Genomic DNA, 113,153 nt, shown 5'->3' with positions numbered 1-113,153 from the left:
GCCCGCCCGTGGTGGCGGTGCGCGCAGGACGCGCACGCGTCATCGTGCGGGGCGAGACGATCGACGATCTGCTGGCGCGCGACGTCGCGGCGGATGCGGGCGACGAGCCCGTGGGGGAAGGGGAGAGCATGCCTGTGCTGAGCGAGCGGAGCGAGACGAAGTGACCGACTATCGCCGATTGAGGGTGGCACTGCTCGGGGCGGGGGCCGTGGGATCGCAGGTGGCGTCGCTGCTGCGCAAGCACGGCGACGAGCTCGCCGACCGCGCGGGGGCCCACCTCGAGCTCATCGGCATCGCCGTGCGCGATCCGGATGCGCCGCGCGACGCCGACCTGCCGCGCGAGCTTCTCACCACCGCCCCCGAGCCGCTCATCGTGGGCGCCGACATCGTGATCGAGCTCATGGGCGGCATCGAGCCGGCGCGCACGTACCTGCTGCAGGCGATCAACTCCGGCGCCGACGTCGTGACCGCCAACAAGGCGCTCCTCGCGACGCACGGCCCCGAGATCTTCGAGGCCGCCGACCAGGTCGGGGCGCAGGTGTACTACGAGGCGGCGGCCGCGGGCGCCATCCCGATCATCCGCCCGCTGCGCGACTCCCTCGCGGGCGACCGCGTGCAGCGGATCATGGGCATCGTCAACGGCACGACGAACTACATCCTCGACCGCATGGACTCGGAGGGCGCCGAGTTCGCCGACGTGCTCGCCGACGCTCAGCGGCTCGGCTACGCCGAAGCCGACCCGACCGCCGACGTGGAGGGCTACGACGCGGCGCAGAAGGCCGCGATCCTGGCGAGCCTCGCCTTCCACACGTCGGTTCCGCTCGAAGCCGTGCACCGCGAGGGCATCACGGGCATCGACAAGGCGATGATGGACGCCGCGCGCCACGCGGGATACGTCATCAAGCTGCTCGCGGTGTGCGAGCGCCTGCCCGGCAGGGGCGACCGGCCCGAGTCGATCTCGGTGCGCGTGTATCCCGCGCTCGTCCGCCGCGACCACCCGCTCGCGAGCGTCCACGGCGCCAACAACGCGGTGTTCGTGCAGGCCGAGGCCGCGGGCAACCTGATGTTCTACGGCGCGGGCGCCGGGGGCGTGCAGACCGCGTCCGCCGTGCTCGGCGATGTCGTCTCGGCCGCTCGCCGCCACCTCGCGGGCGGCGTCGGCGTGGGGGAGTCCAACCGCGCGAACCTCCCGATCCTCCCGATCGCGAACGTCACGACCCGATACCAGATCACCCTCGAGGTCGACGACCAGCCCGGCGTGCTCGCGACGGTCGCGGGCATCCTGAGCGAGGGCGATGTCTCGATCGCGACCGTCGAGCAGACGGTCCGCAGCGAGCCCGTGCCCGGCAACGGCAGCCCGGCGAGCGAGCCCGCGAGCGACAGCGTCGCGCGCCTGGTGATCGGCACCCACAAGGCCCTGGAGCAGAACCTGAGCGAGACGGTCGGACGTCTCGCCGCGAGCGGCGTCGTGGAGCGCGTCGTCTCGGTCCTGCGCGTGGAAGGAGACTGACATGGCACACCTCTGGCGCGGAGTCCTCCGCGAGTACGCCGACCGGCTCGGAGTGACGGATGCCTCGACCGTCGTCACCCTCGGCGAGGGCGGCACGCCCCTGCTGCCCGCCGCCGCCCTGTCGCGCCGCACCGGCGCCGACGTGTGGGTCAAGTTCGAGGGCATGAACCCGACGGGCTCCTTCAAGGACCGCGGCATGACGGTCGCGGTCTCGCGCGCGATCGACCACGGCGCGAAGGCCGTCATCTGCGCCTCGACGGGCAACACCTCGGCCTCGGCCGCGGCTTACGCGGCGCGCGCCGGCATCACCGCCGCCGTGCTCGTGCCCGAGGGCAAGATCGCGATGGGCAAGCTCAGCCAGGCGGTCGCACACAACGGCCGTCTCATCCAGGTCCGCGGCAACTTCGATGACTGCCTCGAGATCGCGCGCGAGCTCGCCGACAACTACCCGGTGCACCTCGTCAACTCGGTCAACCCCGACCGCATCGAGGGACAGAAGACCGCGGCGTACGAGATCGTCGAGGTACTCGGCGACGCGCCCGACTTCCACTTCATCCCGGTCGGCAACGCGGGCAACTACACCGCGTACTCGCGCGGCTACCGCGAAGAGGCCGAGCGCGGCGTCTCGACGCGCGTGCCGCGCATGTTCGGGTTCCAGGCCGAGGGTTCGGCACCGCTCGTGCGAGGCGAGGTCGTGAAGAACCCGGAGACGATCGCGACCGCGATCCGCATCGGAAACCCGGCGTCGTGGGAGCTCGCCCTCGAGGCGCGCGACGCGACCGACGGCTACTTCGGCGCGATCGACGACGACCGCATCCTCGCGGCGCAGAAGATCCTCGCCGCCGAGGTCGGCGTCTTCGTCGAGCCGGCATCCGCGATCAGCGTCGCGGGCCTGCTGGACCGCGCCGAGGCGGGAGTCATCCCCGCTGGATCGCGCGTCGTGCTGACGGTCACCGGCCACGGCCTCAAGGACCCGCAGTGGGCGCTGCGCAACGCGGACGGCTCCGATGTCCAGCCGACCGTCGTCGACGCCGCGACGTCGGAGGTGGCATCCGTTCTCGGCCTCACCGCCGACCCCGCCCACGGAGCTCCCGCCGAGGCGAAGGCGTGAGCACGCCGGCCGCCGCGAGTCGCCCCGCCGAGGAGCGGAGCGTGATCGTGCGCGTGCCGGCGACGAGCGCGAACCTCGGACCGGGGTTCGACACGCTCGGGCTCGCACTCAGCGTGTACGACGAGCTCGTGGCGACGCGACTGCCCGAAGGCGAACTCGAGATCACGGTGAGCGGCGAGGGCGCCGACGGCGTGCCGCGCGACGCGTCGAATCTCGTCGTGCGCGCGATCGCGTACGCGTACGAGGCGGTGGGCCGACGGATGCCCGGCCTCCGGCTCGAGGCGAAGAACGTCATCCCGCACGGGCGCGGTATGGGCTCGTCGGGTGCCGCCGTCGTGTCGGGCCTCCTCGCCGCGAAGGGACTCCTCGAGGGAGACGTGGCGCTCGGCCCCGAGACGCTGCTGCGGCTCGCGACCGAGCTCGAGGGGCATCCGGACAACGTCGCTCCCGCCCTGTTCGGCGGCCTCACGATCGCATGGGTCGACGAGGACGGGCCGCAGCACAAGAAGCTGCTCGTGCACCGCGGTGTGTCGCCGCTGGTGTTCGTGCCGGAGTTCACGATGTCGACGAGCGTCGCGCGCAGCCTGCAGCCGCTGCACGTGCCGCGCGAGGACGCCGTGTTCAACGTCTCACGCTCGGCACTGCTCATCGCTGCGCTGACGCAGAGTCCCGAGCTGCTGCTCGCCGCGACGGAGGACAAGCTCCACCAGAGCTATCGCGCTCAGGCGATGCCCGAGACCGACCGGCTCGTGCGGGCGCTCCGCGACGCGGGCTTCGCGGCGGTGGTCTCGGGCGCCGGCCCGAGCGTGCTCGTCCTCGCCGACGGACCCGGTCGGCGCCTCGAGGCGGCCGAGGTCGCCAAGTCCGTCGCCGACACCCCGTGGGAGGCCCTGATGCTCGCCGTCGACTTCAAGGGTGGTACAGTGAGGGAGTACACGGAGGGTTCCACGTAGCCCGTGAATCTGGCCTCCGTCGCAAATCTGCGAAACCCCCCGCACGGCCGTCGCCGCCGTCGACGGACTCTGACCGCTCGACCACGCGCCGGGATGCGACTCGTCGCGCCACGTGTCCGTGCGGTCGCGTACATCATCCGTTTTCACAAGGGAGAACTCGTGGAGTCCATCTCCGAGATCCACGCCGCCGACGCTTCGACCGAGGAGCGCACAGACGCGCCTGAGGTCGCCGCGGAGGCGGCTGACACCGCGGCCGCAGAGGCCGCCGCCGAGACCACAGAGGCGGAATCGCCCGCAGCCGAGCCGGCTGCCGAGGCTGTGGCGGATGCCTCGGCCGAGGCGGCCGCCGACGCCGCGCCCGCCGAGGCAGAGGCTGCTCCGGCCGCCGAGGAGGCCGCGCCCGCCGAGGCCCCGGCCGACGCTGCCTCCGTTGAGGCCGAGCCCGCCGAGGCCGAGGCGCCCGCCGCGCCCGCGAAGGCGCCCCGCAAGCGCGCTCCGCGCCGCGCGAAGAGCACCGACGCGAAGACGGAGGCGCCCGCTGGCGATGCGAAGGCCGAGCCCGCCGAGGTCGGCCAGCAGGCGCCCGCCGAGACCCCGGTCGAGGCTCCCGCCGAAGCGCAGGCGACCGACGCCGAGACCCCTGCCGAGGCGGAGGCCGAGACACCCGCCGAGAGTGCCGAGGCGCCCGCCGAAGAGCAGGCGGCAGAGGCATCCGGTGAGCAGCAGGCCGAAAGCCAGGGCGACGAGACCCCGTCGCGCAGCCGCAGCCGTAGCCGCAGCCGCAGCCGCAGCCGCGGCGGCCAGAACGGCCAGGCAGGCGGACAGCAGGGCGGGCAGCCGGAAGAGAAGAAGACCCCGGCCGAGTCCGACGACGACGACAAGACCCAGGGCGGCCGTAACCGTCAGCGCAACAAGCGCCGCGGTCAGAGCGGTGCCGACGAGTTCGAGACCGAGATCGGCGAGGACGATGTCCTGATCCCGATCGCGGGCATCCTCGACGTGCTCGACAACTACGCCTTCGTCCGCACGACCGGCTATCTCCCCGGCCAGAGCGACGTCTACGTGTCGCTCGGCCAGGTCAAGAAGTACAACCTCCGCAAGGGCGATGCCGTGGTCGGCGCCATCAAGCAGCCTCGCGAGGGCGAGCAGTCGAGCCGCCAGAAGTACAACGCGCTCGTCAAGGTCGACGCGGTCAACGGCCTGTCGGTCGACGACGCCGCCGACCGCGTCGAGTTCTCGAAGCTGACGCCGCTGTACCCGCAGGAGCGCCTGCGCCTCGAGACCGCGCCCGAGAAGCTGACGCAGCGCATCATCGACCTCGTCGCGCCGATCGGCAAGGGCCAGCGCGGCCTCATCGTCGCGCCCCCGAAGGCCGGCAAGACGATCGTGCTGCAGCAGATCGCGAACGCGATCGCGATCAACAACCCTGAGGTGCACCTCATGGTCGTGCTCGTCGACGAGCGCCCCGAAGAGGTCACCGACATGCAGCGCACGGTGAAGGGCGAGGTCATCGCCTCGACGTTCGACCGTCCCGCCGAGGACCACACGACGGTCGCCGAGCTCGCGATCGAGCGCGCCAAGCGCCTCGTCGAACTGGGCCGCGACGTCGTCGTGCTGCTCGACTCGATCACGCGCCTCAGCCGTGCCTACAACATCACGGCTCCGACGTCGGGCCGCGTCCTGACCGGCGGTGTCGACGCGTCGGCGCTCTACCCGCCGAAGCGCTTCTTCGGCGCCGCGCGCAACATCGAGAACGGCGGATCGCTCACGATCCTCGCGACGGCTCTCGTGGAGACCGGCTCCAAGATGGACGAGGTCATCTTCGAGGAGTTCAAGGGCACCGGCAACAGCGAGCTGCGCCTGTCGCGCCAGCTCGCCGACAAGCGGATCTTCCCCGCGGTCGACATCAACGCGTCCTCGACGCGTCGCGAGGAGATGCTCCTGTCGCCCGACGAGGTCAAGATCACGTGGAAGCTTCGCCGCGCGCTGGCCGGGCTCGACCCGCAGCAGGCGCTCGAGGTCGTGCTCGGCAAGCTCAAGGAGACTCAGTCGAACGTCGAGTTCCTCGTGCAGATGCAGAAGTCGATTCCGACGCCGGCCCGTGACGGCCACGGCGGCGGGCACAGCCACGCGCACGACAACAGCATCCGCTGAGCCCGGGGGAGTCCGTGTTCGATTCGGTGAAGAGCCTGATCGAAGAGCACAAGGCCGTCCAGGCCGAGCTGTCCGATCCGGCGGTACACGCCGATGCCGCGCGCGCGAAGCGTGTCAATCGGCGGTACGCCGAGCTGTCGAGGATCGTCGCCGCGTACGAGACCTGGGTCGCGGCATCCGGTGACCTCGAAGCCGCGCGGGAACTCGCGAAAGAGGACACCGCGTTCGCGGCCGAGATCCCGCACCTCGAAGAGCAGCTCGCCGACGCGCAGGAGCGCCTGCGGCGACTGCTCATCCCGCGCGACCCCGACGACGCGCGCGACGTGATCATGGAGATCAAGCAGGGCGAGGGCGGGGCCGAGTCGGCCCTGTTCGCCGCCGACCTGCTGCGCATGTACCTGCAGTACGCCGCGTCCAGGGGCTGGAAGACCGAGCTGCTCGAGCGGAACGAGTCCGATCTGGGCGGCTACAAGGACGTGCAGATCGCCATCAAGGCAAGCTCGTCCGACCCGGCGCAGGGCGTGTGGGCGCACCTGAAGTACGAGGGCGGCGTGCACCGCGTGCAGCGCGTGCCGGCGACCGAGTCGCAGGGGCGCATCCATACGTCGACGACGGGCGTGCTGGTGTTCCCCGAGGTGGACGAGCCCGAAGAGATCCACATCGACCCGAACGACCTGAAGATCGACGTCTTCCGCTCGTCGGGGCCCGGCGGTCAGTCCGTCAACACGACCGACTCCGCCGTGCGCATCACGCACCTGCCGACGGGGATCGTCGTGTCGATGCAGAACGAGAAGTCGCAGCTGCAGAACCGCGAGGCGGCCCTGCGCGTGCTGCGCGCCCGGCTGCTCGCGAAGCAGCAGGAGGAGCGTGAGGCCGCGGCATCCGATGCCCGTCGCTCTCAGGTGCGGAGCATGGACCGCTCCGAGCGCATCCGCACATACAACTTCCCCGAGAACCGCATCGCCGACCACCGCACCGGCTACAAGGCGTACAACCTCGATCAGGTGATGAACGGGGCGCTCGACCCGATCATCGAATCGGCGATCCGCGCCGACGAGGAGGCGCGTCTGGCGGCCCTCAGCTCGGAGGCCTGAGCGCCGCTCGCTCCGCCCGCGTCGCCCGCTCCGCCCGCTCCGCTCGCGTCGCCCGCGTCGCCCGCTCCGCTCGCGCCGCCCGCGTCGCCCGCTCCGACCTCGCCGAGATCGCACGAAAGGCGGCCGCGCCGGGTCGTACCCGGTGATTCGGGCAATCTCGGCGGGTGTCGGCGGGGCGACTGAGAGAGCGCGGGCGCTAGCCTGGGCGCGTGCTCGCCTTTCTCATCCGCGCAGTGATCTTCGTCGTCTCGGCTGCCCTCGGTCTCATCGTGGCCGACCTGATCCTGCCCGGCTTCACGCTGCACTGGAACGACTGGTGGGGCATCGTGCTCGCCGTCGTGATCTTCGCGGTGCTCCAGAGCGTGCTCGCACCGTGGCTGCTCACGGTCGCGCGCCGCCACGCGAACGCGTTCATCGGCGGTATCGGACTGCTGTCGACCTTCGTGGCGCTCCTCATCGCGGTGCTGATCCCGGCCGCCGGAATAGGCATCGACGGTCCGGTGGCGTGGATCGTCGGAACGCTCGTCGTATGGCTCGTGACGGCGCTGGCGTCGTGGCTGCTGCCGCCCCTGTTCCTCAAGAAGCAGGTGCAGCAGCGCCGGGAGTGACGCGGGTCAGATCACGTACTCGGGCGCCGTCAGGATCGCTCGAGTGTCTTCGCCCGCGCGCCGCCGGCGCGGCTTGGCGGGTACTCCGACGAGGACGCTGTCGGGCGGTGCGTCACGGGTCACCACCGCGTTGGCGCCGATGACCGATCCGGCGCCGATCGTGATCGGACCGAGCACCTTTGCGCCGGCGCCGACGGCGACGCCGTCTTCGAGGGTCGGATGCCGCTTGCCGCCGTCCCGCGTACGACCGCCGAGTGTCACGCCGTGATAGAGCATGACGTCGTCGCCGATCTCGGCGGTCTCGCCGATCACGACGCCCATGCCGTGATCGATGAAGAACCGACGGCCGATCTGCGCGCCCGGGTGGATCTCGATGCCCGTCAGCCAGCGCGTGATCTGCGAGCCGGCCCGCGCGATGAACCGGATGCGCCGCCGCCACAGCGCGTGCCACACGCGGTGCGCCCAGAGGGCGTGGAGGCCGGGGTAGAGCAGCGCTATCTCGATCGATGTGCGCGCGGCGGGGTCGCGAAGCTTCGCCGCCGCGAGATCCTCGCGCACCCGCTGCCACGCACCCATGTCAGTCCTCGCGCAGGTCTTCGAACAGCGCCGTGGTGAGGTAGCGCTCCCCGGTGTCGGGGACGATCACGACGATCTTCTTACCGGCGTTCTCCGGCCGCTTCGCGATCTCGAGGGCGGCCCACACGGCCGCGCCGCTGGACATGCCGACGAGGAGGCCCTCCTTGACCGCGAGGTCGCGCGCCACCGCGAGGGACGGCTCGAACTCGACGTCGACGACCTCATCGATGACGCTGCGGTCGAGGATCGGCGGCACGAAGTTGGGTCCGATGCCCTGGATCTTGTGGGGGCCGGGGTGGCCCTCGGTGAGCATGGGGGAGTCCTTCGGCTCGACCGCGACGATCCTGACGTCGGGCTTGCGCTCCTTGAGCACCTGGCCGACGCCCGTGATCGTGCCGCCCGTGCCGATGCCGGCCACGAAGATGTCGACGTCGCCGTCGGTGTCGCGCCAGATCTCCTCGGCGGTGGTCTTGCGGTGGATCGCGGGGTTGGCCTCGTTCTCGAACTGCTTCGCGAGGATCGCGCCGGGCGTCTCATCGACGATCTCGTTCGCGACGCGGATGGACTCGGACATGCCCTTCGTCGGGTCGGTGAGCACGAGCTCCGCTCCGAGCGCCTTGAGCAGGAGACGACGCTCCTTCGACATCGAGGCGGGCATCGTGAGGATGACCTTGTAGCCGCGCGCGGCCCCGACCATCGCGAGCGCGATGCCGGTGTTGCCGCTGGTCGCCTCGACGATCGTGCCGCCCTTGCTGAGGGCGCCCGCCTCCTCGGCTGCGTTCACGAGCGCGATCCCGAGGCGGTCCTTGACGCTGGAGGCGGGGTTGAAGTACTCGAGCTTCGCGTACACCTCGGCGCCGACGCCCTCGGTGACGTGGTTGAGGCGGACGAGGGGGGTGTTGCCGAACGCCGTGGTGATGTCGGAGTGGATGCCGGGCATGTGGCGCCTTTCGGGACGGAAATCGACTGCCGAACAACTCTAGGGGAGCACTGCCTCACCCGGTGATTTGTGACGAACGGCACCGCATAGGCTGGAGGGCGCTCATGCCCCAGGAACCAGTTGCCGACCTCCCGCTCGCGGCCGTGCTGCGCGACGCCGTCGAGGTTCTTTCGCGCGCCGGCGTTCCCGACCCCGACGTCGACGCGGTGCTGCTCGCCGCGCACGTCCTCGGCGTCGGGCGGGGCGAGACCGACGCGGCCCGCGTCCGCGGCGACTCGGTGAGACGGGAGCAGGCGGATGCCGTGGCCGAGCTCGTCCGTCGCCGGGCGACGCGGGAGCCGCTCCAGCACCTCACGGGCGTCGCGCCGTTCCGTCACCTCGAGCTGCGGGTCGGTCCCGGAGTCTTCGTCCCCCGGCCCGAGACGGAGGTCGTCGCGCAGCTCGCGATCGACGCGCTGCGGGCCGTGGCATCCGCCGAGCCCGTCGCGGTCGATCTCGGAACCGGAAGCGGCGCCATCGCCCTCGCGCTCGCGACCGAGGTTCCGCACGCGCGCGTGTACGCGGCCGAGAACTCGGTCGACGCGTTCGTGTGGGCGAAGGAGAACTTCGCCCTCATCGGCGCCAAGAACGCGCGGCTCGCGTTCATCGACCTCGAGCATGCGTTCCCCGAGCTGGACGCCACGGTGTCGGTGCTCGTGTCCAACCCGCCGTACGTGCCCGACGACGCGATCCCGCGCGACCCCGAGGTGCGCTTCTTCGACCCGCCGGCGGCCCTGTACGGGGGAGCGGACGGGCTCGACGTCGTGCGCGTGCTGAGCGGGGTGGGCATGCGGCTGCTGCATCCGGGCGGTTCCCTCGTGATCGAGCACGGCGAGTGGCAGGGCGAGCAGATCCGCGAGCTCCTCGCGGCGGCGGGCTGGCGCGCGACCGCGACGCACCAGGACCTCACGATGCGCGACCGTGCGACGACCGCGGTCCGCCCGTGAGCGCCGCCGCGGGGAATCTAGACTGGGCTGGACATGTCCTCCCCCCTCTACGACTGCCGCGATGACGCGCAGCTGCTCGCCGGGATGCGCCACGCGCGTCAGGCGATCAGCCACGGCGAGCTCATCGTGATGCCCACCGACACGGTGTACGGCGTCGCCGCCGACGCCTTCAACGCGACCGCCGTGCAGCGCCTGCTCGAGGCGAAGGGCCGCGGCCGCCAGTCGCCGCCGCCCGTGCTCGTGCCCGGCATCCGCACGCTGCGGGCGCTCGCGGCCGAGGTCCCCGAGCCGGTCGAGCGTCTCGTCGACGCGTTCTGGCCGGGCGGGCTGACGATCGTGCTGCGCTCGCAGCCGTCCCTCTCGTGGGACCTGGGCGACACGCACGGAACGGTCGCGGTGCGCATGCCGGCGAACCGCATCGCGCTCGAGCTCCTCGAAGAGACCGGTCCGCTCGCGGTGTCGAGCGCCAACCGCACGGGCATGGCCGCTGCGATCTCGGCGGACGATGCGGAGCGGATGCTGGGCGACAGCGTCGCCGCGTACCTCGACGACGGCGCGTCGACGACCGGCATCGCGTCGACCATCATCGACGCGACGACCCTCGTCGGCGAGGGCGAGCCTCTCGTGCGCGTCCTGCGCGAGGGCGCGATCACCCGCGACGACCTCCGCGCGGTGCTCGGCGACCTGCTCGAGGACGATTCGACCGATTCGGGGGCCGACGTCCCGCCCACCGGACAGCCCATCGGCGGCACCGAGTGAAGCAGTACGTCTTCATCGTCATCTTCACCGCCGCCGTCACGCTGGCGATGGCGTGGACCGTGTGGCGGCTCAGCCTCAAGTACAAGCTCTACCCGGGCATCCGCGAGCGCGACGTGCACAAGACGCCGACGCCGCGGCTCGGGGGAGTCGCGATGTTCATCGGCGTCGTCGCGGCGTTCGCGGTGTCGTCGCAGCATCCGTACTTCGCGATCTTCTGGGAGCGCCCCGAGCCCGTCTACGCGATCCTCGTCGCGACGTTCCTCATCGTCGTGATCGGCGTCGCCGACGACCTGTGGGACCTCGACTGGATGATCAAGCTCGGCGTCCAGTTCCTCGCCGCGGGCATCATCGCGTGGTTCGGCAAGCTGCAGATCCTGTCGATCCCGATCGGCGGGCTCGTGATCGTGTCGCCGTGGCAGAGCTTCATCCTCACGGTGCTGTCGATCGTCGTGGTCATGAACGCGGTGAACTTCATCGACGGGCTCGATGGGCTCGTCGCCGGCGTGTGCCTCATCGCGAACGGCGTCTTCTTCGCGTACTCGTACATGCTCGTGCGCGACACCGGCGCGAGCACGTACTTCAACCTCGCGTCGTTCATCGCCGCCGTGCTCATCGGCGCGTGCATCGGGTTCCTGCCGCTGAACTGGAGCCCGGCGAGGCTGTTCATGGGAGATTCCGGCGCGCTCATGCTCGGCCTGCTCATGGCGTGCTCCGCGATCGCGATCACGGGGCAGCTCGAGCCGTCGCTGCTCAACCCCGACGAGTTCGGCCGCTCGCAGCTGCTCGGTGCGTTCATCCCGATCCTGCTGCCGGTCGTCGTCGTGCTGCTCCCGCTGCTCGACTTCGGGCTCGCCGTCGTGCGCCGCATGAGCAAGGGCAAGTCGCCGTTCTCACCGGACCGCAAGCACCTGCACCACCGCATGCTCGACATGGGCCACTCCGACCGCGATGCGACGCTCATCTTCTACGCGTGGACCGCGATCGTCGGACTCGCGGTGCTGCTCATGTACATCGGCACGCAGGACGACTGGGCGGGCGGCTACCTGTTCGGCGTCGCGTTCGGCGTCGTCGGCGTCGCGGCGTGCCTCGTGATCACCTTCCTTCCCTCGCGCCGCCGCGTGCCGGCGCCCCGACCCGTCCTGGAGGACGCCCGATGAGTCCCAGCCCCGTCTCGAGCACACCAGTCCTGCGGACGGTCCTCAGCTGGTCGGCCGTCGTCACCGGCGCGCTGCTGGTCGTCGCCGGCATCGTCGGCTTCCTCGTCGCGGGGACCACGGGCATGTGGAGCGCCCTTGCCGGAGTCTTCCTCGCGGCGCTCTTCCTCGGCATCACCGCCGCCAGCATCCTCATCGCCAACCGCTGGTACGGCGATCCGCTCTACGTGCCGATCTTCTTCGGGATCGTCCTGGGCGGCTGGATCCTCAAGCTCGTCTTGTTCATCGTCGCGCTCATCGTGCTGCGCGGTCAGCCGTGGATCGAGCCGATGGTGTTCTTCGTCGCGGTCGTCGTCAGCGTGCTCGCCTCGCTCGTGGTGGACGTGGTCGTGCTCACGCGCATGCGCATCCCGCACGTGAGCGACGCGACGCTGCCGACGAGCGTCGAAGAACCGGATGCGGCGCCCGGTGCATCCGGCTCATCCCGTTCATCGGAATCCGACGCCGACGCGGAGGGGCGGGGCGCGTAATCAGCGTGCCTGTGAGTTTGATAGGCTGATCTGGCGCCCGCTTGCTCGCCTTCTGAGCGCCTGCGGAGTGACGCTCACCAACCCAATCGTCGCATCGGATCTTCTCCGGTGCCCCGAAGCTGGAGCCAGTGCTGTCTACTCACATTGCGACTCTCATCGCCCACACCGCCGCTGAGGACGGGGGCGGGTTCCACGGTCCCTCGATCGACGAGTTCTTCCCCGACGCGCTGATCACGTTCCCCGGCATCATCCTCTTCGGGGCGCCGCTGACGATCAACCGCATCCACCTCATCCAGTTCATCGCGACGATCGCGCTGGTGCTGGTGTTCTGGCTCGGAACCCGCCGCATGAAGGTCGTTCCGGGGCGCTTCCAGAGCGTCGTCGAGATGGGTCTGGACTTCGTGCGGATCAACATCGCGCACGACCTCCTCGGCCGCAAGGACGGGGACCGGTTCCTGCCTCTGCTGACGACGATCTTCTTCATGATCCTGTTCATGAACATCACGGGCATCATCCCGTTCCTGAACATCGCCGGAACGGCGATCATCGCGGTGCCGCTCACGCTCGCGGTCATCAGCTACGTGACGTTCATCTACGCCGGCATCAAGAAGAGCCCCAAGAACTTCTTCAAGAACTCGCTGTTCCCGTCGGGCGTGCCGTGGCCGATCTACTTCATCGTCACGCCGATCGAGCTCATCTCGACGTTCATCGTCCGGCCCGTGACGCTGACACTGCGACTCCTCATGAACATGATGGTCGGCCACCTGCTGCTCGTCCTGTTCTTCGCCGCGACGCAGTTCTTCCTGTTCGACCTCGGCGGCTGGTGGTCGGCGCTCGCCGCCGGCAGCCTCGCGTTCGGCCTCGTCTTCACACTGTTCGAAATCCTGGTGGCCGTCCTCCAGGCGTACGTCTTCGCTCTCCTCACCGCGGTCTACATCCAGCTCGCGGTCGCGGAAGAGCACTGAGCGGGTCGGCCCAAAAGCCGCCCATAACCGAAAGGAAACACCCCCGTGGACGCAACTACGGTTCTCGCCGAGGTTCAGGGTTCCATCGCGACCGTCGGCTACGGTCTCGCGGCGATCGGCCCGGCCATCGGCGTGGGCATCGTCGTCGGCAAGACGATCGAGGGCGTGGCACGCCAGCCCGAGCTCGCCGGCCGCCTGCAGGTGCTCATGTGGATCGGTATCGCCTTCACCGAGGCGCTGGCCTTCATCGGCATCGCGACCGGCTTCATCTTCGGATTCTGATCGCGACTCGACCTAAGGAGACAGGATGCTGAACGCTCTTGTCGCGTACGCCGCGGAAGAGGGTGCCACCGAGCACAACCCTCTGATCCCCGCGTGGTACGACATCATCTGGTCGCTGGTGTGCTTCGTCGTCATCCTCTTCCTCTTCTGGAAGGTCGCCCTTCCGCGGATGAAGAAGCTGCTCGACGAGCGCAGCGCCGCGATCGAGGGCAACATCGCGAAGGCCGACGAGGCCCAGCGCCGTGCCGAGGCCGCGCTCGAGGAGTACACCGCGCAGCTGGCCGAGGCCCGCAAGGAAGCCGGCGAGATCCGCGACGCCGCCCGTGAGGACGGCCGCAAGATCGTCGCCGAGGCGAAGGAGAACGCGTCCGCAGAGGCGGCGCGTCTGACGGCGTCGGCTCACGCGCAGATCGAGGCGGAGCGCCAGACCGCGCTCGTGTCACTGCGCAGCGACGTCGGTTCGCTCGCGCTCGACCTCGCCGGCGGCGTGATCGGCGAGACGCTGTCCGACGACGCGAAGGCCAAGGCGGTCGTCGACCGCTTCCTCGCCGAGCTCGAGGCGTCCGAGTCCGCCGCGGCGGCGCAGGGACAGAGGGCGTAATGGGCAGCGCGACCACTCAGGCCCTCGCGGCGACGACCGCGGCGCTCGACGCCGTGTCGGGTGTCGACCTCGACGTGGCCCGCGAGCTCTTCGCCGCGGCGCGCGCCGTGGGCGACACGCCGCAGCTGAGCGGCGCGCTCGCCGACTCCGCCGCCGAACCCGCCGCGCGCACGAAGGTCGTCCAGGACGTCTTCGGCTCGCGCCTCTCGCCCGCGACGGTCTCGGTGCTGAAGGCCGCGGTCGAGCAGCGCTGGTCGTCGGCGAGCGACCTCGTCGACGGCATCGATGAGCTCGCGATCCGCTCGGCGGCGAAGTCCGACCCCGGCGCCGACGTCGAGGGCGAGTTGTTCCGCTTCTCGCGCACGGTCGCCGAGAACGCGGAGCTCGAGCTGGCGCTCGGCAGCCGTCTCGGCGACGCCGAGGCCAAGGGCGCGCTCGTGGAGCGGCTGCTCGGAGGGCGCGCGAGCGCGGCTGCGACGCTCATCGCGTCATCCGTCATCCAGCGCCCGCGCGAGCGCCGCGTGCGCCAGGTGCTCACCCGCGCGATGAAGATCGTGGCCGACGAGCGCGACCGCACCGTCGCGACCGTCTACGCGGCAGCACCCCTCGGCGCCGCCCAGGCCGACCGGCTCGCCGCCGCGCTGTCGAGGCGCTACGGAAAGAAGGTGTCGGTCAACACCGTCGTCGACCCGTCGGTCGTCGGCGGGCTGCGCGTGGAGATCGCGGACGACGTGATCGACGCGAGCGTGTCGTCCCGCCTCGCCGACCTGCGCCAGAGGCTGGCCGGTTAGCAGACTTCCCGCCCTTCCCGGGTGGAGATTTCGGGGCCGCGGCCCCATGAACGAAGGAAAACAATGGCAGATCTCTCTATCAGCCCCGACGTCATCCGTGACGCGCTGAAGGACTTCGTCGCCGCTTACGAGCCCACCGGGGCCGTCGCGACCGAGGTCGGCACCGTCATCGACGCCGCCGACGGCATCGCCCACGTCGAGGGCCTGCCCGGGGTCATGGCGAACGAGCTCGTCCGCTTCGAGGACGGCACCGAAGGCCTCGCGCTCAACCTCGACGAGCACGAGATCGGCGTCGTCGTGCTCGGTGAGTTCTCCGGCATCGAGGCGGGGCAGAGCGTCACCCGGACTGGCGAAGTCCTCTCGGTGGCGGTCGGCGACGGCTACCTGGGTCGCGTGGTCGACCCGCTCGGCAACCCGATCGACGGCCTCGGCGAGATCAAGAGCGAGGGCCGGCGCGCCCTCGAGCTCCAGGCTCCCGGCGTCATGCAGCGCAAGAGCGTGCACGAGCCCCTCCAGACCGGCATCAAGGCCATCGACGCCATGATCCCGATCGGCCGCGGCCAGCGTCAGCTCATCATCGGCGACCGCCAGACCGGCAAGACCGCGATCGCGATCGACACGATCATCAACCAGAAGGCCAACTGGGAGTCGGGCGACGTCGAGAAGCAGGTCCGCTGCGTCTACGTCGCGATCGGCCAGAAGGGGTCGACGATCGCGGCCGTGAAGGGCGCGCTCGAGGACGCGGGCGCCATGGAGTACACGACGATCGTCGCGGCCCCGGCATCGGACCCCGCCGGCTTCAAGTACCTCGCCCCCTACACCGGCTCGGCCATCGGCCAGCACTGGATGTACGGCGGCAAGCACGTCCTGATCATCTTCGACGACCTGTCGAAGCAGGCCGAGGCCTACCGTGCCGTGTCGCTGCTTCTCCGCCGTCCGCCGGGGCGCGAGGCCTACCCAGGTGACGTCTTCTACCTGCACTCGCGTCTGCTCGAGCGCTGCGCGAAGCTGTCGGACGAGATGGGCGCGGGCTCGATGACGGGCCTGCCGATCATCGAGACGAAGGCGAACGACGTCTCGGCCTACATCCCGACGAACGTCATCTCGATCACGGACGGCCAGATCTTCCTGCAGTCCGACCTCTTCAACGCGAACCAGCGTCCCGCGGTCGACGTCGGCATCTCGGTGTCGCGCGTCGGCGGTGACGCCCAGGTGAAGTCGATCAAGAAGGTCTCCGGCACGCTGAAGCTCGAGCTCGCACAGTACCGCTCGCTCGAGGCGTTCGCGATGTTCGCGAGCGACCTGGACGCGGCGTCCCGTCGTCAGCTCGCCCGCGGTGCACGCCTGACCGAGCTGCTCAAGCAGCCGCAGTACTCGCCGTACCCGGTCGAGGAGCAGGTCGTCTCGATCTGGGCCGGCACCAACGGCAAGCTCGACACGATCGAGGTCGAGGACGTGCTGTCGTTCGAGCGCGAGCTGCTGGACTACCTGCGTCGCAACACCGAGATCCTCGACCGCCTGCGACAGACGAACGTCCTCGACGACGACACCGTCGCAGAGCTCGAGAAGCGCACGGACGATTTCATCCTCGAGTTCCGCGCGGGCAAGGGTCAGGCGATCAGTCGTCCCGGTCACGAGGAGGTCGCCGCGGCGGCCGCCGAAGACGTGAACCAGGAGAAGATCGTCAAGGGCCGCCACTGAGCCGGCAGCGGTAAAGGACCATGGGCGCACAACTGCGGGTCTACAAGCAGAAGATCAACTCTGCTCAGACGACCAAGAAGATCACGAAGGCGATGGAGCTCATCGCGGCCTCGCGCATCCAGAAGGCGATGGCGCGCGTGCGCGCGTCCACTCCGTTCGCGCGTGCCGTGACGCGGGCCGTCTCCGCCGTCGCGACCCACTCGAACGTCGAGCACCCGCTGACGACCGAGCGCGAGGTCATCCGCCGTTCGGCCGTGGTGATCTTCGCCTCGGACCGCGGCCTGGCGGGAGCGTTCAACTCGCAGATCCTCCGCGAGGGTCTCGAGCTGGCTGAGCTGCTGCGCCAGGAGGGCCGCGAGCCGGTGTTCTACCTCGTCGGTCGCAAGGCGGTCGGATACTTCCAGTTCCGTCGCATGGAGGCTGCGGCCGAATGGACGGGCGACACCGACACGCCGCACTTCCATACGGCCGAGGAGATCGCGGCGACGCTGCTCGACGCGTACGATCGCGGCGGGCAGGACGGCGGCGTCGACGAGATCCACCTCGTCTACAACCGGTTCGTCAGCATGATGACCCAGTCGCCCGAGACGGTCCGCCTGCTGCCCCTCGAGGTCGTCGAGGCCGAGGAGTCGGCGACCGCCGCGGTGTACCCGCTCTACGAGTTCGAGCCGGATGCCGCGGTCGTCCTCGACGCGCTCCTGCCGGTGTACATCCAGAGCCGCGTCTTCAACGCCCTCCTGCAGTCGTCGGCGGCCAAGCACGCCGCGACGCAGAAGGCGATGAAGTCGGCCAGCGACAACGCCGACAAGCTCATCACCGACTACACCCGCCTGCGCAACAACGCACGCCAGGCCGAGATCACGCAGCAGATCGCCGAGATCGTCGGCGGCGCCGACGCCCTGGCGTCGGGCAAGTAAGACCATACGAAAGAGAAGAAGCCATGAGCCTCACCGCTGAGAAGACGGAAGCGCGCACCGAGTCCTTCGGTGTCGGCCGCGTCGCGCGCATCACCGGTCCCGTCGTCGACATCGAGTTCCCGCACGACGCGATCCCCGACATCTACAACGCGCTCAAGACCACGATCTCGATCGGCGAGGAGTCGACCGAGATCACGCTCGAGGTCGCGCAGCACCTCGGCGACGACCTCGTGCGCGCCATCTCGCTCAAGCCCACCGACGGCATGGTCCGCGGCCAGGAGGTGCGCGACACGGGCGGCCCGATCACGGTTCCCGTGGGCGACGTCACCAAGGGTCGGGTGTTCAACGTGACCGGCGACGTGCTGAACGCCGAGCCGGGTGAGACCGTCGAGGTCACCGAGCGCTGGGGGATCCACCGCCAGCCCCCGTCGTTCGACCAGCTCGAGTCGAAGACCCAGATGTTCGAGACGGGCATCAAGGTCATCGACCTGCTCACCCCGTACGTGCAGGGTGGCAAGATCGGCCTCTTCGGCGGAGCGGGCGTCGGCAAGACCGTCCTCATCCAGGAGATGATCCAGCGTGTCGCGCAGGACCACGGCGGTGTGTCGGTGTTCGCCGGCGTCGGCGAGCGCACGCGTGAGGGCAACGACCTCATCCACGAGATGGAGGAGGCGGGCGTCTTCGACAAGACCGCGCTCGTGTTCGGCCAGATGGACGAGCCGCCGGGGACGCGTCTTCGCGTCGCGCTGTCGGCCCTGACGATGGCGGAGTACTTCCGCGATGTGCAGAAGCAGGACGTGCTCCTGTTCATCGACAACATCTTCCGCTTCACGCAGGCGGGCTCCGAGGTGTCGACGCTGCTCGGCCGCATGCCGTCCGCGGTGGGCTACCAGCCGAACCTCGCCGACGAGATGGGCATCCTCCAGGAGCGCATCACGTCGACGCGCGGCCACTCGATCACGTCGCTCCAGGCCATCTACGTGCCCGCCGACGACTACACCGACCCGGCGCCGGCCACGACGTTCGCGCACCTCGACGCGACGACCGAGCTCTCGCGTGAGATCGCGTCGAAGGGTCTGTACCCGGCGGTCGACCCGCTCGCCTCGACGAGCCGCATCCTCGACCCGCGCTACATCGGCGAGGACCACTACCGCGTGGCCACCGCCGTGAAGCAGATCCTCCAGAAGAACAAGGAGCTCCAGGAGATCATCGCGATCCTCGGTGTCGACGAGCTGTCCGAAGAGGACAAGGTCGTCGTCGCCCGTGCGCGCCGCATCCAGCAGTTCCTCTCGCAGAACACCTACATGGCGAAGAAGTTCACGGGTGTCGAGGGCTCGACCGTTCCGATCAAGGAGACCATCGAGTCGTTCGACGCGATCGTCAAGGGCGAGTTCGACCACGTCGCCGAGCAGGCGTTCTTCAACGTCGGCGGCATCTCCGACGTCGAAGAGGCGTGGGCGCGCATCCAGAAGGAGAACGGCTGACATGGCTCTCAATGTGAGCCTGGTGTCGGCGGACGCCGAGGTCTGGTCGGGGGAGGCGTCGCTGGTCGTCGCCAAGACCGTGCTGGGCGAGATCGGCTTCATGACAGGTCACGAGCCGGTGCTCGCGATCCTCGCCGAAGGCCAGGTGCGCATCACGCAGACCGACGGCACGAAGGTCATCGCGAACGCGCAGGACGGGTTCCTGTCGATCGAGAGCGACGTCGTGACGATCGTCGCGGGGAACGCAGCCCTCGTCGCCTGACAAGCCTCATCGGGACGCCCCAGCCTCTTCGGAGTGCTGGGGCGTTCCTCACTCCGCATCGGAGCCACGCGCACCTCATGCTGATCCTGCTTCCGCCCTCCGAGACCAAGCGTCCCGGAGGCGCCGGCGTCCCGTTCGACGCGACGTCGCTCGCGCTGCCGACGCTCGCGCCCGTGCGCGAGGCGGTCGTCGACGCACTCGTCGCGCTGTCGGCGGACGCGCAGGAGGCGGCGCGCGTGCTCAAGCTCGGTCGCACGCAGCTCGGCGAGGTCGCGGTCAACGCGGCGCTGCGCGAAGCGCCGACGATGGCCGCCGTCGACCGATACACCGGCGTCCTGTACGACGCGCTGGGCGCGGCATCCGTCGATTCCGCCGGTCGTCGCTGGCTGGGTCGGCACGTCATGATCCACTCGGCGCCGTTCGGTCCGGTCGGCGCGCTCGACCCGATCCCGGCGTACCGGCTCGGTGCGTCCGTCTCGCTGCCGGGGCTGGCCGCGCTGCGCAGGGTGTGGGCGGATGCCGTGACCGCGGCGATCGCCGATGCCGCGCCGTCGTTCGTGCTCGACCTGCGATCCGAGGCGTACGTCGCGCTCGGGCCCGTCGCGACCGAGGTTCCGTCGGCGTACGTCCGGGTCGTGACCGAGTCCGACGACGGCGCAGTGCGCGCCCTCAACCACTTCAACAAGCACGCCAAGGGCGCGCTCGTGCGGCGTCTGGCCGACGAGCGTCCCCGCATCGGGTCGCGGGCGGGGCTCCTGCGGTGGGCGGCGGGAGCCGGCATCCGGGTCGTCGATCGAGGCGAGGGCGAGCTCGACCTGTTCGCGTGACTCCGGCCGGATGCCTCAGCGTCGCGTGTGCTCGGCGGTGCGCTCGGTGTTCTCGGCGATCGCGATCAGCGCGACGACGGCCTCGATCACGAGACGCAGCGCGACGATCGCGAGGAACGCGATGAGCGGGACGAGGATGACCGTCGCGATGATGAGGGTGACGCCGGCCCCGGGGTTGAACCACAGCGCGGCGACGCCGTTGAGGATGCCGCTCACGAGGTAGAGCACCGCGCCGATGACGATCACGATGAGGCCCGCGAGATAGAAGACGCTCGCGAGGCGCCGCGTGATGAACGTGCGGAACGAGAAGTCGAACAGCGCGCGGAAGAAGCCTCGGCCGACATCGGCGACGTCTCCGCTGAGCGCCGATTGCGAGACACCGGTGTCGTCGGGGTCGGTCGCCGGGTCGTACGCCGGTCGATTCGGCGCCGCCGCCGCGGCGGCCGCCTCACCCGCGGGCTGGGGAGGGAGGGGAGGGGGAGTCGGGGGCGTGGCGTCGCTCATCGGCGATCCCTTTCGTCTGGGGTAGTGGCTGGGACTGGGGCTGGGGCGGGATACCCGTTGCGCTCACCCTACCGACGGGGTCACCCGTGACGGCAAGAGGCGCACGCGTGGCGTGCCGAGACACGCCGCGAAGCGGTGGCCACCGCGACACGCCGCCACTAGCATGTGGCCAGCGGAGCAACGGCTCCGTCGGGCGCGCTCGCGCCCCGCATCGACGTCTGGGAGCTCCTTCTCGATGGACTACAACGACAACGGCTGGGGGATGATCGCGTTCTGGCTCGCGGTCGCTCCGATTCTCTTCCTCCTCGCGATCGCGGCGTACGTCGTTGGATCGTTCTTCTTGATGAAGGTCTTCGACAAAGCGGGCGTGCAGGGGCGATGGCGCGCCTGGGTTCCCGTCTACAACTCCATGGTGGCCGCGAAGCTCGGCGATCTGTCGCCGTGGGTGATGCTCGGCGCCATCCTGGTGTCCGCACTGCTCGGCTCCATCCCGGCCATCGGGTGGATCTTCTCGCTCGTCGGCATCGCGGCGTGGATCCTGTCCGGCTGGCGGATCGGCCTCAAGCTCAACAAGGACTGGCCGTATCTCCTGCTCTGGCTCATCCCGGGTGTGGGCACGCTGATCTGGCTGGGCATCCTCGCGTTCGACAAGACGCCGTGGAACCCGAACATCGCACCGGCCCCGTGGCGCAACTCGTTCCTCAAGGACACGACGGTGTGGCAGGGCGTCCCCGTGCAGCCGGGCGCACCCGTCGCCGGTCCCGCAGCGGGGTACGCGGCTCCTGGGGCGGCAGGCGCCTACCCGCCTCCGGGTTACCAGCAGCCTCCGGCTCCGCCTGCCGGCTACCAGCCGCCCGCGCCCGGTGCGGGCACCCCTGTGCCTCCCCCCGCCGCGCCTCCGGCCCCGCCGGCGTCTGCACCCACGGCTCAGCCGCCGGCCACCGAGCCGCCGGCCGCCGCGCCTCCGGCCGCGACCGAGCCGCCCTCGACGGAGCCGCCCTCCACGGAGCCGCCGTCGGGCGAGCCGCCCCGCGTCTGATCGCTCGATCAGAAGGCCCCCGTTCGCGGGGGCCTTCCGCGTTCGCGGAGAGCACTAGCGTTGAGGGATGACTTCCCACGTTCCTCTTCGTCGTGTCGGCGCATCCGGTCTTCTCGTGTCTGCCGTCGGTCTCGGATGCAACAACTTCGGGCGTCCTGGAACCCGCACCGAGACGCTCGAGGGCACGCGCGAGGTCATCGACGCGGCGATCGACGCGGGCGTGACGTTCCTCGACACCGCCGACATGTACGGCGGGAAGCCCGGTATGAGCGAGTCGCTGATGGGCGAGGCTCTGAAGGGTCGTCGCGACGACGTCGTCCTCGCGACGAAGTTCGGCCACAGCGCGCTGCCCAATCCGGAGGGCTTCACGGGATCGAAGGGGTCCCGGTCCTACATCCGTCGCGCAGTCGAGGCGTCGCTGAGGCGCCTGCAGACCGACTGGATCGATCTCTACCAGGTGCACACCCCCGACGAGGCGACCCCGATCGAGGAGACGCTCGACGCTCTGGGCGACCTCGTGCGCGAGGGCAAGGTCCGCTACATCGGCCACTCGAACTTCGCGGGATGGCAGGTCGCAGAGGCGCATTTCACTGCACAGCTGCGCAACGCGGTGCCGTTCGTGTCGGCGCAGAACCAGCTGAGCCTGCTCGCGCGCGACGCCGAGAAGGAGGTCCTGCCTGCGGTGCGCCGGTACGGGCTCGGTTTCTTCCCCTACTTCCCGCTGCACAACGGGCTGCTCACGGGCAAGTTCACGCGCGAGTCGGCGCCCTCCGACACGCGCATCATGCGCCAGCGGCCGTACATCTACGAGAACGCGCCGTGGGAGGCGCTCGAGGCGTACCAGCAGTTCTGCGACGACCGGGGCATCACGATGCTGGAGGCGACGTTCGGGTGGCTCCTCGCGCAGCCGTCGCTGTCCAGTGTGATCGCCGGAGCGACCACGCCCGAGCAGGTGCGGGCGAACGCCGCGGCCGCGACGGCGTGGTCCCCGACGGCGGAGGACCTGGAGGCGATCGACGGGTTCTTCCCCGGGCCGGGGCGCGCGGCATAGTCTCAGGGCGTCGCGCAAGGGGTCGCGAAGGGCCGTTCCACTAGGATGTGACCACGCCGCCCGCAAGGCGCGGCGAACCTGTTACGGCGACGGGAGGACGGGGGAGTGCCGAAGGTCACCGCCGACTCCACGACGATCACCCTGCCCGACGGTGAGCTCGAGCTCACGTGGGCAGCGGTGACCCATCGCGGTCGCCGGCGCGACGTCAACCAGGACGCGGTCCTCGCCCAGTTCCCGCTCTTCGTCGTCGCCGACGGCATGGGCGGGCACGTCGGCGGTGAGATCGCCAGCACGAGCACGGTCGCGCGCATGCGCGAGCTCGCCGAGTCGGGCACGATCACGGCGAAGGCTCTCGAGAAGTCGCTGGCCCGTGCGGTGAAAGACATCGCGTCGCATCCGGATGCCACGGACGAGGCCACCGGAACCACCGTGACGGGCGTGTTCCTCGACACGAGCCGCGACGAGCCGCACTGGGTCACGCTCAACATCGGAGACTCGCGCGTCTATCTCGTGCGCGAGGGCATGATCGCGCAGCTCACGACGGACCACTCGGTCGTGCAGGAGCTCGTCGCCGCCGGCCGCCTGAGCCCCGAAGAGGCCGAGAATCACCCGTACGGCAACGTCATCACGCGCGCGGTCGGACCGAGCGAGAGCGTCACGCCGGACTACGTGCGCGTCGAGATCGTCCCGGGCGACCGGTTCGTCATCTGCTCGGATGGGCTCACGAAAGAGCTGACGGACTACGGCATCCGGCACTTCCTCGACGAGAACCCCGACCCCGCCGACGCCGTGCGGGCGATGCTCGAGGCGGCACTGGAGAACGGCGGTCGCGACAACATCACGATCGTGGTGCTCAACGTCGGCAGCGCGCCGGAGATCGACGACGAGACGGACGAGGACGCGACCGACACCGCGGAGTGGGAGACCGTCGACGACGAGGACGAAGAGTCGGATGCGGCGGCCGAGCCTGCGGCGCAGCAGCAGTCCGACGGCGACGACTCCTCCACAGCTCCCCGGTAGGGCTTCGCTCTCACACATCGTCCCGGCGGGCGCCGCCCGTGCGTGCACGCGAGGTGGACTGGGTGCATGCGCTTCGCTCCCGCACCCGCCGCGCCGCGTCCGCGAACCGAACCCGAAGTCGGCCCGCACGATCTCGTCGACACCGCGCTGACCCTGCCGGCGCCGTGGGCGCCGCCTCCGCGCACCGGCCTTCCCGTCCTGGCGTCCGTCGTGCCGATCGTCGGCGCCGTGGGGATCTGGCTCGTCACGGGATCGATGCTCTCGCTGTGGCTCGCCTGCCTGGTCCCGGTCGTCGCCGCGGCGACGGTCGTTGACCGCATGCGCACCACGCGACGGGATCGCCGGCGGGCGGACGCGGAGGCGGAGGCGGCGCGCGAGCGCGTCGCGTCCGCCGTCGGTGTGCGCCACCGCGAGGAGCGCGCGCGGCGCTGGGCGGCCCATCCGGACGTCGCGCGGTTCCTCGCGTACGACACCGCCGTGTGGCGGCCCGTCGCGGAACGTGCTGACACCCTCGTCGTGGGCGCGGGCGAAGCGCCGTCGGCGGTGCGTGTGTCCGGGGGCGAGGGCGACCCGGCATCCGACCGCCTCCGTGCGAGGGCGACGGTGCTCGAAGACGCCCCGATCACCGTGCGCGCGGGCGAAGGGGTCGCCGTGATCGGTCCGCCGGTGATCGCGGATGCTGCCCTGCGCGCGCTCGTCGCACAGCTGTGCCTGTCGCTCCCGCCCGGGAAGCTGCGCCTCATCGCTGCCCCGGGATGGGCCGACGGCCTGCCGCACCGACGAGCGGCGACGGGGATCGCGGCTGCCGTCGTCGAACCCGGACAGCAGGTTCCCCCGGCCGCGGAGATCGTGATCGCGCGCGTGGAGCCGGGGCATCCGATCCCGCCACGATGCGGCGCGACGCTCGTCATCGACGCTCCCGGCGTCGCTCACCTCGACCGCGCGGGCTCGGTCCAGGAGATCGCGGCAGAGGCGCTGTCCCGCGACCAGCTCCACACCATCGCGCACGCTCTCACGGACCGCGCGTCGCACGCGGCGGTCCCCGGGCTCTCCGACGGGCCCGCCGCGGTCGTGCCGCTGCGTGAGGTGCTCGACGACGCACCCCCGGCGCGGCGCGGCGCGCTCGCGGCGCCGATCGGCTCGAACGCGGGTCGGACGGTGGTCGTCGACCTCGTCGGGGACGGACCGCACGCCGTTGTGGCGGGCGTTACCGGATCCGGCAAGAGCGAGCTGCTCATCACGTGGATCCTCGCCCTGTGCGCGACGCACTCGACCGAGGAGGTGAGCTTCCTGCTCGCCGATTTCAAGGGCGGAACCGCGTTCGACGCGCTCGAGACAATGCCCCACGTCACGGGGGTCATCACAGACCTCGACGGGACGGGAGCGCGGCGCGCGATCGAGAGCCTGCGGGCCGAGATCAGGTGGCGCGAGGGCGAGCTGGGAGGGCACTCGGCCCGCGACATCGACGATCCGCGCGTACGTCTTCCGCGCCTCGTCGTGGTCGTCGACGAGTTCGCGGCGCTGCTCGCCGACCACCCCGAGCTGCACGCGGTGTTCGCCGACGTCGCGGCTCGGGGCAGAGCGCTCGGCATCCACCTGATCCTCGGGACGCAGCGCGTGGCCGGGGTCGTGCGCGACGCGCTGCTCGCGAACTGTCCGCTGCGCATCAGCCTGCGAGTGACGGATGCCGCCGACAGCCGAGCCGTCGTCGGCACCGACGACGCCGCGCTCCTGCCCGGCGGCGTCGACGGGCGTGGCGCGGCCGTCGTGCGTCGGGCGGCGGACCCGGCGCCGCAGCCGGCGCGGATCGCACTGTCGTCGTCCGATGACATCCGCCGTATCGCGTCGACGGCGCGAGGCCCCATCCCGAGGCGCCCGTGGCTTCCGGACCTCCCCGGCCGCATCGAACTCGACGACCTCGTGCGCCACGAGGACGCCCCCAAGGGCGGGGGAGTCCTCCTCGTGGGCCTCGCCGACGAGCCCGAGCGGCAGAGGCAGCGCCCGATCGGCGTGCGCACCGGCGATCGCGGGCTGCTCGTCGTCGGCGGCCCCGGCTCGGGCAAGTCGACGGTCCTCGCGACGATCGCCGCGCAGGCGCGTGGGCCCGTCGTGCGAGTTCCCTCAGATCCCGAGGGCACGTGGGACGCGGTGCAGCGCTTCGCCTGCGCGCCGCCCGAGGCGGGGTCGATCGTGCTGATCGACGACCTCGACACCGTCGCCGCGCATTTCCCGGCCGACTACGGGCGCGAGGTGGTCGAACGGCTCGACCTCGCCATGCGCCGCGCGGGCGACGACGGCGTGCTCTTCGTCGTCGCGGCGCAACGGCTCACCGGTGCCGCCGCTCGTGTGGGTGACCTGCTTTCGAGGCGGCTGCTGCTTCCGATGCTGTCGCGTCAGGAGTACCTCGCGGCGGGAGGCGAGTCCGCACATCACACGACAGGGGCCCCGCCCGGGCGTGGACGACTCGACGGGCGGGCGGTGCAGGTGGCGGTCGCGACGGCTGCGGCGGCCGGCGACGGGCGTGGGCTCGCGGCATCCGGTGCTCGCGTATTCGCTCCGCAAGCCCCGCTCACCGGCTTCGTCGCACGCCCGACGGCGGATGCGCGCGCAGCGGTCGCCGCGTGGGCGAGGCGGGGTGTTCGAGTCGTGCGCCTCGACGACTTCGCCGCGGGCGACGGCTCGGGCGGCGCATCCGGTGAGCCCGTCGTCGTGACCGGCGACCCCGACCAATGGCAGCGCCACTGGCGAACCCTCTCCGACGTCCGTTCTGATCACGACCTCGTCGTCGACATGGCGTGCTCCGCCGAGTACCGCCTGCTCACGGGCGACCGGTCCCTTCCGCCGTACTGCGCACCAGGCAGGCCGCGTGCGTGGCTGTTCCGGACGGGCGCCGTCACGCGCGTCGCGCTGCCCGCCGACGACACGGCGGATTCGTTGTTGACCGCCGATCGTCGCGACCCCTAACGTCGCTCTATGGCAACGTCGCCCGTACACCTTGACCGACCCGACGGCAAGGGACTCGCAGCCGGCACGCTCGGGCTCTGGGGCTCGACCGTCATCGGTCTCGCCTCGACGGCACCGGTGTACTCTCTCGTCGCGACGCTCGGGTTCGTCGTGCTGGCGGTCGGCGCTCAGGCTCCGATCGCCTTCATCGTGGCGTTCGTCCCGATGCTCTTCATCGCGTACGCGTACCGCGAGCTCAACAACGACGTGCCCGACTGCGGCACGACGTTCACCTGGGGGACGAAGGCGTTCGGTCCGTGGGTCGGCTGGATGGGCGGCTGGGGCGTCGCCGTCGCGGGCATGGTCGTGCTCGCGAACCTCGCCCAGATCGGCGGCATCTACTTCTGGGCGCTCATCGACGGCATCGTCGGCAGCACGGAGGACGCCCTCCTCTCCGACAACGTGTTCCTGGTGACCGCGACCGGCGTCGTCTTCATCGCGCTCATGACCTGGGTCAGCTGGCGCGGCATCGAGATCGGCGAGCGCCTGCAGAACGTGCTGCTGGGCATCCAGTACCTCGCGCTCGTGATCTTCGTCGTCGCGGCCCTCTGGCAGTTCTTCGCAGGCACCGCGCCCAACCCGACGCCGTTCGACTGGGCGTGGTTCAACCCGCTCGGCTTCACCGAGTGGCAGGGCTTCACCGAAGCGGTCCTGCTGGCGCTGTTCATCTACTGGGGCTGGGACACGTGCCTCGCCCTCAACGAGGAGACGAAGGACCCCAAGCGCATCCCCGGGCTCGCGGCGCTGCTGACGTGCGTCCTGCTGCTCGTGACCTACGTCTCGGTCACCCTCGCCGCGATGATGTACGCGGGGCTGGGCGAGACCGGCACGGGCCTGGGCAACGAAGCCAACGCCGATGACGTCTTCCTCGCCATCAAGGACGGGCTGCTCGGTCCCGTCGGGTGGGTGCTCGTGGTCGCTGTGCTCATCTCGGCCGTCTCGTCGACGCAGACGACGATCCTGCCGACCGCGCGCGGAACCCTCTCGATGGCCGTGTACCGCGCGCTGCCGGCGAAGTTCAAGGAGGTCCACCCGAAGTACCGCACGCCGTCGTTCTCGACGATCGTGATGGGCGTCGTCGCGTCGCTGTACTACATCGGCATGACGCTCATCAGCGACAACATCCTGCAGGACTCGATCCTCTCGCTCGGCCTCGCGATCGCGTTCTACTACGCGATCACCGGGTACGCCTGCGTGTGGTACTTCCGGCGGGAGTTGTTCAACTCGACGCGCAACTTCTTCTTCCGGTTCCTGCTTCCTCTCGCCGGGGCGCTCATGCTCACGTACGCGTTCATCCAGTCGGCGATCGACATGTACGACGTCGACTACGGATACACCGTCCTGCTGGGCATCGGCGGCACCTTCGTCGTGGGCGTGGGTGCGCTCGCCCTCGGCGTCGTGCTCATGTTCATCTGGTTCGCCTTCCCGCGGTCCAAGCCGTTCTTCCGGGGCGAGAGCCTGAACCGCGACACACCGGTGCTCGTGCCGGAGGAGCCGGCGGACTACCTGCGCTCGGTCGACGGGGGCCTGGTCTAGATCGCACGGCAGAAGGGAGTGGTGATGCGGATCCTCATCGTCGGTGCGGGAGGCGTCGGCTCGGCGGCGACGCGCATCGCCGTCCGTCGCGACTTCTTCGAGTCGCTCGTGATCGCCGACTACGACCCCGCCCGTCCCGAGGCCCTGGTTGCCGAGCTCGGCGACCCGCGGCTCTCGGCCGCGCAGGTCGACGCCTCGAGCGCGGACGCGGTCGCGACGCTCGTGCGCGAGACCGGCGCGACGCATGTGCTCAACGCCGTCGACCCTCGTTTCGTCATGCCGATCTTCGACGGATGCTTCGCCGCGGGCGCGACCTACCTCGACATGGCGATGAGCCTGTCGCATCCGCACCCCGACAAGCCGCACGAGCTTCCGGGCGTCAAACTCGGCGACGAGCAATTCGCCAAGGATCAGGAGTGGAAGGACGCCGGACGTCTCGCCCTCGTCGGCATCGGCGTCGAGCCGGGCCTGTCCGACGTCTTCGCGCGCTACGCCGAGGACGAGCTGTTCAGCGAGATCGACGAACTGGCGGTGCGCGACGGCGCGAACCTCGTCGTCGCCGGGTACGACTTCGCGCCGTCGTTCTCGATCTGGACGACGATCGAGGAGTGCCTCAACCCGCCGGTCATCTACGAAGAGGACCGCGGCTGGTACACGACACCCCCTTTCTCCGGGCCCGAGGTGTTCGAGTTCCCCGAGGGCATCGGGCCCGTCGAGTGCGTCAACGTCGAGCACGAGGAGGTCCTCCTCATGCCGCGGTGGACGAAGGCGAAGCGTGTGACGTTCAAGTACGGCCTGGGCGACGAGTTCATCGAGGTGCTCCGCGTGCTGCACAAGACCGGCCTCGACCGTACCGACCCGGTCGATGTGAAGGGCGTCCAGGTGGCTCCGCGCGATGTCGTCGCGGCGGCGCTGCCCGACCCGGCGACCCTCGGCGACAGCATGACCGGCAAGACGTGCGCGGGCGTGTGGGTGACGGGAAAGGGGAAGGACGGCGCGCCGCGCTCCACGTACCTGTACCACGTCGCCGACAACGAGCAGTCGATGCGCGAATACAAGTCGCAGGCGGTCGTGTGGCAGACGGCCATCAACCCCGTCATCGCGCTGGAGCTGCTCGCCCGCCGAACGTGGGAGGGCACGGGCGTGCTCGGCCCAGAGGCTTTCGACGCCCGCCCCTTCCTCGACCTGCTCGCCGCACCGGCGCCCGAGGGCTACGGCTCTCCGTGGGGCATGGAGGAGAAGCCGCTGCCCTGAGCGCCGGCGTGACTGCCGCCCGGGCGGGCGAATTCCTAGGCGAGCGCCCCCTCGAGAGACGCGAGCTCGAGCTCATGCGCCGACGCGACGCCCGGGTTCACGACCGTGCCCGCCGTCGTGTTGAGCCCCGCCGCCAGGGCCGGATCGTTGCGAAGCGCCTGGGTCCAGCCGAGTCGCGCGATCTGGCGGATGTAGGGGAGCGTCGCATTCGTCAGCGCCGACGTCGCCGTGTTCGGCACCGCGCCGGGCATGTTCGCGACGCAGTAGAACACCGACCCGTGCACGAGGAACGTCGGATCGTCGTGCGTCGTCGGATGGGTGTCCTCGAAGCATCCTCCTTGATCGACGGCGATGTCGACGAGGACGCTGCCCGGCCGCATCCGGCTCACCATGTCGTTCGTCACGAGCTTGGGCGCCCGCGCGCCCGGGATCAGCACCGAGCCGATGACGAGGTCGGATGCCGTGACGGCACGGTCGAGGTCGAGGGGGTTCGACGCGGCGGTCTTGATGCGGCCCTGGAAGTGGTCGTCGAGGTACCTGAGGCGCTGCACGTTCGTGTCGAAGATCGTGACGTCGGCGCCCATGCCGACCGCGATGACCGCCGCGTTGGCGCCCGCGACGCCGCCGCCGATGATCGTGACCCTCGCGGGGCGCGTACCGGGCACGCCCGACATCAGCAGGCCCAGGCCGCCGTACGACCGCATGAGCGTGGTCGCTCCCATGGTCGGCGCGAGGCGGCCCGCGACCTCGCTCATCGGCGCGAGCAGCGGCAGGCCGCCGCCCGGCAGCTGCACGGTCTCGTACGCGATCGCCGTCACGCGGTCCGCGACGAGGCGCTCCGTGAGCGCGCGATCGGCGGCGAGGTGCAGGTACGTGAAGAGCACGAGATCCTCGCGGAAGTAGTCGTACTCGCTCGCGATCGGCTCCTTGACCTTGAGCAGCAGCTCGGCACGCGCCCACACCTCGGCCGCGTCGTCGAGCAGGGTCGCCCCGGCATCCGAGTACTCGCCGTCCGTCATCGACGAGGCGGCGCCCGCCCCCTTCTGCACGTAGACCTCGTGCCCGGCCAACACCAGGTCGTGGACTCCGGACGGGGTGAGCGCAACGCGATACTCGTTGTTCTTCACCTCGGTGGGGACGCAGATTCTCATCGTCGAGATCCTTTCCACCCCTTATGGGGGTGCTTCTTAGAACGCGGGGCGGATCGCCCCGACCTCGTGTCCGCCGCCCATCACGGCCAGCGGAAGACTCGCCATCGCCTCGGCGACATCGGATGCCGCGAGGGCACCCGCCCGCTCGAGCAGGCGCAGCGCGACCGCCGTCGTGGCGCGGCCGCTCCCGTCGAGCATCTTGAGGGCGACCGTCGCGCCGTCGGGCGTCGACATCACCATGACCCCCTCGGCGCCGCCCTTCGCGAAGACGCCGAGCCGCTCGATCACGATCGTGTCGGGGCGGCCCGGCCCCGCGATCGTCCACGGGTTCTCGCGCACCGCCCGCACGAGCGTCGCGGCCTGGCGGTGGAGGGCGAACGGCGATCGCTCGGACGCTCCGCCGATGCGGTGGGTCGCTCGCGCGAGGCCCATGAGGCTCATCGCGAAGACCGGGGCGCCGCATCCGTCGACGGCGACAGCCGAGGCGCGCTGGCCGATGAGCCGCTCAGCCACCTCGCGGATGTGGACGTGAAGCGGATGCTCCGGCGCGAGGTACGTCGCCGTGTCCCACCCGTTCACGGCGCACGTCAGCAGCATCGCCGCGTGCTTGCCGGAGCAGTTCATGCGGATGCGCTCGGGCTCGCCGCCCTCGCGCACGACCGCGTCGCGCGTCGCGGTGTCGCCGGGCCAGTCCGCCGGGCACCCGAGCGCCCGCTCGTCGAGGCCGGCGGAGTCGAGGATCTCGCGCACGACGGCCACGTGCCGGTCGGTGCCCGAGTGGCTGGCCGTCGCGAGGCCGAGGCGCTCGCCGTCGAGGGGAGCGCCGGCGGCGAGGCACGCGAGAGCCTGGAGGGGTTTGAGGCTAGACCGGGGGAGGATCGGCGCGTCGGTGTCGCCGAGCTGCTCGACCACCTCCCCGTCGGCGCCGATGACGACCGCGGACCCGAGGTGGCGGGACTCGACGAAGCCGCTGCGCTCGACCACGGCGAGTTCGACGGCGTCGGATGCGGCGAAGGTCTGCGGCACAAGGAAAGCCTATCGCCGGTCGCGCACGCCGCCGTCTGCGCGGCGTCGCCGGGGTCGCGCTCGCCGCGTTCCGCCGCGGGCATACTGGGACGATGATCGGCCAGCACCACTACTCCCTCCGCACCTCGTGGACCGGCGATCGCGGCACGGGGACGTCGGGCTACCGCGACTACGACCGCAGCGCGACCATCTCGATCGACGGCAAGCCGGACCTGCTCGCGTCGAGCGACAAGCCCTTCCGCGGCGACCCGTCCCGCTGGAACCCGGAGGACATGCTGCTCGCCGCGCTCAGCCAGTGCCATCTGCTGTCGTACCTGCACGCGTGCGTCACGGCGGGCGTCGTCGTCGTGGGCTACGAGGACGAGGCATCCGGCGTCATGGTCGAGGACGGACGCGGGGGCGGCTCGTTCCGCGAGGTCGTGCTGCGCCCTCGGGTCGTCGTCGCCGACGCGTCGATGGTCGACGCCGCGACGCACGCCCACCAGGTCGCGAACGGGTGGTGCTTCATCGCGAACTCGGTGAGTTTCCCGGTGCGGCACGAGCCGACGATCGAGGTCGCCGCCCCGGTGGCGTGAGACGGACGCCGCGTGCCGTCAGCGCCGCTCGTGCGGAAGGACCCGCTTGATGCGCTCGATCGGACTCGACGCGGGCGCCTCGTTGTAGGCGTTCGCGAGCTCCTGGCCCGACAGCGCGTGGATGGCGCCCATGATCTCGTCCGTCGCGGTGCGCCGTGCGCGGCCCGATGACGCCGGTCCGTGGTGCGACAGGTCGAGCCGCTTGCCGAAGCGCACCGTCACGCGCTCGCGGGAGGACGGGAACTTCGCCCCGACGGGCATCACGCGGTCGGTGCCGATGAGCCCGACGGGAACGACGGGCGCACCCGTCTCGAGCGCGAGGAACGCGACGCCGGTGCGGCCCTTGTAGAGGCGTCCGTCGAGCGAGCGCGTGCCCTCGGGGTAGAGCGCGACGGCGTTGCCCTCGAGGAGGAGCTGCCGCTGCTGGTCGAGCGCCTCGAGCGCCGCCTGGCCCGCGCCGCGCTGGACGGGGACGGCGCCGATCGCGAGAAAGAACTCGCGCGTGAGCCAGCCCGGGATGCCCTTGCCCTCGAAGTAGCTGGACTTGGCGAGGAAGTGCACGGGCCGGGGGGCGGCGACGGGGATCGCGACCGAGTCGATGAACGACAGGTGGTTGCTGGCGAAGATGACCGGACCGGTCTTGGGAACGTTCGCCTTGCCCTCGACTCGAGGACGATAGACGATGCGCCCCAGCGGGGCGACGATGTAGCGTCCGAATGCATAGGTCGCGCCCATGCGCTTGACGGGTGCCACGGATGCCTCGGCCTCTGCCTGGGCGGCGTTCTCCTCGGTCGTCACCTGTCGAGGGTACTCCGCGATCCATTCCGGGTCCGGCATGGCGATCCTCGCTCCACGGGCCGTCGCGCGGGGCTCCCAGCCCAGGCAAAGGAAAAGTAGGGGAGTATGGAGCGTCCCCGGTCTTCACCCTTTGAGGTTTCCATCGTGCGCTTCCGTCCCATCGCCGCTTTGTCCGCCGCCGCCGTGACGGCACTCTTGCTCGCCGGCTGCGCGAGCGGACCCGGGCCGGATGCCGAGGCATCGCCCGACCCGACGATCGCCGACCTGTGCGCGGCCGCCGTCGACCCGGGCGCCGCGTCCGACGCAGTGAGCGTCGAGGGCGAGGTCGGCGAGGCGTCGACGGCCACGTTCACCGCACCCCTCGAGATCGACCAGCTTCAGGCCACCGTCATCGAGGAGGGCTCGGGGGATCCCGTCGAGTCGGGCGACCTCGTGTCGTACGCGCTGAGCGCGTTCAGCGCCGAGACCGGCGAAGAGCTCGGCACCGCCGGTTACAGCGACGCGCCGCTGCTTCCCGCCCAGATCTCGCCCGACAACCCCATCGGCCAGATCCTCGGCTGTGCGACGACCGGCACGCGCGTCGTCGCGGCGTTCCCGGCGAGCGACACGAACCCCGGCGAGGTCTACATCTTCGACCTGCTCTCGGTGGTGCCGGATCACGCGACCGGCGACGATCAGGACCCGGTCGAGGGCATGCCCGAGGTCGAGCTCGACTCCGAGAACGTCCCGTCCGTCACGCTCCCCGAGGGCGACATGCCCACCGAGTTCGAGAAGGCGACCCTCAAGAAGGGCGACGGCGAGGTCGTCGAGACCGGCGACGCCGTCCTGGTCCAGTACCACGGCGTCTCGTGGAACTCGGGTGAGGTCTTCGACCAGAGCTGGGGGGCGCAGCCGTTCAGCTTCACGACCGGCAGCGGCGTCGTGCAGGGCTTCACCGATGCGGTCGTCGGCGAGACGGTCGGCTCGCAGGTGATTGCGGTGCTCCCGCCGTCGGTCGCGTACGGCGAGGGCGAGATCAACGACGAGAACCTCACGGGCCAGACGCTCGTGTTCATCGTCGACATCCTCGCCGCGCAGCCGCAGGTGACGCAGTAGCGACTGGGTACGCTGGGCGGATGCGCCGCGTCATCGTCCTCGGTTCGACCGGATCCATCGGCACCCAGGCACTCGACGTGATCCGCGCGAACCCGCGCCGCTTCGAGGTTGTCGGACTCGCCGCGGGGACGGATGCCGCGACCCTCGCCGCCCAGGCGGCGGAGTTCGGCGTCGAGCACACGGCGCTCGGCGCCGTCGCGGCCGAGCAGCTCGTCCGCGATGTCGAGGCCGACGTCGTGCTCAACGGCATCACGGGCTCCGTCGGCCTCGGCCCGACGCTCGCGGCGCTCGAGCGGGGCCGCACCCTCGCGCTCGCGAACAAGGAGTCCCTCATCGTCGGCGGCGACCTCGTGACGGCGATCGCCGCGCCGGGTCAGATCGTGCCGGTCGACTCGGAGCACTCCGCGATCGCGCAGGCGCTGCGCTCGGGCGACCGCGAAGAGGTGCGCCGGCTCGTGCTGACCGCGTCGGGCGGACCGTTCCGCGGCCGCTCACGCGCCTCGCTCGCCGAGGTCACTCCGGCGCAGGCGCTCGCACACCCCACGTGGGACATGGGCCGCGTGGTGACGACCAACTCGGCCACGCTCGTCAACAAGGGGCTCGAGGTCATCGAGGCGCATCTGCTGTTCGACATCCCCTACGAGGACATCGACGTCGTGGTGCATCCGCAGTCGATCGTCCACTCGATGGTCGAGTTCATCGACGGGTCCACGATCGCGCAGGCGTCGCCGCCCGACATGCGCCTCCCGATCTCGCTCGGCCTGGACTGGCCGCACCGCCTGGGCGGCGTCGGCAAGCCGCTGGACTGGACCGTCGCATCGTCGTGGACGTTCGAGCCTCTCGATCACACGGCCTTCCCCGCGGTGCGACTCGCCAAGAGCGTCGGGCGCGCGGGCGGCACGTTCCCCGCGGTGTTCAACGCGGCGAACGAGCAGGCGGTCGACGCCTTCCACGAGCGGCGCATCGGCTTCCTCGCCATCCTCGACACGGTCGAGCGCGTCGTCGACAAGCACGAAGCTCCCGCGTCGCTCACGCGCGAGTCGCTCGCCGAGGCGGAGCGATGGGCGCGAGTGACCGCGGACCGCGCGATCGCGGCATCCGCCGGCTGACCCGGCGCGTCAGCGCCACTCGCGCGTGGGGTCCGACAGCGGCGTCTCGTGGGGCGGGTACGGCACGGGCCAGTGCGGCTCGGGCACGGGCCAGCCCGCCTCGCGCAGCGCGCGGCGCGCGAGCTCCCGCGCGGAGTACGGCGTGCGGACGCCGCGCACGTCGCGGTAGTCCTGGTGACCGGGACCGGCCCACAGGATCGCGTCGCCCTCGCCGACGAGCGCGACCGCCTCGATGATGGCGCGCTCGGGCGGCGAGTACTCGTGGATCTCGGCATCCGGCTTCGCGCGCCGCGCGCCCTCGATGAGCGTCGCGCGGATCGAGTCGGGGTTCTCGAAGCGCGGGTGGTGGTCGGTGATCACGAGGATGTCACTGCCCTCGGCGGCCGTGCGGCCCATGTCATGGCGCTTCGTCGCGTCGCGGTCGCCGTCGGCGCCGACGAGCATGAGCACCTTGCCCGGCGTCACGCGGCGCACCGCCGCGAGGGTCTTCTCGAACGCATCGGGGGAGTGCCCGAAATCGACGAACACGGCGGGACCCCGATCGCCGGACACACGCTCGGTCCGGCCGGGGAGGTAGGCGTCGATGCGACCGTCGCGCTCGAGCGCGGCCACGAGGTCGTCCCACTCGTAGCCGGCCTCGAGGATCATCGCGATCGCGAGACCCGCATTCGCTGCCATGTGCCGGCCGATCGTCGGAACGATGCTCGTGAGCGTGCGGCCGTCCTTCGCAGTGAGGCGGAACTCGGTGCCGGTCTGGCGCTCTTCGAGGATGTCGACGACCCAGTCCGCTGCGGCGGCCTCTTCGGGGTCGGCGGCGATCTCGGGCGCGCCCACCGTGACGAACGGCACCTCGCACATCGCCGCGACATCGCGTCCGGCCGCGGAGTCGAGCGAGATGACGGCGCGGCGCGACCGGTCGGCACGGAACAGCGGAAGCTTCGCCTCGAAGTACTCGCGCATGTCGGCGTAGTCGTCGAGGTGGTCGTGGCTGAGGTTCGTGAACGCCGCGATGTCGAACACGATGCCATCGACGCGGTGACGGCTGAGCGCCTGCGCGCTCACCTCGACCGCGACCGCCTGGACGCCGCGTTCGCGCATGAGGGCGAGGAGGGCGTGGAACTCGGATGCCTCGGGCGTGGTGAGCCGCGAGACGATGACCTGCCCCGCGATGTGCCGCTCGGCCGTCGACGACAGCCCGGTCACGACGCCGAGCTGCCCGAGGATGCCCTCGAGGATGTGCGAGACGCTCGTCTTGCCGTTCGTCCCCGTGGTGCCCAAGAGCAGCGGGAGGTCGTCGCCGGCGCCGGTGCCGTACACCCAGGCCGAGAGGTCGCCCAGCATCGCGCGGGGGTGGTCGACGACGAGCACGGGAACTCCCGCGTCGGCGGCGAGGTCGGCGCCCGCGGCATCCGTCACGATCGCGACAGCGCCCTTCTCGGCGGCGTCGCGGGCGAACTCGGCGCCGTGCCGGTTCGCGCCCTGGATCGCCACGAACGCCTCGCCCGGCCGGAGGTCGGCGGTCGCGAGCGTGATACCCGAGAGGGTGCGGCCGGAGAGGTCGCCACGGACCTCGCGGGCGAAACGACGGGCGAGCTCGTCGAGGGTGCGGACGGGCGGATGCTCCGGCCGGAGCACAGGGGGAAGATTGCCGGCGGGCGCGGCGACGGGTTCTGTCGGCATGGCGCCAACCATCATGTCAGACCAGCCCGGGTGCGGCCTCCGCATGCTCCCGCCCTCGGTCGGCTGCTCGCGAATGCCGGCGCACGTCGCGGCGCGTGACCCCGATCGCCCGTTCTCGGAGCGCACTCAGAGGCGGCGCCGCTAACGTTGCCACGTGACCGTCGTCGCCTTCATCATCGGGATCGTCCTGCTCGTCGTCGGGCTGGCGGTGTCGATCGCCCTCCACGAGCTGGGGCACCTCGTGCCCGCCAAGCGCTTCGGCGTGCGCGTGGGCCAGTACATGATCGGGTTCGGCCCCACACTGTGGTCGCGCCGTCGGGGCGAGACGGAGTACGGCTTCAAGGCGATCCCGCTGGGCGGTTACATCTCGATGGCGGGCATGTACCCGCCTTCGCCGAAAGAGGCGCGGTCGGGCCGTGCGGGCGGCGGCTTCTTCGCGACGATGGTGCAGGACGCCCGGCTCGCGAATGACGAGACGCTCGAGGGCGACGACGATCCGCGGGTGTTCTACCGCCTGCCGGTGTGGAAGCGCGTCGTCGTGATGCTCGGCGGGCCTGTCATGAACCTCCTGTTCGCGATCGTGCTCTTCACGATCCTGCTCAGCGCGATCGGCGTTCAGGCGGCCACATCGACCGTCCAGAGCGTGAGCGAGTGCGTGATCCCGCCTACCGAGCAGCGCACGGAGTGCACCGCGGACGACCCGGTCGCGCCGGCCGCCGAGGCGGGGCTCCGGGCGGGCGACACCCTCGTGTCGGTCGACGGCGTCGAGGTCGCGACGTTCGCCGAGGCATCCGCGATCATCCGGGATTCGGCGGGCGAGACGATCCCCGTCGTCGTCGAGCGCGACGGCGAGCAGGTGTCGCTGAGTCTCACGCCGGCCACCGTGACCGTGCCCGAGACGGATGCCACGGGCCGCGTCGTCACCGGACCGGACGGAGAGGCGCAGACGGTCGACGTCGGCTACGCCGGCATGCGAGCCGAGGTCGAGTACGTGCGGCAGCCGATCTGGGCGGGAACGACCGCGACGTTCGAGAACGTCGGCGCGGTGGCCGGCGTGATCTGGCGCCTGCCCGTGATGGTGTGGGACACCGCCGTGTCGACGATCACGGGTCAGGAGCGCGACCCGAACGGGCCGCTCAGCGTCGTCGGCGCCGGGGTGCTCGCGGGCGAGGTCGCCGCGGCGGACGCGCCCGTGCTGAACCGGATCTCGGGACTCATCGGACTGCTCGCGTCTCTCAACGTCGCGCTGTTCGTGTTCAACCTCATCCCGCTGCTCCCGCTCGACGGCGGGCACGTGGCGGTCGCGCTGTGGGAGGGGATCAAGCGCACGTGGGCGAAGCTCTTCCGCCGCCCGCCGCCGAAGCCGGTCGACGCGACGAAGCTCGTGCCGGTGACGTTCGTCGTCGTGATCGCGCTCATCGCGATGGGCGTCGTGCTCATCGTGTCGGACCTCGTCAACCCCATCTCGCTGTTCGGCTGACGCGACGCGCGTGAAGTCCGGCGCGAGATGCTTCGCGGACCGTGTCGATCCGGGCCTTGCCCGTTCGCTGTAGGGGTGAAACGGTTCCCATTGACGAAAGGAACGCGACCGTGAAGTACGTTCTCATGTTCACCTCGGTGCCCGAGTTCGACGACGCCGTGCCTCCCGAGCGCGCGCAGGAGGTCTACGCGCAGATCTACCAATGGTTCCAGGACAACCGCGACAAGTTCGCCGACTCGGGAGCCGAGCTCATGCCGATCTCGACCGCGACCACCGTGAAGCACTCCGACGGCGGCCCCGTCGTCGTCGACGGCCCCTTCTCGGAGGCGAAGGAGGTCGTGGGCGGCTTCAGCGTCATCGATGTCCCCGACCTCGACGCCGCGATCGAGCTCACGAAGACGTGGCCCTCGCTCGCGCTCCCCGGAGTGGCGGTCGAGATCCGGCCGATGGTCGAGGACTACAGCCAGTTCGAGCAGTGAGCACGACGGGCCCCATGCCTGCTCCGCGCCGCGGGGGCGCAGAGCGCGGGGGCGCAGAGCGCGGAGACGCGAGGCATGCGGGCCCGTTCTCGAACCCCGCTCCGGACGCTCCGGCCGCGCTCGATGCGACCGCGGCCGGAGCATCTGATCTTCTCCTCGCTCGCGTCGTGCGCGAGGAGTCCGCGCGCATCGTCGCGGCCCTCACGACCTCGCTCGGCAACCTGGACCTCGCCGAGGAGGCGGTGGCGGACGCGGTCGAAGAGGCGCTGCGCGAGTGGCGGCGCCGGGGCATCCCGCCGAACCCCGGTGCGTGGCTCACGCAGGCGGCGCGGCACAACGCGCTCGACCGGATGCGCCGCCAGAAGCGCTACCGCGAGAAGCTCGTGCTTCTCGCCGAGGCTCCACCCGTCGGCGCGACGGAGGTCGACGAGCGGTTGCCGCTGCTGTTCGGATGCTGCCATCCCGCGCTCTCGCCCGACGCGCAGCTCGCGCTCACGCTCCGCGCGATCGTCGGCCTGACGGCGGCCCAGCTCGCGCGGGCGACGCTCTCGACCGAGACGGCCGTTCAGCAGCGGATCGTGCGCGCGAAGCGCCGCATCGCCGAGACGGGAATCCCGCTGCGCATCCCCGAGGGGGCGGAGCGCGCGGAGCGCCTCGACCTCGTGCTGACGGTCGTGTCGGTCATGTACAGCTGCGCGCACCTCGTCGCGGGCGGCGATGCGTCGGCGGATCGCGACCTCGCCGACGACGCCGTGTGGCTCGCTCGCGTCGTCGCGGACGCGCTTCCGCGCGAGGCGGAGGCGCACGGCCTGCTCGCGCTCCTCCTGTTCCACCGGGCGCGCGAGGGGGCGCGTGCGGTGGATGGCCGGCTCGTGCTCCTCGCCGGCCAGGACCGGTCGCTGTGGGATCACCGGCTCGTCGCCGACGCGCGTGCATCGCTCGAACGCGCGGCTCGGCTGAGGCATCCGGGTCGGTGGCAGCTCCACGCGGCGATCGCGGCGTGCCATGCCGACGCGTCCACGTCGGCCGACACCGACTGGCTCCAGGTGCTCACGCTGTACGACCTGCTCGTGGCTCGCGATCCGTCGCCCATCGTGCGACTCAACCGGGACGTCGCCCTCTCGCAGGTCGACGGGCCCGCGGCGGCGCTCGCAGATCTGGACGCCCTGGGTCCGTCCCTCCACGGCTACCACCTGTGGCACGCCGTGCGCGGCCGGCTGCTGCGAGACCTCGGGCGGATGGCGGAGGCGGATGCGGCCGACATCCGCGCCCGCGAGCTCACGGCGAACGAGGCCGAGCGGCGGCTGCTCGCCGCGCGCATCGCGGGCGCGGTGTGAGCGTCAGGCCCCGACCGGCGTGAGCGCGTGCTCGACGAGGCGCTCGAGCGTGCGCATGCCGTCGCGCGACAGGATCGACTCGAGATGCCCCTGCACCGACGCGAAGCCGGGCCCGCGCAGCGCATGCACGTCGCCTGACTCGGGGTCGGCCGAGACCTCGGCGTCGCCCACGGCCGTCGCGCCCGGGCGCACGCGCGCGGTGAACGTGTTGTAGAAGCCGATCGAGGCGGGCTCGCCGAACACGTCGACCGTCCGCTGCAGCCCCTGGTGCGGGCGGTCGAGCGGAGCGAGCTCGATGCCGAGCGAGTCGGCGAGCACCTGATGGCTGAGGCACACGGCCAAGAGCGGACGGCCGCTCGCCCGGCGGCGCGCGACGACCTCGCGCATCCGCTTCATGCGGGGGTTCGACGGATCGCGCGGATCGCCCGGACCGGGGCCCGACACGACCAGCCCCGCCTCGTCGAGCTCTTCGTCGGCGACCTCGCTCCAGTGGACGATCCGCACATCGAGGCCGAGGTGCCGCAGCTGGTGGGCGAGCATCGTCGTGAAACGGTCCTCCGCGTCCACGACGATCGCGTCGCGGCCTTCGAAGGGACCGTGACCCGCTGCGTCCTGCGGGTTGAGCCAGAACGGAGCGAGTCGCGCGTTGCGTGAGCGCAGCAGCTCCGCGATCGCCGGATCGTCGGCGAGCCGCCGCGGCTCGGGGGCCGGCGCGTCCTCGTCGATCGCGCCCTCGGCGCGCAGGGCGGCCAGCTCGGCGGCACGATCGCGCGGGACGGCTCCGATCGCGCCGAGCACGCCCGCCGCCTTGCCGTGCGTCTCGCTGACCTCGCCGTGGGGGTCGGAGTGGCGCACGAGCGTCGCGCCGACCGGCACGCGCAGGCGCCCGTCGACGAGATACGCCGTGCGAATGAGGATGGGGGCGTCGAGATCGTGCGACGGCCCGTCGGCCGCGCCCGGGTCGGTGTCGGCGCGCGGGGTGAAGAGCGCGGCCACGCCCGAGTAGTACCCGCGCGGCGTGCGCTCGTGGCGCGTGATGACCGTGCACGCGTTCTGCATGGGCGATCCGGTGACCGTCGGCGCGAACATCGTGTCGCGCAGGATCTCGCGGGGGTCGAGGCGGCTGCGCCCGCGCAGCACGTACTCGGTGTGGGTGAGCCGCGACATCTCCTTGAGGTGCGGGCCCGTGATGCGGCCGCCGTCCGAGCACACGGCGCTCATCATCTTGAGCTCCTCGTCGACGACCATGAAGAGCTCTTCGGTCTCCTTCGTCGAAGTGAGGAACTCGCTGAGCGCCTCGGCCGTCGCGCCGCCCGCGGGGTGGCGGAAGGTGCCCGAGATGGGGTTCATCGTGACGAACCCGCCCTTCGCGCTCACGTGCGCCTCGGGGCTCGCGCCCACCGCGACGTGACCGGGGGTCACGATCGCGAAGGTCCAATAGGCGCCGCGCTCGTGCTCGAGCAGGGCACGGAACCACGCGAGGGCGGCGAAAACGGGGTCGGATGCCACGCCGGCGGTGAAATCGCGGCGGATGACGAAGTTCGCTCCCTCGCCGCGGCCGATCTCGTCGGCGATGACGCGCCGCACGACGTCGGCGTAGTCGTCGTCCGGGATGTCGAAGCCCGCGCCTGTGAGCGGGATCTGCTCGGCCGGGAGCTGCGCGAGGGCTTCGGTGCGCGGCATCCGTGTGTGCTCCGCGACCACCAGGCAGCGCAGCGGCGCGGCGTCGTCGTGGCACTCGAACCCGCGCTCGCGAACCTGCCGGAACGGCACGAGCGCGAGCACCTCGCGCGGCGTGCCCGACGCATCCGCGAGCGGGATGTCGCCCAGCAGCTCGACGTCGACCACGTCGCCCATGAGCACTTCGACGGTGGCGTCGTCGCGCGCGATGAGGGCGAAGGGGCGGCCGCTCGCGGCCAGCTCGCGAAGGGAGGGGGGTGCGGTCCCGGTCATCGTGTGTCTCTCGTCGGGGGCGGTTCCCCACGAAGAAGAAGACCGCCCGGGGGCGGTCTGTCGTCGCTCGAACGCACCGCCTAGAAGGCGGCCCACCAGGTGCGGTTCGCGAGCATGCGCCGAACCTACCACACGCGCGGCGGCGCGCGGCCGGGCGTCACACGAGGTGAGGTCCGAGCGCGTCGAGCGTCCACTCCATGAGCCGATCGCCGAGCACGACGTTGCGCGCCTGTGCGCTCGGGGCGGTGAGCCTGCCCTCGTCGAAGTACTCGCCGCCGCGCGCGGGCGCATCGAGAGCGTCGAGGATGCTGCGCGCGCCGACGTCGACGCCCGTGCCGATGCGACCGAACATCGCTCCGAGCAGCGCGGTGTTGATGACTCCCGGCTGGAGGCTCACGGCCGTCGGCCCGTCGCCGCGGCGCCGCGCGCGCCACAGCGTGTACATGACGATGGCGAGCTTCGAGCGTGCGTAGGCGCGGACGGGGGAGTAGCCGCGCTCGAGCTCGATGTCGTCGAGGTCGAGCGACGCGGACTCGTGCGTCGCCGACGCGAGGTTCACGAGGCGCCCGCCCGGGGCGATCGACGGTGCGAGCAGCTCGCTGAGCAGCACGAGGGCGAGGAAGTTCACCTGCAGCGTGCGTTCGTGGCCGTCGGCCGTCACCCCGCGCTCGGGGCTGCCGGGCACGCCCGCGTCGTTGATGAGGGCGGTGACGGGCGCGCCGGCGGCCTCCCGCATCGCGGATGCGGCGGTCGCGGCATCCGCGAGCTTCGTGAAGTCCGCCGAGACGTACTCGACGCGCGCACCGCCCGCACCCCGGATGGACGCGAGCGCCGCAGCGGCGGCATCCGCGGGCTCGGGTCCCTGCACGATCAGCGTCTTCGCTCGCGCGGCCAATCGGCGAGCCGTCTCGAGCCCGATTCCGCTCGTCGCGCCCGTCAGCAGGATGACTTCGTCGGTGGCCATCGGGACTCCTCGTGAGATACGGTCGCGACGTTCCCCCGACGTGCACGATACTGGGCCGCGCGGCCCTCGTCGCGTCGCAGCTGCGGAAGGCGGAGCGGATGGACCACGCGGTCTCGGACGGGAAGATCTCGGACGGCGTCGCGTTCTATGACAGCATCGCGTTCGACGAGCTGTGGCACGGCGTCTCGCCGCGCGCACCCGAACGCAGCGAGGCGGACTCGCGACCCGACACCGGACACAGAGGAGCCGGATGACGCAGCAGCTGACCACGATCGGCCGACCCGGTGACTCGCGCGAACCGCGCGGTTCGCGCGAGCGCCGGCGTCCGTCGATCGCCGAGAAGATCCAGTCGATGGGCGAGAGCCGCATCTGCGCCCTCCTGCTGCTGATCGCCACCGCGGTCGCGATCCTGTGGGCGAACCTCTCGCACGGCACGTACGAGGCTCTCTGGGAGACGCAGCTCACGGTCGGTGTCGGTGACCTCACCCTCGACTTCACGCTGCACGCGCTCGTCAACGACGCGCTCATGGCGATCTTCTTCTTCACCGTCGGGCTCGAGGTGCGTCGCGAGTTCGCGATCGGCGAGCTGACCAGCTGGTCGCGCGCGCTCGTGCCGGTCGTCGCCGCGATCGCGGGCCTCGTCGTGCCCGCGGCGATCTTCATGCTCATCGCAGCGGGAACCGGGCAGGAGCACGCGTGGGGAGTCGTGATCTCGACCGACACCGCGTTCCTCGTCGGCGCTCTCGCGATCATCGGCCCACGCGCCTCCGGTCGGCTGCGCGTGTTCCTGCTCGCGCTCGCCGTCGTCGACGACATCGGAGCGCTCAGCATCATCGCGCTCTTCTACACGGAGTCGTTCAACCCGCTCCCGCTGATCATCGCCGCCGTCGGGCTCGTCGGCGTGTACTTCACGCGGTACGTGCCGCGCGGGCGCGGGCCGATCTACGCGACGCTGTCGATCATCGTGTGGCTCGCGTTCCTCGCGTCTGGCGTCCACCCGACTCTCGCGGGCGTCGCGATCGCCCTCCTCGTGCCGGTGTACCGCCCCAACCGCCGCGACGTCGAGCACGCGCTCGAGCTCGCACGGACGTTCCGCCAGTCGCCCAATAGCGAGTACGCGCGCCTCGCCGCGAACAGCCTGCGCGAGTCGATCTCCGTGAACGAGCGCCTGCAGTCGGCGTACGCGCCCTATGTCGCCTACGTGATCCTCCCGCTGTTCGCGCTCGCCAACGCGGGCGTCGTGCTCAGCCCCGAGATCCTCGCGGGCGCGATGACCTCGCCGCTCACGTGGGCGATCGTGGCGGGCCTGGTCGTCGGCAAGTTCCTCGGCGTCTTCGGCTCCGTAGCCCTGCTCCGGCTGTTCCGCATCGGCGACCTCGGCCCGGGGCTCACCCTCGACCGGCTCGCCGGCGGAGCGGTGCTGTGCGGCATCGGGTTCACGATCTCGCTGTTCATCGTCGACCTCGCGATCGAGGACGATCTCGCGCAGAACGAGGCGCGCGTCGGCGTGCTCGTGGCATCCGCCATCGCCTTCATCCTCGCGGCGATCATCTTCCGCATCTCGGACGCGCGTCACACCGATGACGAGGCCGGCCAGACGCTCGCGCGTCCGGTCGACCCGACCCGCGACCACGTGTGGGGCCCGGTCGACGCGCCGCTCACGATCGTCGAGTACGGCGATTACCAGTGCCCGTTCTGCCTCAAGGCATCCGGCTCGATCGAAGAGGTCATGCGCGAGCTCGACGGCCGACTGCGCTACGTGTGGCGGCACGCTCCGCTCGAACGCGTGCACCCGAACGCGGTGGCGGATGCCGAGGCCGTCGAGGCGGCGGCGGTGCAGGGCAAGCGCACGGAGTTCGCCAAGAGCCTGTTCTCCGACCAGGATCACCAGATGCCCTCCGACATCCTGCGTCGGGCGGCCGATCTCGGGCTCGACGTCGACCGCTTCGAGAAGGACCTCCGCTCACCCGAGGTCGCGGCGCGGGTGCGCGACGACATGCTCGACGCCGACGCGATGGACATCACGTCCGTGCCGACCTTCTTCGTGAACGGTCAGCGCCACACGGGGCCGTACGATGCGCAATCGCTCATCCGCGCGCTCCTGGCCACAGCGCCTGACGAGGCCGCTGCGCGGGCCGCCGAGGAGGGGACCCAGGGCGCCGAGGAGCGCTGAGCGCGGCATCCGCTCTCACCTCATGGCCAGCCTCGGCGCATCGGCCCGGCGTAGGCTGGAGGCGTGCCAGCAGTGAATCTCGGGATGCCTCGTGTGCCGGAAGTCCTCGCTCCCCGACGCAAGAGCCGCCAGATCAAGGTCGGCAAGGTGCTCGTGGGCGGCGACGCTCCGGTCAGCGTCCAGTCGATGACGACGACGCCGACGACGAACATCAACGCGACGCTGCAGCAGATCGCCGAGCTGACCGCCTCCGGCTGCGAGATCGTGCGCGTCGCCGTCCCGTCGCAGGACGACGCCGACGTCCTTCACATCATCGCGGCGAAGAGCCAGATCCCGGTGATCGCCGACATCCACTTCCAGCCCAAGTACGTCTTCCAGGCGATCGACGCCGGATGCGCCGCGGTGCGCGTCAACCCCGGCAACATCCGTCAGTTCGACGACAAGGTCGGCGAGATCGCGAAGGCCGCGCAGGCCGCGGGCGTCTCGCTGCGCATCGGCGTCAACGCCGGATCGCTCGACAAGCGCCTGCTCGAGAAGTACGGCAAGGCGACCCCCGAGGCGCTCGTCGAGAGCGCCGTATGGGAGGCGTCGCTGTTCGAGGAGCACGACTTCCACGACTTCAAGATCTCGGTCAAGCACAACGACCCCGTTGTGATGGTCAAGGCGTACCGGATGCTCGCCGAGCGCGGCGACTGGCCGCTGCACCTCGGCGTGACCGAGGCGGGGCCCGCGTTCCAGGGCACGATCAAGTCCGCGACCGCGTTCGGCATCCTCCTGGCGGAGGGCATCGGCGACACGATCCGCGTCTCGCTGTCGGCCCCGCCTGCCGAAGAGGTCAAAGTCGGCCACCAGATCCTCCAGTCGCTCAATCTGCGCGAGCGCAAGCTCGAGATCGTGTCGTGCCCGTCGTGCGGCCGGGCGCAGGTGGACGTCTACACGCTCGCCGACTCGGTGACCGAGGGCCTCAAGGACATGACCGTTCCCCTTCGCGTCGCGGTCATGGGCTGCGTCGTGAACGGACCCGGCGAGGCGCGCGAGGCCGACCTCGGCGTGGCATCCGGCAACGGCAAGGGTCAGATCTTCGTGAAGGGGCAGGTCATCAAGACAGTGCCCGAGGCGGAGATCGTCGCGACCCTCATCGAGGAGGCGAACCGCATCGCCGCCGAGATGGGGGCGGATGCGCCGGTCGGCACCGCGCAGGTCGTCACCGCCTGACGGAATTCTCCCGGCCTTCACGCTGTCGGCCGACCTCCGGGCAGTGGCAGACTCGGTCGTGGATGCGTGGCGTGCCCACGCCGCACCGAAGGGGGAATCATGTCGGTTCTGGTAGTCGTCGGCGTCGGCGGCATGGGAGAGGCGATCGCGCGGCGGAGCGGCTCCGGTCAGACGGTGGTGCTCGCGGACTTCAACGAGGAGACCCTGGAGCGGGTCGCCGCGTCGCTTGGCGGCGACGGCTTCGACGTGCACACGCGGGTGACGGATGTCTCGGACGCGGCGGCCGTCGCGGCGCTCGCGTCTTTCGCCGTGAGCCTGGGGCCGGTCACCGCCGTCGCGCACACCGCCGGGCTCTCTCCGACGCAGGCGCCCACCGCCGCGATCCTCAGCGTCGACCTGCTCGGCGTCGCGATCAGCCTCGACGAGTTCGCAAAGGTCATCGCTCCGGGCGGCGCAGGCGTCGTGATCGCCAGCATGGCCGGATCCTTCGGCATCGGGAGGTATCCCGCCGAGATGGAGGGCGCACTCGCGCTCACGCCGACCGACCAGCTGCTGTCGCTCCCGTTCCTGCAGGAGGGCGCGGTGCCGAACCCCGGCGTGGCCTACAGCATCGCCAAACGCGCCAACCAGGTGCGCGTGCAGGCGGCCAGCAAGGCATGGGGCCAGCGCGGTGCCCGCATCAACAGCATCAGCCCCGGGGTCATCTCCACGCCGATGGGGCAGCAGGAGCTGGCGGGCGAATCGGGCGCGAGCATGCGGGCGATGGTGGAGGGCTCGGGTACGGCGCGCCTGGGCACCCCCAACGACATCGCCAACGCGACCGCGTTCCTGCTGAGCCCGGAGGCGTCGTTCATCACCGGCACGGACCTGCTCGTCGACGGCGGCACCGTCGCCGGGGTGCGCTCCGGCTTCATCAGCCTGCCGCAGGGCTGACGCCCCGCGCGTCCGTGCTGCCCGGCGGCGTCGTGCGCGGCGTCGGTCTCGGCCGCCGCTGATCCTCGGGGGTCAGTGGATCGTGCCGGCCGGCACCCGCGCGTCGCTCGCGACCTCGATGCTCGTGCGCACCGCGAGCTCGAGGGCCCGCGCGATGTCGACGAGGGCGAGGGCCGGGGCATCCGCCGTCGGTGCCTGCTCGGCGGACCACGGCACATGCACGAATCCGACACGCGTCACGGATGCCGCGGCCTCGAGCGCCGTGAAGAACACGTGATTGCACACGAACGTCCCCGCCGAGTACGAGACCTCCGCCGGGATGCCCGCCTCGGCGATGCGCGCCGCGATCGCCTTCACGGGAAGCGTCGCGAACCGCGCCGCGGGCGCGCCCTCGATGCTCGGCTCGTCGACCGGCTGGACTCCGTCGTTGTCGGGGATGCGCGCGTCGATGAGGTTGACGGCCACACGCTCGACGCCGATCGCCGCACGACCGCCCGCGAGTCCGCTCGCGATCACGACGTCAGGCCGGTGCTCGGCGATGAGCTCGCGCAGCCGCGCCGGCGCGCCGGCGAAGGTCACCGGAAGCGTCGACGTCACAAGCTCCTCCGGCCGACTCCAGCGGTCCGCGACGAGGTGCACGGCCTCGCCGGAGGGGTTCGCGGGGTCGCCGTCGAACGGCTCGAACCCGGTCAGCAGCACGGTCGTCACGGCTCCAGCGTACGGATGCGCCGCCGGAGCGCGGCATCCGACCACCCTAGACTTGACCCTCGTGGTCACCCGCCTTTCGCATTTCTTCCTCCGCACGCTCCGTGAAGACCCCGCCGACGCCGAGGTCACGAGCCACCGTCTGCTCGTGCGCGCCGGCTACATCCGCCGCCAGGGGCCCGGCATCTTCGCGTGGCTGCCGCTGGGCCTGCGGGTCAAGGCTCGCATCGAGCAGATCATCCGCGAGGAGATGACGGCCGCGGGCGCGTACGAGGTGCACTTCCCGGCGCTGCTGCCCCGCGAGCCGTATGAGGCGACGGGCCGATGGGAGGAGTACGGCGACGCCATCTTTCGGCTGAAGGATCGCAAGGACGCCGACTACCTTCTCGCACCGACGCACGAAGAGGTCTTCACGCTGCTCGTGAAGGACCTGTACTCGTCGTACAAGGACCTGCCGCTGACGATTTACCAGATCCAGGACAAGTACCGCGACGAGACGCGCCCGCGCGCGGGGCTGCTGCGCGGCCGCGAGTTCACGATGAAGGACGCCTACTCGTTCGACTACACCGACGAGGGGCTCGACGCGTCCTACATGGCCCAGCGCGCGGCCTACGAGCGGATCTTCAGCCGCCTCGGGCTCGAGTACGTGATCGTCCAGGCGGATGCGGGCGCCATGGGCGGCTCACGGTCCGAGGAGTTCCTCCACCCGACTGCGATCGGCGAGGACACCTTCGTCCGCTCGAAGGGCGGCTACGCCGCGAACGTCGAGGCGTTCACGACGCTCGCGCCCGAGCCGATCCCGTTTGACGGGCTACCGCAGCCGGTGATCTTCGACTCGCCGAACACCCCCACGATCGAGACGCTCGTCGCGCACTGCAACGCGAACCTCCGGGCTCCCGCGCCGGGCATCGCCGGCCCGGCGACCGACGGCGCGACCGAGTGGACCGCCGCTCACACGCTCAAGAACGTCGTGCTCGCCGTGAAGCACCTCGACGGCACGCGCGAGCTCGTCATCGTCGGCATCCCCGGCGACCGCGATGTCGACGACAAGCGCGTCGAGGTTGCCTTCGCGCCGGCCGAGGTCGAGGCCGCCACCGAGGCGGACTTCGAGAACAACCCGTTCCTCGTGAAGGGCTACATCGGGCCGTGGTCCGAGACGGGGGCCGTGCTCGGCGAGGAGTCGGCCACCGGCATCCGCTATCTTCTCGATCCGCGCGTGGTCGACGGCACGTCCTGGGTGACGGGCGCCAACATCGACGAGAAGCACGTGCACTCGCTCGTCGCCGGCCGCGACTTCACCGCGGACGGCTACCTCGAGGTCGCGACCGTGCGCGAGGGCGACCCCGCGCCCGACGGCTCGGGCCCGGTGCACCTGGCGCGCGGGATGGAGATCGGCCACGTGTTCCAGCTCGGACGCAAGTACGCCGACGCGCTCGGCCTCCAGGTCCTCGACGAGAACGGCAAGCTCGTCACGGTCACGATGGGCTCGTACGGCATCGGCGTCACGCGCATCCTCGCGATCATCGCCGAGCTCAACAACGACGAGAAGGGGCTGATCTGGCCGGAGTCGATCGCGCCGTTCGACGTGCACGTGGTCGCCACGGGCAAGGACGAGGCCGCGTACGCGCTCGCCGAGCGCCTGTCGGGCGAGCTCGAGGCATCCGGTCTCGACGTGCTCTACGACGACCGCGTCAAGGTGTCGCCCGGCGTGAAGTTCGGCGACGCAGAGCTCATCGGCGTGCCGCGCATCGTGATCGCCGGCCGCGCCGCGGCCGACGGCCAGGTCGAGCTGTGGAATCGCCGGACCGGGGAGCGCGAGGTCGTCCCGGTGGCGGATGCCGTCGTCAAGCTCACCCGGCGCTGAACCGCCCCCACCCGCCCGAGCCCCGTGACACGCTGGTGTCATGCCGGACAGTTCCACCAATCCTCAAGCGGTCACCGCGGACGTGCACGCTCTCATCGCCGACGCAGGCATCGCGGAGAACCGCGATCTCGTCGAGCGCATCCTCGCGACGGGCGTCGGACTCGGGCTCGACGACACATCGCGGCTGGACCTGAAGATCACGGCTGCGGCGCTCTCCGAGATGCGCGAGGCGTTCCGCCTCTTCGCGCCCTACCGCGGCGTGCCGAAGGTCACCATCTTCGGCTCGGCGCGCACGCGACCCGACCACGCCCTGTACCGCGCTGCGGCGGACGTCGCGCGAGCGCTGTCGGATCGCGGCTGGATGGTCGTCACGGGGGCAGGTCCCGGGATCATGCAGGCTGCCGCCGAGGGGGCCGGTCCGGCGCAGTCGATCGGCGTCTCGATCCGGCTTCCGTTCGAGGAGAAGCCCAACGAGGTCATCGCCGACGCCGAGAGGGTCGTCGCGATGAAGTACTTCTTCACGCGCAAGCTGATGCTCGTCAAGGAGTCCCACGGCTTCGTGTGCGTCCCGGGCGGCTTCGGGACGCTCGACGAGGTGTTCGAGCTGCTCACCCTGCAGCAGACCGGCAAGGCGGAGCCGGCGCCGATCGTGCTGCTCGATCGCGCAGGCGGTACGTTCTGGGCAGGGCTGATGCGCTTCGCCGCTGAAGAGCTCATCCCGTCCGGTGTCATCGCCCGCGACGACCTCGACCGCGTGCTGGTCACCGACTCGGTCGAAGCCGCGGCGGCCGAGATCACCGAGTTCTGGCGCAACTACGAGTCACTGCGCTGGGTGGGCGGGCGCCTGGTCATGCGGCTGCGTGCCCGGCCGACGGATGCCGAGCTCGCGGACCTGAGCGCGCGCTTCGCGCACCTGCTGGTCGGCGGCGGCATCGAGCGCTCCGAGCCGTTGCCCGCCGAGGTCTCGGACGGCGATCGCCTGGAATCCGCTCGCATCGTCATGGAGTACAACCCGGTGAGGGTGGGGAGCCTCTTCGAGCTCATCCGCGCGGTCAACCGCCTCGCGAGCGCTCCGCGTGGCGCCGCCCACGCCGCCTGACCGGCATCGCGGATGCCGTTGGCGGGCTGACCCGTCGCTGACGCGCCCGCCCGTCAGAGGTCGGCGTAGGGCGCGCGGAACAGGCAGAAGATCCCGTACGCGATGAGCCCGACCCCGACCGAGGCGACCAGGGGCGGGCCGTACCGCATCGCGATGAGCGCGTCGACCGCGGCATCGAGGCCGCCCGCCCCCTCGGGGTCGACCCGCACCGCCGCGACGATCAGCAGCACCGCGACGATCAGCAGGGCGATGCCCTTCGCCACGAACCCGGCGACGCCGAGCGCCGTGACCGAGGCGCCGAGGGCGCTGTCGGGAATCGTCATGCGGTTGCGGAAGCTGCGGCGCACGCCCATCACGACGAAGGCGATGCCCGCGATGCCGATGCCGACGCCGATGGCGCCGAGGATGAACGGCCCGCCGGGGATCGCGAGGACACCGCGGCTCGCGTCCTCGGCGGCCTCGTCCGGGTCGGGGCGCGCGCCGATCGCGACGGCAGCGGCGAGGACGCCGACCGCGATGAACGCGACCGCCTGACCCCACTGCGCCACGCGGCGACCCCACTTTCGGGCGGCGTCTCCGCCCCACGCGAGGATGCCCTCGAGGGCGTGGTAGGCGCCGAGCGCCCACAGTGTGATCGCGATGAGCCACAGCCCGACGAACCCCAGCGGAGCCGCGCCGACGGCCTTGAACGCGCCCGCCTGATCGGACTCGCCGTCGCCGCCGAACGCGACGACGACGAACACGACGCCGACCAGGATGTGCACGACGCCGTTGGCGGCGTACCCCGCGCGCGCGATGCGGCGGAAGACCGTGTTGTCCTGTGCGTCGCGCGCCGCGCGCTTCACTGTCGGCGCTGACATGCGGTCAGCATAGGGGAGCGGAGCACCCGGATGCCGCCCCCAGCGTTTCCTGATATGCGCGCCTACGATGGGGCAGATGACCGCAGGACGGCGAACCACCCGCCGGCCGTTCCGCTGGAGCGTGATGCCGCGCCTGCTCGCGCAGGCGCCGCCACGCGTGCTCGTGGTCGTCGGGTTCGTGCTCATCGCGCTGGGCGTGCTGATCGTCACGCGCCCGCTCACCTCGATCCTCCTGCTGTCGCTGTACGTCGGGGCGAGCATCATCGCCTCGGGCGTGATCGAGCTCGTCTCGCGGCGCGGCACCTCGTCGTGGTGGACGCGCGTGATCGCGATCGCCGAGATCCTCCTCGGCCTCGCCGCGATCGTGTGGGTCGGGCGCAGCCTCGACCTGCTGCCTGGCCTCCTCGCGATCGTCCTCGTCATAGGCGGGCTGGCGTCCATCGGCGAAGCGCTCGCGCGGGGCCTCGTGAGCCGGCGCGTGCTCTCGGCCGTATGGGGCGCCGCGCAGATCGCGTTCGGCGTGCTCGCGTTCGCGTGGCCCGACGTGACGGTCCTCGTCGTGGCGGTCGTCTTCGGTGTGCGCACCGTCATCTACGGCTTCGGGCTCGCCGTCCGGGGCGCTCGCGGCATGCTCGGGCGCGGTCGCGAGCCCACGCGGCCCGATCCGCCGGGAACACCGGGCCGCAGGCGGCAGATCTGGATGGCGGCCGGGCGCTACGCGCTCGCGGCGGTGCTCGTCGGGACGGTCTCGGTCGGCTGGTGGCTCAACGACTGGCTCGAAGGCGGCGCGCCCGTCATCGACGCGTTCTACGATCCGCCCGAGGACGTGCCGCGCCAGCACGGCGAGCTCATCCGCGAGGGCGACTACCTCGGGCAGGTGCCCGAGGGTGCGATCGCGAAGCGCATCCTGTACACGACGACGGATGTGCGCGGCATCCGTGCCGTCGCGAGCGCGCTCGTGATCCTGCCGGAAGGCCGTTCCCTTGCGCCGCGACCCGTCGTGCTGTGGAACCACGGCACGACCGGCGTCGCGCGCGGCTGCGCGCCGAGCCTGCGCGACAACGCGGCGACGCGCTGGGCGATTCCGGCGCTCGACGACGTGATCGAGCGCGGGTGGGCGGTCGTCGCACCGGACTACACGGGCCAGGGTGCTCCCGGGGTCTTCCCGTACCTCATCGGGAAGGGGGAGGCGCAGTCCGCGCTCGACGCCGTGCTCGCGGCGGATGACGTCGAAGGCGCATGGCTCGACGACCGCATTGTCGTGTGGGGCCACTCGCAGGGCGGGCACGCCGCGCTGTGGACGGCGCAGGTCGCCGCCGAGTACACGCCGGAGCTGCGCATCCGCGGCACCGCGGCCCTCGCACCGGTCGGCGACCCGCACGCGCTCGCGCGCGAGCTGCTCCGCGGCGACGCGAGCCCGAACCTGGCCGTCCTCACCTCGTGGGTGCTCGTGCCGTACGCCGACACCTACCCGGATGTCGACCTGCGCGAGTACGTCGTTCCGGGCGCTCGCACGATCGTCCGCGAGATGACGCAGCGCTGCCCGACCGAGCCGGGTGTGATCGTGTCGGTCCTCACGGCGATGGGCGTGTCGGAGGACCGCCCGCTCTACATCGGCGATCTCTCCGCCGGCGTCCTCGGCCGGCGGCTCGAGCAGAACGCCGTGAGCGGCCCGTTCGAGCAGCCGGTGCTCATCGTGTGGGGCTCCGATGACGAGGTGATCCCGCCGCTGCTGCAGCAACGGCTCGTGAATCGCCTGTGCGCGCAGGGCGACCAGGTGCGGTGGGCCGTCTTCCACGGGCACGACCACCTCAGTGTGCTGCAGCCGAGGTCGACCTTCCTTCCCATGCTCCTGCGCTGGACGGACGACCGATTCGGCGCGCAGGCCGGATCCGTGAGCAGGTGCCTGGGCTGAGGCCGCGCGCGGTGGGCTCTCAGGAACGCGCGGCGCGGCATCCGGTAACGTTGTGGGGATGCCGGAGCGCGTGATGGCCCGGTGAGAGCTGAATATGGGAGGTCAACCGTGGACATCGATCTGGCACTGCTGAGGACGATCGAGCGCGAGAAGGAGATCCCCTTCGACGAACTCGTCCGGATCATCGAGCAGGCGATCCTGACCGCCTATGCCAAGCACACCTCGACCACGGGCGAGATCCCTCCCGGCGCACGTGCCGAGCTCGACCGCAAGACGGGCCACGTCGCGATCTTCGTCCCCGTCCTCGACGACGAGGGAGCCGTGATCGGCGAGGAGGAGACGACCCCCGACGACTTCGGCCGCATCGCCGCGTTCGCCGCGAAGCAGGTCATCAGCCAGCGCCTGCGCGACATCGCCGACGACGCGGTGCTCGGCGAGTTCCGCGGCAAGGAGGGCGACATCGTCGCCGGCATCGTCCAGCAGGGCCCGAACCCGCGCATGGTCCACGTCGACCTCGGATCCGTGGAGGCGATCCTCCCGCCCGAGGAGCAGGTGCCGGGCGAGGAGTACGCGCACGGCTCGCGCCTGCGCGTGTACGTGACGAGCGTCGCGAAAGGCCCCAAGGGCCCGGCGATCACCGTGTCGCGCACGCACCCGGGCCTCGTGCGCAAGCTGTTCGCGCTCGAGGTGCCCGAGATCGCGAACGGGCTCGTCGAGATCGTCTCGCTCGCGCGTGAGGCCGGGCACCGCTCGAAGATCGCGGTGAAGGCGAACGACCCGACGATCAACGCCAAGGGCGCGTGCATCGGCGAGCTCGGCCGCCGCGTCCGTGCCGTCACCGAAGAGCTCGGCGGCGAGAAGATCGACATCGTCGACTACGACCCGGAGCTGGCGAAGTTCGTCGCGAACGCGCTGTCGCCGGCGAAGGTGACGTCGGCGTTCGTGCTCGACGCGTCGTCGAAGGCGGTGCGCGCCCTCGTGCCCGACTACCAGCTGTCGCTCGCGATCGGCAAGGAGGGCCAGAACGCGCGTCTGGCCGCCAAGCTGACCGGCGCGAAGATCGACATCCAGCCGGACTCGATCCTCGAGGAGGCCTGATCGCGGCCGGCTGCGACGGCAGGCCCGCGGCTCCGGCGTGTAGAATGGAACCTGTACGAACGTGTGTCGGCTGCCGCGCACGTGCCCCCCGATCCACTCTCCTGAGGGTGGTGGCGGTCGACTCCGTCCTTCTTCCCGATGAGCGCGCGTCGATGCCCGGGCGGGGTGCGTGGGTGCATGAGACGCGTGAGTGCGTGGAAACCGCCATCCGGCGCCGCGCCTTCGTACGAGCATTGCGTGTGTCGGGCCCGCTTGACACGCAGACCATCGAGAAACGGCTGAACGGCTATGGACACAAAGTGAACGGCTCGAAATGAGACCCGTCCGCAATTGACGGTCTGCCCTGTCTGGGCAGGCCCCAGACAGGAGAACTGTGGCAAACGCAAAACCACGCGTGCACGAGATCGCTTCCGAGCTCGGCGTCGACAGCAAGGTCGCCCTCGCGAAGCTGAAGGAGCTCGGCGAATTCGTCAAGAGCCCCTCGTCCACCATCGAGCCCCCCGTGGCTCGCAAGCTCCGCGCTGCCCTCGAGGCTGACGGGGCTGCCAAGAAGCCCGCCGAGGCCGCGGCTCCGGCGGCGCCTTCGGCGCGTCCGGTCGGGCGTCCAGGTCCCGTGCGACCCGCCGCGCCCGCGGCACCCGCCGCGCGATCGACCGGCGCCAAGGCTGGCGCGAGCGCGCCCAAGTCCGCGCCCGCCGCGCCCAAAGCGGCGCCCGCGGCCGCTCCCGCGGCCCCGGCCGAGTCCGAGGCGGCGAAGCCCGCGGCATCCGCTGCTCCGACGTCGGCGGCTCCCAAGCCGTCCGCGCCGACCCCGCAGCCCCCGCGTCCGGGCGGCGCTCCGCGCCCCGGCAACAATCCCTTCTCGTCCCAGCAGGGCATGGGCCAGCGTCCCGCCGGCCCGCGTCCGGGCAACAACCCGTTCTCGTCCCAGCAGGGCATGGGCCAGCGCCCGACCCCCGGGAACATCCCGCGTCCCCAGGCTCCGCGCCCGGGTGCTCCGCGTCCCGGCGCTCCGCGTCCGGGAGGCGCGGGTCGTCCCGGTGGCGGCGGCGGTCGTTCCGGCGCTCCGTTCCAGCAGCGTCCCGGCGGCGCGGGTCGTCCCGGTGGCGGCGGCGGATTCCAGCGTCCCGGCGCACCGGCCGGCGGCGGCTTCGCCGGTCGTCCCGGCGGCGGCGGCGGTCGCGGTCGCGGACCGGGTGGCGGCACGGCAGGCGCCTTCGGAAAGGGCGGCGGCAAGTCCAAGCAGCGCAAGTCGCGCAGGGCGAAGCGTCAAGAGTTCGAGATGCGGTCGGCGCCGGTCGTCGGCGGCGTCAACGTCCAGAAGGGCAACGGCGAGATCATCCGCCTGCGCCGGGGCGCGTCCATCGCCGACTTCGCCGACAAGCTCGAGGCACTGAGGGGCTACACCGTCCAGCCGGGCACGCTCGTGACCATCCTGTTCAACCTGGGCGAGATGGCCACGGCGACCGAGTCGCTCGACGAGGCGACGTTCGAGATCCTCGGTGACGAGCTGGGCTACAAGATCCAGATGGTCTCGCCCGAGGACGAGGACAAGGAGCTCCTCGAGGGCTTCGGTCTCGACCTCGAGGAGGAGCTCGAGAACGAGGACGAGGCGGATCTCGAGATCCGTCCGCCCGTCGTCACCGTCATGGGCCACGTCGACCACGGCAAGACGCGTCTTCTCGACGCGATCCGTCAGACGAACGTTGTCGCGGGCGAGGCCGGCGGCATCACCCAGCACATCGGCGCATACCAGGTGTGGACCGAGCACGACAGCATCGAGCGTGCGATCACCTTCATCGACACCCCGGGTCACGAGGCGTTCACCGCCATGCGTGCCCGTGGTGCGCAGGTGACCGACATCGCGATCCTCGTGGTCGCGGCCGACGACGGCATCATGCCCCAGACGGTCGAGGCGCTGAACCACGCCCAGGCGGCGAACGTCCCGATCGTGGTCGCGGTCAACAAGATCGACAAGCCCGACGCCAACCCGGCCAAGGTGCGCCAGCAGCTCACCGAGTACGGCCTGGTCGCCGAGGAGTACGGCGGCGAAGTCATGTTCGTCGACGTGTCGGCCCGCGAGAACATCGGCATCCAGGACCTCCTGGACGCGGTGCTGCTCACCGCCGACGCCGGTCTCGATCTGCGCGCGAACCCGAACAAGCCCGCGCGCGGTGTCGCGATCGAGGCGAAGCTCGACAAGGGCCGCGGCTCCGTCGCGACCGTCCTCATCCAGTCCGGCACGCTCCGCGTCGGCGACGCGATCGTCGCGGGCACGGCGTACGGCCGCGTCCGCGCCATGATCGACGAGAACGGCGAGCCGGTCGACGAGGCCGCGCCGTCGCGTCCGGTGCAGGTGCAGGGTCTGAACTCGGTGCCCCGCGCGGGCGACACGTTCATCGTGACCGACGAAGACCGTACTGCCCGCCAGATCGCCGAGAAGCGCGAGGCCGCCGAGCGCAACGCCCAGCTGGCCAAGGCCCGCAAGCGCATCTCGCTCGAGGACTTCACGCGCGCTCTCGAAGAGGGCAAGGTCGAGTCGCTCAACCTCATCATCAAGGGCGACGTGTCGGGTGCCGTCGAGGCTCTCGAGGAGTCGCTCCTCAAGATCGAGGTCGACGAGTCGGTGCAGCTGCGGATCATCCACCGCGGCGTCGGTGCGATCACCGAGTCCGACGTGAACCTGGCGACGATCGACAACGCGATCGTGATCGGCTTCAACGTCCGTCCCGACGCGAAGGCCCGCGAGCGCGCTGCGCGCGAGGGCGTCGACATCCGGTTCTACTCGGTCATCTACAACGCGATCGACGACGTCGAGCAGTCCCTCAAGGGCATGCTCAAGCCGGAGTTCGAAGAGGTGCAGTCGGGTGTCGCCGAGATCCGCGAGGTGTTCCGCTCCTCGAAGTTCGGCAACATCGCCGGTGTCATCGTCCGTTCGGGCACGATCACACGCAACGCGAAGGCTCGCGTCATCCGCGACGGCGTCGTCCTCGCGGACGGCCTGGCGATCGAGTCGCTGCGTCGCTTCAAGGATGACGTCACCGAGGTCCGCGAGGGCTACGAGTGCGGTATCGGCCTCGGCCGGTACAACGACATCCAGGTCGGCGACGAGATCGAGACGACCGAGATGGTGGAGAAGCCGCGGGGCTGACCCGGGCTGCGGTTCAGGATGTCCCGCCCTCAGCAGAGCGGGGCCCCCCGAGACCCCGATGCTTCGGTCGGGACATCCTGAACCTCCGCGGTTCCTGGACCGCGGCACGGAAGTAGATGACAAGAGGTGGGAAATGGCTTCGGAACGGCAGGCACGACTGGCCGACCGCATCCGCGTGCTGATCGCGCAGCGGCTCGAGAAGGGTCTGCGCGACCCGCGCCTCGGCTTCGTCACGATCACCGACGTGCGCGTGACCGGTGACCTTCAGCACGCGTCGGTGTTCTACACGGTGCTCGGCGACGAGCAGGAGCGGATCGCCTCCGGCGAGGCGCTCAAGGCCGCGACCGGCATGCTCCGCAGCGAGGTCGGCCGCCAGCTCGGAGTGCGCCTCACCCCGACCCTCGAGTTCATCCCCGACGCGCTGCCCGAGAACGCCGGGCACATCGAGGACCTGCTGCGCGAGGCGCGCGAGCGCGACGCGGCGGTCGCGGGCATCGCGGCATCCGCTTCGTACGCCGGTGAGGCCGACCCGTATGTGAAGCCGCGCGAGGCCTCCGAGGAGGAGTGATCTCCCGGCGGCCGTGATTGCCGCGGAACGTCATCGAACCGTTGCCGAAAGCGGCCACGGGTACTCATATGCTTCGAGCGAGGCCCGAACGCGTTACCGTGCCGGTTCTTCGGTGTGGACCTGAGGTCGAGTGCGCTCGACGGCGAGGCACCCGCGGGAGCGATCCGGGTCGCCGCCTTTGGTGTCTGCTGCGCCCCGAAATGGGCAGAAAGAGGTACATGCGTGTCGGGTCTGATCCATCGTTCGGCCACTATTTTCATCGGGGTCAGCCTGCTTCTTGCGGCGTCGCTCGCCGGTTGCGCTTCGACCCCACCTGCGGCCGAGGCACCACCCACTCCCGACGCAGCCGCCGAGCACACGCCCTCAGAGGCTACGAGCCCGTCGAGCGAGCCTTCCGATGGCGCCGGCGCGGGCATCCGCTTCGACGGCATCGGCGACCTGAGCCTGGGCGGGTCCTTCGCCGATGCGGCGGCCACGCTCGGCACGCAGCCCGATGCCGAGCGGTGCACGCACATGCTCTCGACGCGGGACGCCTGGTTCACGTGGGTGCTCGCAGCGTTTGACGGAAGCACCGTGACAGACACGATCGGCCTGATCGCTATCGATTCCTGGGCGGTCGATCCGGCGCCCGCGGGCGCACCCCGCACCGCAGAAGCGATCGGCCTCGGCTCCACTCTCGATGACGTGCATGCGGCGTACCCCGGCGCTCTCGATGAGGAGCCTAAGAGCGTCGACTTCGCGGTCCGCGCCGTCGACGGCGACGGCGCGATCGTCTTTGAGGGTCGCGAGGGCGTGGTTCGCGCGATCACTGTGCTCCCGGCGATCGAACCGACGCCGTGGGAGTACTGCGGCTGAGTGGCCTCACGCCGGTAGCCTGAGAAATCCGCCGGATGCCTCGGCCAGACCGTCCGCGACGAGCGAGTCGATCGCACGATCGCGCTGCAGCGGGTCCGGCCAGTCGGGAAGGACGGCCTCGATCGGCACGGAGCGCGACGTGGCGGCGCGCAGCGTCTTGAGGACCGCTCCGCGCGCCTGGCGGTCGCTGCCCTCGTAGCGCGCCTGCTTGCGGCGCGTATCGCCCGTGTCGGGCCGTCCGGCCAGGCGCCACGCGCAGATATGCGCGATCGGGCATGCATCGCACAGCGGCGAGCGAGCCGTGCACACGGTGGCGCCCAGCTCCATCATCGCGGCGTTGAACAGGGCCGACTCGGCGTCGCCCGCGGGGAGCAGGCTCTCCATCGCGTCGAGGTCGCGACGCGACGGCGGGTCCGGCTGACTCCGTCCGTCGATGGCTCGCACGATCACGCGGCGCGTGTTCGTGTCGACGACCGGATGCCTCTCTCCGTACGCGAACACGGCGACGGCGCGCGCCGTGTAGTCGCCGATCCCGGTCAGCGCCAGGAGTGCATCGACGTCGCGCGGCACGACGCCGCCATGCCGGTCGCGGATCTCAAGGGCTGCGCGGTGCAGCCACAGCGCCCGTCGCGGATAGCCGAGGTTCGCCCATTGGCGCACGGCGTCGGCCGGGGCATCCGCGGCCAGAGAAGTCGGAGTTGGCCACCGCGCGAGCCACGCCTCCAGGTGCGGGATCACGCGGGTCACCGGGGTCTGCTGCAGCATGAACTCGCTCACGAGCACGCCCCAGCCGCCGTAACGGTCGGCGAACTCGGGTCGCCGCCACGGGAGGTCGCGCGCGTTCTCGCGGTACCACGCCATGACTGCCCCGGGCATGCGGATCAGCCTAGTTCGCCGCACCTCGTAGGCTTGGCGTCATGCGGCTGCCCGTCACCCCCGTCACCACGCTGTGGCGCGAGCTTCGCGACGAGGTGCTCCGGCTGTATCCGGGTGGGCGCGTCATCGTCGCGGTCGACGGCATCGACGGCGCAGGCAAGTCGACGTTCGCCGACGGGCTCGCAGAGGTCTTCCGCGACATCGGCACGGCGGCGTTCCGCGCGTCGATCGACGGGTTCCACCGCCCGCGCCTGGAACGCTACGTGCGAGGCCGGATGAGCCCCGAAGGCTTCTACCGCGATTCGTACGACTACGCGACGTTCCGCCGGGTGCTCATCGACCCCTTCCGCGACGGAGCGCAGACGGGGGCGACGACGGGGTTCCAGCTCGCCGCGTTCGATGTCGCACGCGACGCACCGGTCGAGTCGGAGTGGGTGACGGCTCCGCGTGACGCCGTGCTCATCGTCGACGGGATCTTCCTCCACCGACCGGATCTGCGCGACGTGTGGGACTGGTCGCTGTGGCTCGACGTGCCGTACGAGATCGCGTACGAGCGCATGGCGAAGCGCGATGGTGCGAACCCCGACCCGAACGCCCGCTCGAACGCGCGGTACGTGCAGGGTCAGGAGATCTACCTGCGCGAAGCGGAGCCGCGGGCCGCGGCATCCGTCATCGTCGACAACACCGACTTCGAGCACCCGCGCCGCGTCGAGGACGTGCGCTGATGGCCGACGCGGGCATCCTGCTCGTCGACAAGCCCGGGGGAGTCACGAGCCACGACGTCGTCGCCCGCGCGCGCCGCGCACTCGGCACACGCAAGATCGGCCACGCCGGCACACTCGACCCGATGGCGACGGGCCTGCTCATCCTGGGCGTCGAGGGCGCCACACGGCTGCTCACGTTCATCGTGGGGCTCGACAAGACGTACGAGGCGACGATCCGGCTCGGAGTCGCGACCGACAGCGACGACGCCGACGGCGAGATCACGGCGACGACGGATGCCTCGTCCATCGCCTCCTCCGACATCGCGTCCGGCGTCGCGGCGCTCACGGGCCGCATCTCGCAGGTCCCCAGCACCGTGTCGGCCATCAAGGTCGGCGGTCGGCGCGCCTACGACCTGGCCCGGGCGGGGGAGCAGGTCGAGCTGCGGGCCCGCGAGGTCGAGGTGAGCCGGTTCGATGTGCTCGCGGAGCGGCGAGGCGACGGGGTCGTCGACCTCGACGTCGTCGTGGACTGCTCGAGCGGCACTTATATCCGAGCGCTGGCGCGGGACCTGGGCGCGGCCCTCGGCGTCGGCGGGCATCTGACAGCGCTGCGACGCACGCGCATCGGCCCGTTCGCGGTGACGGATGCAGCGACTCTCGACGACCTCCCGGCGGTCGACTCGATCAGTCCAGCATCCGCGGCATGCGCCGTGCTCGGACGCCTCGACGTCACCGCAGACGAAGCCCGCGACCTGCGTCACGGCAAGCGCCTCGTCGGGGCCGCGCCGCGGCTCGCGTCGAGCCCCGTCGCGGCGATCGATCCCGACGGGCGCCTCGTCGGGATCGTCGAGCGGCGCGGAGACGACATCAAGAGCGCAATGAACATGCCCGAGGAGGCCGTCCCTTGATCCTGTGGTTCACGATCGTGCAGGTCGTCGTCGCCGGCGCATCCGGTCTTCTGTGCATCGTCCTCGGTCTCGCCGGCCGCCGCCCGAGCGATCTCTCGGTGGGCGCGCTCGCGCTGCTCGAGCTCCTGCTCATCGCGCAGGTCGTCATCGCGATCATCGCGCCTTTCGCGGGCAACCCGCCCACGGGCAGCCCTCTCGAGTTCTGGGTGTATCTCGTCTCGGCCGCCCTGCTGCCGCCCGCGGGCGTCGCGTGGGCGCTCCTCGAGCGCAGCCGGTGGAGCACGGTGATCATGGGCGTCGCGGCGCTCGCCGTCGCGGTGATGGTGTGGCGGATGCAGGTGATCTGGACGATCCAGGTCGCGTGACGCCCCGGCGGGAGGCCGGGGCCGTGAGCCGTCTTAGGATTGACAGGTCATGTCGTCGCCCACTCGCACCCGCATGACCGGAATCGGCCGCGTTCTCGTGATCGTCTACGCGATCATGGCGCTCGCCTCGACCGGTCGCTCCTTCGTCCAGATCGTCGAGCGGTTCGACGAGGCCCCGCTCGCCTACACGCTGTCGGCGATCTCGGCGGTCGTCTACATCCTCGCGACGCTGGCGCTCATCTTCTCGCGCTCGCGGGCCTGGTACATCGTCGCGTGGATCGCCATCGGATTCGAGCTCGTCGGAGTGCTCGTCGTCGGCACGCTGAGCTTCGTGCTGCCCGAGATCTTCGGGCATCCGTCCGTGTGGTCGTACTTCGGCGGTCTGGGCCCGCACGGCTACTTCGGCTACCTGTACGTGCCGCTCGTGCTGCCGTTCTTCGGCCTGTGGTGGCTCATCGCCCACCGTCCCGCCGTGACGGTGCCCGCAGAACCCGCGACCGCGGCCGCGGCATCATGATCGTCTTCCGAGATCCGGCGGACGTGCCCGACGGGTTCGGTCCGTCGGTCGTGGCGATCGGCAAGTTCGACGGCGTGCACGCGGGGCACCGCGCCGTCATCGAGCGCGCGCGGGTCGACGCCGCGACGAGCGGGGCGAAGGTCGTCGCCGTGACGTTCGACCGCAACCCCCTCGCCGTCCTGCGACCCGACAAGTGCCCGCCCGACCTCATCGGCATGAACCAGAAGCTGCAGCTGCTCGCCGAGACGGGGGTCGACGCGACGCTCATGCTGACGTTCGACGAGAGCCTCGCGAACCTGCCGGCGCGCGACTTCGTGGAGGATGTCCTGGTCAGCGCGCTCGGCGCGCGTACCGTGCTCGTCGGCGCGGACTTCCGCTTCGGGCGCGGGGGAGCGGGCGACCCGGCCTTCCTGCGCGAACTGGGCGCAGAGCTCGGCTTCGCCGTCGACGTCGTCGACGACGTGCGGGCGATCGACGAAGGGCGCCGGGTGTCGTCGACGTGGATCCGCGAGATGCTCGCCGAGGGCGACGTCGCGACCGCGGCGAAGCTCCTCGGGCGTCCGCCGGCCGTATGGGGTGAGGTCGTGCACGGCCTCGAGCGCGGGCGCGCGCTCGGCTATCCGACCGCGAACCTCAGCCAAGAGCTCGAGGGGTTCGTGCCGGCCGATGGCGTGTACGCGGGCTGGCTGATCGACGAAGGATCCGCGGACGGGATGCGCCGCGGCATCCGCTACCCGGCCGCGATCAGCATCGGCACGAATCCGACGTTCGACGACGTCCCGGTGCGGCAGGTCGAGGCGCACGTGCTCGACGAGACCGATCTCGACCTCTACGGGCACCGCGTCGAGGTGCAGTTCGTCGAGCGCATCCGCGGCATGATCGCGTTCGACGGCGTGGACGCGCTCGTGCGGAAGATGGCCGACGACGTGGGGCGCGTTCGAGAGTCATTGGCGTGAGCGACCCCGCGCGACCGTCCGGGGCGCTTCACCCGAAGCGTAGGCCGCACTCCCGGGTCGCGTGTCTTACGATCGGCTCGTGGACCTTCTCGACACAGTGCTCGCCGTGGCAGCGTCGCCCGCGAGCGTGAATCTCTGGGGGGCGTTGGGGTGCGCCGTCGCGTATGCCGCGTCGCTGCTGGCGACCCTCGACGCGTTCGCCGACGTCATCCTCGCGCGCGGCGACTCACCGGCCGGACGGCTCACGCCCGGAGTAGGGTTGAAGTTCGGATCGAAGCTGGCTGCGGCCATCATCGCGGTCGTGGCGGCGGGCCTTGTGCTCGCGCTGGACGAGAACTGGTTCGCGTTCTGGGCGCTCACGATCGCCTTCGTCGTCGTGGTGGTGATCGGACTGGCCGTGCTGGTGCGGCACTCCGCGATGCAGACCGGCGGGCCGTGATCCGAAGCGGGTGGGGCGGGGGCCGCGCCACCCCACCGAGACACAGAGGAAGAGCGATGAGCCGTACCGAACTCCAGACGCTTCCCGAACGGGCGCTCGAACTGCTCGGCGGCGAGCCCGACGACACGACACTGCGGCGTTACCTGCACGGTCTGCCCGGCGTCGACGCGGTCGGCCTCGAGCAGCGCGCCGCCGACCTCGGAACGCGATCGATCAAGACCACGTCGAAGGCGTGGGCGCTCGACAAGATCATCGAGCTGATCGACCTCACGACCCTCGAGGGCGCCGATACGCCGGGCAAGGTGCGCTCGCTCGTCGCGAAGGCGATGAATCCGGATGCCGGCGACCCGACGTGCCCGCGCGTGGCGGCGGTGTGCGTGTACGGCGACATGGTCCCGTACGCCGTCGAGGCGCTCGGCGACGCGCACGGCGACCCCGACGAGGGCCGCATCAGCGTCGCGGCCGTCGCGACGGCGTTCCCCAGCGGACGCGCCTCGCTCGAGGTCAAGCTCGCCGACACGGCCGACGCGATCGCGCACGGCGCCGATGAGATCGACATGGTCATCGACCGCGGCGCGTTCCTCGCGGGGCGTTACGGGCTGGTCTTCGACCAGATCGCGCGCGTCAAGCAGGCGTGCCGCCGCGACGACGGCTCGTACGCGTCCCTCAAGGTGATCCTCGAGACCGGCGAGCTCAAGACGTACGACAACATCAAGCGCGCGTCGTGGCTCGCGATCCTCGCGGGCGGCGATTTCATCAAGACGTCGACCGGCAAGGTGCAGCCCGCCGCGACGCTGCCGACGACGCTGCTCATGCTCGAGGTCGTGCGGGACTGGTACCGCGCGACGGGCGAGCGCATCGGGGTGAAGCCCGCCGGCGGCATCCGCACCTCCAAGGACGCGATCAAGTACCTCGTGACCGTCGCCGAGATCGCGGGGGAGGACTGGCTGCAGCCGCACCTGTTCCGCTACGGCGCGTCGAGCCTGCTCAACGACGTCCTGCGCCAGCGCAAGAAGCTCGCGACGGGCCACTACACGGGCTCCGACTACGTGACGATCGACTAGGACAAGACAATGAGTTTCCTCGAGTACGCACCCGCTCCCGAGTCGCGGGCGATCCTCTCGCTCAAGCCCGAGTACGGCCTGTTCATCGACGGCGAGTTCCGCCCGGGCACGGGCAGCACGTTCGAGACGATCTCGCCGGCCGACGAGTCGCACCTCGCAACGATCGCGACCGCCAGCGAAGAGGACGTCGACGCCGCGGTCGTCGCCGCGCGCCGCGCGTTCGACAAGACGTGGTCGAAGATGAGCGGCCGCGACCGCGGCAAGTACCTCTTCCGCATCGCGCGCCTCATCCAGGAGCGCTCTCGCGAGCTGGCGGTGGCCGAGAGCCTCGACAACGGCAAGCCGATCAAGGAGAGCCGTGACGTCGACATCCCGCTCGTCGCCGCGTGGTTCTTCTACTACGCCGGGTGGGCCGACAAGCTCGACTACGCGGGACTCGGGCCCGGCCCGCGACCGCTCGGCGTCGCGGGTCAGGTCATCCCGTGGAACTTCCCGCTGCTCATGCTCGCGTGGAAGATCGCGCCGGCGCTCGCCGCGGGGAACACGGTCGTCCTGAAGCCCGCCGAGACGACTCCGCTCACCGCGCTCCTGTTCGCCGAGATCGTGCAGCAGGCCGACCTTCCGCCGGGCGTCGTGAACATCGTCACGGGCGCGGGTGCGACGGGCGCGGCCGTGGTGCGGCATCCGGATGTCGACAAGGTCGCGTTCACCGGCTCGACGGCTGTCGGCCGCGAGATCGCGAAGGCGGTCGCCGGCACCGATAAGAAGGTGACCCTCGAGCTCGGCGGCAAGGCCGCGAACATCATCTTCGAGGACGCGCCCATCGAACAGGCGGTCGACGGCATCGTCACGGGGATCTTCTTCAACCAGGGCCAGGTGTGCTGCGCCGGCAGCCGCCTTGTCGTGCAGGAGTCGATCCACGACGAGGTGGTCGAGCGACTCAAGGCGCGCCTGTCGACGCTGCGCCTGGGCGACCCGCTCGACAAGAACACCGACATCGGCGCGATCAACTCGCTCGAGCAGCTCAACCGCGTGCGCGAGCTGAGCCGCATCGGCGACGAGGAGGGCGCCGAGCGGTGGACTGCGGAGTGCGCGATTCCCGACAAGGGCTTCTGGTTCGCGCCGACGATCTTCACGAACGTGCAGACGAGCCACCGCATCGCGCGCGACGAGATCTTCGGACCGGTGCTGTCGGTGCTGACATTCCGCACGCCCGACGAGGCGATCGCGAAGGCGAACAACACGCCCTACGGGCTTTCGGCGGGCATCTGGACCGAGAAGGGCTCGCGCATCCTCGCGGTCGCGGACAGGCTCCGCGCGGGCGTCGTGTGGGCGAACACCTTCAACCGGTTCGATCCGTCGTCGCCGTTCGGCGGCTACAAGGAGTCCGGTTACGGCCGAGAGGGCGGGCGTCACGGCCTCGCCGCGTACCTGAAGGGGGCAGCGTGAGCAAGCGACTGACCGTGCCGAAGACCTACAAGCTGTTCGTCGGCGGCAAGTTCCCCCGCAGCGAGTCCGGCCGCTCGTACGAGATCGTCTCGGCGAAGGGCGACTTCCTCGCGAACGCGGCCCTTGCTTCGCGCAAGGACGCGCGTGACGCCGTGTCGGCGGCCGACGGTGCCGTCAAGGGCTGGTCGGGCACGACCGCGTACAACCGCGGGCAGGTGCTCTACCGCGTGGCCGAGCTCCTCGAGGGGCGTCGCGCACAGTTCGTCGACGAGATCGTGCAGCAGACCGGGGTCTCGAACGCGGTCGCGACGGCTGAGGTCGACGAGTCGATCGACCGGTGGGTCTGGTACGCCGGCTGGTGCGACAAGTTCGCGCAGGTCGCCGGCAACGGCAACCCCGTCGCGGGTCCGTACTTCAACATCTCGGTGCCCGAGCCGACCGGAGTCGTGGGGATCGTCGCCCCGCAGGACTCCGCGCTCCTCGGACTCGTCTCGACGGTCGCGCCGGCACTCGTGGCCGGCAACACGGTCGTCGTCGTCGCGTCGCAGCGCTACCCGCTGTCGGCGATCAGCCTGAGCGAGGTGCTCGCGACCTCGGACGTGCCGGGTGGGGTCGTCAACGTGCTGACTGGATCCCCGGCAGAGATCGCACCGTGGCTCGCGTCGCACCCCGACGTGCACGGCCTCGACCTCACGGGCGCGGGCGCGCTCGACTGGATCGACCTGCAGATGGCGGCGGCGCAGACGCTCACGCGCGTGACATCGCCCGAGCAGGGACCGGATGCCGCAGCCCCCAGTCTCGCGCGCATCGCGCAGTTCACCGAGACGAAGACGGTCTGGCACCCCAAGTCGCTCGTCTGAGGGCTGCCCGCGGGAGCGGGGGCGCTCAGGCCAGAGCCAGCGCGTTCCACTGGCCGGGCTCGTCGAACTCGGCGTAGTGCAGGTCGACGGCCGACGGCCGGACGGATGCCGCGCACACCAGCAGCGACAGCGTCGGGTAACCGAACGGGCGGTTGTCTCGAATGATCGTGCGGTCGTCGTCGTGGGGGAGCGCGGTCGAGCGCTCGACGATCTCGAGCCACGGCGCCCACCAGCCCTCGTCGGCATCGGGAACCTCCGCCGTGCGGAACTCGGGGAGCCATCGCTCGATGCGGGCCGTGCGCGGGTCATCGACGTCGTCGTGCGCGATCATGTGCGTGCCGGGTGCGAGGTCGGTCGTGCGCAGAGCGGCCGCGTCCCACGTGACGACGCGAGCGTGACCCCCGTCGATCTCGACGAGGTTGAAGCCGTGGGTCGCCGGCTCGCCCACGGGCGAGGACCCTTCGACAGACGCGAGCACGATTCCCCCGCGCGACACGAGCTCCTCTTCAGGGCGCGTCGCGACGTCGGCGCGGTTGAGCAGCACCGCGAGGCGTCCCTTCGCGGGATCGGCCGCCAGCCACGCGCCGCCCGCCCGCGCGTCCCGCACGCCGACGACATCCGGATGCGTGTCGGGCCACGACCGGCCGAGCGGGAGCCAGGCCCGCACCGGGTCTTCGTCGCGGATCGCGAGCACGCGCACGGGTGCGCCGGGGTCGGACGGGACGCGGAGGATCACGGTGCACATCGCGGCGGGGTCTCCTGACTGGTGGGGTCCGTGGGAGGATCGGTTTCGTGTTCGTCGTCGTCGGTGTCACGGGCGGGATCGCCGCGTACAAGACCGTCCAGCTCGTGCGGCTGCTCGTGCTCGGCGGGCACGACGTCCACGTCGTGCCGACCGAGGACGCCCTGCGTTTCGTGGGCTTGCCCACATGGGAGTCGATCAGCCGGAACGCCGTGACGACGTCCGTGCACGAGGATGTCGCGAAGGTGCGACACGTCGCTCTCGGGCAGCGCGCCGACCTCGTCATCGTGGCGCCCGCCACGGCGAACACGCTGGCGAAGATGGCCGCCGGGCTCGCGGACGATCTCCTCGGCACCACCTTACTCGCGACGACGGCACCGGTCGTCGTCGCGCCGGCCATGCACACCGAGATGTGGCGGCATCCGGCGACGCAGCACAACATGGAGGTGCTTCGCGCGCGGGGAGTGCACGTCGTCGGTCCCGACGACGGCCCTCTCACAGGAGGAGATACGGGGCCGGGACGGATGTCGGATCCCGAGCGCATCCACGAGGCGGCGCTCGCCGTCGTCAGCGCCGAGCCCGGCGACCTCGCCGGCCTGCGCGTGCTCGTCTCCGCCGGAGGCACGCGCGAGCCGATCGACCCCGTGCGGTACATCGGCAACCGGTCGAGCGGCAAGCAGGGCGTTGCGCTGGCGGTGGCCGCCGCCGAGCGCGGGGCGGACGTCGTGCTCATCGCGGCGCACGTGGACGGGCAGGTGCTGGCCGAGGCATCAGGTCGTTCCGGCATCCGCGTCGTCAGGGCCGGCACCGCCGCGGAGCTCGCCGACGTCGTGTTCGCCGAGTCGGCAGATATCGATGTCGTCGTGATGGCGGCCGCCGTCGCGGACTTCCGCGTCGCCGACGTCTCGCCGCGCAAGCTCTCGAAAGAGGGGCGGGCGCGGGGATTGCGGCTCGACCTCGTGGAGAACGTCGACATCCTCGCGGGGCTCGTCGAGCGCCGACGCGACGGCCAGACGGTCGTGGGCTTCGCGGCCGAGACCGCGCAGGAGGACGAGCTGCTCGAGCGCGGGCGCCGCAAGCGCGCCCGAAAGGGCGTCGACCTGCTCGCAGTGAACGAGGTCGGGTGGTCGAAGGGCTTCGAGAGCGACGACAACGCGCTGCACATCATCGACGGGCACGGTGAGGTCGTCGCCGAGCCGAAGGGCTCGAAGCGCGAGGTCGCCGACGCCCTGTGGGACGCGGTGCTCTCGGTGCGCTAGATGTCTTCCGACTTCTCGACGACGGGTGGGGCATCCGCCGTCTCCTTCGGAGGATTGCGGATGCCGAGGAACGAGACGATCCCGCCGATCGCCATGAGCACCGCCGTGACGATCGCGGCCTGGTGGAACCCGCGCAGGTCGAGTGCCCCGCCCACGATGACCGCGAGCATCGCGATCGCGATGAGGCCCGCGACGCGCGCGACGGCGTTGTTGATTGCCGACGCGATGCCGCTGCGGGAGGGGTCGATCGCCCCGAGGATCGCCGCCGTGAGGGGAGCGACGGTGATCGCGAGGCCGAGGCCGAACACGACCATGCTGGGCAGGACCTGCCACCAGTAGTCGAAGTCCGCGTTCACCGTGAGCAGGAGAGCCGCTGCGACGGCCATCACGAGGGGTCCTGTCGTCATGAACAGGCGGGGGCCCCACTTGCCCGCGAGCGCGCCGATGCGCGAGCTCAGCAGGATCATGAGGATCGTGACCGGCAGGCTCGCGAGTCCCGCGACGGTCGCGGAGAGACCGGCGCCCTCCTGCAGGTAGACGACGACGACGAGGCCGTTGAGCGCGATCGCGGCGTAGATGAAGGCGGTCGCGACGTTGCCGGTCCAGAAGTTGCGCACGCGGAACAGGCTCAGCGGCATCATCGGGTCGCGCGCGAGCGCCTGTCGCACGATGAATCCCGCGAACGCCAGCACGCCGACGACGAGGGTCGTCACGATGAGGGGTGAGCCCCACCCGAGGCGCTGCCCCTCGATGAGGCCGAACACCGCGCCGCCCAGACCGATCGTGCACAGCAGGGCGCCGATCCAGTCGACCGCGGCCCCGGGCCGGCGCACGTCGCGCTGCCTGAGGACGGCGAGCAGCCACAGGGTCACCCCGATCGGCACGACGTTGATGAGGAACACGAGTCGCCACGACAGGAAGTCGACCGACAGTCCGCCCAGGACGGGGCCGGCGATGAGGGCGACCGTCGTCGCGGCCGTCCAGATGCCGATCGCGCGCGCCTGTGCGGGGCCGCGGAAGTTCGCCGTGATGAGCGCGAGCGAGCTCGGCACGAGGAGCGCGCCGGCGACGCCTTGGAGCGCGCGCGTCACGATGAGGAACTCGGCGGTCGGCGCGAGGGCGATGGCGACGGACGTCACGCCGAATCCGATGAGGCCGACGACGATCACGCGGATGCGCCCGAACACGTCGCTCAGCGAGCCGGCGACGAGGATGAGAGCCCCCAGCGTCACGAGGTAGGCGTCGACGACCCACTGCTGGGTGGTGAGGCCCCCGCCGAGCTCGTCGGCGATCGCGGGGAGCGCCACGTTGACGACGGTGCCGTCGAGGAACGACACGAACGACGCGAGCACCGCGATCCAGAGGACGAGCCGCTGGTCCCGCGTCATCGTCTCCGCCATGCGGCCCACGATATCGATCGCGGCGGACAAGCGGGTCTTGAGGGCGGAATCAGAGATTTGTAACGAAAAGGTAACGGGGTTGTGTAGAGTGTTCGCACCGCGTCGACGAGGACGCGGCGCACGACCCGGAGGACATGCCCGATGCCCGAAGAGCCGGCCCTCGACGCGACCCGAGCCCGAGACCGGATGCAGGCCCTGATCGTGGTGTGCGTTCTGGCCGTCGCGAGCCTTGTGATCGCGTTCCTCGGAGCGACTCCCGCTCGTGTGAGCTCGACGGAGCTCCTGGGCGACACGCGGGCGCCCGGCGACCAGGCGTTCATCGCGAGCCATCGCGGCGGGGGAGCGACCGCGCCCGAGAACACGCTGCCCGCGATCGAGGCGGCCCTCGCCGACGGCTACGACTACGTCGAGGTCGACGTCGCCGTCACGGCCGACGGCGTCGCGGTGCTCATGCACGACTCGACCGTCGACCGCACGACGAACGGCCGGGGGGCGCTGGCGGCCCTCACCTTCGCCCAGGTGCGCGAGCTCGACGCCGGCGGGTGGTTCGACGCGCGCTTCGCGGGCACGCGCGTGCCGACGTTCGGCGAGTTCCTCGATGTCTTGGAGCGCGCCGGGAGGCGTGCGATCGTCGAGCTCAAGGGCCGTTGGGACGAGTCCACCGCGGCCCGCCTCGTCGCGGACATCCAGACGCGCGGCCTCGAGCACCACGTCGTGCTCGCGAGCTTCGACGCGCGCAGCCTCGCGCTGGTGGGCGCCGTGTCGGACGTGATCCCGCGGCTCGTCATCATGAAGCGCCTCCCCGACGACACGGCGGATGCCGCCCGCAAGGCGGGCGCGCGCGGGGTCATCGTCGACCGGCGCGCGGTGCTCGATCGGCCCGAGGTCGTGGACGAGCTCCACGCCGCCGGGCTGCGCGTCGTCGTGTACACCCTCAACAGCGACAGGCAGTGGGACGCCGTGACGGCGCTCGGAGTGGACGGGATCGTGACCGATGATCCCGGCACGCTGCAACGGTGGCAGCAGGCGACAGCGCGGCGCGAGTAATCTCGGGAGGAGAACCACCGGGAGGATTCGTGACGACAGGACGCCGTCGCCGTGGACCGAGCGCGCACACACTCCTTCGCTCCGGCGGGCGCATCGCGGCCGTCGCGACGCTCGTCGCCGCGACGGCGCTCATGACGGCGTGCCAGCCCGAGCCCGGTCCGTCGCCGACCCCGACGGTCACCCCGGTCACGCCGAAGCCCGGGCCCACCGAGCCCACTCCGATCGAGTCCAACACGCCCGACGCGGGGATCGAGCTGCCCACGGCGTGCGAGGACATCTACTCCGCCGACATGCTCGCGTCGCTCAACCAGCAGAACCCGCCTCTGAACGACCCGGGCGTGACGATGCTCTCGACCGAGGTCGTCGACGGGATCGAGATCCTCGAGTCCGGGGCGACGCTGCGATGCTCGTGGGGGCAGCCCAGCGAGTTCGGCCTCGCGACGAACGTGACGGCGATCGCCGAGGAGCAGGGGGCGACGCTCCAGGACGCGATGCTCAACGCGGGGTTCGGATGCGGCCAGGAGCTCGGCGGCACGGTGTGCCGCGTCGAGCACCGCACGATCGACCTCGACGACAACGAGGTCGTCTACGGCGAGGTGCACGTCCTGCGCGACTCGATGTGGATCTCCACGCGCTACATCAACTTCGCTCCCGAGGGCTACACGGAGGACATCGTCGCGACTCTGTGGAACTGAGTCGCCCGGCATCCGCTCCGCCTCCGCTAGAATGTACGCGGAGATCCGTTCCGTCGACGCCGCAGCTCGCTGAAGCGAGTGCCAGCGGCCGGCGGGCGAGGCATCCGGTCCCGCGTCCGTGACGGCGCCATCCGCCGCCCGCGGGAGCACGCATGAATGACCCGTCCCGACTGGTCAGCCGGCCATCCCGGCACACACGCTCAGGAGGAGCATGCCGACCACGGCACCCGCCCAGACGGCGTCCCGACGCCGTAGATCCTCGTCCGCACGCCGCGACGACGAGGCCCCCATCATCCCGATCCTCGCCCGCAAGGTGCGCGAGGTCGAGGCGAAGGCCCAGCGCGGAAAGCTCGGGCCGACGAACCGCGTGAAGTTCCAGGTGATCGCGTTCCTCGTCCGCGAGGAGCGTGCGCGAGTCAAGAGCGACACGTCGATCCCGGACGCCGCGCGCGCCGAGCTGCTCAAGCGCCTCGACGGCGTCGCGACGATCCTCGCCAAGACGGCGGCACGCGACACGTCGCTCATCCAGCTGCTCGAGGCCGACCAGGCGACGTCGCCGGTCGCGCGCCGGATGCGCCGCGACTGGCTGCTCGAGTCGGGCGCCGAGCTTCCCGACGAGGAGCTCGTGATCGCCGACATCCCGTCGCCGATCGCGGCGCCCGTTGTGCCCGCCGCGCTCGCCGAGCGCCAGGTCGTGCCGCCGCAGGTCGAGTCGCGCCGCGAGGCGAACCCGTTCCTCGCGCCCGACCTCACGCGGCGCCTGCCGAAGGAGACGCCGCGCCGTCGCCTCGACGGGTGGGAGCTCATGGGCCCGCTGTACAAGGCGTTCGAGACGGGCGCCGGCGGCGGCTCGGCCACGATGGAGCTTCCCCAGGTCCCCGAGTTCGACCGCCTCTCGCCCAAGGGGCTCGAGGTCATGCCGCACCAGTCGCGGTTCCTCGAGGCCGTCCGCCAGGGGCACCGCACCTTCCTGCTCGCCGACGAGCCGGGCCTCGGCAAGACGGCGGAGTCGGTGCTCGCGGCATCCGTCGCCGGCGCCTACCCGCTGCTCGCAGTCGTGCCCAACGTCGTCAAGATGAACTGGGCGCGCGAGGTCGAGCGGTGGACGCCGCAGCGCCGTGCCAGTGTGATCCACGGCGACGGCGAGGACATCGACGCGTTCGCCGACGTGTTCATCGTGAACTACGAGATCCTCGATCGGCACCTGTCCTGGCTGTCGACCATCGGCCTGAAGGGCATGGTCGTCGACGAGGCCCACTTCATCAAGAACCTCACGTCGCAGCGCTCGCAGAACGTGCTCGCGCTCGCCGGTCGCATCCGCGAGCAGGTCCGCGACCCGCTCATGCTCGCCCTCACGGGAACGCCGCTCATCAACGACGTCGAGGACTTCGATGCGATCTGGCGCTTCCTCGGCTGGACGATGCCCTCGGGCGAGAAGCCCGGACCCGCCCTCATGGAGAAGCTCGACGCGACCGGTCTCACGCCGGCCGACAAGTCGTTCTACCCCGAGGCGCGCGACGCCGTCATCTCGATGGGCATCGTGCGGCGCCTCAAGACGGATGTCGCAGCAGACCTCCCCGACAAGCTCATCGCCGACCTCCCGGTCGAGCTCGACGACGAGTACGGCAGGTCCATCCGTCAGGCCGAGCGCGAGCTCGGCGACCGCCTCGCCGCCCGGTACCGCCGCATCGTCGAGTCGCGTTCGCACCGTGTCATGGCCCCGGGCGAGATCGACGACGACATCGTGCGCATGGTCGCCCAGAACGAGCTCGACGAGTCGAAGGCCGCCGGCACGGGTGCCGAGAACGTCTTCACGATGGTCCGCAGGATCGGTCAGGCGAAGGCCCAGCTCGCCGCCGACTACGCCGTGCAGCTCCAGCGCTCGGTGGGCAAGGTCGTGTTCTTCGCGAAGCACATCGACGTCATGGACCAGGCCGAGGCGCACTTCGCTGCCGCGGGCCTTCGGACGGTGTCGATCCGCGGCGACCAGACGACGCCGGCGCGCCAGCTGGCGATCGACGCGTTCAACAACGACCCGGGCGTGGGCATCGCGGTGTGCTCGCTGACCGCGGCGGGCTTGGGCCTGAACATGCAGGCCGCGTCCAACGTCGTGCTCGCGGAGCTGTCCTGGACGGCGGCGGAGCAGACGCAGGCGATCGACCGCGTGCACCGCATCGGGCAGGACGAGCCGGTCACGGCATGGCGCATCATCGCCGCGCACACGATCGACACGAAGATCGCCGAGCTGATCGACTCGAAGCAGGGCCTCGCCCAGCGCGCGCTCGACGGCATCGCGGTCGACCCGCAGTCCAGCGACTCGGTGCAGCTGTCGGCGCTCATGCACGTGCTGCGCCGCGCGCTCGGCGCAGACTGAGGCCGGGGGAGTCCGCGCAGCCGAGTGCCGCTCACGCGCGCGCGTCAACCCCGTCGCGGACGCGTCGCCCGCGCTCGTAGCGTCATCGCCACCGACACAAGGAGGCGACGATGTCCGATCCCACCCAGCCCACGACGAACGAGCCCGATGCGCGGCTCCTCGGCACGCCGGACGGCGCCCTCGCGCCCGACAGCGAAGAGCCCCTCGACCGCGATGTCGACGCCGACGAGATCGACAGCGCCGAAGCCGACGAGCGCGCGGCGCGCGAGGGGAGCAAGGGCGAGCCCCAGGTCTGACGAGGGCTCGAAGCGCGACGGATGCCGCGGCCGGCCGGGTCGCGGCATCCGCTTCGTTCCTCGGCTCTCGCCGCCGCCCGCCGGTCGGTCGGCGCCGTGTGGCACGCACGCCTCCTCCGCCACTAATCTCGGGTGAGGCGCCGTCGCCGACGACTCTCCCGACAGCGAGGACTTCAACATGAAGATCGGTATCCTGACCAGCGGCGGCGACTGCCCCGGACTGAATGCGGTCATCCGCGGTGTCGTGCTCAAGGGCACGACGTCGTACGGTCTCGAGTTCGTCGGCATCCGCGACGGCTGGCGGGGCGTCGTCGACGCGGACTTCTTCCCGCTCACGCGCCACGAGGTGAAGGGCCTGTCGAAGGTCGGCGGCACGATCCTCGGCACGAGCCGCACGAACCCGTACGAGGGTCCTCGTGGCGGCGCCGAGAACATCGCCAAGACCCTGTACGGGCACCGGATCGACGGCATCATCGCGATCGGCGGCGAGGGCACGCTCGCGGCCGCGAACCGCCTGTCGAACGACGGCATCAACGTGCTCGGCGTGCCGAAGACGATCGACAACGACCTGCGTGCGACCGACTACTCGTTCGGCTTCGACACCGCCGTCAACATCGCGACCGACGCGATGGACCGTCTGCGCACGACCGGCGACTCGCACCAGCGCTGCATGGTCGCCGAGGTCATGGGCCGCCACGTCGGCTGGATCGCGTTGCACGCGGGAATGGCCGCCGGCGCGCACGCGATCTGCATCCCCGAGGTGCCGATGTCGATCGAGCAGATCTGCGACCTCGTCTCGAAGGCCCACGACCGCGGGCGCGCCCCGCTGGTGGTCGTGTCCGAGGGCTTCACGCTGACGGGAATGGACGAGGCGTACAGCGACAAGGGCCTCGACGCGTTCAACCGCCCGCGCCTCGGCGGCATCAGCGAGGTGCTCGCGCCCGAGATCGAGCGCATCACCGGCATCGAGACGCGCTCCACGGTGCTGGGGCACATCCAGCGCGGCGGTTCGCCGTCGGGCTTCGACCGCGTGCTCGCGACGCGCCTCGGCCTCGCGGCCGCCGACGCGGTCGTGGACGGCGCGTGGGGTCAGATGGTCGCGCTGCGCGGAACCGACATCGTCCGGGTGCCGTTCATCGACGCGCTCGGCGAGCTCAACACGGTGCCCCTCTACCGCTACGAAGAGGCGGCGGCGCTGTTCGGCTGAGCAGCGCTCAGGCGTCGACGACGCCGAGCACGTCGAGCAGCCACGCGAGTTCGAACGCGCGCTCGCGCCACGCGTTGTAGCGCCCGCTGACACCGCCGTGGCCGGCGACCATCTCGCACTTGAGCAGCGCATCCGCGCCGACCTCGCGCAGCCGCGCGACCCACTTCGCGGGCTCGACGAACAGCACGCGCGTGTCGTTGAGCGAGGTCACCGCGAGGATCCTCGGGTACGCGGCATCCGTCCTGACGTTCTCGTACGGCGAGTACGACTTCATGTAGGCGTACACGTCGGAGTTGTGCAGCGGGTCGCCCCACTCGTCCCACTCGATGACGGTCAGCGGCAGTGACGGGTCGAGGATCGTCGTCAGCGCGTCGACGAACGGCACGTCTGCGAGGATGCCGGCGAACAGCTCCGGAGCGAGGTTGGCGACCGCCCCCATCAGCAGGCCTCCGGCCGAGCCGCCCTCCGCCACGAGCTGCTCTGGCGTCGTGTAGCCCGCGTCGACGAGGTGTCGTGCCGAGTCCACGAAGTCGGTGAACGTGTTGCGCTTGGCGAGAAGCTTGCCGTCCTCGTACCACTGGCGGCCGAGCTCGCCGCCGCCGCGCACGTGCGCGACCGCGAACACGACGCCGCGGTCGAGCTCCGACAGGCGCGGCACCGAGAATGCCGGCTCGATCGAGTGCTCGTAAGACCCGTAGCCGTACAGGTGCACCGGCCGGGGCGCCGAACCGGCCTCGCCGAACGAGCGCTTCCACACGAGGGAGACCGGCACCTGGACGCCGTCCTGCGCGGTCGCCCACACGCGGGCCTGCGCGTAGTCGGCGGGGTCGTATCCGCCCAGCACCGGCTGGCGCTTGCGCAGGTGCAGCTCGCCGGTCGCGATCTCGTAGTCGAACACCGTGCTCGGCGTGACGAACGAGCCGTAGCCGAGGCGCAGCAGCGGGGGAGCCCACTCGGGGTTGCCGCCCGTGCCGACCGAGTACAGCGGCTCGTCGAAGGCGAGCTCGCGGACGGCGCCGTCGGCGTAGTCGAGCAGTCCGATGCGCGCGATCCCGTCGCGCCGGTACGCCACGACACCCCAGTCGCGGAACGTCGACATTCCGAGCAGACGGCGGCCGGGCTCGTGCGGAATGACGATGTCACGGGGGCCGGTGGGGTCGGATGCGGCGACCCGCGCGAGCTCGAAGTCCAGTGCGCCGTCGTTGTGGAGGACGTACAGGACGTCCTCGCCGTCGACGACCGTGTGCTCCGAGTCGTACTCGACGCCCTCGACGCGCGGCCAGACGACGCGTGGTTCGGAGCGGAGATCGTTCGCGTCGACGAGCCACTCCTCGCTCGTGATCGACGAACCCAGCCCGATCACGAGGAACCGGTCGCTGCGCGTGAAGCCGGCGCCGACCCAGTAGCGCTCGTCGGGTTCGTGGAAGAGCTTCGCGTCTTCGGACACCGGGGCGCCGAGCTCGTGCAGCCACACGGTGTCGGGCCGCCATGCGTCGTCGACGGTCGTGTAGACGATGAACCGGCCGTCGGGCGAGAACGTCGCCCCCGCGAACGTGCCGGGGATCTCGTCGGGAAGCTGCTCGCCCGTGACGAGATCGCGCACGCGGATCGTGTATCGCTCGTCGCCGGCGACGTCGACCCCGTAGAGCATGCGCGTGCCGTCGTTCGTCACCTCGAAGCTGCCGAGCGAGAAGAACTCGTGTCCTTCGGCCTCGACGTTGCCGTCGAGGAGGACCTGCTCGCCGGGCACCTCGACGTCGGGGGAGAGCTCGGGCGGGGTCCAGTCATCGGGTGAGGCGAGGGGGGCGCGGCACTGGATGCCGTATTGCTTGCCCTCGACCGTGCGGCCGTAGTACCACCAGTCGCCGCGGCGCGCCGGCACCGAGAGGTCGGTCTCGAGGGTGCGGCCCTTGATCTCGGCGAAGATGCGATCCCGCAGGGGCTCGAGGTGCGCGGTCCGGGCGCGCGTGTACGCGTTCTCGGCCTCCAGGTGCGCGATCACGGCGGGATCGTCCTTGGCGCGGAGCCACTCGTACGGGTCGTCGACGTCGTCGCCGTGGTGGCTGCGACGGGCGGGGCGCCTGGCGGCGACCGGGGCGGAGACGGTGTCGATCGGCGGCGCGGACGGGTCGTTGGCGGTCACAGGTCAACGGTAGTCGAGGCATCGGCCGGCGCATCCGATTCGCCCACGGAGGCGGCCCGGACTGGACAGGCCCTGACCGTCTGCCGGGACACCCCTCCGACGCGCCGTCCTGAGTTGACCGCACGCGACGGCGATGTAAGGATTTCTGTGGCCGGTTGCCGGTTCCTGAATTCACGGTGAACTGTTCGTTCGTCACGCCGATCCCGTCGGCACCACTCAGAATTCCCTCACTCACGAAAGCGAACGGTGGAAACCGCAGCCCTGCTCGTCGCGCTGGTCATCGCACTGGCGCTCTTCTTCGACTTCACGAACGGCTTCCACGACACCGCCAACGCGATGGCGACGCCGATCGCGACCGGTGCCCTCCGGCCCAAGGTCGCCGTGCTGCTCGCCGCGATCCTGAACCTCGTCGGCGCGTTCCTGTCGACCGAGGTGTCCAAGACGATCTCGCACGGCATCATCCGCGAGGAGTCGATCAGCGGCACGACGATGCTGCCGATCATCTTCGCGGGGCTCATCGGCGCCATCACCTGGAACATGCTCACGTGGCTGCTGGGGCTCCCGTCCAGCTCGTCGCACGCGCTGTTCGGCGGTCTCATCGGCGCCACCGTCGTGGGCGCGAGCGTCGCGGCGATCGACTTCGGGCAGGTGCTCAGCAAGGTCGTGCTCCCCGCGGTCATCGCGCCGTTCACGGCCGGCGTCATCGCGTTCGCCGCCACCCGCATCGCGTATGCCGTGACGCGCCGATACGACAACAAGCCCGATGGGCGCGACGGCTTCCGCTGGGGCCAGATCTTCACGTCGTCGCTCGTCGCCCTCGCGCACGGCACGAACGACGCCCAGAAGACGATGGGCGTCATCACCCTCGCCCTCATCGTCGCGGGCTGGCAGGACCCCGAGCACGCCGACCCGCAGACGTGGGTGATCTTCGCGTGCGCGATCACGATCGCGCTCGGCACCTACATGGGCGGCTGGCGCATCATCCGCACGCTCGGCAAGGGCCTCACCGACGTCAAGCCCGCGCAGGGCTTCTCGGCCGAGACCGCGACGGCGTCGACGATCCTCGCCTCGAGCGCCTTCGGCTTCGCCCTCTCGACGACGCAGGTCGCGTCCGGGTCCGTCATCGGATCCGGCCTCGGCCGCCGCGGCTCGAAGGTGCGGTGGCGCACGGTCGGCCGCATCGCGATCGGCTGGGTCCTGACGCTCCCCGCGGCCGCGGCCGTCGGCGCGGCGTGCGCGTTCCTCATCGTGTGGTTCGGACCGTGGGGCATCGCGGTGGACGCTGTGCTCGCCGTCGCGGTGATCCTCGGCCTCTTCCTGCGTTCGCGTCGCACCGCCGTCACCTCGGCGAACGCCATGAGCGAGGTCGCCGAGTCCGGGCGGGCCGTCAAGGTCAAGCGCAACCCGCCCCCCACGCGCCGCCAGCGCGCAGCCATGCGCGCCGAGGCGCGCCGCGCGCGCGAGGAGGCCGCTGCCGCCGCCAGGCGTGAGAAGCGCGAGAAGGAGGCGTCGAAGTGAACATCACCATCGACTGGATCGCCTTCGTCGAGGTCTTCGCCGCGGCGCTCGTCGCCGCCGTGCTCGTGGTCGGGTTCTACGCGATCGGCCTGCGGCTCCTGGTCCGCGCCGGACGCGTCCCGGTCGTGGCACCGGCGGAGTTCACCGATGCGATCACGGTCATCTCCGAGAAGGAGGCGCGCCGAGCCGCGAAGGCCGCCGCGAAGGCCGCGAAGAAGAATCCGCTCACCGACGGCCAGAAGATCTTCGCGCTGATCAGTGCGTACGCGTCGTTCACGCTGTGCGGTCTCGCGGTGCTCGGCGGGCTGCTCCTCATCGTCCTGAAGTGACGGCTCACGGCCGCCGGACGACCGGCACGGCCGCACGCGCACGTACCATGACGGCATGGAGGCCCCTGTCCAGTCCGTCCAGTTCGGCCAGTATCCGCCTGCCCGGCGCACGATCGTCCACCTCAGCGACACGCACCTCCTCGCGGGGAACCCGCCGCTCGGCGGCCGGTACGACACGGCCGCGAACCTCGCGCGCACACTCGAGGCGGTCGAGGCGCTCGGCATCCGTCCGGACGCGATCGTGTTCACGGGCGACCTCACCGACCTCGGCGAACCGGAGGCGTACCGTGTCCTGCGAGCGGCGGTCGAGCCGCTCGCGGCGCGGCTCGCGTCGCCCGTGATCTGGGTCGCCGGCAACCACGACGAGCGCCCCGCCTTGCGCCGCGACCTGCTCGACCTCGAGCCGACCGAGGAGCCCGTCGTCGGCGCCTGGGACCTCGGCGGACTGCGCCTCGTCGCGCTCGACACGAGCGTGCCGGGGTGGCACCACGGCGACCTCGACGATGGCCAGCTCTCGTGGTTGCGCAGCGTGCTGTCGACGCGGGCGCCGCTCGGCACGATCCTCGCGCTGCACCACCCGCCGCTGCCGAGCCACCTGCCGCTGTTCGACATCCTCGAGCTGCGCGACCAGGGCCGACTGGCCGCCGCGATCGCGGGATCCGACGTGCGGGGGATCCTCGGCGGGCACCTCCACTACTCCACGAGCGGCACCTTCGCCGGCGTCCCGGTGAGCGTCGCCGCGGCGACGTGCTACACGATGAACCTCGCGCGGCCGGCATCCGAGGTCAACGGAATGGACGCGGGCCAGTCCTTCCATCTCGTGCATGTGTACGACGACACGATCACCCACTCGGTCGTGCCGGTCGTCGACGCGGTGACAGCCGACTACTTCTCGGCGGAGTGGATCGAGCGGATGGCGCGACTCACGCCCGAGGCGCGGCTGGAGCGCTTCTCGCGCAAGCGCTGAGACGCCCCCTCGCGGCCGCCGAACGCCATCGCCGGGCCGTACATACCACGCGACCCGACTGTACGGGAGGTACAGCCTGGCGGATCGCGCTCGCGGGTACGCTCGTAGGCATCCCACTCCACATTCCGTGACGACCCACAAGGACACCACGATGTCACTGGACGCAATGACGCGCACCCGCACCGAGACAGACTCCCTGGGATCCATGCAGATCCCTGTCGACGCCTACTGGGGCATCCACACAGCCAGGGCCCTCGAGAACTTCCCGATCTCGAAGCGGCCGATCTCGGTCTACCGCGACCTCGTGCGAGCGCTCGCGATGGTCAAGCAGGCCTCGGCGCGCGCCAACAAGGAGATCGGCGTGCTCGACGCCGAGAAGGCCGACCTCATCGATCGCGCTGCCCAGCTCGTGATCGACGACCAGTACCACGACCAGTTCGTCGTGGGCGTGATCCAGGGCGGCGCGGGCACGTCGACCAACATGAACGCGAACGAGGTCATCACCAACATCGCGCTCGAGCTGGCCGGTCGTGAGAAGGGCGACTACGACTTCCTCTCGCCGATCGACGACACCAACCGCAGCCAGTCCACGAACGACGTCTATCCGACAGCGGTCAAGATCGGGCTGAGCCTCGATCTGCAGACTCTGCTCGAGGAGCTCGACCTGCTCCGGCGGGCGTTCCTGGCGAAGGCGGTCGAGTTCCACGACGTGCTCAAGGTCGGCCGCACGCAGCTGCAGGACGCCGTGCCGATGACGCTGGGGCAGGAGTTCAACGGCTTCGCCACGACCCTGGGCGAGGACTACAACCGCCTGCTCGAGAACCGGTACCTCCTGTTCGAGGTCAACATGGGCGCGACCGCGATCGGCACCGGCATCACCACGCACCCCGACTACAGCAACGCGGTGCTGCGGCACCTCCGTGAGATCACGGGACTCGACCTCGAGCTCGCGACCGACCTCGTGGAGTCCACGAGCGACACCGGCGCCTTCATGTCGTTCTCCTCGTCGCTCAAGCGCAACGCGATCAAGCTGTCGAAGATCTGCAACGACCTCCGCCTGCTCTCCTCCGGGCCGCAGGCCGGCCTCGGCGAGATCAACCTTCCGGCGCGCCAGGCGGGCTCGAGCATCATGCCGGGCAAGGTGAACCCGGTGATTCCCGAGGTCGTCAACCAGGTCGCGTTCGCGGTCGCCGGCTCCGACCTGACGGTCACGATGGCGGTCGAGGGCGGCCAGCTGCAGCTCAACGCCTTCGAGCCGGTGATCGCGCACTCGATCTTCCAGTCGATCACGTGGATGCGCCGCGCGATGCACACCCTGCGCGTCAACTGCGTCGAGGGGATCACTCCGAACCGCGAGCGGCTCGGAGCCATGGTGGGCTCGTCGGTCGGCGTGATCACGGCGCTGACCCCGTTCATCGGCTACGCCGCCGCGGCCGCCCTCGCCAAGACGGCGCTCCTGACCGGTCGCAACGTCGCCGACCTCGTGGTGGAGGCGGGGCTCATGTCGCGCGAAGAGGTCACGAAGCAGCTGTCGCCGGCGCGGTTGTCTGGGCTCGAAGCGATCACCGCCGCGATCCCGGTCGTCGGAGCGGACGCGGTCTCGGAGAAGCCGAGCGCGCCCGATCTCGACGATGTGTGAGTCCTGATTGCCCCTGCCCGCGAGTGCCGATAGCGTTCCGAGGGTCACAACCGAAAGGGCCCCGCATGTCAGACCCGCAGAACCCCGTTGACCCGCAGCAGCAGCCGGCCTCCCAGCCGCCCGCCTACCAGCCGCCGCAGCAGTACCCCGGCGCCGGTGACGCGGGTTCCGGGTACGCCGCCGCGCCGCCCGCTCCGTATGGCCCGCCGGCCACTGCGACCGTGCCGGGCAAGACGATGGGCATCGTCGCGTTCATCCTGTCGTTCTTCGTCCAGCTCGTCGCGCTGATCCTCGGGATCATCGCGCTCGTGCAGAGCAGGAAGGCCGGCCACTCGAACGGCTGGGCCGTCGCGGCGATTATCATCTCCTCGGTGCTGATGGTGATCGGAATCATCGTCGGCATCGTGGTGCTGGCCGTGTTCCTGCCGATGATCGGCGACCTCGCGCAGCAGTGCGCCGAGCTCGGCCCGGGCCGCCACGAGCTGCCGAGCGGCATCACCATCACGTGCGGCTGAGACCGCCGAACGACCTGAAGGGGGCGGCGCCGCGGACGCGGGGCCGCCCCCTTCCGCGTCTGTCCGGCCCGTCCTCAGTCGAGGATCCGGCAGTGTGTCGTGAGCGACCCGATGCCGTCGATGCCGACCGTGACCGTCGAACGGTCGCGCAGGAAGATCTGCGGGTCGCGCGAGTAGCCGGCGCCGCCCGGGCTGCCGGTCGAGATGAGCGTCCCCGGCAGCAGCGTCGCCGATCGCGACAGGTGCGACACGAGCGTCGCGACCGAGCGCACCATCTGGCCGGTCGACGCGTCCTGCATCTGGTGCCCGTCGACGATCGTCCAGATGTGGAGGTCCTGCGGGTCGGGCACCTCGTCGGCCGTGACGACGAACGGCCCGGTCGGCGTGAACCCGTCGAAGGACTTGCACCGCGACCACTGCGCCTCCGAGTACTGGATGTCTCGCGCCGTGATGTCGTTGACCACCGTGTAGCCCCACACGTGCGAGAGAGCGTCGTCGGGCGACACATCCTTCGCGGGGCGGCCGATGATGACGCCGAGCTCCGCCTCCCAGTCGATCGCCTCGCTGAGCGCCCGCGGCCACGTCGTCGTGCCCCCGTGCCCCGCGAGGGAGTTCGGCCACAGCACGAACACGGTGGGAGTCGAATCCGTCTTGAGGCCGAGCTCGCCGGAGTGCGCCGCGTAGTTGAGGCCGATCGCGAGGATCACCGGCGGGCTCAGCACCGCTGAGGCGAACGCGAAGGTGTCGAGCGGATGCCGCTCCGCCGCGCCGGCCGAGGCATCCGCCACCCGCTCGAGCAGCTCGTCGCCGCCGGCGATGAGCTCTTCGAGAGACCTCGGCGCGCCGGCGAAGAGCTCCTCGACGACGACGGCCATCTCGCCGTCGACGACTGCGAGGCGCGGCGAAGCCGACCCCGGCCGGGTGACGTGGGCGAAACGCATCCGACCAGCCTATTGGGATGTGCGGCGGGCGTGCCGCCGACCCTAGGCTGTGCGCATGACGACCAACCCGGACGGACGGCCCTCGCTCGTCCCGCCCCCGTTCCCGTCGCCGCTCGCCCAGCCGCAGATCGGTCAGGGCGCCGCCATTCCGCCGGTCGGCACCGTGCCCGCGTCGGTGCCGGTCTCCGTCCCGTCGCGGGTCGGCCGCACCGCTCCCATCTGGGTGTCGGGCGTCCTCGTCCTGCTGCTCTTCGTCCTCGCGGGGTACTTCCTCAACGCCATCGGCGCGGGGGCGTCGATCGTCGGCATGATCCTCGGGCTCATCCCGCTCGCGGGCGTCGTGATCGCCATCCGCCTCGTCGACCGCTGGGAGCCAGAGCCGCGCGGTCTGCTCGTATTCGCGGTCGCGTGGGGTGCGATCGCGTCTGTCGCGATCGCACTCGGCGTGGACCTGCTGCTGTCGGTCGCCTTCGGCCCGATCGACTCGGTGGCAGCGGATGCCGCGTCGGCGGTCATCCAGGCGCCGATCGTCGAGGAGCTCGCGAAGGGCCTCGGCCTGTTCATCCTCTTCGCGAGCGCCCGGCGCGCGTTCGACGGCCCGGTCGACGGCGTCGTCTACGGCGCGCTCATCGGCGCCGGGTTCGCCTTCACCGAGAACATCCAGTACTTCGCGATCAGCCTCATCGAAGGCGGCGTCCCGGACGTGACGGCGACGTTCTTCCTCCGCGGAGTCCTCTCGCCGTTCGCCCACGTGATGTTCACCAGCATCACCGGCCTCGCTCTCGGGCTCGCGGCGCGGCGCGGCCTCACGCCCGGCCAGGCTGTCGGCCCGTGGCTCATCGGCATGGTGGGTGCGATGGCGCTGCACGCGTTCTGGAACGGCTCCGCGGTCTTCTTCGACTTCTTCGCGCTGTACGTCACGGCGCAGGTGCCGCTGTTCGTGCTCTTCATCCTCGGCGTCATCGGCCTGCGGCGCGAAGAGGCGCGGCTCACGCGGGACCGGCTCGGGGAGTACGCGGCGGCCGGGTGGTTCACGCCGCAGGAGGTCGACATGCTCGCGACGGGTCGCGGTCGCAAGGAGGCGATGCAATGGGCCATGACCCTGCGCGGCGACCGACGGCCGATCATGCGTGAGTTCATCGCGGATGCCACGGCTCTCGCCGCGGCCCGTCAGCGGGCGATCACGGGTCGAGATCCGCACGCGATCGACGACGAGCACGAGCTCCTCCGGAAGACGGCGGCGGCGCGCGCGGCGCTGTTCGCGCTCTGATCCGAACGCTGTCGCCGGACGCGCCGCGCGGCCCTTGACACGCGGGCGACCGCCTAGGCATCCTGAAGCCAGGTCAACTCAGCGCTCGGTAGACACGCAGGCATCGCCGCGGCACCGGGCGCTGAGTCTGCCGCGGGAACGATCGCTCCGCCTCTACACTGGCGCTCGTGGACGTCGAAGCGGTCTTCACCGGCGTGGCCCTCGCCTTCGAGGGCCTCGGGGCTCTCGCGATGATCGTGGGGTTCGTGATCGCGGTGGTGCTCGGCATCCGCTCCCTCCGTCGCGGCGAAGGTGGCCACACCGCGTTCTCCGTCCTGCGCAACACGCTCGGCGCCGCGATCCTGCTGGGCCTCGAGGTGCTCGTGGCCGCGGACCTCATCCGCACGATCACATCGAAGCCCTCGATCGAGGACGCGGTGATCCTCGGACTCATCGTGCTCATCCGGACGATCCTGTCGATGTCGATCCAGATCGAGATCGAGGGCGTCGCCCCGTGGCGGCGGGCCCTGCTGACCAGCGGTGGCCGGCTTCTCGGTCAGGCGGTGGCTCGGGACCGCAGCGCCGGCGGGTCCGGGCAGGCCGAGCCGTCGACGTGACCCCTCGCGTCGACGCGCGTTGACTCCGCTGCTTCGCTCGCGTTGTATGGACGCATGAGTGACGACCGCACCAAGCCCGAGATCGATGCTCCCGTGGGTCCTGCCCCCGACGAGCTCGTCATCCGCGACATCATTGTGGGGGAGGGCGCTGAGGCATCGCCGGGCGACACCGTCACGGTGCACTACGTCGGGGTCGAGTACGAGACCGGCGAAGAGTTCGACTCGTCGTGGAACCGCGGCGAGAGCATCCAGTTCCCGCTGCGCGGGCTCATCCAGGGCTGGCAGGAGGGCATCCCTGGCATGAAGGTGGGCGGCCGCCGTGAGCTCGTCATCCCGCCGGACCTCGCGTACGGGCCGGCAGGCGGCCACTTCCTCGGGGGCAAGACCCTGATCTTCGTCATCGACCTCGTCGAGGTCGGCTGACCACAGCTTCCCGCGTTTCGCACAAGGGGCGGATGCCGCGGCATCCGCCCCTTCGTCATGCCTGCGAAACCTTGTTTGCATTCACGGGAATAGATCTGCCGAACGCGCGCGTTGGACCAAGGAGTCCGTCGCGCCCGCGGCGGCCCCGAGACGAAGGACAAGCATGACCGACACCACCACCGCCACCCCGATCGACGTTCCCGGCTACAAGGCAGGCACCTGGGTGCTCGACCCCTCGCACAGCGAGGTCACGTTCAGCGTGCGCCACATGATGATCTCGAAGGTGCGCGGCACGTTCGGGGTGAAGCGCGCGACGATCGTCGCCCCCGAGAACCCCCTCGAGGCGAAGGTGGAGGCGAGCGTCGACGTGACCTCGGTCGACACCAAGGACGAGGGGCGCGACAACCACCTGCGCTCCGCCGACTTCTTCGACGCCGAGAACCACCCGACGATGGAGTTCCGCTCGACCGGCACGCGCATCGAGGACGGCGACTTCCTCGTCGACGGCGACCTCACGATCCGCGGCGTCACCAAGCCCGTCACGTTCGAGCTCGAGTTCGGCGGCTTCGGCGTCGACCCGTGGGGCAACTACAAGGCCGGCGCGACCGCGAAGACGGTCGTGAACCGCGAGGAGTTCGGCCTCACGTGGAACGCGGCCCTCGAGACCGGTGGCGTGCTCGTCGGCAAGGATGTCACGATCACGCTCGACTTGCAGGGCGCGCTCCAGCAGGACTGACCCGACCACGAGGGCGGATGCCTCGACCCGAGCACATCGGGGCGAGGCATCCGCTTCGTCATGTCCGGGCGCGCCGCCGCAGGCGCAGGCGGTTCTGTGCGAGCAGGATGCCGAGGAAGACGACCAGCGCGCCGACGGGCTCGTTCCACGAGAGGCGCTCGCCGAGGATGAGGACGCCCAGCGCGACCCCGACGAGGGGCGTGATGTAGGTCACGGTCGACGCCCGGGTCGGACCCCACGCGCGCACGGCGTTCTGGTTCCAGATGTACGCGACACCGGTGCCGAGGCAGCCGAGCAGCACGATGCTGCCGACGACCCACACATCGAGCCGCACGGGGGACAGGACGAGCACGGGCGTGGCGAGCACCATGATCGCGGCCGCGATGCCGATGTTGAGGAACGAGAACATGAGCGCGCTCATGCCCGTGTTCGACACGAACCGCCGCATGTAGGCGAGGCTGAAGCCGTAGCACGCGGTCGCGCCGAGGATCGCGAACTGCGCGACGATGCTCTGCGCCAGGTCGAGGCCCTGCCACGGTGCGATGATGACCACGACGCCGAGGATGCCTGCCAGGATGCCCGAGATCTGGGTGAGAGTGAGCTTCTCGACGCGGAAGAGCAGGCCGGCCATGACCGCCGTCATGATGGGGGTCGTCGCGTTGTAGATGCTCGCAAGGCCCGACGTCACGTACTGCTGCGCCCACGAGAACAGCAGGAACGGGATTACGCAGAACGACACGGCGAGGACCGTCATGTGGCCGTAGAGGCGGATGCTGCGCGGCAGCGCCTCGCGCCGCGCGAGCACGAACACCCCGAGAGCGAGCGCGCCCAGCACGAGCCGCGACCACGCGACCTGCGCGGGAGCGAGGCCGGTTAGCGCGACCTTCATGAAGAGGAAGCTCGATCCCCACACGAGTCCCGCGAGGGTGAACTGGATCGCGACCGACAGGTTGGAGCCGATGCGGTCGCGTGCGACGGGGGCGGCTGGAGCGATGGCGGTGTTCACTCGGGTGACTCTAGACCCGGCCTTCGACGGCTTCGGCCGCGGGGCACTGCGACGTCCGAAATCCGCCGGTGTTCGGCCGGGGGACTACGCCGCCCGCGTCACGGCGTCGGGTGGAGCGCGTCATATTCGCGGAAGCGCGGGTTCAGGCGCACGATCAGACCGACGAGGCCGATGATGATGAATCCGCCGATCAGCGGAGGGAACCACAGCGTCGTGAGGGTCGCGAGCGTGCCCGCGTAGAGCGCGCCGACACGCGGACCGCCCGCGACCACGACCGTGAAGATGCCCTGCAGGCGCCCGCGCACCGCATCGTGGACGGCGGCCTGCATCATCGTCGACCGGTAGATCGAGCTCACGTTGTCGGCGGCGCCCGTTATCGCGAGGGCCGCGCACGCCAGGACGATGAGGGCGATGTTCGGATGCGTCGCGTCTACCGTCGGGGGAGCGAACCAGCCCAGCGCGCCCGCGCCCAGGACGAGGCCGAACAGCACCGTGGCGGCCCCGTACACCTGGATCGCACGCTGGATGCCGATGCCATGGTGCCGCACGCGGCCGATCGGGCCGGAGAAGAGGCTCGACAGGAACGCACCCGCCGCGACCGCCGCGGTCAGCGCACCGGTCGTGATCGAGCCACCGCCCAGCAGCACCGCGCCGGCCGCGGGGAACAGCGCGAGGGGGTTCCCGAATGTCATCGCGACGATGTCGAGGATGTACTGCATGCGGATGTTCGGCGCCCGCTTGAGGAAGCGCCAGCCGTCCTTGAGCGACTCGAGGCCCGGTCGCACGATCTCGCCCTCGGGGCGGATGCTGGGCAGAGCCCACAGGCCGAGGAAGAGCGACAGCATCAGAACGACGTCGATCGAGTACGTCCACGCGTAGCCCGCGAACGCGACGAGCACGCCTGCGAGGGCGGGACCGGCCATGATCATGATGCCGATCGTGATGCCCTGGAGCGCGGCCGCGGCCGGCAGCAGGTCACGCGGGATGAGGCGCGGCACGATCGCGGCGCGCGTCGTCATGACGATCGAGTTCGCGGCCGAGTTCACCGCGCTGAGCGCGTAGAGCCACGCGACGGTCTCCTGCTGCGTCCACGCGAGCACCGCGAGCAGCACCGTCGACGCGAACGTGACCACGGCGGCCAGCAGCGCCACGAGACGCCGGTCGAAGGCATCCGCGAGCATGCCGCCGTAGAGGCCCGCGAAGATCATCGGAACGAGCCCGAAGACGGCGACCATCGACACGGCGAACGTGTCCTGCGTCAGCTCGTAAACGTGGAGCATCACCGCGACGATCGTGAGCTGCCCGCCCAGCCCCGCGAGCGTCGAGCCGATCCACAGGCGTGCGAACGCGGGGCTCGTCGTGAGCGGGCGCAGGTCGATCAGGTGGTCGCGGCGGAGTCGGGGCATCCGCCTCTGTCCGGTGCCGCTCACTCGTCGACCTCGACGCGCTTGATGCGCGACGAGTGGCCGCCCACGATCTCGACGCGGCGCGGCGCGACGCCGAAGTGGTCGGCGAGCACCCGGACGACGGCCGCGTTGGCGGCCCCGTCGACGGCGCGCTCGCGCACGTACACGGTGAGGCCGTCGGCGGATGCCTCCACCAGCGGGCCCTTGCGGCTGCCCGGCTTGACGCGCACCGTGTACTTCACTCGATCGAGGCTACCTGCGCGCAGCGGCGCAGGTACCCGGCCCCATCCTCGCCCATCGGGACGCCGGATCCGCTCGATTCCGAGTCCGTCTCCGACGCTGGTAGACTCTTCAGGTTGCCGTTAGATCGGCCGCGGATAAAGAGAGCTCACGCAGAGGGCGTCGGGCGCCGCGCAACGACGAGGAAGGGGATCACTTTATGGCACTGGATGCAGAGGTCAAGAAGGCGATCATCGAAGAGTACGCGACGCACCCCGGTGACACCGGATCCCCCGAGGTGCAGGTCGCGATGCTGACGCAGCGCATCAAGGACCTGACCGAGCACCTCAAGGAGCACAAGCACGACCACCACTCGCGTCGTGGGCTGTTCCTGCTCGTCGGTCAGCGCCGTCGTCTGCTCGGCTACCTCCAGGACATCGACATCGAGCGTTACCGCAAGCTGATCGAGCGTCTCGGACTCCGCCGATAACGCGACCAGCGTTCAATCGCGCAAAACATTCTTGGAAGGCCGCCCCCAGGTGTGGGGGCGGCCTTCACCGTTGCGTGGAGCGCCCGGCGCGGGTCCGGTGTAGGAGATGACGCGAGGGCAGGACGGATGCCGCATCCGGCGTCCTGCGCCCGCACCATCTCCTACCGCGGGCACGTCGCCGGACCGCCTCGGCTCAGGGGGCCTCGGGTGCGGGGGCGGGAGTCGCGATGACGACGGACTTCGTGCGCGTGTAGTGGTGGAGGGCCTCGGGGCCGTTCTCGCGGCCGAAGCCGGAGTTCTTGACGCCGCCGAAGGTCAGCGTGGGGTCGAGCTTGCCCCACTCGTTGACCCAGATGAGGCCCGCCTCGAGCTTCTTCGAGACGCGCATCGCCTTGACGATGTCGGACGTCTGGATGCCCATCGCGAGTCCGTAGCGCGTCGAGTTCGCGAGCGCGATCGCCTCCTCCTCGGTGTCGAACGTCTGCACCGTGAGGACCGGGCCGAACACCTCCTCCTGCACGGCCTCGGCGTCGTTCGGCAGCCCCGCGATGATCGTGGGCGAGTAGTAGTAGCCGCCGTCGAGGTCGATGCGCTCCCCGCCGACGACGACCGTCCCGCCCTCGGCCTTCGCGCGCTCGACGAACCCGCTCACGCGGTCGAGGTGCCGCTGCGACACGAGCGGGCCGATGATCGTGCCCATGTCGTCGATGCGCCCGATCGGCACGTGGGGGACGGCCTGCGACAGGATCTGCAGGAACGTGTCGTGGAGCTCGCGCTGGACGAGCAGGCGCACCCCTGCCATGCAGAACTGGCCGGAGTTGAACACGAAGGCGTTGATCGTCGCGTTGACGGCGGAGTCGATGTCGGCGTCGGCGAACACGATGTTCGCACCGTTTCCGCCGAGCTCGACCATGACGGGCTTGAGCAGCTCGCCCGCCTTCGCGGCGACCTTCGATCCGACCGCCGTCGAGCCGGTGAACGCGACCATGTCGATTTCGGGGTGCTCGACGATGCGCTCGCCGAGCGCGGGGCCGACGCCGGTGATGAGGTTGTAGACGCCGTCGGGCAGACCGGCATCCGCGAAGATCTGCGCGAGGATCACGGCGGACAGAGGAGTGTCCTCGGCGGGCTTGTGCACGATCGAGTTGCCCGCCGCGAGCGCCGGCGCGATCTTCGACGCCGCGAGGATGAGCGGGAAGTTGAACGGCGTGAGCGCGCCGACCACGCCGATCGGCTCGCGCACCGTGTACTGGAACGCCGCGAGCGTCGTGTCGCGCAGCGCGCCCTCGCCGGTCTGGGCGAGTGCCGCGTAGTACTCGAACGTCTCGGCCACCGTCGGCACGTCGACGACGCGCGCGAACAGGATGGGCTTGCCCACGTCGGCGCTCTCGGCCTGCGCGAGCTCCTCGGCGCGCTCGCGGATGAGGGCGGCGACGCGGAGGAGCACGCGGGCGCGCTCCCGGCCCGAGAGGCCCGACCACACACCGCTCTCGAACGAGGCTCGTGCGGCCGTGGCCGCCGCGTCGACGTCGTCGACGGTGGCCCACGCGACATCCGCGATCTTCTCGCCCGTGGCGGGGGTGACGACGTCGTGGCGCTCGCCGCTGGAGGATTCGCGCCACTCGCCGCCGATGAACAGTCTTCCGGTGGCGATCGCGAGCATCGTGTCGGTCATGTCTTCTCCTCATCGAGATGCACGTAACGTTGGCGCCGAACGCCGCGCGTTCGGAAATCCTCAGGTAACCTGAGTTTCGCCATTATCGCACGTCTGCCACGACGGTCGACGCCGCACCAGGGAAGGGGGATCGGTGACGCCGAGTCCCGAAGCGCTGCCGCCCGCCGAGCCGCCTCTGCTGTACCTCATCAAGCAGCTCGAGCTGGCGGCGAAGTCGCGGTTGGACGAGGTGGTCCAGGCGCACGGGATCACGAGCGTGCAGTACACCGCCCTCGCGGTCCTCGCACGCAACCCCGGCCTGACGGCGGCGCGTCTCGCGCGGAACTCCTTCGTCCGCCTGCAGTCGATGGCGCAGCTCGTCGGAGCGCTCGAGGCGCGAGGGCTCGTCGAACGCCGCCGCGACCCTGCCTCCCGTCGGCAGAACCTCATCTCGATCACTGAGGAGGGCCGCACCGTGCTCGAGGCCCTCGCGGGTCCCGTCGCCGTGATCGAGGCGGAGATGCTCGCCGGTATGACGCGCGACCAGGTGACGGCGTTCGCGGCGACGCTCACGCGCATGCGTCACGCGCTGTCGGGGACGCACCCGCACTGACGCCCGCTCGGCAGCGGATCGACGCGCCGCGCGCGCTTCGTTCGGGACGGCCTCAGGCGGTGGCGGAACCGGATGCCGCGGCCCGCGCCGCGAGCAGGTCGGAGTGCCAGCGCTCGGCGACGTCCGGGTGCGCGCGCAGGCGGGACTTGAGGGCGTTCTCGCCGTACAGCGAGTGGATCGGGTTCGACGGGTCGTGCGTGACCCCGCGCGCCCGCGCGGCGAGCTCGGGCGGCAGCTCGATGAGGGGGAGCCGCTTGTCGAGCGCGGGGTTGAAGAAGAACGGCACCGAGATGCGGTCGTCGGGGGAGCGCGGCGAGGTCACCCGGTGCTTGGTGGCGATGAGATACCCCTGTGTCGCGTACTCGAGCATCTCGCCGATGTTGACGACGAAGGCGCCGGGCACCGGGGGAGCGTCGACCCACTCGCCATCCCGCTCGACCTGCAGGCCGCCCTTGCCGGGCTCGATCCACAGGAGCGTGAGCACGCCCGAGTCCTTGTGGGCGCCGACGCCTTGCTGGGGTGTCGGGTCCTCCTTGCCGGGGTAGCGGACGATCTTGATGAGCGTGGAGGGCTCGCCGAAGTGCTCGTCGAAGTACGTCTCGGGCGCGCCGAGCGACAGCGCCCACGCGCGCAGCAGCCTGCGCGCGACGCCGGAGAGGTGGTCGTGCCACTCCGAGACGACCTCGCGCAGCTCGGGCTGGGCCTCGGGCCACAGGTTCGGGCCGATGAGGCGCGCGAAGTCGGGGGCATCCGGATCATCGATCGCCTCGCGCTCGGGCCCGATGTCGATCTGCTCGCGCCAGTCGACCCTGCCCTGCGTGCGCTCGCCGCCGATGCGCGTGTACCCGCGGAAGTGCGGGCTGTTGACGTTCTCGATCGCGAGCTTGTCGGGCTCGGGCAGCGCGAAGAAGTCGCGCGCGGCGCGGTGCAGGCGTGCCTCGAGCCCGCGTGTCACACCCGTACCCGAGAGGTAGAAGAAGCCGACGTCGTGGGTCGCGGCCCGCAGCTCGTCGCGGAACCGCGCGGCCCCCTCAGGGCCTCGGTCGAGCAGGGAGAGATCGAGGATCGGCAGGCTCAGGTCGCTCATGCGCCGAGAATAGGCACGGTCGATGCCCGAGCGCTCGAATGTTGCCCGGCGTTACCGTGGGGCCATGCGCTCTGTCGTCGTACTCCGTCTCGTCGTGCCCGCGGTGTGGTTCGGACTTGTGCTGGGGCTGTCCTTCATCGAGACTCCGCTAAAGTTCGAGGCGCCGGGTATCACGCTCCCGCTCGGGCTCGGCATCGGGCGCCTCGTCTTCACCGCGCTGGCGATCGCGGGGTGGGTGCTGCTCGTGGCGATCACCGCGCTCGCGGTGCCGCGCCCGCGCGTCGACCGCGCGGCGTGGGCGATGATCGGCGCGATGTGGGTCGTGCTCGCGGTGCAGACGCTCCTGATCCGGCCGCTCCTCAGCGCGCGCAGCGACATCATCATCGAGGGCGGCGACCCCGGCCCCTCGTTCCTGCATTACGGCTACATCGCCGCGGACGTCATCCTCCTGGCGCTCCTGGTGGTGTGGGTGTCCCGCGAGGCGAGAAAGCTGCCCCTCCCGAGTTGATCCGAGGTGGGAGCGGGAGATACGGTTTGTGAGGTTCGCCTTACCTAAGGCGGATGCCCCCCGCCCCAACCTGGATTGCCGCACCCGTGCTCGCCACCTTCCTGATCGGTCTCCGCGAGGGCCTCGAAGCCGCGCTCGTCGTCGGCATCCTGGTCGCCTACGTCAGCCGCATCGGCCGGCGCGACGTGCTCCCGCGCCTGTGGATGGGCGTCGGGCTCGCGGCCGCGCTGGCGCTCGCGATCGGCGCGGTCCTGACCTTCGGCGCCTACACGCTGACGTTCGAGGCGCAGGAGCTCATCGGCGGCCTCCTGTCGCTGCTCGCGGTCGCGATGGTGACGTGGATGATCTTCTGGATGCAGCGCACCGCGCGCACGATGAAGGCGTCGCTCGAGCAGGGCGTCGATCGCGCGCTCGCGACCGGGGGACTGTGGGGCGTCGTCGTCATCGGCTTCGTGTCGGTCGCGCGCGAGGGCATCGAGACCACCCTGCTGCTGTGGTCGATGGTGCAATCGTTCGGCGACGCCCCGTCCGCGCTCATCGGGGCGCTGCTCGGGATCCTCGCGGCCATCGTCGTCGGCTGGCTCCTGGCGAAGGGCATGGTGCGCCTGGACCTGCGCCGCTTCTTCGCGTGGACGGGCGCCTTCCTCGTGATCGTCGCCGCAGGCGTGCTCGCCTACGCGATCCACGACCTGCAGGAGGCCGGCGCGCTCCCCGGGCCGTTCACTGGCGCAGCGCCGATCGACCCGGCCACCGGAGCGGTAGCCGTCGGATGGGCGGCGTTCCCGTTCGGCTGGGCGTTCGACGTGTCGCAGGCGGTTCCGCCGGGCGGCCCGCTCGCCGCCGTGCTCCAGGCGACGGTGGGCTTCATGCCCGTCATGACGTGGCTGCAGGTCATCGCGTGGCTCGGCTACATCGTCGTGGTGGGCGCGTTCTTCCTCCGCGGCCTTGCGCGCGCCGGGCGCGCCTCGGCGCCGCGTGCAGCGGGAGCCGATGGGACTCGCGGGCGTGCGCCGGCACGAGTGCCCGCTCACGCCGACACCGTCCAGAACGAAGGAGCACAGTGAACGCCCACCGCACGATCGGCACGCTCGCCGCGGCATCCGTGATCGCCCTCGCCCTCGCCGGATGCGTCGCGAAGAGCGATGCGGCTGCGACCGGCACGCTCAGCGTCACCTCGACCGGCGCCGCGTGCGACGTGTCGGCGGCGACCGCCACGAGCGGCACCCTCGCGTTCGACGTCACGAACGAGGGCGATCAGGTGACGGAGTTCTACCTGCTCGCCGAGGACGGCCTGCGGATCGTGGGCGAGGTCGAGAACATCGCTCCGGGGACATCGCGCAGCCTCACGGTCGTCGCGCAGCCGGGCGAGTACTTCACGCTGTGCAAGCCCGGCATGGTGGGCGAGGGCGTCGGACGAGCCGCCTTCACCGTGACGGGCGAGGCCGTCGCGATCGAGGGCGAGGACGCCGAGCTCAAGCAGCAGGCGGTCGACCTGTACGCCGCCTTCGTGAAGGACCAGGTCGAGCAGCTCGCACCCGCGGTCGACGAGTTCGTGGCGGCCTACGAATCCGGCGACGACGAGAGGGCGCGCGAGCTCTTCCCGCAGGTGCGCGCGTACTACGAGCGCATCGAGCCCGTCGCCGAGTCGCTCGGCGACCTCGATCCGCGCATCGACTACCGCGAGGTCGACGCGGTCGCCGAGGGCCTGGACTGGACGGGCTTCCACCGCATCGAGAAGGACCTGTGGGTGCCCGCGGAGGACGCGCTCAACGCCGACGGCGAGACGCCGGCGTGGCAGGACTGGACGCCCTCGACGCCCGACGAGCGCGCCGCGTACGGCGATCAGCTCATCGCGGATGTGCAGCAGCTCAACGACTACGTGCACTCCGGAGATTTCACCGCGGCGCTCGAGGCGCAGGGCATCGCGGGAGTGTCGAACGGCGCGATCGCGCTCCTCGACGAGGTCGCGACCGGAAAGATCACCGGCGAAGAGGACTGGTGGTCGGGCACCGACCTGTGGGATTTCCAGGCCAACGTGGAGGGCTCGAAGAACGCGTTCGAGATCGTGCGCGACTTCGCCGCGTCGCACGGCGATGAGGGCGAGGCGCTCGTCGCCGAGATCGTCGCCGGCTACGCCGACCTCGAGGCCGCGCTCGCCCAGCACGGCTCCCTCGAGGCGGGCTTCGTGAACTACCGAGAGCTGACCGGTGCAGACAAACGCGAGCTCGCCGACCTCATCAACGCCCTCGCCGAGCCGCTCTCGCAGCTGACCTCGACGATTCTGGAGTAGTCGTGGACGAAGCAGGCCTCAGCCGTCGCGGACTCCTCGGGCTCGCGATCGGCGCCGGTGCGGCCGGTCTCGCGGTCGGCGCCGGCGCCGGCACGGCCGCGGGCGTCGCGGTGGGCCGTGCGCGCGAGCGGGAGGACGCGGAGTCCGCCTACGCGTTCTTCGGCGCGCACCAGGCCGGCATCACGACCCCGGTGCAGGACCACCTGCACTTCGCCGCGTTCGACATGATGGCCCGCACGACGCGGGACGACCTCGTCTCGCTGCTCCAGGACTGGTCGTATGCCGCGTCGCGCATGACGCAGGGACTCGAGGTGAGCGCGACCGGCGCCGTCGACGGCTCGCCCGAGGCGCCGCCCGACGACACGGGCGAGGCGCTCGGACTCCCGGCGAGCGGCCTCACGATCACGTTCGGCTTCGGGCCGACTCTCTTCGAGACGGTCGAGGGCGAAGACCGGTACGCCATCGCGGCGCTGCGCCCGCGAGCGCTGGAGCGCCTGCCCGCGTTCCTCGGCGACGACCTCGACCCCGCGGCATCCGGGGGCGACCTGTGCATCCAGGTGTGCGCCGACGACCCGCAGGTGGCAGTGCACGCGATCCGCAACCTCAGCCGCATCGCGTTCGGCCGTGCGCGCATCCGCTGGTCGCAACTCGGATTCGGCCGCACGTCGCGCACGACGGCGGCGCAGTCGACCCCGCGGAACCTCTTCGGATACAAGGACGGCACCGCGAACATCCTCGCGAACGACGCGGCCTCACTCGACGAGCACGTGTGGGTCGCGGCATCCGATGAGCCGGCGTGGCTCGCGGGCGGCACGTACCTCGTCGCGCGCAAGGTCGCGATGCTCATCGAGACGTGGGACCGCGTGCGGCTGAGCGAGCAGGACGCGATCATCGGCCGCTCGAAGGGGGAGGGTGCTCCGCTGTCGGGCGGCACCGAGTACACCGAACCCGACTTCGCCACGACCGACGCGAACGGCGCGCCGGCGATCGACCCGAACAGCCACGTCCGGCTCGCGCACCCCGAGCACAATGGCGGCATCCGCATTCTCCGCCGCGGATACAACTACGTCGACGGCAACAATGAGCTCGGACGGCTCGCCGCCGGGCTGTTCTTCCTGTCGTTCCAGCGGACGCCGGAGAGCTTCATCAGGTTGCAGCGGTCGCTGTCGACCGACCTCATGGCCGAGTACATCCGTCACGTCGGCTCCGGGGTGTGGGCGATTCCGCCGGGCGCGCGCGACGGCTCGTTCGTGGGCGCCGGCCTGTTCGCGTGAGCGACCGCACGGGGGCACCGGCTCCGTAGCATCCGTCGCCCGCCGTTGCGCTCGCGCGCGCAGACCGCTATGTCTGTCTCATGACCGCGATCTCGCGTGCCGTCCTCGTCACCGGCTGCTCCACCGGCATCGGCCGTGAGATCGCAACGATGCTCGCGTCACGCGGCTGGAAGGTCTACGCGACAGCGCGAAGGCTCGAGTCGATCGCGGACCTCGAGAAGGCCGGATGCCGCACGCTCGCGCTCGACGTGACGGACGAGGAGTCCTCCCGCGCGGCGGTCGACGCGGTCGTCGCGGCCGAGGGCGCCGTCGGCGTGCTCGTCAACAACGCGGGCGTCAACGAGCTCGGGGCGACCGAGACGCTCCCCGTCGACCAGGTGCGCCGCATGTTCGAGACGAACGTGTTCGGGGCGCTGCGCCTCACGCAGCTCGTGCTGCCCGGAATGCGGGCGCAGCGGTGGGGGCGCATCGTCACGATCGGCTCGATGAACGGGCGCTGGATCATGCCCGGCATCGGGGCGTACGCGGCGACCAAGCACGCGCTCGAGGCGTTCACGGATGCGCTGCGGTACGAGGCCCGCCCGTTCGGCATCGAGGTCTCGCTCATCGCGCCCGGCATGGTGACGACTCGGTTCGGGCACGCCGCCGCCGAGCGACGTGACACCGAGCACGTCGATCCGGAGTGGGACGACTTCAACGAGCGGGTCGCCGAGCTGACGCTCGCGTGGGACCACGGCCCGCAGGCACGCCTCGCGTGCACTCCGGCCGATGTGGCCGAGCGCGTCGCGCGGGCGGTCGAGGCGAAGCATCCGCGTGCCCGCTATCGTGTCGCGCCGTCGGCGACCCTCATGCTGGGGCTGCGCCGCATGCTGTCGGAGCGTGCGTTCGAGCGGGTGCTGCGCATGCAGTTCCCCTCTCCGAAGCCGAGGCCGAAGCCGAAGCCGAAGCCGGAGCCGAAGGCGAGTGCGTAGCGCCGGCGCGGCGGATCAGCGGCGGCGCTCGTCGGGCTGCCGCGCGGGCCGCCGCGCCTCGCGCGGGCGGCGTGAGCCCGTCGGATCGCTCCGCCGCCCCTCGCGCCCCGCCAGGTGGGGATCGGCGAACAGCCACGCCGGCCGCGGCTCGACGAACGGGCGGAACACCCACCGCACGGGGCGGGTCGCGAGGCCGAGCGCGATGAGCACGGACGCCACGATCACGATCGGCAGCCACAGCCACGTCGGCTCGAGGTCACGCAGCACGCCCGACTCGCGGAAGGGGTACAGCACGAAGGAGTGCAGCAGGTAGACGTACATCGTGTACTGGCCGAAGTGCGTCCACCAGTGCGTGCCGCGCGGCACGAGTGCGAGGAACGCCGTCACGAGCACGAGGGCGATCGCGATGAGCGCGAGCCGCACGCCGCCGGCCCACCACTGCGTGCCGCCGATCGAGGAGTAGTTCTCGTCGTAGAACAGCCACCCGCCGAGGTTCATCTCGCGCCAGTCGTCGATGAAGAACCACGCGACCCACCCGGCGACCGCGAACGCGCCGACGGCACCCGCGAACACCCACCACGGCCGCCGGTCGAGCAGCCGCAGGCGGTCGACGACGTCGTGCTCGCGCAGCCACCAGCCGAGCGTGAAGAAGGGCAGCAGCCCCATCGTGCGCGAGAGCGACAGCGTCGAGTCGATGTTCGGCAGGTAGCCGGCGCCGATCGAGATGACGATCGTCCACGCGAGCGGCCAGCGCAAGAGCGCGAGGTACGGCAGCACGAGCCGGAAGATGCCGAGCGCGAGGAGGAACCACAGCGTCCACGAGGGCTGCGTCAGGTTCGGGTTCGCCTGCCCCTCGACCAGCCACTTCGTGAGGGTCCACAATGCCTCGAAGATCACGTAGGGCACGAGGATGTCGGTGATCACGCGTGCCATCTGCCGCCGGTTCGGCGAATCGGAGCGCGAGAAGTAGCCCGAGATGAGCGCGAACGCGGGCATGTGGAACGCGTAGATCACGAAGTACAGCCCGAGCGCGATGTCGGAGTCGTACGTGAGCCGCTGGAGCGCGTGTCCGAGCACGACGAGCGTGATGCAGGCGAATCGCGCGTTGTCCCAGAACGGCACTCGGCGCTTCGCCCGCGGCGTGCCGACGCCCCCCGTCGCCGGCGAGGCGGGGGATCCGGATGCCGCGGCCGCGGCCGCGTTCTGTGAATCGGTCATGGCGGCGAAGCCACACTATCCCCGCTTCCGCGCGGGCGAGAGGGGCTTGACCGCGTGCCGTCCGCGGCGTGCCGTGCGACGCGCCGCCCGCTGTCCGGGGCCGCGAGGCTGTAGTCTCATCGGCGCGATGACCACGATCGACGACGCGCTTGCGCGCGACCAGGTGATTCCCGACATCGACTGGCGCACGTTCCCTCCCGGCTCGGTGCGCGAAGCCGTGCCGGCTCCGAGCGGTCCGCTCGCCCGGGTGGCCCTCGGCGACCCGAGTGCGCCGCGCGTCGTGCTCGTGTCGGGCTTCGCCGGCTCGAAGGAGGACTTCCTCCTGATGTTCCCGCTCTTGGCCGCGGCGGGCTATCGCGTCGAGTCCTACGACCTCGCGGGGCACTGGGAGTCGGTCGAGGCGGGGCCGCACAACCTCGTCCCGCCGCGCGACCGCTTCGACTACCGGCTGTTCGTCGACGATCTGGTCGCGGTGCTCGAGGACGGCCCGGCCCCCGCGCACGTGCTCGGCTACAGCTTCGGCGGCATCGTCTCGGAGCTCGCCCTCGTCGAGCGGCCCGACCTCTTCTCGAGCCTCACGCTCATGTCGTCGGCGCCCGCAGTCGGCCAGGTGTTCCGCGGCGTCCGGCACATCGGGCCGCTGTCCGATATGGACCCGCACAAGGCGGCGGGGCTGATCCTGTGGGGCATCCGCTACAACCTCAATCGGTCGCCCTCGCAGCGCATCTCGTTCGTGCGCGACCGCATGGACGTCACGCGGCGCGAGGCGATCGACGATGTGGTGCGCCTCATGATGGACACTCCCGACGTCCTCGACGAGATCGCCGCCATCGACATCCCGAAGCTCATCGTCGTCGGCGACAACGATCTGTGGCCCACGGCGCAGCACGTCGAGTACGCGGCGCTCATCGGTGCGCGCATCGCGGTGTACCCGACGGGCCACGCGCCGTGCGAGGCGACGCCGCACCAGGTCGTGCGCGACATGCTCGCACTGTTCGCCGAGGCGTGAGCAGAGCGTCCTGAGCCGTTCGGGGGCTTCGGGAATAACCTTGGCGCGTAGGCGTTGCACGAGTTACATTCATTTGCATAGATACGGATGCTCCGGCATCCGAGAGCGGAAGAGATCGTGAACGACACCAGCAGCACGTGGCCGGGGATGCAGTTCGGCATCTTCACCGTGAGCGACATCACGCCCGACCCCACCACGGGCCGCACGCCGAGCGAGGCCGAGCGCATTCAGGCGACCGTCACCATCGCCAAGCACGCCGAAGAGGTCGGTCTCGACGTCTTCGCGCTCGGCGAGCACCACAACCCGCCGTTCTGGTCGTCGTCGCCTCCGACGACGCTCGCCTACATCGCTGGCCAGACCGAGCGGCTCATCCTCTCCACCGCGACGACGCTCATCACCACGAACGACCCGGTGAAGATCGCCGAGGACTACTCGATGCTGCAGCACGTCTCGCAGGGGCGCATGGACCTCATGCTGGGCCGCGGCAACACCGGCCCGGTGTACCCGTGGTTCGGCAAGGACATCCGCCAGGGCCTGCCGATCACGCTCGAGAGCTACAACCTCCTGCACCGCCTGTGGCGCGAGGACGTCGTGGACTGGGAGGGCCAGTTCCGCACGCCGCTGCAGGGCTTCACAGCCACGCCCCGCCCTCTCGACGGCATTCCGCCGTTCGTGTGGCACGGGTCGATCCGCACCCCCGAGATCGCCGAGCAGGCCGCGTACTACGGCGACGGCTTCTTCGCGAACAACATCTTCTGGCCGAAGGAGCACTACCAGCGGCTGATCGCCCTGTACCGCCAGCGCTACGCCCACTACGGCCACGGCACTCCCGAGCAGGCGATCGTCGGCCTCGGCGGCCAGGTGTTCATGCGGTCCAACTCGCAGGACGCCGTGCGCGAGTTCCGCCCGTACTTCGACAACGCGCCGGTCTACGGGCACGGCCCGAGCCTCGAGGACTTCACCGAGATGACGCCGCTCACCGTCGGCTCGCCGCAGCAGGTCATCGACCGTTACGCGGCGATGCGCGACTCGTTCGGCGACTACCAGCGCCAGCTCTTCCTCATGGACCACGCGGGGCTGCCGCTTAAGACCGTGCTCGAGCAGCTCGACATCCTGGGCGGCGAGGTGGTGCCGGTGCTGCGCAAGGAGCTGCAGAAGAACCGCGCTGCCGACATTCCGGATGCCCCGACCCACGCCGCGCGAGTGAAGGCGACCTACGGCGACGGCGAGCCGCGCCAGGCCGTGCCGGGCGAGAACCGCGGTGACAACCTCACCGCCGGGTCTCCGTACCAGGACGCCCACGCGACGATGCCCGTCGCCGCCGCGGGCGCCGCGTTCGGGGTCGCAGCCACCGCCGCCAACCGGGCGGCGAGCCAGCGAACCGAGACGAGCCGATGACCGCCCGTCGCATCGCCGTCATCTCGGCGGGGCTGTCGAACCCGTCGTCGACGCGCATGCTCGCCGACCGCCTGACGGCCGCGTCCGCTGCAGCCCTTCGCCGGGCTCAGGGGCCGGATGGGGAGGGCATCGAGATCGAGGTCGACGTGTTCGAGCTGCGCGACTACGCGCACGACATCACGAACAACCTCCTCACGGGATTCGCGCCTCCGGCCCTCGAGTCGATGATCAACGCGGTCGTCTCCGCCGACGCTCTCATCGCCGTCACGCCGATCTTCTCGACGAGCTACTCGGGACTGTTCAAGTCGTTCATCGACGTGCTCGACCCCGACGCGCTCACCGGCAAGCCCGTGCTCATCGGCGCGAACGCCGGGACGGCGCGGCACTCGCTCGCCATCGATTACGCGATCCGTCCTCTGTTCGCCTACCTGCACGCCGAGCCCATCTCGACGGGCGTGTTCGCCGCCTCGAGCGACTGGGGCGGCTCGGGCGACCAGGTCGCGTCGCTGTCGGAGCGCATCGACAAGGCCGCGCGCGAGTTCGCCGACGCGATCGCGCGCAAGGACCCGGCGACCGCGTCCGACCCGTTCGACCCGGAGAGCTACCTCGGCGAGGGCCGCTCGTTCGGTCACCTGCTGGGTGGCCTCGCGGGAGAGTAGGGCGCCCGGCGGACGCCGGTCGAGGTCACCGCAGCACGATGTCGTCGACTGTGCGGAGGGGCCGCCACGCGGCCTCTCCGCGCACCGTCGTCCGCGGCAGGACATCGGCATCGACGAGCGGCCCCGCGTCGATCCCGGCGAGTCGCTCGACATGTGCGATCGGGGCCTGGAACGTGCGGAACCCGCCGAGCGGCGCGACCGTCAGCGCGCCCTCACTCACGTCGAGCAGCTCCGACTGATCGAGCACGAACCCCGCCGCTCTCAGGCGCCCACCGGGCGACGCATCCGCCCACGCGACGATCTTCCAGAACCGGCGTGGGATCCCGACGGCGCGGTACACGGGGTCGTCGTCGGCCAGCACGGGTGCCGTGAAGGCCGAGATGCGCTGGTCGGTGGCATCCGCGTATTCGAGCACGTGGTCCTCGAGACCCAGCCACAGGTCCTTCGACTGATTGAACGCGCTCGCCTGCGGAGCCGCGTTCGGGTAGAAGAAGGTCGCGGCCATCGCAGTGCGCGCTTCGGCGGGAGTGCCCCAGCCGGGGTCCCGCCGGCGCACGAGGTGGCCGCGGTCGAGGTCGTTGCGTGCGTAGAGCTCGGGGCCGGTCTGCGCCGCCGCGGGAACGCGCTCGTCGAGCCGCCACTCGCCCTCGCGCGGAAGGTCGAGCAGCGTCGCGCCATCGACGTTCACGCCCGTGACGCGCGCGAGGCGCCGCCGCGTGTCGAGGAGCACGGTGAACCGCGGGTAGGCGAGCTCGCGCAGCTCGCCCGGAACGGTGGCACGGGGGAGTGGCACGCGGATGCCGAGGAACTCCTCGTCGTACACGGGCCCTACACGTACCCGAAGACCACGGGGAAGATCGCCACGACGACCGCCGCCCACGCGAGGTACACCGGCAGGTAGGCGGTCTGCCACGACTCGAGCGTGGCGAAGCGCTCGCGCCCGAACACGAACCGCGTCTGCAGCCACGTCGCCCCGACGAGGTTCACGAGCAGGATCAGGTTGAGCCCGAGCGACGCGAGTTTGTTCGGACTCGAACCGTATTCCGCGATGCGGCCGACCATCGACACGAGCACGAGCACATCGACGACGAGCACGCTCGCCAGCAGCACGATCTGGAGGCGGTCGAACCAGCCCGGAGGCCGCAGCGGATCGCGCGCCGAGAGCGAGTAGAGCAGAAGCGCCAGCGCGAAGATCACGACGACGTCGAAGATGATCAGCAGGTCGCGCTCGCCGAACACGACGATCGTGCCCTCGCTGCTGGCGAGCACCCCCTGCACGATCCACGCGCCGATCAGCGCCAGCAGCAGGAGCGTGAAGAGGGGAGAGAAGACCTTCGTCAGCACGGGGGCGATGTTCTCGACCACGCTCTGCTTCGCCTCGACGAGCCACGCCGCCACGAGCACCGCGCCGGCGGCGCCGCACGGCAGCAGCCACTCTCCGACGAACGGCTGCGCGTCGATGCCGATCGACCCGAACACCCCCAGCGTGATCGCGATGATCACCGCGCCGCCGAGGGCGATGAGCGCGTAATACACGAGCCATTCGCCCGAGAACCGGATGAAGTCCATACGCGCGCGGCTCGAGCGCCATGCCCCGCCGGCGTAGGCGATGCCGACGACGAGCCACATCGCCACGATCGCGTGCATCGCCGACAGCGCCTGCGTCATGCCGTCGGGCTCGAACGGGTACGCGTTCAGAACGACGGCCGTGACCGCGAACGGCACGAGCACCGCGACGGTCGTCACGACGCTCGCGCGGCGGCGCACGAGGAAGTGGATCGCGAGGAACGGCAGCACGAGCACGCTCGTGTTCACGAGGGCGGCCGTGGGTCCGCCCGGCAGGAGCACGGACGCGAGGCGGACGGCCAGTGCGGCACCGACGGCGAGACCGAGTGCCAGCCAGAGAGTGCGCGGGTCGGATGCCTCGGGCGCGGCATCCGGCATCACCAGGTGCTTCCACAGCCGTTCGGAATGCTCGCGAGCGAACTCCTGGGACAGCTCGTCGAGCCGACCCATGCGCTTGACCGCGATGAGGAACGCCTCGTCGGGGGCGAGGCCGGACGCCTGGAGCCCGTCGATCTGGTCGCGCAGATGGCTCTCGAGCTCGTCGACGTCGCGCGCGATCGCGTCGCGCCGCGAGACGAACTCCCGCCATTGCGCGATGCGTTCCTCGAGCTGCTCGCCTCCGGCCATCCCAACCCCTCCTGACGTGCTCATGCCGCCCACGCGAGAGCCACTCGCGCGCTCCCGCGGTCGTCCCACACGCGCTTGAGCGCGGCGCTGGCGACCTCCCATTGCCGGCGCTGGTCCGCGATGGCGGCGTGGCCGCTCGCGCTCAGCCGGTAGTGACGCCGCCGGCGGCCCGTGGGGGACATGCCCCACGACGCCTCGACGTAGCCGAGCCGCTCAAGGCGGTGGAGCAGCGGATAGAGCATGCCGTCGCTCCACTCGAGCTCACCGTCTGAGAGCTCGCTCACGCGCTGGAGGATCGCGTACCCGTACGACTCGCCCTCGGCCAGGATTCCGAGCACGAGGGGCGTCGCGACCGCCGCCACGAGGTCCTTCCCGATGCGCACCGTGTCACCTCCGTATACCTAGAACTGCTAGGTACATAGAACTACAAGGTAACACGCGAGTGCGGGCGAATTCACGCGGCACGCGCGCCGGCCGGGCGGCCCGTCGCCGCCATCGTCACGGCGAGCACGAGTGCCGCGGCCGCGACCACGAGCGAGAGCACGATCCAGTCGTCCGCTCCCACCGATCCCGAGAACGACAGGCCGACGACCGCCGCCGCCGAGATGCAGCCGATCGACCGCGCCGTCTGGAAGAGCCCGGCCGCCTGGCCGACGATCGCGGGCGGCGCCGTGCGGTAGAGCGACTGCGTGAGCGAGATGAGCACGAACGCGTACGGGATGCCGACGGCCGCCATGACGAGCAGGACGATCCACCATTGCGGCGACAGGGCGAGCAGCGGGAGCGCCGCGGTCGCCACGACGAGCCCTGCGCCGCCCGCGAGCATCGTGCGGCGGACGCCCCACCGGTCGATGAGGCGCTCGATCGGGCGGGCGAGCACCGCGTTGAACGCCGCGAGCGGCACGAGCATGACTCCCACGATCGCGGTCGAGTACGACGCGTCCTCCTCGAGGTACTGCGGGATGCCGAAGAGCGTGCCGTACAGCACGACGTTCGCGATGACGAAGAGGACGTAGACGCGCACGAGCGGCAGGTTCGCGGCGAGGAGCCGAAGATCGATGAAAGGAACGCGCGCTCGCGGCTCGCGCCATGCGAAGAGCGCGCAGGCGACGACCGCGACGGCCAGCAGCGGCCATTCCGGCCCGTCGGGGAGGGCGAGCAGGAACATGAGCGTCGCGGCGACCGTCGCCGCGAACGCGACCAGGCCCGGGATGTCGGACTCGCTCAGCGTCCGCCGGAGCGGAACGCGGTCGCGGGGCTCGTCGCGCGGGATGAGGACGCGCGTGCTGACGATCGCAAGCGCCGCGAGCGGCACGTTGATCCAGAAGACCGCCTCCCAGCCCGCCGCAAGGATGAGCGCACCGCCGACCACGGGCCCGATGGCAGCCGCGCTCGTGTCGATGAGCTGGATCCGTCCGATGATCCGGGCCGCGTCGAAGCCGCCCCGTGGTGCGAGCGAGCGCAGGAGCGCGGCGGCGGACGGGAACGCGGCGGCCGTGCCGACCGCGAGAACGACCCGCGCGACGCACACCCACTCGAGAGACGGTGCGAACGGACCCGTGGCGCCCGCGATCGCGACGACGATCATGCCGAACGTGAAGACGCGATGGGCGCCGTACCGGTCGGCGAGCCGCCCCATGAGCGGCTGCAGCACGGCTGACGTGAGGTAGAAGACGGTGATGACCCACGTGACGGTCGCCACGTCGACCGAGAACTCGCGGCGAAGCGTGGTCAGGGCGACCGCGATCATGCCCGAATTCAGCGCACTCAGCGCCGTGCCCGTGCACAGCGCGGCGACGATCCAGGCGGCACCGGCCCGCGCCGGCGACTCCCGGGCCGAGGGGTCAGTCGTCAGGGTCGATCTCCCCGGCCTCGATGGCCGCCTCGCGGCCCTCGAGCTCCTGGTCGTCGAACTCCTCTTCGACCGACTCGAGCGGGTCGATCGTCGGCGGCGGAAGCTCCAGCTCGTCCTCGTCGTCGATCGGCACCTCGCGCTCGTCGTCGGGGATCCGTTCGCGGAAGTCGCTCATGTCACTCCTCGCCTTCCGGCGGCAGATCCGCGGCGTCGACGTCCTCCAACGGAGCGGCGCCGGGGTCGGAGCCGTCGAGGTCGGGCAGTTCGCCGGCGTCGCCGGAGATCTCGTGGAACGTCGGATCGAAGACCATCGCCGTGCTCCTTCGCGTCATCCGCTCTTGCGGCGGAACTCTCGCTTCGTGATCGCGCCGTGCGTGCCGTGGACGGACGAGTCGCCGTCCAGGTGCGCTTCGCCCTCGCGGTGCTGCGCGTTCTTCTTGTCGAGTGCTTCTTTGAACTTGCGCTTCATCTCATCGGATGCCGCGCCCGCCGGCTTGTCGTCGGTGCTCATGCCCCCACCCTAGGGGTGCCGCCCACGGGTCGCCACCTGCGCGGAATACCCCCAGGTGGGTGGCCAGAAGCCGCACTGCTAGGATCGACAAGGCTGCCTTCGCGGCATCCGCTCAACTCAAAATGAGCCTCACGGAGCAGGCCGGCAGGAAGCTGGTCCCCTGTGGTGGGTTCCCCGACGCGATGCGGCGGGTGATCTTCGACTGGTGACCAGCGCTGGCGAGTCCCGCGGCGATGCCGCGCGTCGAGATCTGCCTGTTCCTGCTCCTTCGATAGACCCTCGTCCGGCAGACGGCCGGGCGAGGCTAAACAAAGAAGGAGAGACCTCTTGGAAGGTCCTGAAATCACGTTCGCCGAAGCCGTCCTCGACAACGGACGCTTCGGCACCCGCACGGTCCGGTTCGAGACCGGACGACTGGCCCAGCAGGCCCAGGGCGCCGTGGCGGCGTACCTCGACGAGGAGACGATGCTCCTGTCGGCCACCAGCGCCAGCAAGCAGCCCCGTGAGGGCTTCGACTTCTTCCCGCTGACGGTCGATGTCGAGGAGCGCTCGTACGCGGCCGGCAAGATCCCCGGCTCGTTCTTCCGTCGCGAGGGCCGTCCCTCCACCGACGCGATCCTCGTGTGCCGCCTGATCGACCGCCCGCTGCGTCCGTCGTTCGTCGACGGCCTGCGCAACGAGGTCCAGATCGTCGTGACGGTGCTCTCGATCGCGCCGGGTGAGTTCTACGACGCGCTCGCGATCAACGCGGCATCGCTGTCGACCCAGATCTCGGGCCTGCCGTTCTCGGGTCCGATCGCGGGCGTGCGCCTCGCGCTCGTTCCAGGCCACGGCGAGCACTCCGACCAGTGGGTCGCGTTCCCGAACACGAAGGTCCTCGAGGACGCCGTGTTCGACCTCGTCGTCGCGGGCCGCGTGCTCGAGGACGGCGACGTCGCGATCATGATGGTCGAGGCCGAGGCGACCGAGCACAGCTGGAACCTCATCAAGGCCGGCGCCACCAAGCCCAGCGAGGAGATCGTCGCTCAGGGCCTCGAGGCGGCGAAGCCCTTCATCCGCGAGCTCGTGGCCGCGCAGAACGTCGTGGCGAACGCGGCGGCGAAGGAGATCCAGCCGTATCCCGTGTTCCTGCCCTACAGCCAGGAGACCTACGACTTCGTCGCCGCCCGCGCGTACGACGAGCTCGTGCCGGTGTACCAGATCGCCGACAAGCAGGAGCGTCAGAACGCCGACGACGCGATCCGCGAGCGGGTCAAGGGCGAGCTCATCGCCGCGGTCGAGGCGAACGAGCTTCCTGCCGTCGCGACGATCGAGTTCTCGGCCGCCTACAAGTCCGTGACCAAGAAGATCGTGCGCGGTCGCATCCTCACCGAGAGCGTCCGCATCGACGGTCGTGGCCTCGCCGACATACGTCCGCTCGACGCCGAGGTGCAGGTCATCCCGCGCGTCCACGGCTCGGCGATCTTCCAGCGCGGCGAGACCCAGATCCTGGGCGTCACCACGCTGAACATGCTCAAAATGGAGCAGCAGATCGACTCGCTGTCGCCCGTCACGCACAAGCGCTACATGCACCACTACAACTTCCCGCCCTACTCGACGGGTGAGACGGGTCGTGTGGGCAGCCCCAAGCGCCGCGAGATCGGCCACGGATTCCTCGCCGAGCGCGCGCTCGTCCCGGTGCTGCCGTCGCGTGAGGAGTTCCCCTACGCGATCCGCCAGGTGTCCGAGGCGCTGGGCTCGAACGGCTCGACGTCGATGGGCTCGGTGTGCGCGTCGACCCTGTCGCTGCTCAACGCCGGTGTGCCGCTGCGCGCTCCGGTCGCGGGCATCGCGATGGGGCTCGTGTCCGACGAGGTGGACGGCCAGACGCGCTACGCCGCGCTGACCGACATCCTCGGCGCCGAGGACGCGCTGGGCGACATGGACTTCAAGGTCGCCGGCACGAGCGAGTTCGTCACGGCGATCCAGCTCGACACGAAGCTCGACGGCATCCCGTCGTCGGTGCTGTCGGCGGCGCTTCAGCAGGCCAAGGACGCGCGCATGCGCATCCTCGATGTCATCAACGCGGCGATCGACGGTCCCGACGAGATGGCCCCGACGGCCCCGCGCGTGATCAGCGTGCAGATCCCGGTCGACAAGATCGGCGAGCTCATCGGCCCCAAGGGCAAGACGATCAACGCGATCCAGGACGAGACCGGCGCCGAGATCTCCATCGAGGAGGACGGCACCGTCTACATCGGCGCGACCGACGGCCCGTCGGCCGAGGCCGCGCGCGCCCAGGTGAACGCGATCGCCAACCCGACCAACCCCGAAGTCGGCGAGCAGTTCCTGGGCACGGTCGTGAAGATCGCGACCTTCGGCGCGTTCATCTCGCTCCTGCCCGGCAAGGACGGCCTGCTGCACGTCAGCGAGGTCCGCAAGCTCGCCGGCGGCAAGCGCGTCGAGAACGTCGAGGACGTGCTGGGCGTCGGGCAGAAGCTGCTCGTGCGCATCACGAAGATCGACGACCGCGGCAAGCTGTCGCTGGAGCCGGTGCTCGAGGAGGCCGACCAGGAGAGCCGTGCGGTTGCGAGCGTCGGCCCCGAGGCTCCTGCCGAAGGCTGATCGCAGTTCGGATCCCGGATGCCCGCCCCTCCCGTTTTGGGCAGGGGCGGGCATTCCCGTCTTCGGTCCACACCGGCTCCTGTCCTCCGAATGGGGGACGGCCCGCGGCATCCGTGACTCATCGTGATGCAAGCGTTACGCAATGTTTACCGTAGGTTCCCCTCAACGTCCGGTGTTGTCTGTGGCCTGTCCTAGCCTGTAGTTACGTGCCGGGGGGCACAAAGGCATCAAAAGGTCACGATTCGTCCTCTAGGACATCGTGAGGGGGTGTGGCACATGGCTTACTTCGACGTCGATTCGAAGCGAACGACGACGCATCTGGCCGGCGTGGCAGTGGCCGCACAGGCGACGGATGCCGCGGCGCCCCCTGCTCCGCACCCGTCCGCGCCCATCCCGGTGCAGGGTCCCTCCGTCGGCGAGAGCGTCCGCGTCCGACTCGGCGAGACCGGGCTCGACGTCTTCCCGCTCATCCTCGGCGGCGCCGAGTTCGGCTGGAACGTCGACCTGGAGTCCAGCCACGCGATCATCGACGCGTTCATCGAGCTGGGCGGCAATGCGCTGCACACCGCCGACAGCTTCTCGGGAGGCCGCAGCGAGCACATCGTCGGGCAGTGGCTGCACTCGCGCGGCATCCGCGACGACATCGTGCTCATGGTGCGCGTCGGCGGCAACCCCGACCACCCCGGCCTCGGCCCCGTCAACCTCGTGCGTGCGGTCGAGTCGTCGCTCACGCGCCTGCGCACCGATCGCATCGACGTGCTGTACCTCGACGCGACGGCCGACACGTCCACCGCGCTCGAAGACACGCTCGCGACGGCGGAGTGGCTCGTCGAGTCCGGCAAGATCGGGTCCCTCGCGGCGATCGGCTACTCGGCCGCGCAGCTCGTCGAGGCGCGCATCTTCGCATCGGCGGGCTTCCCGCGCATCACGGTGCTCGACGTCCCCTACAACGTCCTGCGCCGCCACGAGTTCGACGACGACCTGCGGCTCGTCGCCGGTGCGCAGGGCATGGCCGTGACTCCGTCGCACGCGCTCGAGCACGGCTTCCTCGCGGGCCGGCACCGCACGCGCGTACGCGGTGCGCTCTCGGTGCGCGGCGCTCAGCTCGCGGCGAACCTCAATCGGCGCGGCAGCCGCACGCTGCGCGCGCTGGACGCGGTCGGCTCCGAGCTCGGGGTGCCCGACGCCGCGGTCGCGGTGGCTTGGCTGCTCGCGCAGCGGCTCGTGACGGCGCCGATCATCAACGCGTTCGCTCCGCAGCACGTCGAGGAGCTCGTGCAGGGTGTGGGCGTCCGCCTCAACCGCGCGCAGCTCGCCGACATCGGTCGCGCGTCTGAATAGTCCTCGGGCTGTCCACAGTCCGTGCGGACGGGCGGGCTCGTGCGTGACGTTGTCGTAGGGTGGAGGGGTGCCTCCGAGCGCGCAATCCCCCCGACGAAGTGAGCTGGTGTGACGCACTACATCTACCTCGTGCGGCACGGCGAGCATCAGGACGCCGAGCACGGTCTCGCCGACGGACCCCTCTCGCCGCGCGGCCGCCGACAGGCCGCGCTCCTGGCCGATCGCATGTCCGGCGTGCCGTTCGACGCCGTGTGGCACTCGCCCCTCGAGCGCGCGAGCCAGACCGCGCACGCGGTGGCCGACCGCATGCCGTCGGTGAACCCCGAGCCCTCGGCGCTCCTGTTCGACTGCGTCCCGACCGGCATGACCCCCGAGACGCCGGCGGCGTTCGAGCCCTTCTTCGGCGGCGTCACCGACGCCGAGATCGAAGCGGGGCGCGCGCAGATGGGCGACGCCGTGAGCGAGTTCCTCGTGCGCCGCCCGGGCGAGGTGCACGAGCTGCTCATCACGCACAACTTCGTCATCGCATGGTTCGTGCGCGAGGTCCTGCAGGCGCCCGAGTGGCGGTGGATGACGCTCAACCAGGCGCACTGCGGCCTCACCGTCATCGCGCAGAAGCAGGGCCGCCCGTGGACGCTCGTGTCGCACAACGACATGGCGCACCTGCCCGTCGAGCTGCGCACCGGCCTGCCCGAGGCCTACCCCGTCTGACGTTGTTCAGGCGAGCGATTTGGCGTACCAGCGGGTCGCGTTCGGGTTGTCGTTGTACGGCTCGATCTGCGTGAACCCGCTCGCCGCGTAGAGACCGCCCGCGGCCTCGAGGGTGTGGTGGGTGTCGAGCACGAGCTCGGCGGCGCCCCATTCGCGCGCCCGGCGCTCGAGGTCGGCGAGGAGCATCCGGCCCCATCCTCGCCCGC

At 70.7% G+C, this 113,153-nt stretch carries 111 protein-coding genes (2 of these 111 running past the window's edge); 81 read left to right on the top strand and 30 right to left on the bottom strand.

The window, feature by feature from the left end:
* The 7 genes from lysA to BJ991_RS14620 all read left to right on the top strand — a co-directional run.
* Positions 1–164, top strand: partial view of a diaminopimelate decarboxylase gene (gene lysA / locus BJ991_RS14650; RefSeq protein ID WP_343048782.1) — the 3' end only. The gene continues 1,270 nt to the left of window position 1, outside the view; 164 of the gene's 1,434 nt are visible here — the last part of the coding sequence; its start codon lies beyond the left edge, outside the window; it ends in the stop codon at positions 162–164.
* Positions 161–1,510: a homoserine dehydrogenase gene (locus tag BJ991_RS14645; RefSeq protein WP_179491169.1), complete on the top strand. Its 1,350-nt coding sequence runs from the start codon at positions 161–163 to the stop codon at positions 1,508–1,510. Before lysA ends, BJ991_RS14645 begins: the two co-directional genes overlap by 4 nt.
* A gap of 1 nt (position 1,511) precedes the next feature.
* Positions 1,512–2,621: a threonine synthase gene (gene thrC / locus BJ991_RS14640; protein WP_179491167.1), complete on the top strand. Its 1,110-nt coding sequence runs from the start codon at positions 1,512–1,514 to the stop codon at positions 2,619–2,621.
* Positions 2,618–3,574, top strand: a complete 957-nt coding sequence (gene thrB, locus BJ991_RS14635) for a homoserine kinase (RefSeq protein WP_179491165.1) — start codon at positions 2,618–2,620, stop codon at positions 3,572–3,574. Before thrC ends, thrB begins: the two co-directional genes overlap by 4 nt.
* A gap of 159 nt (positions 3,575–3,733) precedes the next feature.
* Positions 3,734–5,728 carry a transcription termination factor Rho gene (gene rho, locus BJ991_RS14630; protein WP_343048781.1) on the top strand — a complete coding sequence of 665 codons (1,995 nt, stop codon included), beginning with the start codon at positions 3,734–3,736 and terminating at the stop codon, positions 5,726–5,728.
* A 14-nt stretch (positions 5,729–5,742) separates the two neighbouring features.
* The gene (gene prfA / locus BJ991_RS14625) at positions 5,743–6,822 is read left to right on the top strand and encodes a peptide chain release factor 1 (protein WP_179491161.1); all 1,080 of its coding nucleotides are present in this window, start codon (positions 5,743–5,745) and stop codon (positions 6,820–6,822) included.
* A gap of 209 nt (positions 6,823–7,031) precedes the next feature.
* Positions 7,032–7,430 (top strand): phage holin family protein, encoded by a 399-nt coding sequence (locus BJ991_RS14620; RefSeq protein WP_179491158.1) that lies wholly within the window; start codon positions 7,032–7,034, stop codon positions 7,428–7,430.
* 6 nt (positions 7,431–7,436) lie between these two features.
* Here the strand turns inward: BJ991_RS14620 and epsC are convergent, their stop codons facing one another.
* Both epsC and cysK read right to left on the bottom strand, forming a co-directional pair.
* Complete coding sequence (epsC, locus tag BJ991_RS14615; RefSeq protein ID WP_179491156.1) at positions 7,437–8,006, bottom strand: serine O-acetyltransferase EpsC; 570 nt, start codon at positions 8,004–8,006, stop codon at positions 7,437–7,439.
* A gap of 1 nt (position 8,007) precedes the next feature.
* Positions 8,008–8,946: a cysteine synthase A gene (cysK, locus tag BJ991_RS14610; protein ID WP_179491154.1), complete on the bottom strand. Its 939-nt coding sequence runs from the start codon at positions 8,944–8,946 to the stop codon at positions 8,008–8,010.
* Between the two features lie 104 nt (positions 8,947–9,050).
* Here cysK and prmC point away from each other — a divergent pair, with 104 nt between their 5' ends.
* The 13 genes from prmC to BJ991_RS14545 all read left to right on the top strand — a co-directional run bounded on the left by prmC (position 9,051) and on the right by BJ991_RS14545 (position 20,205).
* Positions 9,051–9,932 (top strand): peptide chain release factor N(5)-glutamine methyltransferase, encoded by an 882-nt coding sequence (gene prmC, locus BJ991_RS14605; RefSeq protein ID WP_179491152.1) that lies wholly within the window; start codon positions 9,051–9,053, stop codon positions 9,930–9,932.
* Between the two features lie 33 nt (positions 9,933–9,965).
* Positions 9,966–10,691, top strand: coding sequence for an L-threonylcarbamoyladenylate synthase (locus BJ991_RS14600; RefSeq protein ID WP_179491150.1), 726 nt, complete (start codon positions 9,966–9,968; stop codon positions 10,689–10,691).
* Positions 10,688–11,848 (top strand): MraY family glycosyltransferase, encoded by a 1,161-nt coding sequence (locus tag BJ991_RS14595; RefSeq protein WP_179491148.1) that lies wholly within the window; start codon positions 10,688–10,690, stop codon positions 11,846–11,848. The genes BJ991_RS14600 and BJ991_RS14595 overlap by 4 nt, the downstream gene beginning before the upstream one ends.
* Positions 11,845–12,375: a Cg1360 family ATP-synthase-associated protein gene (locus tag BJ991_RS14590; RefSeq protein ID WP_179491146.1), complete on the top strand. Its 531-nt coding sequence runs from the start codon at positions 11,845–11,847 to the stop codon at positions 12,373–12,375. Before BJ991_RS14595 ends, BJ991_RS14590 begins: the two co-directional genes overlap by 4 nt.
* Positions 12,376–12,503: 128 nt before the next feature.
* A complete protein-coding gene (gene atpB, locus BJ991_RS14585; protein WP_343048780.1) occupies positions 12,504–13,340 on the top strand; it encodes a F0F1 ATP synthase subunit A in 837 nt (278 codons plus the stop codon).
* Positions 13,341–13,385: 45 nt separating this feature from the next.
* Positions 13,386–13,622: an ATP synthase F0 subunit C gene (gene atpE, locus BJ991_RS14580; RefSeq protein ID WP_179491144.1), complete on the top strand. Its 237-nt coding sequence runs from the start codon at positions 13,386–13,388 to the stop codon at positions 13,620–13,622.
* A gap of 25 nt (positions 13,623–13,647) precedes the next feature.
* Positions 13,648–14,223: a F0F1 ATP synthase subunit B gene (locus BJ991_RS14575; RefSeq protein ID WP_179491142.1), complete on the top strand. Its 576-nt coding sequence runs from the start codon at positions 13,648–13,650 to the stop codon at positions 14,221–14,223.
* A complete protein-coding gene (locus BJ991_RS14570; protein WP_179491140.1) occupies positions 14,223–15,014 on the top strand; it encodes a F0F1 ATP synthase subunit delta in 792 nt (263 codons plus the stop codon). The genes BJ991_RS14575 and BJ991_RS14570 overlap by 1 nt, the downstream gene beginning before the upstream one ends.
* A 63-nt stretch (positions 15,015–15,077) precedes the next feature.
* Positions 15,078–16,715 carry a F0F1 ATP synthase subunit alpha gene (gene atpA / locus BJ991_RS14565; RefSeq protein ID WP_179491138.1) on the top strand — a complete coding sequence of 546 codons (1,638 nt, stop codon included), beginning with the start codon at positions 15,078–15,080 and terminating at the stop codon, positions 16,713–16,715.
* A 20-nt stretch (positions 16,716–16,735) separates the two neighbouring features.
* The gene (locus tag BJ991_RS14560) at positions 16,736–17,632 is read left to right on the top strand and encodes a F0F1 ATP synthase subunit gamma (protein ID WP_179491136.1); all 897 of its coding nucleotides are present in this window, start codon (positions 16,736–16,738) and stop codon (positions 17,630–17,632) included.
* A gap of 23 nt (positions 17,633–17,655) precedes the next feature.
* Entirely contained in the window at positions 17,656–19,116 is a 1,461-nt protein-coding gene (atpD, locus tag BJ991_RS14555) for a F0F1 ATP synthase subunit beta (protein ID WP_179491134.1), read from the top strand.
* Position 19,117: 1 nt separating this feature from the next.
* Positions 19,118–19,378: a F0F1 ATP synthase subunit epsilon gene (locus BJ991_RS14550; protein WP_179491132.1), complete on the top strand. Its 261-nt coding sequence runs from the start codon at positions 19,118–19,120 to the stop codon at positions 19,376–19,378.
* Between the two features lie 77 nt (positions 19,379–19,455).
* On the top strand, positions 19,456–20,205 hold the full coding sequence (locus BJ991_RS14545; protein ID WP_179491130.1) for a YaaA family protein: 750 nt from the start codon (positions 19,456–19,458) through the stop codon (positions 20,203–20,205).
* A 15-nt stretch (positions 20,206–20,220) separates the two neighbouring features.
* Here the strand turns inward: BJ991_RS14545 and BJ991_RS14540 are convergent, their stop codons facing one another.
* Entirely contained in the window at positions 20,221–20,709 is a 489-nt protein-coding gene (locus BJ991_RS14540; protein ID WP_179491128.1) for a DUF4282 domain-containing protein, read from the bottom strand.
* A 235-nt stretch (positions 20,710–20,944) separates the two neighbouring features.
* Between BJ991_RS14540 and BJ991_RS14535 the strand changes: the two genes are divergently transcribed.
* From BJ991_RS14535 to BJ991_RS14510, 6 genes are all read left to right on the top strand, one after another.
* Positions 20,945–21,748 (top strand): large exoprotein, encoded by an 804-nt coding sequence (locus tag BJ991_RS14535; protein WP_179491126.1) that lies wholly within the window; start codon positions 20,945–20,947, stop codon positions 21,746–21,748.
* A gap of 67 nt (positions 21,749–21,815) precedes the next feature.
* Positions 21,816–22,799, top strand: a complete 984-nt coding sequence (locus tag BJ991_RS14530) for an aldo/keto reductase (RefSeq protein WP_179491124.1) — start codon at positions 21,816–21,818, stop codon at positions 22,797–22,799.
* 105 nt (positions 22,800–22,904) lie between these two features.
* The gene (locus BJ991_RS14525) at positions 22,905–23,819 is read left to right on the top strand and encodes a protein phosphatase 2C domain-containing protein (RefSeq protein WP_179491123.1); all 915 of its coding nucleotides are present in this window, start codon (positions 22,905–22,907) and stop codon (positions 23,817–23,819) included.
* Positions 23,820–23,885: 66 nt separating this feature from the next.
* Positions 23,886–26,783 (top strand): FtsK/SpoIIIE domain-containing protein, encoded by a 2,898-nt coding sequence (locus tag BJ991_RS14520; protein ID WP_179491122.1) that lies wholly within the window; start codon positions 23,886–23,888, stop codon positions 26,781–26,783.
* Between the two features lie 9 nt (positions 26,784–26,792).
* Complete coding sequence (locus tag BJ991_RS14515) at positions 26,793–28,358, top strand: APC family permease (protein ID WP_179491121.1); 1,566 nt, start codon at positions 26,793–26,795, stop codon at positions 28,356–28,358.
* Between the two features lie 24 nt (positions 28,359–28,382).
* Complete coding sequence (locus BJ991_RS14510) at positions 28,383–29,612, top strand: saccharopine dehydrogenase family protein (RefSeq protein WP_179491120.1); 1,230 nt, start codon at positions 28,383–28,385, stop codon at positions 29,610–29,612.
* Between the two features lie 35 nt (positions 29,613–29,647).
* Here the strand turns inward: BJ991_RS14510 and ald are convergent, their stop codons facing one another.
* The gene (gene ald / locus BJ991_RS14505) at positions 29,648–30,763 is read right to left on the bottom strand and encodes an alanine dehydrogenase (protein WP_179491119.1); all 1,116 of its coding nucleotides are present in this window, start codon (positions 30,761–30,763) and stop codon (positions 29,648–29,650) included.
* Between the two features lie 36 nt (positions 30,764–30,799).
* Positions 30,800–31,789 (bottom strand): asparaginase, encoded by a 990-nt coding sequence (locus BJ991_RS14500; protein WP_179491118.1) that lies wholly within the window; start codon positions 31,787–31,789, stop codon positions 30,800–30,802.
* Between the two features lie 92 nt (positions 31,790–31,881).
* Here BJ991_RS14500 and BJ991_RS14495 point away from each other — a divergent pair, with 92 nt between their 5' ends.
* Complete coding sequence (locus tag BJ991_RS14495) at positions 31,882–32,364, top strand: OsmC family protein (protein WP_179491116.1); 483 nt, start codon at positions 31,882–31,884, stop codon at positions 32,362–32,364.
* 18 nt (positions 32,365–32,382) lie between these two features.
* Here BJ991_RS14495 and BJ991_RS14490 read toward each other — a convergent pair whose 3' ends face one another.
* Positions 32,383–33,201: a lysophospholipid acyltransferase family protein gene (locus BJ991_RS14490; protein WP_179491114.1), complete on the bottom strand. Its 819-nt coding sequence runs from the start codon at positions 33,199–33,201 to the stop codon at positions 32,383–32,385.
* Positions 33,202–33,306: 105 nt separating this feature from the next.
* Here BJ991_RS14490 and BJ991_RS14485 point away from each other — a divergent pair, with 105 nt between their 5' ends.
* On the top strand, positions 33,307–34,257 hold the full coding sequence (locus BJ991_RS14485) for an FKBP-type peptidyl-prolyl cis-trans isomerase (RefSeq protein WP_179491112.1): 951 nt from the start codon (positions 33,307–33,309) through the stop codon (positions 34,255–34,257).
* A gap of 20 nt (positions 34,258–34,277) precedes the next feature.
* Positions 34,278–35,366: a 1-deoxy-D-xylulose-5-phosphate reductoisomerase gene (gene dxr / locus BJ991_RS14480; protein WP_179491110.1), complete on the top strand. Its 1,089-nt coding sequence runs from the start codon at positions 34,278–34,280 to the stop codon at positions 35,364–35,366.
* A 9-nt stretch (positions 35,367–35,375) separates the two neighbouring features.
* Here dxr and BJ991_RS14475 read toward each other — a convergent pair whose 3' ends face one another.
* Positions 35,376–37,046 carry a Mur ligase family protein gene (locus BJ991_RS14475; RefSeq protein ID WP_179491108.1) on the bottom strand — a complete coding sequence of 557 codons (1,671 nt, stop codon included), beginning with the start codon at positions 37,044–37,046 and terminating at the stop codon, positions 35,376–35,378.
* A gap of 154 nt (positions 37,047–37,200) precedes the next feature.
* Here BJ991_RS14475 and BJ991_RS14470 point away from each other — a divergent pair, with 154 nt between their 5' ends.
* The 3 genes from BJ991_RS14470 (at position 37,201) to BJ991_RS14460 (ending at position 40,342) form a co-directional block, all read left to right on the top strand.
* Positions 37,201–38,526: a site-2 protease family protein gene (locus BJ991_RS14470; protein ID WP_179491106.1), complete on the top strand. Its 1,326-nt coding sequence runs from the start codon at positions 37,201–37,203 to the stop codon at positions 38,524–38,526.
* 110 nt (positions 38,527–38,636) lie between these two features.
* Entirely contained in the window at positions 38,637–39,005 is a 369-nt protein-coding gene (locus BJ991_RS14465) for a YciI family protein (protein ID WP_179491104.1), read from the top strand.
* 167 nt (positions 39,006–39,172) lie between these two features.
* Positions 39,173–40,342, top strand: coding sequence for an RNA polymerase sigma factor (locus BJ991_RS14460; RefSeq protein WP_343048779.1), 1,170 nt, complete (start codon positions 39,173–39,175; stop codon positions 40,340–40,342).
* A gap of 3 nt (positions 40,343–40,345) precedes the next feature.
* Here BJ991_RS14460 and BJ991_RS14455 read toward each other — a convergent pair whose 3' ends face one another.
* Both BJ991_RS14455 and BJ991_RS14450 read right to left on the bottom strand, forming a co-directional pair.
* Positions 40,346–42,295, bottom strand: coding sequence for an anthranilate synthase family protein (locus tag BJ991_RS14455; RefSeq protein ID WP_179491100.1), 1,950 nt, complete (start codon positions 42,293–42,295; stop codon positions 40,346–40,348).
* A 157-nt stretch (positions 42,296–42,452) separates the two neighbouring features.
* Positions 42,453–43,259, bottom strand: coding sequence for an SDR family NAD(P)-dependent oxidoreductase (locus BJ991_RS14450; RefSeq protein WP_179491098.1), 807 nt, complete (start codon positions 43,257–43,259; stop codon positions 42,453–42,455).
* 11 nt (positions 43,260–43,270) lie between these two features.
* Between BJ991_RS14450 and BJ991_RS14445 the strand changes: the two genes are divergently transcribed.
* From BJ991_RS14445 to BJ991_RS14430, 4 genes are all read left to right on the top strand, one after another.
* Positions 43,271–43,513: a hypothetical protein gene (locus BJ991_RS14445; protein ID WP_179491095.1), complete on the top strand. Its 243-nt coding sequence runs from the start codon at positions 43,271–43,273 to the stop codon at positions 43,511–43,513.
* On the top strand, positions 43,510–45,432 hold the full coding sequence (gene nhaA / locus BJ991_RS14440; protein WP_179491093.1) for a Na+/H+ antiporter NhaA: 1,923 nt from the start codon (positions 43,510–43,512) through the stop codon (positions 45,430–45,432). The genes BJ991_RS14445 and nhaA overlap by 4 nt, the downstream gene beginning before the upstream one ends.
* Before the next feature lie 84 nt (positions 45,433–45,516).
* Positions 45,517–46,647 carry a flavodoxin-dependent (E)-4-hydroxy-3-methylbut-2-enyl-diphosphate synthase gene (ispG, locus tag BJ991_RS14435; RefSeq protein ID WP_179492840.1) on the top strand — a complete coding sequence of 377 codons (1,131 nt, stop codon included), beginning with the start codon at positions 45,517–45,519 and terminating at the stop codon, positions 46,645–46,647.
* 99 nt (positions 46,648–46,746) lie between these two features.
* Complete coding sequence (locus BJ991_RS14430; protein WP_179491091.1) at positions 46,747–47,580, top strand: SDR family oxidoreductase; 834 nt, start codon at positions 46,747–46,749, stop codon at positions 47,578–47,580.
* Between the two features lie 72 nt (positions 47,581–47,652).
* Here the strand turns inward: BJ991_RS14430 and pcp are convergent, their stop codons facing one another.
* On the bottom strand, positions 47,653–48,288 hold the full coding sequence (gene pcp, locus BJ991_RS14425) for a pyroglutamyl-peptidase I (protein WP_179491089.1): 636 nt from the start codon (positions 48,286–48,288) through the stop codon (positions 47,653–47,655).
* A gap of 61 nt (positions 48,289–48,349) precedes the next feature.
* Here pcp and BJ991_RS14420 point away from each other — a divergent pair, with 61 nt between their 5' ends.
* Both BJ991_RS14420 and BJ991_RS14415 read left to right on the top strand, forming a co-directional pair.
* On the top strand, positions 48,350–50,149 hold the full coding sequence (locus BJ991_RS14420) for a proline--tRNA ligase (protein WP_179491087.1): 1,800 nt from the start codon (positions 48,350–48,352) through the stop codon (positions 50,147–50,149).
* 40 nt (positions 50,150–50,189) lie between these two features.
* The gene (locus BJ991_RS14415) at positions 50,190–51,248 is read left to right on the top strand and encodes an LOG family protein (protein WP_179491085.1); all 1,059 of its coding nucleotides are present in this window, start codon (positions 50,190–50,192) and stop codon (positions 51,246–51,248) included.
* 53 nt (positions 51,249–51,301) lie between these two features.
* Here the strand turns inward: BJ991_RS14415 and BJ991_RS14410 are convergent, their stop codons facing one another.
* The gene (locus BJ991_RS14410; protein WP_179491084.1) at positions 51,302–52,108 is read right to left on the bottom strand and encodes a DUF1206 domain-containing protein; all 807 of its coding nucleotides are present in this window, start codon (positions 52,106–52,108) and stop codon (positions 51,302–51,304) included.
* Between the two features lie 76 nt (positions 52,109–52,184).
* On the opposite strand from BJ991_RS14410, the gene BJ991_RS14405 reads away from it, so the two are divergent.
* The 6 genes from BJ991_RS14405 (at position 52,185) to BJ991_RS14380 (ending at position 59,695) form a co-directional block, all read left to right on the top strand.
* Positions 52,185–54,023: an alpha/beta fold hydrolase gene (locus BJ991_RS14405; protein WP_246301108.1), complete on the top strand. Its 1,839-nt coding sequence runs from the start codon at positions 52,185–52,187 to the stop codon at positions 54,021–54,023.
* A gap of 108 nt (positions 54,024–54,131) precedes the next feature.
* A complete protein-coding gene (nusA, locus tag BJ991_RS14400; RefSeq protein ID WP_179491081.1) occupies positions 54,132–55,121 on the top strand; it encodes a transcription termination factor NusA in 990 nt (329 codons plus the stop codon).
* Positions 55,122–55,165: 44 nt separating this feature from the next.
* Positions 55,166–55,438, top strand: a complete 273-nt coding sequence (locus BJ991_RS14395; protein ID WP_179491080.1) for a YlxR family protein — start codon at positions 55,166–55,168, stop codon at positions 55,436–55,438.
* Between the two features lie 77 nt (positions 55,439–55,515).
* Positions 55,516–58,272 carry a translation initiation factor IF-2 gene (infB, locus tag BJ991_RS14390; protein ID WP_179491079.1) on the top strand — a complete coding sequence of 919 codons (2,757 nt, stop codon included), beginning with the start codon at positions 55,516–55,518 and terminating at the stop codon, positions 58,270–58,272.
* Positions 58,273–58,405: 133 nt separating this feature from the next.
* Positions 58,406–58,840, top strand: coding sequence for a 30S ribosome-binding factor RbfA (rbfA, locus tag BJ991_RS14385; RefSeq protein WP_179491078.1), 435 nt, complete (start codon positions 58,406–58,408; stop codon positions 58,838–58,840).
* Positions 58,841–58,954: 114 nt separating this feature from the next.
* Positions 58,955–59,695: a hypothetical protein gene (locus tag BJ991_RS14380; protein WP_179486430.1), complete on the top strand. Its 741-nt coding sequence runs from the start codon at positions 58,955–58,957 to the stop codon at positions 59,693–59,695.
* 6 nt (positions 59,696–59,701) lie between these two features.
* Here the strand turns inward: BJ991_RS14380 and BJ991_RS14375 are convergent, their stop codons facing one another.
* Positions 59,702–60,571 (bottom strand): A/G-specific adenine glycosylase, encoded by an 870-nt coding sequence (locus BJ991_RS14375; RefSeq protein WP_179491077.1) that lies wholly within the window; start codon positions 60,569–60,571, stop codon positions 59,702–59,704.
* A gap of 41 nt (positions 60,572–60,612) precedes the next feature.
* On the opposite strand from BJ991_RS14375, the gene BJ991_RS14370 reads away from it, so the two are divergent.
* From BJ991_RS14370 to BJ991_RS14330, 9 genes are all read left to right on the top strand, one after another.
* Positions 60,613–61,296 (top strand): nucleoside/nucleotide kinase family protein, encoded by a 684-nt coding sequence (locus BJ991_RS14370; RefSeq protein ID WP_179491076.1) that lies wholly within the window; start codon positions 60,613–60,615, stop codon positions 61,294–61,296.
* Complete coding sequence (truB, locus tag BJ991_RS14365; RefSeq protein ID WP_179491075.1) at positions 61,296–62,183, top strand: tRNA pseudouridine(55) synthase TruB; 888 nt, start codon at positions 61,296–61,298, stop codon at positions 62,181–62,183. Before BJ991_RS14370 ends, truB begins: the two co-directional genes overlap by 1 nt.
* A complete protein-coding gene (locus BJ991_RS14360) occupies positions 62,180–62,548 on the top strand; it encodes a hypothetical protein (RefSeq protein ID WP_179491073.1) in 369 nt (122 codons plus the stop codon). Before truB ends, BJ991_RS14360 begins: the two co-directional genes overlap by 4 nt.
* Positions 62,549–62,597: 49 nt before the next feature.
* Entirely contained in the window at positions 62,598–63,065 is a 468-nt protein-coding gene (locus tag BJ991_RS14355) for a hypothetical protein (RefSeq protein ID WP_179491071.1), read from the top strand.
* A complete protein-coding gene (locus BJ991_RS14350) occupies positions 63,062–64,021 on the top strand; it encodes a bifunctional riboflavin kinase/FAD synthetase (RefSeq protein ID WP_179491068.1) in 960 nt (319 codons plus the stop codon). Before BJ991_RS14355 ends, BJ991_RS14350 begins: the two co-directional genes overlap by 4 nt.
* A gap of 79 nt (positions 64,022–64,100) precedes the next feature.
* Positions 64,101–64,460, top strand: a complete 360-nt coding sequence (locus BJ991_RS14345; RefSeq protein ID WP_179491066.1) for a hypothetical protein — start codon at positions 64,101–64,103, stop codon at positions 64,458–64,460.
* A gap of 56 nt (positions 64,461–64,516) precedes the next feature.
* Entirely contained in the window at positions 64,517–65,524 is a 1,008-nt protein-coding gene (gene deoC, locus BJ991_RS14340) for a deoxyribose-phosphate aldolase (protein WP_179491064.1), read from the top strand.
* 9 nt (positions 65,525–65,533) lie between these two features.
* The gene (locus BJ991_RS14335) at positions 65,534–66,973 is read left to right on the top strand and encodes an aldehyde dehydrogenase family protein (protein ID WP_179491062.1); all 1,440 of its coding nucleotides are present in this window, start codon (positions 65,534–65,536) and stop codon (positions 66,971–66,973) included.
* Positions 66,970–67,833 (top strand): aldehyde dehydrogenase family protein, encoded by an 864-nt coding sequence (locus tag BJ991_RS14330; RefSeq protein ID WP_179491060.1) that lies wholly within the window; start codon positions 66,970–66,972, stop codon positions 67,831–67,833. Before BJ991_RS14335 ends, BJ991_RS14330 begins: the two co-directional genes overlap by 4 nt.
* Before the next feature lie 25 nt (positions 67,834–67,858).
* On the opposite strand, the gene BJ991_RS14325 is transcribed toward BJ991_RS14330, so the two are convergent.
* Positions 67,859–68,578: an NRDE family protein gene (locus BJ991_RS14325; RefSeq protein ID WP_179491058.1), complete on the bottom strand. Its 720-nt coding sequence runs from the start codon at positions 68,576–68,578 to the stop codon at positions 67,859–67,861.
* A gap of 47 nt (positions 68,579–68,625) precedes the next feature.
* On the opposite strand from BJ991_RS14325, the gene coaBC reads away from it, so the two are divergent.
* Positions 68,626–69,834 carry a bifunctional phosphopantothenoylcysteine decarboxylase/phosphopantothenate--cysteine ligase CoaBC gene (gene coaBC, locus BJ991_RS14320; protein ID WP_179491056.1) on the top strand — a complete coding sequence of 403 codons (1,209 nt, stop codon included), beginning with the start codon at positions 68,626–68,628 and terminating at the stop codon, positions 69,832–69,834.
* Here the strand turns inward: coaBC and BJ991_RS14315 are convergent.
* Positions 69,831–71,234: a DHA2 family efflux MFS transporter permease subunit gene (locus BJ991_RS14315; protein ID WP_179491054.1), complete on the bottom strand. Its 1,404-nt coding sequence runs from the start codon at positions 71,232–71,234 to the stop codon at positions 69,831–69,833. The two genes, coaBC and BJ991_RS14315, sit on opposite strands and share 4 nt — an antisense overlap.
* 141 nt (positions 71,235–71,375) lie before the next feature.
* Between BJ991_RS14315 and BJ991_RS14310 the strand changes: the two genes are divergently transcribed.
* From BJ991_RS14310 to BJ991_RS14290, 5 genes are all read left to right on the top strand, one after another.
* Positions 71,376–72,281, top strand: a complete 906-nt coding sequence (locus tag BJ991_RS14310; RefSeq protein ID WP_179491052.1) for a glycerophosphodiester phosphodiesterase — start codon at positions 71,376–71,378, stop codon at positions 72,279–72,281.
* A 29-nt stretch (positions 72,282–72,310) separates the two neighbouring features.
* The gene (locus BJ991_RS14305; RefSeq protein WP_179491050.1) at positions 72,311–72,976 is read left to right on the top strand and encodes a hypothetical protein; all 666 of its coding nucleotides are present in this window, start codon (positions 72,311–72,313) and stop codon (positions 72,974–72,976) included.
* 211 nt (positions 72,977–73,187) lie between these two features.
* Positions 73,188–75,350 (top strand): DEAD/DEAH box helicase, encoded by a 2,163-nt coding sequence (locus BJ991_RS14300; RefSeq protein ID WP_179491047.1) that lies wholly within the window; start codon positions 73,188–73,190, stop codon positions 75,348–75,350.
* Positions 75,351–75,460: 110 nt separating this feature from the next.
* On the top strand, positions 75,461–75,646 hold the full coding sequence (locus BJ991_RS14295; protein ID WP_179491045.1) for a hypothetical protein: 186 nt from the start codon (positions 75,461–75,463) through the stop codon (positions 75,644–75,646).
* 178 nt (positions 75,647–75,824) lie between these two features.
* The gene (locus tag BJ991_RS14290; RefSeq protein WP_179491043.1) at positions 75,825–76,853 is read left to right on the top strand and encodes an ATP-dependent 6-phosphofructokinase; all 1,029 of its coding nucleotides are present in this window, start codon (positions 75,825–75,827) and stop codon (positions 76,851–76,853) included.
* Positions 76,854–76,860: 7 nt separating this feature from the next.
* Here BJ991_RS14290 and BJ991_RS14285 read toward each other — a convergent pair whose 3' ends face one another.
* Positions 76,861–78,996 (bottom strand): prolyl oligopeptidase family serine peptidase, encoded by a 2,136-nt coding sequence (locus BJ991_RS14285; protein WP_179491041.1) that lies wholly within the window; start codon positions 78,994–78,996, stop codon positions 76,861–76,863.
* Positions 78,997–79,242: 246 nt separating this feature from the next.
* Here BJ991_RS14285 and BJ991_RS14280 point away from each other — a divergent pair, with 246 nt between their 5' ends.
* The 5 genes from BJ991_RS14280 to BJ991_RS14260 all read left to right on the top strand — a co-directional run bounded on the left by BJ991_RS14280 (position 79,243) and on the right by BJ991_RS14260 (position 83,964).
* Complete coding sequence (locus BJ991_RS14280) at positions 79,243–80,514, top strand: inorganic phosphate transporter (RefSeq protein ID WP_179491039.1); 1,272 nt, start codon at positions 79,243–79,245, stop codon at positions 80,512–80,514.
* Positions 80,511–80,843: a peptidase gene (locus BJ991_RS14275; protein WP_179491037.1), complete on the top strand. Its 333-nt coding sequence runs from the start codon at positions 80,511–80,513 to the stop codon at positions 80,841–80,843. Before BJ991_RS14280 ends, BJ991_RS14275 begins: the two co-directional genes overlap by 4 nt.
* A gap of 55 nt (positions 80,844–80,898) precedes the next feature.
* Complete coding sequence (locus tag BJ991_RS14270) at positions 80,899–81,810, top strand: phosphodiesterase (RefSeq protein WP_179491035.1); 912 nt, start codon at positions 80,899–80,901, stop codon at positions 81,808–81,810.
* A 151-nt stretch (positions 81,811–81,961) separates the two neighbouring features.
* On the top strand, positions 81,962–83,449 hold the full coding sequence (locus tag BJ991_RS14265; RefSeq protein ID WP_179491033.1) for an aspartate ammonia-lyase: 1,488 nt from the start codon (positions 81,962–81,964) through the stop codon (positions 83,447–83,449).
* Positions 83,450–83,514: 65 nt separating this feature from the next.
* A complete protein-coding gene (locus BJ991_RS14260) occupies positions 83,515–83,964 on the top strand; it encodes a DUF4190 domain-containing protein (protein WP_179491031.1) in 450 nt (149 codons plus the stop codon).
* Between the two features lie 74 nt (positions 83,965–84,038).
* On the opposite strand, the gene BJ991_RS14255 is transcribed toward BJ991_RS14260, so the two are convergent.
* Positions 84,039–84,905, bottom strand: a complete 867-nt coding sequence (locus BJ991_RS14255; protein WP_179491029.1) for a fumarylacetoacetate hydrolase family protein — start codon at positions 84,903–84,905, stop codon at positions 84,039–84,041.
* A 55-nt stretch (positions 84,906–84,960) separates the two neighbouring features.
* Here BJ991_RS14255 and BJ991_RS14250 point away from each other — a divergent pair, with 55 nt between their 5' ends.
* The 4 genes from BJ991_RS14250 to BJ991_RS14235 all read left to right on the top strand — a co-directional run bounded on the left by BJ991_RS14250 (position 84,961) and on the right by BJ991_RS14235 (position 87,930).
* Positions 84,961–86,175 carry a PrsW family intramembrane metalloprotease gene (locus BJ991_RS14250; RefSeq protein ID WP_179491027.1) on the top strand — a complete coding sequence of 405 codons (1,215 nt, stop codon included), beginning with the start codon at positions 84,961–84,963 and terminating at the stop codon, positions 86,173–86,175.
* 167 nt (positions 86,176–86,342) lie between these two features.
* Positions 86,343–86,771 carry a DUF1622 domain-containing protein gene (locus BJ991_RS14245; protein ID WP_179491025.1) on the top strand — a complete coding sequence of 143 codons (429 nt, stop codon included), beginning with the start codon at positions 86,343–86,345 and terminating at the stop codon, positions 86,769–86,771.
* 54 nt (positions 86,772–86,825) lie between these two features.
* Entirely contained in the window at positions 86,826–87,194 is a 369-nt protein-coding gene (locus BJ991_RS14240) for an FKBP-type peptidyl-prolyl cis-trans isomerase (RefSeq protein ID WP_179491023.1), read from the top strand.
* A 163-nt stretch (positions 87,195–87,357) separates the two neighbouring features.
* On the top strand, positions 87,358–87,930 hold the full coding sequence (locus tag BJ991_RS14235) for a YceI family protein (protein WP_179491021.1): 573 nt from the start codon (positions 87,358–87,360) through the stop codon (positions 87,928–87,930).
* A 58-nt stretch (positions 87,931–87,988) separates the two neighbouring features.
* Here the strand turns inward: BJ991_RS14235 and BJ991_RS14230 are convergent, their stop codons facing one another.
* From BJ991_RS14230 to BJ991_RS14220, 3 genes are all read right to left on the bottom strand, one after another.
* Complete coding sequence (locus BJ991_RS14230) at positions 87,989–88,891, bottom strand: DMT family transporter (RefSeq protein WP_425487549.1); 903 nt, start codon at positions 88,889–88,891, stop codon at positions 87,989–87,991.
* Positions 88,892–89,034: 143 nt separating this feature from the next.
* On the bottom strand, positions 89,035–90,342 hold the full coding sequence (locus tag BJ991_RS14225) for an MFS transporter (RefSeq protein WP_179491019.1): 1,308 nt from the start codon (positions 90,340–90,342) through the stop codon (positions 89,035–89,037).
* Positions 90,343–90,362: 20 nt separating this feature from the next.
* Positions 90,363–90,584, bottom strand: coding sequence for a DUF167 family protein (locus tag BJ991_RS14220; RefSeq protein ID WP_179491017.1), 222 nt, complete (start codon positions 90,582–90,584; stop codon positions 90,363–90,365).
* Between the two features lie 197 nt (positions 90,585–90,781).
* Here BJ991_RS14220 and rpsO point away from each other — a divergent pair, with 197 nt between their 5' ends.
* Positions 90,782–91,051 (top strand): 30S ribosomal protein S15, encoded by a 270-nt coding sequence (gene rpsO, locus BJ991_RS14215; protein ID WP_179491015.1) that lies wholly within the window; start codon positions 90,782–90,784, stop codon positions 91,049–91,051.
* A gap of 193 nt (positions 91,052–91,244) precedes the next feature.
* Here rpsO and BJ991_RS14210 read toward each other — a convergent pair whose 3' ends face one another.
* On the bottom strand, positions 91,245–92,726 hold the full coding sequence (locus BJ991_RS14210) for an aldehyde dehydrogenase family protein (protein ID WP_179491013.1): 1,482 nt from the start codon (positions 92,724–92,726) through the stop codon (positions 91,245–91,247).
* Positions 92,727–92,859: 133 nt separating this feature from the next.
* Between BJ991_RS14210 and BJ991_RS14205 the strand changes: the two genes are divergently transcribed.
* Entirely contained in the window at positions 92,860–93,318 is a 459-nt protein-coding gene (locus BJ991_RS14205) for a MarR family transcriptional regulator (protein WP_218852944.1), read from the top strand.
* A 52-nt stretch (positions 93,319–93,370) separates the two neighbouring features.
* On the opposite strand, the gene BJ991_RS14200 is transcribed toward BJ991_RS14205, so the two are convergent.
* Complete coding sequence (locus BJ991_RS14200) at positions 93,371–94,405, bottom strand: isopenicillin N synthase family dioxygenase (RefSeq protein ID WP_179491011.1); 1,035 nt, start codon at positions 94,403–94,405, stop codon at positions 93,371–93,373.
* 64 nt (positions 94,406–94,469) lie between these two features.
* Here BJ991_RS14200 and BJ991_RS14195 point away from each other — a divergent pair, with 64 nt between their 5' ends.
* From BJ991_RS14195 to BJ991_RS14175, 5 genes are all read left to right on the top strand, one after another.
* Positions 94,470–94,913 carry a hypothetical protein gene (locus BJ991_RS14195; RefSeq protein ID WP_179491009.1) on the top strand — a complete coding sequence of 148 codons (444 nt, stop codon included), beginning with the start codon at positions 94,470–94,472 and terminating at the stop codon, positions 94,911–94,913.
* A gap of 86 nt (positions 94,914–94,999) precedes the next feature.
* Positions 95,000–95,977: an iron uptake transporter permease EfeU gene (efeU, locus tag BJ991_RS14190; RefSeq protein WP_179492834.1), complete on the top strand. Its 978-nt coding sequence runs from the start codon at positions 95,000–95,002 to the stop codon at positions 95,975–95,977.
* A complete protein-coding gene (efeO, locus tag BJ991_RS14185) occupies positions 95,974–97,203 on the top strand; it encodes an iron uptake system protein EfeO (RefSeq protein WP_179491007.1) in 1,230 nt (409 codons plus the stop codon). The genes efeU and efeO overlap by 4 nt, the downstream gene beginning before the upstream one ends.
* 2 nt (positions 97,204–97,205) lie before the next feature.
* Complete coding sequence (gene efeB / locus BJ991_RS14180; protein ID WP_179491005.1) at positions 97,206–98,477, top strand: iron uptake transporter deferrochelatase/peroxidase subunit; 1,272 nt, start codon at positions 97,206–97,208, stop codon at positions 98,475–98,477.
* Between the two features lie 80 nt (positions 98,478–98,557).
* Entirely contained in the window at positions 98,558–99,448 is an 891-nt protein-coding gene (locus BJ991_RS14175) for an SDR family NAD(P)-dependent oxidoreductase (protein WP_179491003.1), read from the top strand.
* Between the two features lie 15 nt (positions 99,449–99,463).
* On the opposite strand, the gene BJ991_RS14170 is transcribed toward BJ991_RS14175, so the two are convergent.
* The gene (locus BJ991_RS14170; RefSeq protein ID WP_179491001.1) at positions 99,464–100,666 is read right to left on the bottom strand and encodes an acyltransferase family protein; all 1,203 of its coding nucleotides are present in this window, start codon (positions 100,664–100,666) and stop codon (positions 99,464–99,466) included.
* A 127-nt stretch (positions 100,667–100,793) separates the two neighbouring features.
* On the opposite strand from BJ991_RS14170, the gene BJ991_RS14165 reads away from it, so the two are divergent.
* The 3 genes from BJ991_RS14165 (at position 100,794) to BJ991_RS14155 (ending at position 103,732) form a co-directional block, all read left to right on the top strand.
* Complete coding sequence (locus BJ991_RS14165; protein ID WP_179490999.1) at positions 100,794–101,675, top strand: alpha/beta fold hydrolase; 882 nt, start codon at positions 100,794–100,796, stop codon at positions 101,673–101,675.
* Between the two features lie 147 nt (positions 101,676–101,822).
* Positions 101,823–103,073 (top strand): LLM class flavin-dependent oxidoreductase, encoded by a 1,251-nt coding sequence (locus BJ991_RS14160; RefSeq protein ID WP_179492832.1) that lies wholly within the window; start codon positions 101,823–101,825, stop codon positions 103,071–103,073.
* On the top strand, positions 103,070–103,732 hold the full coding sequence (locus tag BJ991_RS14155; RefSeq protein WP_179490996.1) for a CE1759 family FMN reductase: 663 nt from the start codon (positions 103,070–103,072) through the stop codon (positions 103,730–103,732). The genes BJ991_RS14160 and BJ991_RS14155 overlap by 4 nt, the downstream gene beginning before the upstream one ends.
* A 25-nt stretch (positions 103,733–103,757) precedes the next feature.
* Here BJ991_RS14155 and BJ991_RS14150 read toward each other — a convergent pair whose 3' ends face one another.
* From BJ991_RS14150 to BJ991_RS14125, 7 genes are all read right to left on the bottom strand, one after another.
* Entirely contained in the window at positions 103,758–104,555 is a 798-nt protein-coding gene (locus tag BJ991_RS14150; protein ID WP_343048777.1) for a DNA/RNA non-specific endonuclease, read from the bottom strand.
* Between the two features lie 5 nt (positions 104,556–104,560).
* A complete protein-coding gene (locus BJ991_RS14145) occupies positions 104,561–105,949 on the bottom strand; it encodes a permease prefix domain 1-containing protein (RefSeq protein ID WP_246301107.1) in 1,389 nt (462 codons plus the stop codon).
* Positions 105,946–106,308 carry a helix-turn-helix transcriptional regulator gene (locus BJ991_RS14140; RefSeq protein WP_179490994.1) on the bottom strand — a complete coding sequence of 121 codons (363 nt, stop codon included), beginning with the start codon at positions 106,306–106,308 and terminating at the stop codon, positions 105,946–105,948. Before BJ991_RS14140 ends, BJ991_RS14145 begins: the two co-directional genes overlap by 4 nt.
* A 71-nt stretch (positions 106,309–106,379) precedes the next feature.
* The gene (locus BJ991_RS14135; RefSeq protein ID WP_281363988.1) at positions 106,380–107,714 is read right to left on the bottom strand and encodes an MFS transporter; all 1,335 of its coding nucleotides are present in this window, start codon (positions 107,712–107,714) and stop codon (positions 106,380–106,382) included.
* Between the two features lie 55 nt (positions 107,715–107,769).
* Positions 107,770–107,955, bottom strand: a complete 186-nt coding sequence (locus BJ991_RS14130; RefSeq protein ID WP_179490990.1) for a hypothetical protein — start codon at positions 107,953–107,955, stop codon at positions 107,770–107,772.
* Position 107,956: 1 nt separating this feature from the next.
* The gene (locus BJ991_RS18680; protein ID WP_281363931.1) at positions 107,957–108,091 is read right to left on the bottom strand and encodes a hypothetical protein; all 135 of its coding nucleotides are present in this window, start codon (positions 108,089–108,091) and stop codon (positions 107,957–107,959) included.
* 17 nt (positions 108,092–108,108) lie between these two features.
* On the bottom strand, positions 108,109–108,291 hold the full coding sequence (locus tag BJ991_RS14125) for a DUF5302 domain-containing protein (protein ID WP_179490989.1): 183 nt from the start codon (positions 108,289–108,291) through the stop codon (positions 108,109–108,111).
* Positions 108,292–108,618: 327 nt separating this feature from the next.
* Here BJ991_RS14125 and BJ991_RS14120 point away from each other — a divergent pair, with 327 nt between their 5' ends.
* The 3 genes from BJ991_RS14120 to BJ991_RS14110 all read left to right on the top strand — a co-directional run bounded on the left by BJ991_RS14120 (position 108,619) and on the right by BJ991_RS14110 (position 112,947).
* A complete protein-coding gene (locus BJ991_RS14120) occupies positions 108,619–110,895 on the top strand; it encodes a polyribonucleotide nucleotidyltransferase (RefSeq protein WP_179490988.1) in 2,277 nt (758 codons plus the stop codon).
* Between the two features lie 276 nt (positions 110,896–111,171).
* Complete coding sequence (locus BJ991_RS14115) at positions 111,172–112,236, top strand: aldo/keto reductase (protein WP_179490987.1); 1,065 nt, start codon at positions 111,172–111,174, stop codon at positions 112,234–112,236.
* Positions 112,237–112,344: 108 nt separating this feature from the next.
* Positions 112,345–112,947 carry a histidine phosphatase family protein gene (locus BJ991_RS14110; protein ID WP_179490986.1) on the top strand — a complete coding sequence of 201 codons (603 nt, stop codon included), beginning with the start codon at positions 112,345–112,347 and terminating at the stop codon, positions 112,945–112,947.
* A gap of 6 nt (positions 112,948–112,953) precedes the next feature.
* On the opposite strand, the gene BJ991_RS14105 is transcribed toward BJ991_RS14110, so the two are convergent.
* Positions 112,954–113,153, bottom strand: the 3' end of a protein-coding gene (locus tag BJ991_RS14105) for a GNAT family N-acetyltransferase (protein WP_179490985.1). It continues 271 nt past the right edge of the window; the window shows 200 of its 471 coding nt (coding positions 272–471); the start codon falls outside the window, past its right edge; it ends in the stop codon at positions 112,954–112,956.

Source organism: Microbacterium immunditiarum, from assembly GCF_013409785.1.
In the GTDB taxonomy this organism is placed as follows: domain Bacteria; phylum Actinomycetota; class Actinomycetes; order Actinomycetales; family Microbacteriaceae; genus Microbacterium; species Microbacterium immunditiarum.
This window is presented reverse-complemented; position numbering and strand designations above follow the sequence as displayed.

What these genes read in the sequence shown, in the direction of transcription:
- thrC (WP_179491167.1), top strand. Translation starts at nt 1,512, where the DNA reads ATGGCACACCTCTGGCGCGGAGTCCTCCGCGAGTACGCCGACCGGCTC.
- epsC (WP_179491156.1), bottom strand. Translation starts at nt 8,006, where the DNA reads ATGGGTGCGTGGCAGCGGGTGCGCGAGGATCTCGCGGCGGCGAAGCTT.
- cysK (WP_179491154.1), bottom strand. Translation starts at nt 8,946, where the DNA reads ATGCCCGGCATCCACTCCGACATCACCACGGCGTTCGGCAACACCCCC.
- prmC (WP_179491152.1), top strand. Translation starts at nt 9,051, where the DNA reads ATGCCCCAGGAACCAGTTGCCGACCTCCCGCTCGCGGCCGTGCTGCGC.
- BJ991_RS14600 (WP_179491150.1), top strand. Translation starts at nt 9,966, where the DNA reads ATGTCCTCCCCCCTCTACGACTGCCGCGATGACGCGCAGCTGCTCGCC.
- BJ991_RS14590 (WP_179491146.1), top strand. Translation starts at nt 11,845, where the DNA reads ATGAGTCCCAGCCCCGTCTCGAGCACACCAGTCCTGCGGACGGTCCTC.
- BJ991_RS14575 (WP_179491142.1), top strand. Translation starts at nt 13,648, where the DNA reads ATGCTGAACGCTCTTGTCGCGTACGCCGCGGAAGAGGGTGCCACCGAG.
- BJ991_RS14570 (WP_179491140.1), top strand. Translation starts at nt 14,223, where the DNA reads ATGGGCAGCGCGACCACTCAGGCCCTCGCGGCGACGACCGCGGCGCTC.
- atpA (WP_179491138.1), top strand. Translation starts at nt 15,078, where the DNA reads ATGGCAGATCTCTCTATCAGCCCCGACGTCATCCGTGACGCGCTGAAG.
- BJ991_RS14560 (WP_179491136.1), top strand. Translation starts at nt 16,736, where the DNA reads ATGGGCGCACAACTGCGGGTCTACAAGCAGAAGATCAACTCTGCTCAG.
- atpD (WP_179491134.1), top strand. Translation starts at nt 17,656, where the DNA reads ATGAGCCTCACCGCTGAGAAGACGGAAGCGCGCACCGAGTCCTTCGGT.
- BJ991_RS14550 (WP_179491132.1), top strand. Translation starts at nt 19,118, where the DNA reads ATGGCTCTCAATGTGAGCCTGGTGTCGGCGGACGCCGAGGTCTGGTCG.
- BJ991_RS14545 (WP_179491130.1), top strand. Translation starts at nt 19,456, where the DNA reads ATGCTGATCCTGCTTCCGCCCTCCGAGACCAAGCGTCCCGGAGGCGCC.
- BJ991_RS14540 (WP_179491128.1), bottom strand. Translation starts at nt 20,709, where the DNA reads ATGAGCGACGCCACGCCCCCGACTCCCCCTCCCCTCCCTCCCCAGCCC.
- BJ991_RS14535 (WP_179491126.1), top strand. Translation starts at nt 20,945, where the DNA reads ATGGACTACAACGACAACGGCTGGGGGATGATCGCGTTCTGGCTCGCG.
- BJ991_RS14530 (WP_179491124.1), top strand. Translation starts at nt 21,816, where the DNA reads ATGACTTCCCACGTTCCTCTTCGTCGTGTCGGCGCATCCGGTCTTCTC.
- BJ991_RS14520 (WP_179491122.1), top strand. Translation starts at nt 23,886, where the DNA reads ATGCGCTTCGCTCCCGCACCCGCCGCGCCGCGTCCGCGAACCGAACCC.
- BJ991_RS14515 (WP_179491121.1), top strand. Translation starts at nt 26,793, where the DNA reads ATGGCAACGTCGCCCGTACACCTTGACCGACCCGACGGCAAGGGACTC.
- BJ991_RS14510 (WP_179491120.1), top strand. Translation starts at nt 28,383, where the DNA reads ATGCGGATCCTCATCGTCGGTGCGGGAGGCGTCGGCTCGGCGGCGACG.
- ald (WP_179491119.1), bottom strand. Translation starts at nt 30,763, where the DNA reads ATGAGAATCTGCGTCCCCACCGAGGTGAAGAACAACGAGTATCGCGTT.
- BJ991_RS14495 (WP_179491116.1), top strand. Translation starts at nt 31,882, where the DNA reads ATGATCGGCCAGCACCACTACTCCCTCCGCACCTCGTGGACCGGCGAT.
- BJ991_RS14490 (WP_179491114.1), bottom strand. Translation starts at nt 33,201, where the DNA reads ATGCCGGACCCGGAATGGATCGCGGAGTACCCTCGACAGGTGACGACC.
- dxr (WP_179491110.1), top strand. Translation starts at nt 34,278, where the DNA reads ATGCGCCGCGTCATCGTCCTCGGTTCGACCGGATCCATCGGCACCCAG.
- BJ991_RS14475 (WP_179491108.1), bottom strand. Translation starts at nt 37,046, where the DNA reads ATGCCGACAGAACCCGTCGCCGCGCCCGCCGGCAATCTTCCCCCTGTG.
- BJ991_RS14455 (WP_179491100.1), bottom strand. Translation starts at nt 42,295, where the DNA reads ATGACCGGGACCGCACCCCCCTCCCTTCGCGAGCTGGCCGCGAGCGGC.
- BJ991_RS14450 (WP_179491098.1), bottom strand. Translation starts at nt 43,259, where the DNA reads ATGGCCACCGACGAAGTCATCCTGCTGACGGGCGCGACGAGCGGAATC.
- nhaA (WP_179491093.1), top strand. Translation starts at nt 43,510, where the DNA reads ATGACGCAGCAGCTGACCACGATCGGCCGACCCGGTGACTCGCGCGAA.
- ispG (WP_179492840.1), top strand. Translation starts at nt 45,517, where the DNA reads ATGCCTCGTGTGCCGGAAGTCCTCGCTCCCCGACGCAAGAGCCGCCAG.
- BJ991_RS14430 (WP_179491091.1), top strand. Translation starts at nt 46,747, where the DNA reads ATGTCGGTTCTGGTAGTCGTCGGCGTCGGCGGCATGGGAGAGGCGATC.
- BJ991_RS14415 (WP_179491085.1), top strand. Translation starts at nt 50,190, where the DNA reads ATGCCGGACAGTTCCACCAATCCTCAAGCGGTCACCGCGGACGTGCAC.
- BJ991_RS14410 (WP_179491084.1), bottom strand. Translation starts at nt 52,108, where the DNA reads ATGTCAGCGCCGACAGTGAAGCGCGCGGCGCGCGACGCACAGGACAAC.
- BJ991_RS14405 (WP_246301108.1), top strand. Translation starts at nt 52,185, where the DNA reads ATGACCGCAGGACGGCGAACCACCCGCCGGCCGTTCCGCTGGAGCGTG.
- BJ991_RS14395 (WP_179491080.1), top strand. Translation starts at nt 55,166, where the DNA reads ATGGAACCTGTACGAACGTGTGTCGGCTGCCGCGCACGTGCCCCCCGA.
- rbfA (WP_179491078.1), top strand. Translation starts at nt 58,406, where the DNA reads ATGGCTTCGGAACGGCAGGCACGACTGGCCGACCGCATCCGCGTGCTG.
- BJ991_RS14375 (WP_179491077.1), bottom strand. Translation starts at nt 60,571, where the DNA reads ATGCCCGGGGCAGTCATGGCGTGGTACCGCGAGAACGCGCGCGACCTC.
- BJ991_RS14370 (WP_179491076.1), top strand. Translation starts at nt 60,613, where the DNA reads ATGCGGCTGCCCGTCACCCCCGTCACCACGCTGTGGCGCGAGCTTCGC.
- truB (WP_179491075.1), top strand. Translation starts at nt 61,296, where the DNA reads ATGGCCGACGCGGGCATCCTGCTCGTCGACAAGCCCGGGGGAGTCACG.
- BJ991_RS14355 (WP_179491071.1), top strand. Translation starts at nt 62,598, where the DNA reads ATGTCGTCGCCCACTCGCACCCGCATGACCGGAATCGGCCGCGTTCTC.
- BJ991_RS14350 (WP_179491068.1), top strand. Translation starts at nt 63,062, where the DNA reads ATGATCGTCTTCCGAGATCCGGCGGACGTGCCCGACGGGTTCGGTCCG.
- deoC (WP_179491064.1), top strand. Translation starts at nt 64,517, where the DNA reads ATGAGCCGTACCGAACTCCAGACGCTTCCCGAACGGGCGCTCGAACTG.
- BJ991_RS14335 (WP_179491062.1), top strand. Translation starts at nt 65,534, where the DNA reads ATGAGTTTCCTCGAGTACGCACCCGCTCCCGAGTCGCGGGCGATCCTC.
- BJ991_RS14325 (WP_179491058.1), bottom strand. Translation starts at nt 68,578, where the DNA reads ATGTGCACCGTGATCCTCCGCGTCCCGTCCGACCCCGGCGCACCCGTG.
- BJ991_RS14315 (WP_179491054.1), bottom strand. Translation starts at nt 71,234, where the DNA reads ATGGCGGAGACGATGACGCGGGACCAGCGGCTCGTCCTCTGGATCGCG.
- BJ991_RS14310 (WP_179491052.1), top strand. Translation starts at nt 71,376, where the DNA reads ATGCCCGAAGAGCCGGCCCTCGACGCGACCCGAGCCCGAGACCGGATG.
- BJ991_RS14300 (WP_179491047.1), top strand. Translation starts at nt 73,188, where the DNA reads ATGCCGACCACGGCACCCGCCCAGACGGCGTCCCGACGCCGTAGATCC.
- BJ991_RS14295 (WP_179491045.1), top strand. Translation starts at nt 75,461, where the DNA reads ATGTCCGATCCCACCCAGCCCACGACGAACGAGCCCGATGCGCGGCTC.
- BJ991_RS14290 (WP_179491043.1), top strand. Translation starts at nt 75,825, where the DNA reads ATGAAGATCGGTATCCTGACCAGCGGCGGCGACTGCCCCGGACTGAAT.
- BJ991_RS14270 (WP_179491035.1), top strand. Translation starts at nt 80,899, where the DNA reads ATGGAGGCCCCTGTCCAGTCCGTCCAGTTCGGCCAGTATCCGCCTGCC.
- BJ991_RS14265 (WP_179491033.1), top strand. Translation starts at nt 81,962, where the DNA reads ATGTCACTGGACGCAATGACGCGCACCCGCACCGAGACAGACTCCCTG.
- BJ991_RS14260 (WP_179491031.1), top strand. Translation starts at nt 83,515, where the DNA reads ATGTCAGACCCGCAGAACCCCGTTGACCCGCAGCAGCAGCCGGCCTCC.
- BJ991_RS14255 (WP_179491029.1), bottom strand. Translation starts at nt 84,905, where the DNA reads ATGCGTTTCGCCCACGTCACCCGGCCGGGGTCGGCTTCGCCGCGCCTC.
- BJ991_RS14250 (WP_179491027.1), top strand. Translation starts at nt 84,961, where the DNA reads ATGACGACCAACCCGGACGGACGGCCCTCGCTCGTCCCGCCCCCGTTC.
- BJ991_RS14240 (WP_179491023.1), top strand. Translation starts at nt 86,826, where the DNA reads ATGAGTGACGACCGCACCAAGCCCGAGATCGATGCTCCCGTGGGTCCT.
- BJ991_RS14235 (WP_179491021.1), top strand. Translation starts at nt 87,358, where the DNA reads ATGACCGACACCACCACCGCCACCCCGATCGACGTTCCCGGCTACAAG.
- BJ991_RS14225 (WP_179491019.1), bottom strand. Translation starts at nt 90,342, where the DNA reads ATGCCCCGACTCCGCCGCGACCACCTGATCGACCTGCGCCCGCTCACG.
- rpsO (WP_179491015.1), top strand. Translation starts at nt 90,782, where the DNA reads ATGGCACTGGATGCAGAGGTCAAGAAGGCGATCATCGAAGAGTACGCG.
- BJ991_RS14210 (WP_179491013.1), bottom strand. Translation starts at nt 92,726, where the DNA reads ATGACCGACACGATGCTCGCGATCGCCACCGGAAGACTGTTCATCGGC.
- BJ991_RS14200 (WP_179491011.1), bottom strand. Translation starts at nt 94,405, where the DNA reads ATGAGCGACCTGAGCCTGCCGATCCTCGATCTCTCCCTGCTCGACCGA.
- BJ991_RS14195 (WP_179491009.1), top strand. Translation starts at nt 94,470, where the DNA reads ATGCGCTCTGTCGTCGTACTCCGTCTCGTCGTGCCCGCGGTGTGGTTC.
- BJ991_RS14175 (WP_179491003.1), top strand. Translation starts at nt 98,558, where the DNA reads ATGACCGCGATCTCGCGTGCCGTCCTCGTCACCGGCTGCTCCACCGGC.
- BJ991_RS14170 (WP_179491001.1), bottom strand. Translation starts at nt 100,666, where the DNA reads ATGACCGATTCACAGAACGCGGCCGCGGCCGCGGCATCCGGATCCCCC.
- BJ991_RS14165 (WP_179490999.1), top strand. Translation starts at nt 100,794, where the DNA reads ATGACCACGATCGACGACGCGCTTGCGCGCGACCAGGTGATTCCCGAC.
- BJ991_RS14160 (WP_179492832.1), top strand. Translation starts at nt 101,823, where the DNA reads ATGCAGTTCGGCATCTTCACCGTGAGCGACATCACGCCCGACCCCACC.
- BJ991_RS14155 (WP_179490996.1), top strand. Translation starts at nt 103,070, where the DNA reads ATGACCGCCCGTCGCATCGCCGTCATCTCGGCGGGGCTGTCGAACCCG.
- BJ991_RS14145 (WP_246301107.1), bottom strand. Translation starts at nt 105,949, where the DNA reads ATGAGCACGTCAGGAGGGGTTGGGATGGCCGGAGGCGAGCAGCTCGAG.
- BJ991_RS14130 (WP_179490990.1), bottom strand. Translation starts at nt 107,955, where the DNA reads ATGAGCGACTTCCGCGAACGGATCCCCGACGACGAGCGCGAGGTGCCG.
- BJ991_RS18680 (WP_281363931.1), bottom strand. Translation starts at nt 108,091, where the DNA reads ATGGTCTTCGATCCGACGTTCCACGAGATCTCCGGCGACGCCGGCGAA.
- BJ991_RS14125 (WP_179490989.1), bottom strand. Translation starts at nt 108,291, where the DNA reads ATGAGCACCGACGACAAGCCGGCGGGCGCGGCATCCGATGAGATGAAG.
- BJ991_RS14115 (WP_179490987.1), top strand. Translation starts at nt 111,172, where the DNA reads ATGGCTTACTTCGACGTCGATTCGAAGCGAACGACGACGCATCTGGCC.